The 86,356-nt window shown below is 70.8% G+C and carries 61 protein-coding genes; 19 read left to right on the forward strand and 42 right to left on the reverse strand.

Features of this window, described 5'->3' with window-relative positions:
* The first annotated feature begins 207 nt into the window (after positions 1–207).
* Together ACHBTE_RS30120 and ACHBTE_RS30125 are read left to right on the forward strand one after the other, a co-directional pair.
* The gene (locus ACHBTE_RS30120; RefSeq protein WP_394727814.1) at positions 208–387 is read left to right on the forward strand and encodes a hypothetical protein; all 180 of its coding nucleotides are present in this window, start codon (positions 208–210) and stop codon (positions 385–387) included.
* 468 nt (positions 388–855) lie between these two features.
* A complete protein-coding gene (locus tag ACHBTE_RS30125; RefSeq protein ID WP_394727816.1) occupies positions 856–2,019 on the forward strand; it encodes a winged helix DNA-binding domain-containing protein in 1,164 nt (387 codons plus the stop codon).
* Between the two features lie 28 nt (positions 2,020–2,047).
* Here the strand turns inward: ACHBTE_RS30125 and ACHBTE_RS30130 are convergent, their stop codons facing one another.
* Together ACHBTE_RS30130 and ACHBTE_RS30135 are read right to left on the reverse strand one after the other, a co-directional pair.
* On the reverse strand, positions 2,048–2,842 hold the full coding sequence (locus ACHBTE_RS30130; RefSeq protein ID WP_394727818.1) for a methyltransferase domain-containing protein: 795 nt from the start codon (positions 2,840–2,842) through the stop codon (positions 2,048–2,050).
* A 313-nt stretch (positions 2,843–3,155) separates the two neighbouring features.
* A complete protein-coding gene (locus ACHBTE_RS30135; RefSeq protein WP_394727820.1) occupies positions 3,156–4,034 on the reverse strand; it encodes an LLM class flavin-dependent oxidoreductase in 879 nt (292 codons plus the stop codon).
* Positions 4,035–4,094: 60 nt separating this feature from the next.
* Here ACHBTE_RS30135 and ACHBTE_RS30140 point away from each other — a divergent pair, with 60 nt between their 5' ends.
* Positions 4,095–4,472, forward strand: a complete 378-nt coding sequence (locus ACHBTE_RS30140) for a DUF192 domain-containing protein (protein WP_394727822.1) — start codon at positions 4,095–4,097, stop codon at positions 4,470–4,472.
* Positions 4,473–4,489: 17 nt separating this feature from the next.
* Here ACHBTE_RS30140 and eccCa read toward each other — a convergent pair whose 3' ends face one another.
* A complete protein-coding gene (gene eccCa / locus ACHBTE_RS30145; RefSeq protein ID WP_394727824.1) occupies positions 4,490–8,467 on the reverse strand; it encodes a type VII secretion protein EccCa in 3,978 nt (1,325 codons plus the stop codon).
* A 460-nt stretch (positions 8,468–8,927) separates the two neighbouring features.
* Between eccCa and eccD the strand changes: the two genes are divergently transcribed.
* The 6 genes from eccD to ACHBTE_RS30175 all read left to right on the forward strand — a co-directional run bounded on the left by eccD (position 8,928) and on the right by ACHBTE_RS30175 (position 14,968).
* Positions 8,928–10,403 carry a type VII secretion integral membrane protein EccD gene (gene eccD / locus ACHBTE_RS30150; RefSeq protein WP_394727826.1) on the forward strand — a complete coding sequence of 492 codons (1,476 nt, stop codon included), beginning with the start codon at positions 8,928–8,930 and terminating at the stop codon, positions 10,401–10,403.
* Positions 10,404–10,466: 63 nt separating this feature from the next.
* Entirely contained in the window at positions 10,467–12,011 is a 1,545-nt protein-coding gene (gene eccB, locus ACHBTE_RS30155; protein ID WP_394727828.1) for a type VII secretion protein EccB, read from the forward strand.
* 16 nt (positions 12,012–12,027) lie between these two features.
* Positions 12,028–13,299: a type VII secretion-associated serine protease mycosin gene (gene mycP / locus ACHBTE_RS30160; RefSeq protein WP_394727830.1), complete on the forward strand. Its 1,272-nt coding sequence runs from the start codon at positions 12,028–12,030 to the stop codon at positions 13,297–13,299.
* Between the two features lie 396 nt (positions 13,300–13,695).
* Entirely contained in the window at positions 13,696–14,067 is a 372-nt protein-coding gene (locus ACHBTE_RS30165; RefSeq protein WP_394727832.1) for a WXG100 family type VII secretion target, read from the forward strand.
* Between the two features lie 64 nt (positions 14,068–14,131).
* Entirely contained in the window at positions 14,132–14,428 is a 297-nt protein-coding gene (locus ACHBTE_RS30170) for a WXG100 family type VII secretion target (RefSeq protein ID WP_394727834.1), read from the forward strand.
* 168 nt (positions 14,429–14,596) lie between these two features.
* On the forward strand, positions 14,597–14,968 hold the full coding sequence (locus tag ACHBTE_RS30175; protein WP_394727836.1) for a hypothetical protein: 372 nt from the start codon (positions 14,597–14,599) through the stop codon (positions 14,966–14,968).
* A 76-nt stretch (positions 14,969–15,044) separates the two neighbouring features.
* Here the strand turns inward: ACHBTE_RS30175 and ACHBTE_RS30180 are convergent, their stop codons facing one another.
* The 14 genes from ACHBTE_RS30180 to ACHBTE_RS30245 form a co-directional block, all read right to left on the reverse strand.
* Positions 15,045–15,674: an OmpA family protein gene (locus ACHBTE_RS30180; protein ID WP_394727838.1), complete on the reverse strand. Its 630-nt coding sequence runs from the start codon at positions 15,672–15,674 to the stop codon at positions 15,045–15,047.
* Between the two features lie 7 nt (positions 15,675–15,681).
* On the reverse strand, positions 15,682–16,263 hold the full coding sequence (locus ACHBTE_RS30185) for a hypothetical protein (RefSeq protein WP_394727840.1): 582 nt from the start codon (positions 16,261–16,263) through the stop codon (positions 15,682–15,684).
* A 34-nt stretch (positions 16,264–16,297) separates the two neighbouring features.
* Entirely contained in the window at positions 16,298–16,903 is a 606-nt protein-coding gene (locus ACHBTE_RS30190) for a pilus assembly protein TadG-related protein (protein ID WP_394727842.1), read from the reverse strand.
* Positions 16,903–17,100, reverse strand: a complete 198-nt coding sequence (locus ACHBTE_RS30195) for a Flp family type IVb pilin (RefSeq protein WP_394727844.1) — start codon at positions 17,098–17,100, stop codon at positions 16,903–16,905. The genes ACHBTE_RS30190 and ACHBTE_RS30195 overlap by 1 nt, the downstream gene beginning before the upstream one ends.
* A gap of 147 nt (positions 17,101–17,247) precedes the next feature.
* A complete protein-coding gene (locus ACHBTE_RS30200) occupies positions 17,248–17,970 on the reverse strand; it encodes a response regulator (RefSeq protein ID WP_394727846.1) in 723 nt (240 codons plus the stop codon).
* Complete coding sequence (locus tag ACHBTE_RS30205) at positions 17,967–19,385, reverse strand: sensor histidine kinase (protein WP_394727929.1); 1,419 nt, start codon at positions 19,383–19,385, stop codon at positions 17,967–17,969. Before ACHBTE_RS30205 ends, ACHBTE_RS30200 begins: the two co-directional genes overlap by 4 nt.
* A 121-nt stretch (positions 19,386–19,506) precedes the next feature.
* Positions 19,507–20,394 (reverse strand): DUF5936 domain-containing protein, encoded by an 888-nt coding sequence (locus tag ACHBTE_RS30210; RefSeq protein WP_394727931.1) that lies wholly within the window; start codon positions 20,392–20,394, stop codon positions 19,507–19,509.
* 90 nt (positions 20,395–20,484) lie between these two features.
* Positions 20,485–21,432 (reverse strand): type II secretion system F family protein, encoded by a 948-nt coding sequence (locus ACHBTE_RS30215; RefSeq protein ID WP_394727848.1) that lies wholly within the window; start codon positions 21,430–21,432, stop codon positions 20,485–20,487.
* Positions 21,433–21,441: 9 nt separating this feature from the next.
* Complete coding sequence (locus ACHBTE_RS30220) at positions 21,442–22,779, reverse strand: CpaF family protein (RefSeq protein ID WP_394727850.1); 1,338 nt, start codon at positions 22,777–22,779, stop codon at positions 21,442–21,444.
* A 12-nt stretch (positions 22,780–22,791) separates the two neighbouring features.
* Positions 22,792–23,145: a TadE/TadG family type IV pilus assembly protein gene (locus ACHBTE_RS30225; protein ID WP_394727852.1), complete on the reverse strand. Its 354-nt coding sequence runs from the start codon at positions 23,143–23,145 to the stop codon at positions 22,792–22,794.
* Position 23,146: 1 nt separating this feature from the next.
* Positions 23,147–23,470, reverse strand: a complete 324-nt coding sequence (locus ACHBTE_RS30230) for a pilus assembly protein (protein ID WP_394727933.1) — start codon at positions 23,468–23,470, stop codon at positions 23,147–23,149.
* 128 nt (positions 23,471–23,598) lie between these two features.
* Positions 23,599–24,861, reverse strand: coding sequence for a CpaE family protein (locus ACHBTE_RS30235; RefSeq protein ID WP_394727854.1), 1,263 nt, complete (start codon positions 24,859–24,861; stop codon positions 23,599–23,601).
* Positions 24,862–24,870: 9 nt separating this feature from the next.
* Positions 24,871–25,578 carry a Flp pilus assembly protein CpaB gene (gene cpaB, locus ACHBTE_RS30240; protein WP_394727856.1) on the reverse strand — a complete coding sequence of 236 codons (708 nt, stop codon included), beginning with the start codon at positions 25,576–25,578 and terminating at the stop codon, positions 24,871–24,873.
* A gap of 116 nt (positions 25,579–25,694) precedes the next feature.
* Entirely contained in the window at positions 25,695–26,504 is an 810-nt protein-coding gene (locus ACHBTE_RS30245; protein WP_394727935.1) for a hypothetical protein, read from the reverse strand.
* Between the two features lie 272 nt (positions 26,505–26,776).
* Here ACHBTE_RS30245 and ACHBTE_RS30250 point away from each other — a divergent pair, with 272 nt between their 5' ends.
* The gene (locus ACHBTE_RS30250) at positions 26,777–28,483 is read left to right on the forward strand and encodes a chitinase (RefSeq protein ID WP_394727858.1); all 1,707 of its coding nucleotides are present in this window, start codon (positions 26,777–26,779) and stop codon (positions 28,481–28,483) included.
* A gap of 13 nt (positions 28,484–28,496) precedes the next feature.
* Here the strand turns inward: ACHBTE_RS30250 and ACHBTE_RS30255 are convergent, their stop codons facing one another.
* From ACHBTE_RS30255 to ACHBTE_RS30270, 4 genes are all read right to left on the reverse strand, one after another.
* Complete coding sequence (locus ACHBTE_RS30255) at positions 28,497–29,039, reverse strand: hypothetical protein (protein ID WP_394727860.1); 543 nt, start codon at positions 29,037–29,039, stop codon at positions 28,497–28,499.
* 81 nt (positions 29,040–29,120) lie between these two features.
* Positions 29,121–30,440, reverse strand: coding sequence for an Nramp family divalent metal transporter (locus ACHBTE_RS30260; RefSeq protein ID WP_394727862.1), 1,320 nt, complete (start codon positions 30,438–30,440; stop codon positions 29,121–29,123).
* Between the two features lie 104 nt (positions 30,441–30,544).
* The gene (locus ACHBTE_RS30265; RefSeq protein WP_394727864.1) at positions 30,545–31,162 is read right to left on the reverse strand and encodes a hypothetical protein; all 618 of its coding nucleotides are present in this window, start codon (positions 31,160–31,162) and stop codon (positions 30,545–30,547) included.
* Positions 31,163–31,234: 72 nt separating this feature from the next.
* Positions 31,235–32,155 carry an anti-sigma factor RsbA family regulatory protein gene (locus ACHBTE_RS30270; RefSeq protein ID WP_394727866.1) on the reverse strand — a complete coding sequence of 307 codons (921 nt, stop codon included), beginning with the start codon at positions 32,153–32,155 and terminating at the stop codon, positions 31,235–31,237.
* Positions 32,156–33,135: 980 nt separating this feature from the next.
* Between ACHBTE_RS30270 and ACHBTE_RS30275 the strand changes: the two genes are divergently transcribed.
* Positions 33,136–34,485 (forward strand): M14 family metallopeptidase, encoded by a 1,350-nt coding sequence (locus ACHBTE_RS30275; RefSeq protein WP_394727868.1) that lies wholly within the window; start codon positions 33,136–33,138, stop codon positions 34,483–34,485.
* Here the strand turns inward: ACHBTE_RS30275 and ACHBTE_RS30280 are convergent, their stop codons facing one another.
* The 5 genes from ACHBTE_RS30280 to ACHBTE_RS30300 form a co-directional block, all read right to left on the reverse strand.
* Positions 34,486–35,097, reverse strand: coding sequence for a hypothetical protein (locus ACHBTE_RS30280; RefSeq protein ID WP_394727870.1), 612 nt, complete (start codon positions 35,095–35,097; stop codon positions 34,486–34,488).
* A gap of 66 nt (positions 35,098–35,163) precedes the next feature.
* A complete protein-coding gene (locus tag ACHBTE_RS30285; RefSeq protein WP_394727872.1) occupies positions 35,164–36,651 on the reverse strand; it encodes a GntP family permease in 1,488 nt (495 codons plus the stop codon).
* 126 nt (positions 36,652–36,777) lie between these two features.
* Complete coding sequence (locus tag ACHBTE_RS30290) at positions 36,778–37,188, reverse strand: RidA family protein (RefSeq protein WP_394727874.1); 411 nt, start codon at positions 37,186–37,188, stop codon at positions 36,778–36,780.
* Positions 37,185–37,946, reverse strand: coding sequence for an IclR family transcriptional regulator (locus ACHBTE_RS30295; RefSeq protein ID WP_394727876.1), 762 nt, complete (start codon positions 37,944–37,946; stop codon positions 37,185–37,187). Before ACHBTE_RS30295 ends, ACHBTE_RS30290 begins: the two co-directional genes overlap by 4 nt.
* On the reverse strand, positions 37,943–39,220 hold the full coding sequence (locus ACHBTE_RS30300; RefSeq protein WP_394727878.1) for a PfkB family carbohydrate kinase: 1,278 nt from the start codon (positions 39,218–39,220) through the stop codon (positions 37,943–37,945). The genes ACHBTE_RS30295 and ACHBTE_RS30300 overlap by 4 nt, the downstream gene beginning before the upstream one ends.
* A gap of 137 nt (positions 39,221–39,357) precedes the next feature.
* On the opposite strand from ACHBTE_RS30300, the gene ACHBTE_RS30305 reads away from it, so the two are divergent.
* Both ACHBTE_RS30305 and ACHBTE_RS30310 read left to right on the forward strand, forming a co-directional pair.
* Complete coding sequence (locus ACHBTE_RS30305; RefSeq protein ID WP_394727880.1) at positions 39,358–40,629, forward strand: amino acid deaminase; 1,272 nt, start codon at positions 39,358–39,360, stop codon at positions 40,627–40,629.
* Between the two features lie 14 nt (positions 40,630–40,643).
* Positions 40,644–42,251, forward strand: coding sequence for an amidohydrolase family protein (locus ACHBTE_RS30310; protein WP_394727882.1), 1,608 nt, complete (start codon positions 40,644–40,646; stop codon positions 42,249–42,251).
* Positions 42,252–42,271: 20 nt separating this feature from the next.
* On the opposite strand, the gene ACHBTE_RS30315 is transcribed toward ACHBTE_RS30310, so the two are convergent.
* On the reverse strand, positions 42,272–43,213 hold the full coding sequence (locus ACHBTE_RS30315) for a serine protease (RefSeq protein WP_394727884.1): 942 nt from the start codon (positions 43,211–43,213) through the stop codon (positions 42,272–42,274).
* Between the two features lie 902 nt (positions 43,214–44,115).
* On the opposite strand from ACHBTE_RS30315, the gene ACHBTE_RS30320 reads away from it, so the two are divergent.
* Positions 44,116–45,327, forward strand: coding sequence for a pyridoxal phosphate-dependent aminotransferase (locus tag ACHBTE_RS30320; RefSeq protein WP_394727886.1), 1,212 nt, complete (start codon positions 44,116–44,118; stop codon positions 45,325–45,327).
* Positions 45,328–45,425: 98 nt separating this feature from the next.
* On the forward strand, positions 45,426–45,848 hold the full coding sequence (locus tag ACHBTE_RS30325) for a hypothetical protein (protein ID WP_394727888.1): 423 nt from the start codon (positions 45,426–45,428) through the stop codon (positions 45,846–45,848).
* 363 nt (positions 45,849–46,211) lie between these two features.
* On the opposite strand, the gene ACHBTE_RS30330 is transcribed toward ACHBTE_RS30325, so the two are convergent.
* Positions 46,212–48,053: a phosphoenolpyruvate carboxykinase (GTP) gene (locus ACHBTE_RS30330; RefSeq protein ID WP_394727890.1), complete on the reverse strand. Its 1,842-nt coding sequence runs from the start codon at positions 48,051–48,053 to the stop codon at positions 46,212–46,214.
* A gap of 331 nt (positions 48,054–48,384) precedes the next feature.
* Between ACHBTE_RS30330 and ACHBTE_RS30335 the strand changes: the two genes are divergently transcribed.
* From ACHBTE_RS30335 to ACHBTE_RS30345, 3 genes are all read left to right on the forward strand, one after another.
* Positions 48,385–49,131, forward strand: a complete 747-nt coding sequence (locus tag ACHBTE_RS30335) for a hemolysin III family protein (RefSeq protein WP_394727892.1) — start codon at positions 48,385–48,387, stop codon at positions 49,129–49,131.
* A 148-nt stretch (positions 49,132–49,279) separates the two neighbouring features.
* Positions 49,280–49,909 (forward strand): TetR/AcrR family transcriptional regulator, encoded by a 630-nt coding sequence (locus tag ACHBTE_RS30340; RefSeq protein ID WP_394727894.1) that lies wholly within the window; start codon positions 49,280–49,282, stop codon positions 49,907–49,909.
* 33 nt (positions 49,910–49,942) lie between these two features.
* Positions 49,943–50,668: a Mut7-C RNAse domain-containing protein gene (locus ACHBTE_RS30345; RefSeq protein WP_394727896.1), complete on the forward strand. Its 726-nt coding sequence runs from the start codon at positions 49,943–49,945 to the stop codon at positions 50,666–50,668.
* A 2-nt stretch (positions 50,669–50,670) separates the two neighbouring features.
* On the opposite strand, the gene ACHBTE_RS30350 is transcribed toward ACHBTE_RS30345, so the two are convergent.
* The 5 genes from ACHBTE_RS30350 to ACHBTE_RS30370 all read right to left on the reverse strand — a co-directional run bounded on the left by ACHBTE_RS30350 (position 50,671) and on the right by ACHBTE_RS30370 (position 59,396).
* Positions 50,671–53,073, reverse strand: coding sequence for a galactose oxidase-like domain-containing protein (locus ACHBTE_RS30350; RefSeq protein ID WP_394727898.1), 2,403 nt, complete (start codon positions 53,071–53,073; stop codon positions 50,671–50,673).
* Positions 53,070–54,251, reverse strand: a complete 1,182-nt coding sequence (locus ACHBTE_RS30355; protein WP_394727900.1) for a glycosyltransferase — start codon at positions 54,249–54,251, stop codon at positions 53,070–53,072. The genes ACHBTE_RS30350 and ACHBTE_RS30355 overlap by 4 nt, the downstream gene beginning before the upstream one ends.
* Entirely contained in the window at positions 54,248–55,897 is a 1,650-nt protein-coding gene (locus ACHBTE_RS30360; protein WP_394727902.1) for an ArnT family glycosyltransferase, read from the reverse strand. Before ACHBTE_RS30360 ends, ACHBTE_RS30355 begins: the two co-directional genes overlap by 4 nt.
* Complete coding sequence (locus ACHBTE_RS30365; protein WP_394727904.1) at positions 55,894–57,171, reverse strand: glycosyltransferase; 1,278 nt, start codon at positions 57,169–57,171, stop codon at positions 55,894–55,896. The genes ACHBTE_RS30360 and ACHBTE_RS30365 overlap by 4 nt, the downstream gene beginning before the upstream one ends.
* Positions 57,172–57,362: 191 nt before the next feature.
* Entirely contained in the window at positions 57,363–59,396 is a 2,034-nt protein-coding gene (locus ACHBTE_RS30370) for a thioredoxin domain-containing protein (RefSeq protein ID WP_394727906.1), read from the reverse strand.
* Positions 59,397–59,744: 348 nt separating this feature from the next.
* Here ACHBTE_RS30370 and ACHBTE_RS30375 point away from each other — a divergent pair, with 348 nt between their 5' ends.
* On the forward strand, positions 59,745–62,735 hold the full coding sequence (locus ACHBTE_RS30375; RefSeq protein ID WP_394727908.1) for a BTAD domain-containing putative transcriptional regulator: 2,991 nt from the start codon (positions 59,745–59,747) through the stop codon (positions 62,733–62,735).
* A gap of 219 nt (positions 62,736–62,954) precedes the next feature.
* On the opposite strand, the gene ACHBTE_RS30380 is transcribed toward ACHBTE_RS30375, so the two are convergent.
* The 9 genes from ACHBTE_RS30380 to ACHBTE_RS30420 all read right to left on the reverse strand — a co-directional run.
* Positions 62,955–64,742, reverse strand: a complete 1,788-nt coding sequence (locus tag ACHBTE_RS30380) for a BTAD domain-containing putative transcriptional regulator (RefSeq protein WP_394727910.1) — start codon at positions 64,740–64,742, stop codon at positions 62,955–62,957.
* Positions 64,743–65,008: 266 nt separating this feature from the next.
* Positions 65,009–67,864: an amino acid adenylation domain-containing protein gene (locus tag ACHBTE_RS30385; protein ID WP_394727913.1), complete on the reverse strand. Its 2,856-nt coding sequence runs from the start codon at positions 67,862–67,864 to the stop codon at positions 65,009–65,011.
* A complete protein-coding gene (locus tag ACHBTE_RS30390) occupies positions 67,861–78,804 on the reverse strand; it encodes an amino acid adenylation domain-containing protein (RefSeq protein ID WP_394727915.1) in 10,944 nt (3,647 codons plus the stop codon). Before ACHBTE_RS30390 ends, ACHBTE_RS30385 begins: the two co-directional genes overlap by 4 nt.
* A gap of 115 nt (positions 78,805–78,919) precedes the next feature.
* Entirely contained in the window at positions 78,920–79,135 is a 216-nt protein-coding gene (locus ACHBTE_RS30395; RefSeq protein ID WP_394727917.1) for an MbtH family protein, read from the reverse strand.
* 240 nt (positions 79,136–79,375) lie between these two features.
* Entirely contained in the window at positions 79,376–81,865 is a 2,490-nt protein-coding gene (locus ACHBTE_RS30400) for an FtsX-like permease family protein (protein ID WP_394727919.1), read from the reverse strand.
* A complete protein-coding gene (locus tag ACHBTE_RS30405) occupies positions 81,862–82,686 on the reverse strand; it encodes an ABC transporter ATP-binding protein (protein WP_394727921.1) in 825 nt (274 codons plus the stop codon). The genes ACHBTE_RS30400 and ACHBTE_RS30405 overlap by 4 nt, the downstream gene beginning before the upstream one ends.
* Positions 82,679–84,076, reverse strand: coding sequence for an MFS transporter (locus ACHBTE_RS30410; RefSeq protein WP_394727923.1), 1,398 nt, complete (start codon positions 84,074–84,076; stop codon positions 82,679–82,681). The genes ACHBTE_RS30405 and ACHBTE_RS30410 overlap by 8 nt, the downstream gene beginning before the upstream one ends.
* Positions 84,073–84,990, reverse strand: coding sequence for an ornithine carbamoyltransferase (locus ACHBTE_RS30415; RefSeq protein WP_394727925.1), 918 nt, complete (start codon positions 84,988–84,990; stop codon positions 84,073–84,075). The genes ACHBTE_RS30410 and ACHBTE_RS30415 overlap by 4 nt, the downstream gene beginning before the upstream one ends.
* Positions 84,991–85,012: 22 nt before the next feature.
* Positions 85,013–86,356, reverse strand: a 1,344-nt coding sequence (locus ACHBTE_RS30420) for an AMP-binding protein (RefSeq protein ID WP_394727927.1), incomplete at its 5' end; no start/stop codon positions are given.

An 86,356-nucleotide genomic window follows, 5' to 3' on the forward strand; every position in this document is an offset into this window, starting at 1 on the left:
TCGACAGGGGGAGAAAGTCATGCCAACTCCGGAGGCCGGGCGCCCCATTGCGGGGCCACCAAGAAGGTAATGGGGGGACGCGGGCGCCTGCGCGAGCCCTCGCGTGGATACAGGTGTGCGCCCCTCGTGCGGGCACAAAAAACGGGCCGGTCCGTGGGGGGGAGACGGACCGGCCCGAGGGGGGGCTTCCACCATAACCCTTCGTAAGTGATGCTGCGCGCATTGGCATGCCACAACTACTCTCCGAAATCGTTCGGCGACGCCGTGGTGGTCGCCGGAGGGGTGCCGGAGGAGTGCCTGAGCGGCGGTTCATGGCGGATTCATGACCGGACCGTGGCTGATTTCCAGGGAAAACGCATGGGGGTGCGGGTGGATCCACAGGATTGAAGAGGGTTTGCCGCCACTTGGGAGCTGCTGGGGGCCGCTCGGCGGCTTGTCCGGGTATCCCTCCCCCGGGTGACCCCGACCGCGAACGCCCGCTTGACGCGGCACACGGCCGGACGAACACGGATTCGATGCGACGCGCGTCCAGCAGGGGTTGGGATGACGGCATCGCACCGCGCAGCCCCCTCCACTGCGCGGTGCCACCGCGCAGCTTTGCGTACGCGAATTACCTTGGTCTGAACTTACGTGAGGGGCGGGGGTAAATCGAGCTGGCCGCCATAACGATGTGGAGAAGGCGAGGGCGCCATCGATGCGCAGGAGATGTGAGGCATTTGGTCATGGATTCCCGGTTTGCACCGTAGTCGGCCAGTCGTCTGTTTCAGTACTGCAGGTGTTCCAGCTGTTCAGCGTCAGGGCGGGAGCGGGGAGCAGCGGACGGCGTCTGACCTACATTCGGCCTAACGTCGCCGTATGAAGAGGGCGATGGCGACTTGGGACGAGGCCAGTGCGCGACGGCTCGGGCGGCAGTTCCTGGACCGGCCCGCGGCGCCCGGCACTGCGCTCGACGAGGTGGTCGGGGCGATGCTGGGCGCCCATGCGCAGGTCCTGTCCGCGGCCGAGGTGTCGGTGGGGGTTCGGGCGGCGGGGGTGACGCGGGCTGATGTACGGGCGGCACTGTGGGAGGAGCGCTCCCTGGTGAAGACGTTCGGCCCGCGCGGAACGGTCCATCTGCTGCCGGCCGCCGAACTGCCGCTGTGGTGCGGTGCTCTGACCGCGATTCCGACGGGCTCGAGCCCGTTCCCGCCGGACGCCCGGGTGACGGAGGAACAGGCGCGGCAGATCGTGACGGCGATCGGGGACGCGCTCGACGGGGTGTGCCTGACCGTGGACGAGCTCGGCGAGGAGGTCGTGGCGCGCACGGGTCCCTGGGCCGGTGACCGGGTGATGGAGGCCTTCCAGGACCTCTGGCCGCGCTGGCGGCAGGTGATGCACCGGGCCGGCCAGTCGGGCGCCCTGTGCTTCGGCCCCGATCGGGGGCGGAAGGTGACGTACACCCGCCCGCCGTCCTTCGATCCGCTGCCCGGGCAGCCGGCCCTGCGTGAACTCGTACGGCGGTATCTGCGCGCCTACGGTCCCGCGACACCGCAGCACTTCGCCAAGTGGCTCGCGGCACCGGCGAGTTGGGCAGCGGGGTTGTTCCGGGAGCTGGCGGAGGGCGGGGAGATCGAGGAGGTCGCCTTCGAGGGGACGGAGGGCGCCTGGGTGACCGCGGGTGACACGGAGTTCGCGGGCGGGCCGGTGCGGGGGGTGCGGTTGCTGCCGTACTTCGACGCGTATGCCATCGCCGCGCAGCCTCGGGAGTCGCTGTTCCCCGGGGAGGCGTACCGGCGAGCGCTGGCGCGAGGACAGGCGGGGAACTTCCCGGTACTCCTCATGGACGGCGTGGTGGCCGGGGTCTGGCACCAGCGGCGCCGGGGTCGTCGTACGACGATCACGGTGGAGCTGATCGGCCGACGGCGCCTGACGGGACGGCAGGAACGGGAACTGGGAGAACAGGTGGAGCGGGTGGGGGCCGTGCTGGAGGCGACGGCGGAGCTGGTGGTGGGGGAGGTGACGGTGGGGCCGCATGCCTGAAGGGTGGCGGGGCCGCGTGCGCGGTCGATCAGGGGCTCGGCTTACGGGCCACGATCAGGTGCCGGGCGCTGTGGGCCACGAAGGGGCCGTCGGACCGGATCTGCTCGTGCAGGGAGCGGAGCTGGGGCTCGTAGGCCTCGACGGTGAAACCGGGCACCATCCAGACGACCTTGCGCAGGAAGTGGACGACGGCCGCGATGTCGAAGAACTCGATGCGCAGCCGCTCGGCCCGCAGGTCGACGACTTCCAGCCCGGCGGCCTCGGCGGCGGCGCGCTCCCCGTCCGGGTGGCGGGCGTCGTGCTGCTCCTCGGAGAGAGGACCGAGGAAGTACTCGACGAGTTCGAAGACGCTGCGCGGTCCGACGTGCTGGGCGAAGTAGCTGCCGCCCGGCTGGAGGACCCGGGCGATCTCGGACCAGTGCGGGCTGACCGGGTGCCTGCTGCTGACGAGGTCGAAGGCGCCGTCGGCGAACGGCAGCGGGGCGTCCTCGGGCGCGGCGACGACCGCGACGCCGCGCGGGGCGAGCAGGGCAGTGGCCTTGGCGATGTTCGGCGGCCAGCCCTCGGTGGCGACGGTGAGCACGGGCGCCTTGGAGGCCCGGCCGAGGGCGAAGTCGAGGACTTCCCCGCCCCCGGTCTGGAGGTCCAGCGCCGTGGTCACGCCGGCCAGCCGCTCGGCCAGGGAGACGGCATACCCCCAGCTGGGCCGCGCCTCGGTGGCCCGGCCCTCGAACCACGAGAAGTCCCAGCCCTCGGTCGGCACGGCGACGCCCTCCGCGACCAGTGCTTCGAACGACCCGCTCGACCCGTTGCCTTGTCCCATGCGGTCATGATCGCAGGACACCGTCTGTGGCCGCTGCGGGTTTTCGACGCCGTGAGGAAGGGTGGCGTGCGGGCCGCTGCCTTATGAGCAGGTGCGGCGGCCCATGCCCGCGGTTGGGCTCGAGCACTCTTGCTCGGTGTAGGTGGCGCTGGGGGATCATCCACGCCATGACGAAACCGACGCACGGGCCTGCACCGACGGGCAGGTCGGCAAGGGCGGCGGGCCGGCCGCGGGCGCGGGCGGGCTGATCCGGGGCACAGCGAAGCCAGTCCACGGCGCGGCCGAGCTGCTCCGTCCGCACGGGCGGGCAGCCCTACGGCACCAACGGCCGCACTTCCTCGGCCACGAACCGCACGAAGCCCTCCGGGTCGGGCTCGTCCCCCGTCGGCTGAAGGACCACGGTGTCGGCCCCGGCGTCCGCCAGCCGCTGAACCGCCTTGGCCACCGCGCCCGCGTCGCCGGCGGCACCGAGGCCCTGGACGGATCCGAGTCCCTCCGCGGCGAGCTCGGCCTGGAGGCGGGTGGGCCCGTCGGCCCCGGTGGCGGTGAGCAGATAGACGACGACTTGATGCCGCTCGGCACCAGCCCGCCCTGTCGACTCCCGTCCCTCCTCGATGAGTTGCCGGGCCCGGCGGACGTCCTCGGCCGTGCTGGACGCGGTGAGCAGCGTCCCGTCGGCCAACGCTCCCGAGAGCCGCAGCGAGCGGCGCCCGGTGACGCCGGCGATGACGGGCACCGGCTCGGCGGGCGGCCAGTCGAGGGCCACGTCGCCGAGCGTGACGTACCGCCCCTGGACGTTCAGCCGCTCCCCTCGCAGCAAGGCGCGCAGCGCTTCGAGATGCTCCTGGAGCAAAGTCAGCGGCGACTCGACCCGAGCCCCGACCTGCCCCATCCAGTCCTGCACGCCGTGCCCGACGGCGACGATGGGACGGCCCGGGAACATGCGGTGCAGGGTGGCGGCCTCCATGGCGGTGACGGCGACGTTCCGCAAGGGCACGGGCAGCAGCCCGATGCCGACCCTGACCCGCTCGGTCCAGGCGAGAGCGGCGGCGGCACTTGAGATCCCACCCTCCCGGAAACAGTCCTCCCAGAGCCACAGCTCCTCGAGGCCGGTCTCGTCGGCGATGCGGGCGACTGATCGGAGGCGTTCGGGGGCGAGTTGGGGGCGGAATACCGCGCCGAGTCCGGTCATGCGAGTCTTCCTACCCGGCCCCGACAGGGCGGACAACTTCTTTCGGGCGGAGGTACCGGGATGGGCGGGCGGTGGCGTGGTGGGCTGCGGGACGGTCGGGGAACGCTCACCGTTCACGGCGAGGGGGGCGAGGTGCGCGTACCGCTGGAGATCGCCACGTCGTACCGCGCCCGCACCCGTGGCCTGCTGGGCCGTGACTCCGTGGACGGCGCGATCCTCCTCTCACCCGCCAACAGCGTGCATACCTTCGGCATGCGGATCCCCATCGACGTCGCGTACCTGGACCGGCATCTGAAGGTCATCGCCGTCCGCACCATGTCCCCGGGCCGCCTCGGCCTGCCCCGCCTCCGCTCCCGGCACGTCCTGGAGGCGGAGGCCGGGGTGATGGCGGCGGGGTGGGGGGTTCGGGTCGGGGTTCGGGTGACCGTGGACGCGTGACCGGCGCGTGCACGCCCTCACGGCTGCTCCTGCCCTCCCATCAGCCCTGTCTGCACCAAGAGGTTCCCTCGCTTCCGGGAGACGAAGATGCCTCGGCCCTCCGGCATCTGGCGAGGGCGTACGTTGCCCAGGATGTCGCCCTCGTTCGGATCGCCGGAGAGCACCACGCCCTGCGCCCCGAGCTCCTTGACGCGTTGCATGAAGGGTTCGTACGAGGAGCGTCCGGCGCCCGCGGTGTTCCGGGCGGCGATGAAACGGATGCCCACATCGCGGGCGAAGGGCAGGAGTTCCGTGAGCGGGGCGAGTGGGTTGCCGCTGGAGGTCGACACCAGGTCGTAGTCGTCGACGACCACGAACACGGTCGGGCCGCTCCACCAACTGCGTTCGCGGAGCTGGTCGGCCGTGACGTCGGGCGACGGAGTACGGCGTCGCATCAGGTCCGCCAAGGCTTCCACGTGGTGGTCCATGGCGTTGGACATGGGCACGTACTCGGCCAGGTGGGATGCCGGGGTCGCGTCGAGAAGCGAGCGGCGGTTGTCGATGACGAAGAGCTTGCAGGAGTCCCCGTCGTGCACATCCGTCAGCTGCTTGATGAGCAGGCGCAGCAGGTTGGACTTGCCGGACTCGCTCTCCCCGAAGACGAGGAAGAACGGATCCTGGTCGAAGTTGACGAATACGGGTTCCAGGTTGTTCTCGTCGAGGGCGAAGGCGACACCGCGGTCCGGAGACGAAGGGCCCGCCGACAGCTCCGCGAGCGGGAGACGGAGCGGCAGGAGACGGACCGCGGGTGCGCCGGGCACGGTCCAGTGGCGGGCCAGGTCGCGGCCCATGGCGGCGGTCGCCTCGGAGAGTTCGCCGTCGGAGTGGATGCCGTCGATACGGGGCACCGCCGCCATGAAGTGCAGTGCCTCTGGAGTGAGCCCCCGCCCGGGCACGCCCGCCGGGACGTTTCCGGCCGCCTTGCGGTCCAGTTCGGAGTCCATGGTGTCGCCGAGCCGCAACTCGAGGCGGTTCATCAGCAGGTCCTTGAGGTTGGCGCGGACCTCCATGGCACGGGACGCGGTGAGGATCAGATGGATGCCGTAGCCGAGGCCCCGCGCGGCGATGTCGAGGACGGCCGCTTCCAGGGCTTCGTATTCGGTGCGGAAGTTCCCCCAGCCGTCGATGACCAGGAAGACATCCCCCCAGGGCTGGTCCGCCACCGAGATCTCACCGCGTGCCCGCATCCTCCGGTACGTGGCGATGGAGTCGATGCCCGCGCTGCGGAAGTACTCCTCGCGGCGCGACATGATCCCGTACACCTCGGCCACCGTGCGGCGGACCCGCTCCGGGTCCAGGCGTGAGGCGACCCCGCCGACGTGTGGCAGTCCGGAGACGGCCGACAGGCCGCCACCGCCGAAGTCCAGACCGTAGAACTGGACCTCGTGCGGAGTGTGGGTCAGCGCGAAGGCCGAGACGACCGTCCGCAGGAGCGTCGATTTACCCGACTGCGGGCCGCCGACGATCTGCATGTGGCCCGCGGCACCGGAGAAGTCCCGGTAGAGCGTGTCGCGCCGCTGCTCGAAGGGCTTGTCGACCACGCCGAGCGGCACGACGAGGCGGCCTGCGCCCTGATAGCCGGGCTGGGTCAGGCCCCGGCCCTCGACGCCGGCGAGTCCGGGGAGCAGGGCGTCCAGCGACGGCGGGTTGTCCAGCGGTGGCAGCCACACCTGGTGCGCGCCCGGACCTTGCCCGGCGAGCCTGCGGACGACGACGTCGAGCACGGTCTCGGCCTGCGCGTCGTCACCGTCCCCCGCCCGCGGGTCCGGCACCTGCGTGCGCGGGTCCGGCTGGACGTGGTGCACGGGGACGGGCGCCGCGGTGAACGGCACGGGACGGCGGTCCACCGGCAGCGGACCGTCCGCGCTCGTGCCTCGGGCGGAGAGGGGCCGGTGCGCGCCGGACACGTAGGCCGCCTTGAAGCGGACCATTTCGTCCGTGCCGTACTTCAGATAGCCCGAGCCGGGGATGTTCGGCAGGTGATAGGCGTCCGGGACGCCCAGCGCCGCGCGGGACTCCGCCTCGGAGAACGTCCGCAGACCGATGCGGTACGACAGGTATGTCTCCAGGCCGCGCAGGCGGCCTTCCTCCAGTCGCTGCGAGGCCAGGAGCAGATGGACGCCCAGGGAGCGGCCGATGCGGCCGATCTGGACGAACATGTCGATGAAATCCGGTTTGGCGGCGAGAAGTTCGCTGAACTCGTCGATGACGAGGACGAGGGACGGGATCGGTTCGAGGGCGGAGCCCAGCGAGCGGGCCTTCTCGTAGTCGTGGATGTTGGCGTAGTTGCCCGCCTTGCGGAGCAGTTCCTGGCGGCGGTTGAGTTCGCCGCGGATCGAGTCGCCCATGCGGTCCACGAGGGTGAGGTCGTCCGCGAGGTTGGTGATGACCGCGGCGACATGCGGCAGATCCGCCATACCGGCGAAGGTGGCACCGCCCTTGAAGTCCGCGAGGACGAAATTGAGGGTCTCCGAGGAGTGGGTCACCGCGAGGCCGAGCACAAGAGTGCGCAGCAGTTCGGACTTACCGGAACCGGTGGCGCCGACGCACAGACCGTGCGGGCCCATGCCTTCCTGGGCGGCTTCCTTCAGGTCCAGCATCACCGGGGTGCCGTCCTCGCCGACACCGATGGGCACCCGCAGGCGTTCGGTGCGCGTGCGTGGGCGCCAGGTCCGGCTGACGTCCACGGATTCCGCGTCGTCCAGGCCGAGGAGATCGGTGAACTCCAGATTGGCGAGCAGTGGCTCGTCGGAGTCGCTGCCGGACGCCATGTACAGCGGGGCGAGTTGGAGAGCGAGTGCCTCGGCGGCCTCCTCGCCGAGGCGGTCGGGGGTGCCTTCGTAGGCCAGGCCGCCTCCGGACTCCAGGCGCAGCGTATGGGGGTGCACCACGACGGAGAGACCACCGCGTGCCCCGGTGAGTCTGCCGGGCACGACCTCGACGATGGTCACTCCCTGCAGCCCCTCGGCCGCTGCCAGCACCGACAGCGGCGACAGTGCCGCTCCGTCCAGCACGACGACGATGTGCGGCTGTTCCAGGAGCGGCTGGCCGCCGCCCTGGAACCGGGGCCGGCCTTCCAGCCGCTCCTTGAGCAGCAGCTCCAGGTCTGCCGCGTCGGTCGTGATCAGACGGCGGCTGCCCGCTCCGTCGCTGCCTTCGGTCTGGACGTGCGGCAGCCACTTGGCCCATTCCCAGTGCTGGGCGGTGTCCTGCCCGGCCGCGATGCCGATGACGAGGTCGTCGGGAGAATGCAGCGAGACGAGGGAGGCCACGACGGCACGTGCCGACGCACGGACGCACTGCTCGTCCCCGCTGATCGTCAGGTGGTAGAAGGCGCGCAGCGAGATCGCCATGGGCAGACCTTCGAGGGTGCCGTGCGCTGTGAGGAACTGCTTCATGGCCCCGGCGGTGAGCGGCTCCAGCTCGTCCACCGGAGCGGTCTCGGGCGCGATCAGTGCAGTGGCGAGCTGCTGGGTGCCCAGACCGATCCGCACCTGCCCGAAGTCGTCGTCGCTGATGCGCCGCTCCCAGACCCGGCTGCCCTCGGCGACCAGGGCCCACAACTGCTCGGGAGCCGGGTGCAGATAGAACTGCGCGTCGCGCTGCATTCGGGCGGTGGTCAGCACCGCACGTCGGGTTTTGGCCAGGTACTTCAGATAGGCCCACCGCATGTCGGCGAGCTCGCCCTGGGTGCCCCGCCGGTAGCGGACGAGCATCGCGATGCCCATCGCCACCGTCGACGCGATCATCACCATGCCCATGATGCGCATGATCGGGTTGGGCGTCATGAAGAAGAAGACGACGGAACCGCCCATGCCCAGCATGGGAAGCAGCTGCATCAGCACGCCCTCCTGCTGCCCCCGGGGCAACTCGGGCGGGGATTGCAACTGCACCGGATCGGCGGGCACCTCGGCGGGCAAGGCCCTGGTCGGCCGTTTGACGATGATCTGGCTCAAAACTGACCCGTCCCCCTAACGGACTGAAGAGCCCCTTGTCCGCACCCCCGTGGCGCCGACTCCATCCGCCTTGGATGCTACTGGCGACCACTGACAGTGCGGGCGATAGGGTGGCGCAACGCGCGTGCGCACCAGCGAACGACCAACGGGCTCGGTGCCGTTCACGGTGATGCCGAGTGAATCCGAGTGAGCCGGACGCGCGCAGGGGAGGGCGGCGCGGCCCGCGATTTCGAGAAGCACCGCGAGGGGGAGCAGGGACGTGTCCAGGACGGTTCGATCGGCCGGAGACGCGGGGAACACGGGTGGTCACCCGGGATCGGGAGTACAGCCCCGGTCGGGAGCCCAGGCCGGGCCGGGGGCTCGTTCAGGACCGGGGGTCCATCCAGGACCGGGAGCGCAGACAGGACCGGGAGCGCAGACAGGACCGGGGACGACCGGACCGCGCCTGACAGGGCCGGAGATGGCCGGTCCGGGGCTCCCGACCACCCGCAGCACCGGCTTCCGCCGGATCATCGTGGCGGCACCCGACAGCCGCGTCGACGTGGCGCTGCCCGATGACATTCCGCTCGCTCACCTGCGTCCGGAGATCCTGCGCCTGTCGGGTCAGACCCCGGCACCGGGCGCCCCGGTCGGGTACCACCTGGTGCGCCGCGACGGGACGGTACTCGACGAAGGGCGCTCGCTGGCCGCGCAACGCGTCGTCGACGGCGAGTTGCTGCTGTTGCGCCCCTTCTCCGACTCCCTCCCTCCGGCGGTCTTCGACGACGTCTCGCACGCCACCGCCGGCGCGGTCACCCGCGACCGCGCACTGTGGAACGACCAACTCCTGCGAAGTGCCGGCCTCTTCGCCACCACCGTCCTGTTGGTGCTGCTCGCCTTCGTCGCGTGGAGCTCCGACATCCGGCACGACATGCACGGACTCGCGGGCATCGTGACCGCGGTCTCGGGCGTCGTACTCCTGGCGATCGCCGCGGTACGCGCGCGGGTGTACACGGACCGTGGCTCGGCCGTGGCCTTCGGCACAGGGGCCCTCGCGAACCTGGGCGTCGCGGGCAGCGGGCTGGCGGCGCTCCCGGCCGGCGAGGGAATCGGCCGGCTGCATTTCCTGCTCGCCTGCGCTGTCGTGCTGGTGGGGTCGGTGGTGCTGGTGATCCTCACACCGAGCGGCGACGGGCCGTTCGTCGCCTTCGCCTTCGCCTCGGCCATCGGCATGCTGCTGACGTTCGTCTCGATCCTCACCGAGATGCGGCCGGTCGAGTCCGCTGCTGTCTGCTCGCCGCTCGCCGTGGGCACGCTCGCGTTCCTGCCCGGTCTCGCCACCCGTTTCGCCCGCCTGCCCATCGGCTTCGATCCGCCCCGTACCGCAGCCGGAAGTGACTACGCCGAGGACGACGAGGCGGAACCGGCCGCCGCGATCGACGCCGAACGGATCGCGGCCCAGGCGCGACGCGGCCACGAACTGCTGATGGGCCTGGTCGGCGGCTGTGCGCTGGTCGCCACGGGAGCCGCCGCGGTGCTCGGGTTCTCCGACGGTCTCTGGGCCCAACTGCTCGCCCTCACCACGGGCCTGGCCCTGCTGATGCGCGCCCGTCTGTTCCGGCACGCCGTCCAGGTGGGCTGCACTCTGGCCGCCGGTCTCGCCTCGCTGGTCCTCCTCGGACTCGGCCTCTCCCTCAACCCGCCCGCGCGGATGGTCCTGGAGGCACTGCGGGGCGACGACGCGGCGCTGGACATCAGGCTGATCTGGCTGGCGGTCGCGGTGGCCGTCGTCGCCGGGACGATCGCAGCGATCGCTCTGGTCGTCCCCAGCAAGGGGGTCACCCCGTTCTGGGGCCGGTTCCTGGAGATCGCCGAGACGTTCGTCCTGCTGACGCTGCTGCCGCTGTGTCTTGCGGTGTTCGGCGCGTACCACGAGATGCGCTCGCTCTCCTCCTGAGAGCAGGGTCGTACACGACCTGAACCGATGATTCGACCGACGGGGGAAAGAGGCACCTTAACCATGGCATCACGGCGCGACGAGCTCAACGCCTACACCTTCGCGCGACGGCGGCTGGTCGGGCAGTTCCTGCAGCCCAACCCGAACGGCACGGAGGAGGGCTGGCCACGCCCCCTGCGCGCGGTCGTGCCGGGTGCGGTCATCGCGGCGGTCCTGCTCGCGGGCTTCGGGGCCTGGGGCATGTTCAAGCCCGCCGCACCGCGGAACTGGGACAAGCCCGGGGAACACATCATCATCTCGAGCAAGTCGACCACGCGGTACGTGATTCTGACGACCGACGACAAGACACAGCTGCACCCGGTGCTGAACATGTCCTCGGCGAAGCTGCTGCTCACGCCCGACAAGGGCAAAATCATCAACGTCGACGAATCCGTCCTCGACAACGGCGAGATCCCGCACGGCCCCACCCTCGGCATCCCCTACGCCCCCGACCGGCTGCCGGACTCGGGGGAAGCCGGCTCGAAGAAGCGGTGGGCCGTCTGCGAGCGCCCCGGTGAAGGGGGCCGTGCCATCCAGAAGGCCGCGTTCGTCCTCGCCGAGCGCGACATGGACCGGACCGAGGGTACGCAGCGGCTGCGCGGCGGCGAGCTGATGTACGTGGCGGGCCCGGGCCCGGACCGCACCCGCTACGTCGTCGACGCCAAGGGCACGGCGTACCCCGTGAAGAACGAGGAACCGCTGCTGCGCCAGATCGTCGGCGAGAACCGGGAGCCCCAGCGGGTCTCGGCCGGCTGGCTCAAAACCCTGCACAAGGGCGACACCATCACCTTCCCGCGGATCCAGGACACCCCCGGCGTCGACGCCGGAATCCAGGGCACGCTGCCGGAAGAGGCGAACAGGGTGGGCATGGTCCTGGAGGCGCCGTCCGGCACCAGGATGCAGAAGTACGTCGTCCTGCGCGGGCGGGTGGCGCCGGTCTCCGACTTCATGGCCAAGCTTCTGCTCAGCAGCAAGCAGCTGGACGAACTGGGGCAGGCGAGCCGGGCGATGCCGGTCAATGCCATCAGCTTCACACCCGGAGAGCCGTTCGGCGCGGAGCGGACCTGGCCCCAGCAGGAACCGAAACCGGTCAACTCGCCCGGCAGCGCCAAGAACGGCCGCAGCACACTCTGCAACGTCCTGCGCGACGTGGACGAGGACCGAGGTGGCACGACCCTGAGCACCTGGGCGGGCACGGAATTCCCCGCCCCGCTTCCCACCGGTTCTAGCAGCGCGTACGTCACCCCCGGATCGGGCCAGTTCTTCCGCCAGTTCACGGGGTCGTCGACCCGCTCCGGCTTCTTCTTCCTGGTGACCGACACCGGCCTGCGCTATGCGATGCAGTCCAACGGCGACAGCGAGACGGACGACGCGGGCATCGGTTCCTCAGGCTCGGCCGCCGAGAAGCGCAAGCAGCGCGCGGAGGCGTTGCTTGAGGCCCAACGGGCGCAGGACCGTCTGGGCTACCAGAATGTGACACCGGCTCCGATCCCGGCCGCGTGGTCCGCGTTCCTGCCGACGGGACCGCGGCTCTCGTCGGGGGCGGCGCGGCAGCCGCAGGGCTCGTGAGGGGGCGGGCGTAGGAATGCGTACGCATCGCTGCCCGAGGCGCCCGGAGGGGCGGTGGAGCCACGCCCGCCTTCTCGCCGGAGCGGGGGCCGTCGCCTCCGTGCTCGTCGGCGTGCCGCCGGCGCCGACGGCCATCGCCGCAGATCAGTGCACCTTCGACGGTAAGCCGTACGAGGGCCGCCCATGGGCCTTGCAACGGGTCCTGCTGGACGAGCTGTGGGAGCAGTCGATGGGCGAGGGAGTGCGGGTCGCGGTCATCGACACGGGTGTGGACGTGAAGCATCCTCAGCTCACCCGGGCGGTGGAGGCCGAGAGCGGCCGCAACTTCCTGCCGAAGAACCTGACGGACGACAACGGCAACAAGATCGAGCGCGGCAGCGAGAACGGCACCACCGACGTGGTGGGCCACGGCACGAAGATCGCGGGAATCATCGCCGCCCGGCCGGTGAAGGGCACGGGCTTCGTCGGCCTGGCTCCCAAGGCGACGATCATCCCGATCCAGCAGAACGACGCCGAGGGCCACGGCGACACCGAGAGCCTGGCCAAGGCCATCGACTACGCGGTCAGTGAGGCGAAGGCCGACGTCATCAACATCTCCCAGGACACGGCCGACGCGGTCAGGCCCTCGCCCCGACTGGCGCGGGCGGTCGAGAACGCCTTGGCCGAGGAGATCGTCATCGTGGCCTCAGCGGGCAATGACGGCCTCGGTGGCAATGTGAAGAAGACCTACCCGGCGTCGTACGAAGGCGTCCTGGCGGTGGCCGCCGCGGACCGCAACAACGAACGCGCGGCCTTCTCCCAGTCGGGCGAGTTCGTCGACGTCGCCGCCCCAGGCGTCGACATGGTCTCCACCGTCCCCGGCGGCGGACACTGCGCGGACAACGGTACGAGCTTCTCGGCGCCCTACGTCGCCGGCGTCGCGGCCTTGATCAAGGCCAAGCACCCCCGGTGGACGCAGGAGCAGATCACCGCCCAGATCATGCAGACCGCGGAACGCTCCATCCCCGGTCACGACCGCCTGGTCGGCTGGGGCGTCGTCGACCCCGTGCGCGCCCTGACGGAGGACGACAAGCCGATCGAACACCCGGTACCGAGCAACGCGGGCACCGAGCGCGCCGAGGCCCCCACGGTGGCCCGACTCCCCCTCGGTGAAACCCCGCAGGAGCGTGCCGTCAGGCTGGGGACCTATGCGGTGGTGGGCAGCCTGGTGCTGGTGGCTGTCATCGGGGGCGGGGCGGTGGCGGTACGGGACGGCAGGCGGAACAGGCGGAGCAGGACGGCCGGATAGCGCCGCCGGGCGCGCCGAGAAGGCTGTTGGTCCTGTCAGTGGCGGTGGTTAGAGTGATGCGCGTGCAATCGGTGACGTTTCCGTCACCGCGATCGCAATGACCGGCGGTCGTAGCAAACGGGGGGGGGTGACCGTCATGCCATGTGCCAGTGATGCATGTGATGCCGGCGATGCTGGCAGCGCTGGTGATGCCGGTGATGTTCGAACCGGTGAGCTCTTGCCGCAGGGCGACTACGCCTCGGCACTCCAGCAGGCCCCCGAGCGGGCCGACAACTCAGCCTGACGCCAAGGCCGTAGGCGTCTCACGGCGGCGCATTTAGGCATCACTCAACCCGGCACCCTCTCCAAGCCGTCGGGCTCTCCACAGCACCGTGAAGCACCGGAAAGGAAGAACAGATGGCAGGAACTCAGAAGGTCACAGATGACGTACTGCGGCAGTTCGAGCAGGAGCTCAATGAACGTTTCGGTTCGGTGAAGCAGCAACTGCAGCAGCTGCACGCCGTGATCGACGGTGTGGAAGGCAAGTGGCAGGGCCAGGGTGCCGTGTCCTTCGACCGCAAGCAGACCGAGATCAACGAGCGCATGGCCAACATCGGCAACCTGCTCGTCCGCTTCCAGAACGCGGTCAACGACAACCGCCGCATCGCCGGAAGCACCGACGACGAGGTCTACCAGGCGCTCCAGGGCGTCGACACAGGCAGCTCGGGCTCGAGCGCAGGCACAGGACCGACGGGCGGCGGCAGGACCTCGGCTTTCTCCGGCATGTAACACGCAGGACGAACCACCCTTCGCTCCCTGACACCCAAACTCCCGAACGCCAGTTGGAGAACCCATGGCAGTAGACAACGGCACCATGCTCGTCACCTATGCGGAACTCGAGCGCGCCGCGACGGACATCACCACTCAGGCAAAGCGGCTCGACACGGACCTGGAAGCCCTCCAGAAGCGGATGAAGGACATCTCCGCCTTCTTCGAGGGCGAAGCCAAGAACGCCGCCGACGGCCTTCACCGCGAGTGGGACATCAAGGCCCGCGAAATCCACCAGGCCCTGAACTCCATCGCAAACGCGGTCCGCGAAGCGAGCACCGCGTACAGCGCCGCGGACAGGCGAGCCGCGGCCAACTACTAGACCGGCCCGGCAGGACAGCGCCGGCGCAGACTCGGGGTGGGTACGCACGGGAGGTACCCACCCTGAGCGGCTCTGAGTACCGGCCCGCTCGATGTGAGTATCCGCCCCCATGCCGTGACGGTGTCCCAGAGGTGAGGATCGTGCACACCGCACACGGAAGGAACGACGGTGAACCTGAGCCCCAAGGCATACGACGCCCTGTACGGCCCCTATCGACCGACGTACACGCCCAGTCGGGGTGAGACTGCCGTTGCCGTGGCGGCAGGCGGACTGTGGGCGCTGACCCTGGTATCACTTGGCTTTCTGACGCTTCTCGTGAGCATCGTGGCGGTGTGGGCCGCGGCGGCGGGGGAACCGGTCGGAGGCTTCCTGTGGCCGTTCTGCCTCACCGTGGCGGGCGCTGCCGCCGCGCTGACCGCGCTCGCCTTCGCACCTGGCGTTCGCCGCCTGGCGCCGGCGGCCCGCATGCTCCTCCTGGGCGCCCTGGCGTGCCCGGTCCCCACCTGTTTCGCGCTCGTGACCTGGGCCAGGATCGGGTGACCTGCGTCGCCTCGAGGTAAGCCCTTCAGGAGACGGGTGGCGTGGTCATGTGAACGCCAGGCGCTTGCTGTCGCGGTCAGTTACCCGAGCGCGGGAATGACACCTCCACCCGGCGGTTCTTCTTGCGGCCCGTCTCCGTCGCGTTCGAGGAGATCGGGTACTGCTCGCCGTAGCCGCGGACCTCGTAGGTGACTGTGGAGTCGTTCAGTTCCGACTCCAGGACACCCTGTACGGCGTTCGCGCGCTTTCTGGACAGGACGTCGCCGTGGGCGGAGGAGCCCAGGTTGTCGGTGAAGCCGAAGACCCGGATGCGAGTGGCGTTCTGGGTCTTGATCTCCTCGGCGATCTCCCCGATACGGGCCTTCGCCTCGCCGGTCAGCTTGGCGCTGTCCTTGGGGAAGAGGACCTCGGCCTGGAGGGCGAACTTCACGTCGGCGTTGGTGTCTTCGCGGCGTTCCTCGCCGGCCTGGTCCTCGACGACCTGCTTGATGTCCAGCACCTTGGCCTCGGCGAGCGTCGCGCCTTCGGGGAGCTTCAGGTCGGGGTCGTTGGCGTCCACCTCGACGGGGGCGGCTGCTGTCGCCTCGGTACCGGGCGGGACGCTGGGATCGTCCGCGGCATCGGCCGTCGTGGCGCCGAGGAGGTTGGCGGCGACCATGAGCGTGGCTGCGGTGAGGGTGAGGGGGAGGCGGGGGGTGCGGGTCATGATGGCCTCACCCGGAGATCTGGATGGTGGCGGCGGCGAAGGTCGGCAGTTGGAAGGTGACCTCTGATGTGCCTGTGGGCGGGGACGGGAACTGCATGAAGACTGCGATGGTCTCGCCGGCTTTGAGGGTCGAGAAGCCCGTCGTCGTCAGCGGACGGCCGTCCGTGTCCCGCAGGACGTAGTACCGCTTCTTGCTCTTCGAGTCGACGAGCGTGGCACCGCCCAGAGATCTGCCGTTCCTGATGATCTCGGTCTCGTTTCCGCTCAACGCAGAGGGGACCGAAGTGCTCTTGTCCCCGTCGTTCTTCAGGTTGCCGTTCACAGTGACGAACCCACCGGAGTCACGCTTGGCAGAGGTGATCTGCAGGAGCAGTCCGTCCGAACCTTTCAGCTCCGCCAAGGGCTCGTCCGCCTGCCCCTCCTGAGCGCTCGGGTCGGATCCACGATCCGTGGTGGCTGACGCCGAAGCCTCCGGCTTGTTGTCATCGTCCCCGCCGCTGCCGCAGCCGGCCACGCCGAGGGCCAATCCAGCCGCAACGGTCAGCGCGACCATCCCCCTGTGGGCCTTCGCCGTGAACCGAATGCTCATGCCTCTGCTTCCCTCGTCACTCGTCGATCGCTTGTCAGTCGGCCAGATGGACATCGAAGAGGTCCTCGGGCCCGGGGAGGTCGTCCAGATCGTCCGGGTCCAGGGTCCATTTCCTGTCCTCGCAGATGAGCTGCGGCAGGACGGCGTCTCCACCATCTCCCGATTCCTGATCCGGGAGTTCGAACTCACACCGTGGCTCGATCACGGCGGTGGCCGTCGCTTTCGAGCGCACGGTCTCGGTACCGGGCACGATGGAGTCACCGACGGGTTCAGTGGTCGTGGCCTCTACCTCGTAGCCCGGCGGCAGTCCGAACTGCGGCCGGCAGAGAGCGGTGGCGTCGTTCTGCGCCGCCAGTTGCATTGCGCGTCCGCATCCTTCGAGGGCCGCACCCACACCGTCGAAGATGTCCTGCCACTTCGTCGGGTCGAGTACGTTCTCCACCCACTCGTCCGTGAGCTTGTCCCGCGTGTCCAGGGCCGCCGCGAGTGCTGCCGCGTCCGCCGCCGTCTGAGCACTGTTCCGATTCGCCGCGGCCTGGCCGACCGCGAGGTACGCGAACGCGAGAAGGAGCAGGCCCGCCACCACCGTGATGTAGATGGGGAAGGCCTGCCCTGCGTCGTCGGACCTGTGCGGCCGCATCAACCGCCGGTCACTTCGGTGATCTTGTCCGTGATCGCGTCGAAGATCGTCTGCCCGATGTCCGTCCCCGTAATGGCCAACACGATCGCCACCACCACCGCGATGATCCCCAGATACTCCACCGCCGTCTGTCCCTCGTCGTTGCGAGGGGTGTGGGAACGGAGATGTGCGACGGTGGTCTTCATCCAGTTGCTCATGGTGGTCCCCTCTGGTGTCCGGCGGTTGTTGAGCGCTGGACTCGCAAGCGTTGTAAGAAGTCTTGCGAGAAAAGTAAGCGCGGACACCCGAAACACCAGAGGGTCCCAGGACCCAATTGCGGGCCAAGGCCGAAAACCGTCGGTTCGTCATCGCCGCTCGGTCCCTCCCGGGTGTGAACCCGGCGCCGTGCCCAGCCACTTGGCGGCGGCCTGGCCGCGGCTGGTGCTGTGGAGTTTGGCGAAGATGCGGTTGATGTGGTTCTTGACCGTCTTCTCGCTGATGAAGCAGGCGGCGGCGATCTGCTGGTTGTTCATGCCCGATGCGATGAGGTCCATGATCTCCGCCTCCCTCCTGCTCAGCCGGAACCTTGACTGGTACGACGTCGACTGTCCCACATCTGGTTGCACTTGCGAAAGCAGTTCTGGTGAATTGCTTGTCGCAGTTGGGGGTTTGATGTTTGCTTGCGCGAGGGACGTTGCCGCTGTGGCGGTGAGGCGGGGCCGACTGTGTCGGATGTCCCGTACGGCCGTGAGCAGTTCGTCCGTCGTGAACTCGCCGTGGACCAGGTAGCCCGAGGCGCCTCGGCGCATGGCCTCCCGGACCGTCTCCGACTCCGCGCTGTACGTCACCATCAGCACCGGGGCGATGCGGACGAGGTGGGGCAGGGCCGTGATGCCGTCCGTGCCCGGCATGCGTACGTCCAGGAGGATCACATCGGGGCGGTGCCGGCGGGCCGCCTCGTGGGCTTCGTGGCCGTTCGTCGCCTCGGCCACCACCGTGATGTCCGGGTGGGTGGACAGGAGTGCCGTCAGGCCGGCTCGGACCACGGGGTTGTCGTCTGCCACCACGAGCCGGAGCGGGGTGTTCATCGGGTCGCCTCCGTCGTCGTCAGGGCCGCCAAGGGGAGTTCCACGCGGACCTCCGTGCCACGGGCGGTGTCGTCGCCGCCGTCGCCCAAGTGGATGCGGGCGCCTATCGCCGCGGCGCGTTCATGCATGCCCATCAGGCCGAAGTGGCCTGCGCGGCGCAGGCGTTCGAAGGTGGTGCCGGGGGGCAGGCCCCGGCCGTCGTCCCGGACCAGCAGGCACAGCACTCCGGCCCGGACGCCTGTTCGTACGTCGACGCGGGTCGCGTTCGCATGGCGGTGGGCGTTCTCCATGGACTCCTCCGTGATGGTGAGGAGCTGGCGGGCCACGGGCGCCGGGACCGGGGGCACGGGGTCCTCGCCCAGGGGGCCGTACGTGGCTCGCAGGCCGGTTCGGGTGGTGAAGTGCTCGGTGCGGGTGTTCAGTTCCATCGCGAGGTCCGTCGCGGGGTGCGGGCCGGCCACATCGCGCAGGTCCGCCAGGAGGTCCCGGGACTCCGCCGCTGCCCGGCGGGCCGAGCGAGCCACCAGTTCCGCCTGCTGCCTGATACGGGCCGGGTCCATCGGCGTCGACCCCGCGGAACGGGCCAGACCGTCCGCCGCCAGCGCCACTCCGTACAGCGTCTTCGCCACCGAGTCGTGCATCTCGCGGGCCAGCCTGGCGCGTTCCTCGCTCACCGCCTCCGTCACCGCCAGCCTCGCCCGGACCGCTGTCAGGGCCTCGGTGGCGGTGCCGAAGCGGAGCATCAGGTTGCGCAGGGACGAGCCGAGGGCGCCCGTGATGACGCACAAGCCCGGGAGGAGCAGCTTCTCCGCCAGGCCCGTCGACTGGGCGTCCCTGTCGATCGCGTAGGCCAGCAGCAGGATCAGGGACTGGGCGCTCGCGAACACGGCCGCGCCCCGGTAGCCGTAGACCATGCCGGCGAGCAGTGGAGTGCAGACGCCGACGTAGGCCAGCGTGGTGTCGGGGCCGGCGGAGACGAGGAGCAGGGAGGTGAAGAGGGTGTCCGCGGCCAGGAGGGTGGGGTGGCGCAGGAGGAGGGGGCCGAAGCGTTCCCAGTCGCGGAACAGGGCGTAGGAGCCCATGAACGTGATCACTACGGCCGCCCCTACGAGGCGGACGCCGACGCCTGGCGCCGCGTTGAGCAGGGCCTCGGGGGCCGCCAGCGCGATCATCGCCAGCCGGAACCCGAAGGCCTGGCGGCACATCGCCTGGAGGGCGTTTATCTGGAGGGAGATCTGCCCGACGCGCTCGGGCTCCCGGTCCGACTGAGGCTCGGGCTCGGGCTTGGGCTTGGGCTCCGGTTCGGGCTTGGGCTTGGGCTCCGCGGTCGCCGCCCGGGACGACGTCCAGCGGCGGCGCTCTCGGGGTGCCGGAATGGCGCCGCCTGCCACAGCCACACCTCGGGCCTTCGGCATGTCCGTGGGCGGGTTCGTGGGCGGGTTCGCCCCGCCCTCCGATCGCCCTTCCGTCTGCGCGTCCGCCACAAGCTTTCCCCCTGCTCCCCCGACTCCCTGAACTCCCTACTCCCCTGCTCCCTTACTCCCCCGTCAACGACCCGAAGTCCGTCCCCGACCCCAGTAGCAATCCCGCGCCCAGCAGGATCATCGTCGCCGGGACCATGAACGTCGTGATCATCACCGTGGCCTTGGGGACCGCGCGGGCCGCCTTGCGGCGGGCGTTCTGGGCGTCGGTGCGGCGCATGTCCTTCGCCAGGGCAACCAGCGTGTCGACGATCGGCGCGCCGAGTTCCTCCCCCTGCTGCAATGCCGTCACGAACATCGCGACCTGTTCGGAGTCGTTGCGCCGTCGCAGTTCCGCGAATGCCTGGCGGCGGCTCATGCCGAGGTCCATCTGGCGCAGGGTGATGCGGAGTTCGTCGGCCCAGGGGCCCTCGTACTTGGAGGCGACGCGGTCGAGGGCCTGGCGGAAACCCAGCCCGGCGCTGACGACCACCGCCAGGACGTCCAGGAAGTCCGGCAGGGTGCGTTCGATCTCGTCCTTCCTGATCCGGATGGCCGCCCAGATGCCGACCTCCGTCCAGAAGGCGCCGAAGGCCAACAGGAGCAGGGCGACCAGCAGCTGGCCCCGGAGCAGGAACACCAGGAAGCCGACCGCGCCGAGGAAGCCGTACACCGCCCGCCTGGCCGCGTAGCGGTCGATGGTCAGGCCGCCGGGGTTGCCCGCGAGGTCGATCTTGCGGCGGTATCTGGCCACCAGCTTGGGGCCCATCAGGCGCAGCACGGCGGGGGCGTAGCGCATGCCCATGCGGTCGATCAGGGAGTCCACCGCGCCGGTGCGACTCGCGCCGACCTCCAGGGCCAGCGCCAGATCGCTCGGCAGTTTCACGTCCGCCCGGTACATGCGGATGCCGGCGAAGACGCCTACCACGCTCAGGCCCATCAGCAGCGCCAGGAGCAGGCCCAGTCGGCTCAGTTCCATCGTCCTGTCCCCTTCCTCTTCCCTCGCGGACCTCGCGGACCTCGCGGACCTCGCGGACCTCGCAGCCTTCGCATCTCAGACGTCGATCCGTGACAGGCGGCGGATCATGATGAAGCCGACGGCGTACAGGCCGAACGCGATCAGTACCGCCCCCTGGCCGAGCGGTGAGCCCGTCATGCGGTCGAGGGCGCCGTCCTTCACGCCGTTCATGAGGAACAGGGACCCGATGCCCAGCACGGGCACGGCGTACGACGTCATGTTCACCTGGGAGAGCTGTGTGCGGACCTCGCGTCGAGTCTCCTTGCGCTCCTCCAGCGTCTCGGTCAGGTTCCGCAGGGCGCTCACCACCTGGCCGCCGGCCCGGTTGGACAGGACCAGGGTCGTCACGAGGACGACCAGTTCGCGGGACGGCAGGCGTTCGGCGAGTTCGCCGAGGGCGTCGTCCATCGAGGCGCCCAGTGCCAGCTGGTTGGAGACCTTGGCCAGTTCCTCGCCCGCGGGGGCCTCCAGTTCCTCCGCCGCAAGGCCGATGGCGGTGCGCAGGGCGAGGCCCGCGTGCGCCGCGTTGGCCAGGATGCGGGCCAGTTCGGGGAGTTGGTTGATGAACCGCTCGATGCGCTTCTGGCGTTGCCAGTTGAGGAACTGGATCGCCGCCCACCCGCCCAGCAGGCCCGCGATCGGGCCGAAGAAGGGCGCCAGGGCGGCCTGGCCGATCAGCCACAGTCCGGCCACCGTCGCCAGCATGTAGACGAGGAACTCCCCCGGCGTGACGTCCAGTCCCGTCGCCGCGAGCCGTACTTCGAGCTGCTTGCCCGCTCTCGTACGGCGCAGTCGGCGGTCCAGGTCGGCGAAGCGGCGGCGTCGGCCGTCGGCGCCGGTGAGCTGGCCGGTGGCCGTCAGCCGGTCGACCAGGGCTTGGCGCCGGGCCCGGCCGGAGGCGTAGGCGTGGACGCCGAGCACGGCGAGGGCACAGGTCAGCAGGGCGATTCCGGTGGTGAGCGTGATGCGGGTCTGGAGGTCCATGGGCGGGTCCTACCTGGCTTCTCGGGTGGCGAGTTCGAGCGGTGACTGGGCGACGCCGAAGGCCTGGGGTATCGGCTGGCTCGCCATGTAGAGGCGGTCCGCGGTGCGGCGCGGGAGCGGGAAGTACTCGAAGGCGCCGTGCACGCGGCCGTCCGGCGTCATGGGCTGGGCCCGGAAGCGGGCGGCGGTCGCGACGCGGTACGGCTCCGCCCCGTGGCTGTCCAGGATCGCGATCTCGGTGATCCTGCGGGCGCCGTCCGGGAAGCGGGTCAGCTGGATGATCACGTCCACCGCGCTGTTGATCTGGTCGTGCAGCGCCTCGAAGGGGACCGACACCTCGGACATGGACGCGAGGGTCTTGAGCCGCATCAGGGCGTCCTCGGTGCTGTTGGCGTGCACGGTGGCGAGGGAGCCGTCGTGGCCGGTCGACATCGCCTGGAGCATGTCCAGGGACTCTCCGCCGCGGACCTCACCGACGACGATCCGGTCGGGGCGCATCCGCAGGGAGTTGCGGACCAGGTCGCGGATGGTGACGCGGCCCTTGCCCTCGACGTTGGGCGGGCGGGACTCCAGGCGGATCACATGGGACTGCTGGAGCTGGAGTTCGGCCGAGTCCTCGATGGTGATGATGCGCTCGGTCGCCGGGATCAGGCCCGACAGGGCGTTGAGGAGCGTCGTCTTCCCCGTGCCCGTCGCGCCCGAGACGATGATGTTGAACTTCGCCTGCACCAGGCCGGCCAGCAGGTACACCATGGGCTCGTCGAGCGAGCCGAGGCCGGTCATCTCGTGCAGGGTGAAGGAGCGCGGGAAGCGGCGGATCGTCAGTGTCGCGCCGGTCAGGGACAGCGGCGGGATGATGACGTTCACGCGCTCGCCGGACGGCAGACGGGCGTCCACCATCGGGTTGGACTCGTCCACGCGCCGGTTCACCGTGGAGACGATGCGCTCGATCGTCTGCATCAGCTGGTCGTGGGAGGGGAAGCGGAGCGGCAACTGCTCGACGCGGCCCGCTCGTTCGACGAAGATGGCGTCGGGGCCGTTGACCATGATCTCGGTGATCGAGGCGTCCTCGAGGAGGGGTTCGAGGATGCCGAGGCCGAGTGCCTCGTCGACCACGCGCCGGATCAGTTGTGCGCGCTCGACCGTGGACAGCACCGGGCCCTCACGGCTGATGATGTGCCCGAGGACCCGCTCCAGACGGGCTCTGCGCTCGGCCGCCGCGAGCGAGCTCATCTCGGCGAGGTCGATCTCCTCCAGGAGCTTGGCACGGTACGAGGCGACCAGATGGCCGTCCTCGCCCCGGCTGCCGGGCTCCTCGGGGGTGTTGATGCGTGACCTCAGGCTCATGTGGATCCTCGTTCAGTGGTCGAGCGGCATGGTCGCGGTCTTCCGGGCGGGGTCGAAGTCCCAGCCTGGGACGATCGACGGGATCTCGACGACGGCGGTGACGGTGACCTCGTCGCCGCCTTCGGCCGGCTCGCAGGCGACGGACAGCCAGTCGCTGACGGCGTTCCGGCAGCCCTCCTGGGCGGCACCGGGTTCGAGCGAGGCGGCGCGCGCTCCCGCCCGGGCCGCGGTGCCGGCCTGCTGGGCGGCGTAGGCGATGAGGCCGAGCTGGATGCCCGCCATGGCCACGAGGACGAGGATCGGGATGAACCCGAGGTACTCGATGGCCACTTGGCCGCGGTCCCGGACTTTCACGTCGTACGACATCTCAGTCCTCCCTCTCCTCCTGAACGGCCCCGGCGTGCCCGTCGACGGTGAACGGGAAGCCGATCGCGCCGGGGAAGAGGACGGGCACCTCCAGACGCACGTCCGCGGTGGCATACCCGCCGCTCGCACCGCAGTCCACGCTCGCGCCCCCCTCCCAAGCGCCCGGCAGGTGTCGCAGCGCGGCCTCCTCGCAGCCCGCCTGCCCCTCGGACACGGCCCCGGCCCGCGCCGCCTCGTCCGCGGCGTTCGCGGCCAGCGAGAAGGTGTAGCCGAGCAGCACGCACTGCCACAGCAGCACCAGCGTGAGGATGATCAGCGGTGTCATCCCGAGGAACTCGACGGTGACCTGCCCCTGGTCACCCCGGCCACGGCTGCCGCCGCCCCCGGCCCGGCCCGAGCCGCCCCGCCCCCTGACCCGCGCCCACACCCTCGCCTTCACCCGCACCCGCACTCTCACCGCCCCAACTCCCTCCGCCGCCGGAACGTCAGTGCCGCCGCACGGTCTCCGGCGCGGGTCCTGGTGGTGCGCCGGGTGGTGGGCTCGGTGCCCTTGAGGAGGCCCAGCTCGCCGGCGAGGGCCCACAGGGCCTGGCGGATGGCGCCCTTGCTGTCCAGTTCGTGCACGCGTCCGGCGTCGATGGGGCCCTGGAGTTCCTTGAAGTTGGCGGGGATCGCGGTGGCGGCGATACCGGTGCCGGTGATCTTCTGGATGAGGGCGGGCTGGATCTCCGTACCGCGCGAGTGGCGGTTGACGACGATCGTGGTCTCCTCCGCCTTGCGGATCTGGAGGCGGTCCCACATCCGTACGGTGCGTTTGGCGCCGCGGACCGCGACCACGTCCGGGGTGGTGACGAGGAGCGCGGTGTCGGCCATCTCCACGGCCGTCGCGCTCGCGCCGGTCAGCTGGGCGCCGCAGTCGACGACGACGACCTCGTAGCGGGAGCGCAGGGCGCCGACGATGTGGCGGGCGGCGCGGTCGGTGACCTCCTCGCCGCGCTCGCCGTCGCCGGGGGCGAGGAGCAGGGCGACCCCGGTGTCGTGGCGGAACACCGCGTCGGCCAGGACGCGCGGCGAGATGTCGTTGATGGCGGCGAGGTCGACGACCGAGCGCCGGAACTGGATGTCGAGGTAGGCGGCGACGTCCCCGGTCTGGAGGTCCATGTCGAGCAGGGCGGTGCTGCGGCCCGACGCCTGGGCGGCGAGGGCGAGTTGGATGGCGGCGAGGGTCGCCCCGACGCCTCCTTTGGCGCCGCTCACCGTGACCACCGTGCCCCCGGCGCCGCTGAACACGTCGCCGCCCGCCCCGAGATGGCGGCGCACTCCCACCGACCACTGGGCGACCGCGTTGACCCGGCTCGCCAGTTCCTCGTAGCTCAGCGGCAGGGCGACCAGGCCGCGGGCGCCGTAGTCCATGGCGGCCTGGAAGAGGCCGGGGCCGGCGTCGGAGGTGACGAGGATGACGCCGACCGCGGGGAAGCGCAGGGCGACCTCGCGGATGAGTTCCAGGGCCGGGACGGGGCCGATGCGTTCGTGGACGACGACGACCTCGGGCAGTTCGTCGACGGACTCGGCGGCGAGGCGCGCGAGGGTGTCGACGAGCTGGGTGGAGTCGGTCACCGGGGCCACCGGCTCGGCGTCGGGGAGCTGGCTGAGCAGCGTCGTGAGGGACCGGACCGCGTCCGCGTCGCCGACGGCAGGAAGGATCCTCGTGGGCATGCGGGCCTCTCACTTGTCCTTGGCGAGTTCGTAGGTGCGGTCCGTGGCGGCGACGTCGGAGTCGGCTCCGGGTGCCACCAGGGCGAGCCGGACCTCCTGGGCGAACGACTCGGCGTAGGTGATGCGCTGGGCGTCGACGGTCTTCAGGGCGAAGGTGATCGGGACGGCGTCGGTGGGCTCGCGGTCGCGGTCGTCGGCGTCCGGCTCGAGGGCGGTGAGCTCACCCACGTCGATGACCCTGGCGTTCTCCACGATGAGCTTGGACTGGTCGGGGTCGCCGTCGCGTTTCCCCTCGAAGGTGGCGTAGACGTTGACCGTCGAACCCGGGGTGATCTTGCCCGCCACGCCGGTCGCCGCGTCGATCATGATGGCGACCTCCTGCTCGCCGGTCCGCAGGGCGGGCTGGTCGACGATCATGTCGCTCTGGAGCAGGGAGCCCTCGCGCAGGGTCGTGACGGCGATCTTGCCCTGGATCTCCCGGAGGTCGGTGACCGCGTTCCGCGACATCCACCGCTCGGGCATCTCGATCTTCTCGAACTGGCCCGGGCTGAGCTGTGTGTAGGGGGCCACGCTCGACTTGACCCGGTAGGCGGTGACCTCGGGACCGACCTTGGACTTCACGTCGCTGATGACGGAGAGGACGCCTGCGAAGGCACCGAGGGCGCAGACGACCGACAGGAGCAGGAGTACCACGCCGCGGCGCTGACGGGAGTTCATGAACCGTACAACCTCATTGGGGGAATCGGTCGGGAGCGGTCGGTCGGGGCGGGGGCCTCGGGCGGCGGCCTCGGGTGGCCGGGGTCCGGTCGGCCCGCGCGGACGGGGTCCGGTCGTCAGCCCGCGCGGGCGGGTTGCTCGTGGACGGGCGGGACGGCGCAGCAGAAGACGCAGCGGTCGCCGATGACGTCGATGCCGCACCAGTGACAGGAGTTCTGCCGTACCGAGGTGACGAGTTGGTAGAGCACCGAGAGGTCGGGCAGATAGGCGCAGAACTCGATCAGCTTGGGCGTCCCCCACCAGGTGGCCGACTCGGCGGGCAGCGCCGCCTCGCGCAGGCCCTGCGCTCGCCAGGACGGGACCAGCGTGGAGGTGACCCAGTCGGACTGGAGCTGCCCCCGCGCCACCAGCATCGCGGTGCCGAACTCCGGGCCGGGGAGGGTGGCGCCGGGGCCCATCTTGACCAGGTGCGGCGTCGGGTGGGCGAGGACGCCGAACTGGCTGCCGGGCACCCAGGACTTGGCGTGCGACTTGAGGTCGACGGGGACCCGGTCCAGCTTGGCGACCGAGCCGAGGAGCGCACCGGCGTGGATGTAGTGGGTGAGCAGCCGGCCGGCCGAGGCGAGGATGCCGGGGCTGAGGTCGCAGGAGGCGAGCTGCCGCAGCTGGCGGGCGAGTACGGCGAGTCCGAGCGGGGGCAGTGCGGGGCTGAACAGGGCGATCCGGTCGCTCTCCAGCAGGGACCGTACGGTGCGCAGCCGCTGCACCACCGCACGCGGGGCGGCCTGGGAGCAGACGACGACCACATGGCCGTGCTGTTCGGTCAGCGTCTGGAGGTCCGCCAGCGACAGCTCCAGTGGCTCCCGGCCGAGGTCGCCGAGGACGACGGCGGGCACGGTTCGCTCGTCATGTGCCGGCAGTGCCATGTCGGCACTGGTCACGGCAATGGCAGTTGGCACGCGCAGCTCCCCGTTCCCGCCCGGTCCGGTGACCGGAGTTACTCCGGTGCACCGAGATGACTTCATTGCGTGACTATGGGAGCACTGTATCCACGGCTCGATGGCCGGAGAACAGCGATTCCGCAGCCAGGAAGGAACTCGCCTCGTACAACTCCCGCCAAAACGGGGCAGGTTGCGCACACCGCTTCTCCAAGGTTGAATCCCTTGACAGTTGAATTGGTCTGGACCAAGTTATTGTCATGTCCATACGCAGCAGATTTCGGCGGTCCTCCGGGCCGACCCGTGCGTGGGCGGGAGTGGCCACCGCGGCCCTCGCGCTCGCCTTCCTCCCCGCGGCGCACGCTTCCGCGGCGGACCTGAACAACGCCAGGAACGCCGGCTTCGAGTCGGGCCTGAGCAACTGGACCTGTTCCGCGAGCAGCGGGACGACGGTCTCCTCCCCGGTGCACGGCGGCTCCGCCGCGCTGAAGGCGACACCGGCCGGGCAGGACAACGCCCGGTGCGCCCAGACGGTGGCCGTCCGCCCCGACTCGACGTACACGCTGAGCGCCTGGGTTCAGGGCGGTTACAGCTATCTGGGCGTGACGGGCACGGGCACCACGGACGTGTCGACCTGGACTCCGGACTCGGCGGCCTGGAAGCAGCTGTCGACCACCTTCACCACGGGGTCCTCGACGACCTCGGTGACGGTGTACACGCACGGCTGGTACGGACAGGCGGCCTACTACGCCGACGACGTATCGGTGTACGGCCCCGACGGCGGCGGGGGCACCGACCCCTCCCCCACGGTCCCCGGCGCGCCGGGCGGCCTCTCGGTGTCGGGCACGACCTCCTCGTCCGTCTCCCTGGCCTGGAACACCGTCTCGGGCGCGACCGGTTACCACGTCTACCGCAACGGCACGAAGGTGACCGCGGTGACCGGCACCTCGGCGACCGTGACCGGGCTCGCGGCCTCGACGTCGTACTCCTTCCAGGTCACCGCGACCAACGCGGCCGGTGAGTCACCGAAGTCGGCGCCGGTGACGGGGACCACCAACAAGCCGACCGGCCCCGGTCCCGCCCTGCCCAAGCACGCGGTGACCGGCTACTGGCAGAACTTCGACAACGGCGCCACCGTCCAGAAGCTCGCCGACGTCCAGTCCCAGTACGACATCATCGCCGTCGCCTTCGCGGACGCGACCTCGACGCCGGGCGCGGTGACCTTCAACCTGGACTCGGCCGGGCTGGGCGGCTACACCGTCGACCAGTTCAAGGCGGACATCAGGGCGAAGCAGGCCGCCGGGAAGAAGGTCATCATCTCGGTGGGCGGCGAGCGCGGAACGGTGAGCGTGAACGACGCCGCCTCGGCGACGAACTTCGCGAACTCCGTCCACTCCCTGATGCAGACGTACGGCTTCGACGGCGTCGACATCGACCTGGAGAACGGCCTCAACGCCACCTATATGACACAGGCGCTGCGGTCGCTGTCGGGCAAGGCCGGCTCGTCGCTGATCATCACGATGGCTCCGCAGACCATCGACATGCAGTCGACGTCGAACTCGTACTTCCAGACGGCCTTGAACATCAAGGACATCCTCACGGTCGTCAACATGCAGTACTACAACAGCGGTTCGATGCTCGGCTGTGACGGCAAGGTCTACAGCCAGGGTTCGGTGGACTTCCTGACCGCCCTGGCCTGCATCCAGCTGGAGGGCGGTCTGGCCCCGTCGCAGGTGGGGCTGGGACTGCCGGCTTCGACCCGGGGCGCGGGCAGCGGGTACGTCTCACCGTCGATCGTGAACAACGCCCTGGACTGTCTGACGAAGGGGACCGGCTGTGGGTCCTTCAAGCCCTCGCGGACCTATCCCGACCTGCGGGGCGCGATGACCTGGTCGACGAACTGGGACGCCACCGCGGGCAACGCGTGGTCGAACGCGGTGGGGCCGCACGTGCACGGGCTGCCGTAGCAGGCGCTCCGTCTCACCCCGCCGGACGGTAGTGGCCGAGCACCCAGGACAGCTGAGGGATCCACTCCTGAAGCCGTGCCCGGGGCTTGGCCTCCACCACGCACTCGAAGAGCCGGCCGTCCAGGTGGATCACCGCCACCATCAGGGCCTTGCCGTCGGGGCTCACCTGGTGGTGGACGCTGCGGATCTCGGGCCAGCGGAACTCGATCGTGAAGCCGGACATCTCCAGGGCGACACCGGAGGCGTCGACGACGACAGCGTTGCGTTTGCCGACGGCCAGGAAGTCCGGGCCGACCGGCGCCGGCTGGGGCGGCACGGGTGCGTACGCGGGCTGCCCCGGTGCGTACGCGTGCGGTGCGGGGGCGACGAGGGCGGTGCGGCGGAGTACGGGGGCGGTGCGGGGGCGTACGGGGACGGCTGTGCGGGTCCTGGCTGTGGCGCGTACTGCGGTGGGGGTGGGCCGAAGCCCGGACCGGGTGGGGGCGGCTGCTCGGTCATGGGTGGCGTCCTGGATCCTCGTACTCGCTGGGAACTTCTGGTGGCTGCGGTGCCACATTCTCCCTGCCTCGCCGCATCAGTGAAGTCGGGACCTCACCGAGCCCGCACAGCACAGCACAGGGGAGTGGGACCGGTACCGCTAGAAGAACTCCGACCACGGCTGGTCCCAGATCTGCTTCACGCACAGCACCAGGAACAGCAGGCCCGCGATCGTCAGCATCACGTTGCTGACCCGACCGTTGCGCCATTCCCTGGGTGTGCGCGAGGAGTTCAGGAGCCACATCAGGGTGCCGGCGAGGAAGGGCATGAAGGCCGCGCCCAGGACGCCGTAGACGATGATCAGGCGGAAGGGTTCGCCCTGGAAGAGCAGGACGATGGGCGGGAAGGTCAGCCAGAGCAGGTAGGCCCGGAAGGGCCAGGAGCGCTCGCGCTCACCCGAGGCGACCTCCTCGCCCTTCAGCTCGCCGCGCTCGCGGTAGCGGGCCACGAAGTCGGCGAACATCAGGCTGACGCCGTGCCAGACGCCGATCAGCGAGGTGAAGGAGGTGGCGAAGAAGCCGATCAGGAAGAACTTCGCGGTCGCGGTGCCGTACTCGTCCGCCAGGATGTCGCCCAGCTGGATCAGGCCCTTGTCGCCGCTCGCGATGGCGATGTTCGCGGAGTGCAGCAGTTCGGCGCCGACGAACAGCATGGCGATGACGAAGACGCCGGTCGTGGCGTACGCGACCCGGTTGTCCAGCCGCATGACCTTCATCCAGCCGGTGTTCGTCCATCCCTTGGCGTTGACCCAGTAGCCGTACGCGGCAAGGGTGATGGTGCCGCCGACGCCTCCGATCAGGCCGAGGGTGTTGAGGATCGAGTCCTTCTCGTCGGGCAGGACGGGCAGCAGCCCCGCGAACGCGTCCGGGAGGTTCGGGGTGACGCGGACCGCCAGATACACCGTGACCACGAACATCACGCCGACGAGGACCGTCATGACCTTCTCGAAGACGGCGTACTTGTTGAACCAGACGAAGACCAGGCCGACCAGGCCGCAGGCCACGCCCCACCATTCGAGGTCCATCACGTCCGGGAACAGCGCCTGAAGGGGCAGCCCGCTCGACGACATCGCGGCGGCCCCGTAGACGAAGCCCCAGATCACGACGTAGACCGCGAAGAAGTACGTGGTCCAGCGACCGAGGCTCGCCCAGCCCTCGAAGAGGGTGCGGCCGGTGGACAGATGCCAGCGGCCCGCAGCCTCGGCGAGGGAGATCTTGACCAGACAGCCGATGACGGCGGCCCAGAGGAGGGTGTAGCCGAAGTTGCTGCCCGCGATGAGCGTGGCGACGAGGTCGCCGGCGCCGACGCCGGTCGCGGCGACGACGATGCCGGGTCCGATGTAGCGCCAACTGGACTTGCGGGGCCGGGAGTCCGCCTCACCGGCCGATGGTGCTGCTGTGTTTCCCGTGGTGTCCGCCATGCAGATCAAGAAAGCGGAAAGAACCGAAACCGACAAGGGGGCCTGCGCGGTCCCACCTGAACCACCTGTCCCGGCAGCCCCCTACTCGCACCGCGCGTCGGCCGTCACAAGGCTGACGCCGCGGCGAAGGGTTCCGCATGCGTGGGCTCCAACGCCACCAGGGCGATCCACGACCCGTCCGCGAACATGAGCTCGAACCGGCCGCGTTGCAACACACCCTTGCGGTTGGTTCGGACCCCGCGCACGCCGGCCCGCGGCCCCTCCCACTGGAGCTCGTATGCCCGACCCGTCTGCCACAGCTTGGCGCGGTCGGCCAGCGCGAGCACCCGGTGGTCGGTGAAGGCGACCGCCAGCGTCGTGGCGGGCAGCCGTGCCGCGCTGTAGTGCGCCACCAGGAATTGCCCGGCCTGGCTCTCCCACCCCCCGTGCATGCCCCTGCCGTGCACGGCGCGTGCAACGGCATCCTCCGTCGACTGCTGAGCGCCTTCCATCGTCCGCTCGAACCCTGTGACGGTCTGCGGCTGGCTCGGGCGCAGAAACCGCTGCACCGCCCGGGGAAGGCGGGACTTCAGCCGACGCTCCAGCTCCGACTCCTGGGGCGGCTGCCGTAGCCAGACCGGCCGCTCCGGCACGCCGGGAGCCGTCTCGCACTCGCAGATCGCGAGGAGCCTCTCGCCGGGCCGGAGGTGCGGTTGGACCTGGTCACGGCATTCGCTGGTCATCCCTGCAATTCCCTCTGTTCAGACGAGTGGGGTCATCCGAAGGGATTGTCCCAATGCCGAGGTTCCAGCCCCCTACCCGTACTGAAGCCGTACGCTCGCGCGCTCCCCCTCGTCGCGGATGTCGACGTACGCGCACACCTGCCGGGCGAACCACAGCCCCTGACCGGGTTCGGGTCCCGTCCTCGGTGGAGGTGCGAACCCGGCGAGGGGGTCGTCGACGCGGCGCGGGGCGCGCAGTTCGCAGACGCACGCCGGGGCCTCGCCCCACAGCAGGGCGCCGTCCAGCGGGCCGAGGTCCCGGGCCGCCTCGACGACGGCCGTCGCGAACAACTCCGCGTCGGCGCCGGGCAGCCCCCGCGCGCTCGCCCAGCTCCGCACGGTCTCGGCGTCGGGCGCCGGACCGGGCAGCTGCTCGGCGTCGGCCGGGCGCGGTGGCAGCGGTACGGCGTCCAGCTCGGCGGCGAGCCGGACCGGGTCTTCGTACACACCGGTGTCGGGGTGGGCGCGGCGGGCGGCGGCGACGATCGCGGGGCCGGCGACGAAGGCGTCGTAGGCACACAGGACGGTCGTCGCGAGCGGGGCGAACAGCAGGTTGGCCAGCGCCTCGTAGCGGATCCACTCGGCGGTCTCCCGCGGGGAGCGCCCGGCACGGCCGCCCCAGACCGGCTCCATGAGCAGATGGATACGGCCGCCGGGCGTGGCGTGGGCGGCGAGATGACCGGCGCCCCGCGCGATCGCGTTGGCGGCGGACCCGGTGTACCACTCGGTGTGCGGGACGAGGGAGACGTCCTTGGCGTCACCGCCGAGGGCGGCCCGCAGCAGGTCCAGGTTGCCGGGTGCGGCGATGACCACGGGCGGGGGCCCGGCGGGGGCTCCGAGCGCCTCCGAGAGGAAGGGCAGGGCGGCGGCGAGGAACTCGTCCTGCCCGGCGAAGACGGCCATGCGGTGGTCGAAGGGGGTTCGGGGCGGGGCGGATGGGCCGGGGCTGGTCATGGGGTTGGAGTCTCCTCGGTAGGAGTCGACGGGGGGCGGTGGGTGGCGGCAGCGGCTCGACGGCTGTGGGGCTCCGCGCCGGGCTGCCGTCCAGGCCGCGATCCGGCCGCGGTTGCCGAAGCCGAGCTTGTCGTGGCTGCGTTCGATGTGGGTGGGCGCGCTGGGATTCGGGGTCGCGCGGGGCCTCGCGGATGAGTGTCTCGTCGGGCTCGCGGTGCGGGTTGCGGGTCGCCGGCCCCGGGCGGTCGCGGTCGATGCCGGCTCGGGCTCGGTCCGCGGCGCCCAGCAGGACGGCCTGGACGGCTGTGGGCGCCCCTCTTCGTGGTGGCGTGGGCCGGCAGGTCCACGGTGCGGGCGATGCGGGGGCGGCGATGCGGGATCGTCCTGCCGATGTCGCGGGGCCTGTGTGGGTGACGAGCCTGGTCCTGGCCAACCGCCCGCGACCGGTGGTGAGTTCGCCGGGCCGGCCGGTCGACGAAGCCGGGCGACGAAGTTGGTCGAGGCAACCGGTCGACGAAGCCGGGCGACGAAGCCGGGCGTCTCGACCGGCGGCGGATGGCGCCGTGGTGGCGCTGATCCGCTGGTGTCCAGTCGTGGCGCTGATCCGCCCATGAACAGCCGTTCCTCTGGGGGTGCTGTCGCTGGGGAACGGGGAGGCGGGGGAGTCGGAAGGGGCGCCGGCTCCCCGCCACTCCCGCCGCTCCCGCCGCTCCCACTGTCCCCTTGCGCGGACCCTCACCCTCACCCGGCCGCGCGCCGGCCCGCACATCCGGGTCACACGCCTGGGTGCACTTCGCCCGGGTCCGCTCGGCGCCAGGCATGCGCGCGTACACTGCGCGGCTGAATTTCGGATGGTTCAAGGCATCAATCACCGTGTCACCCTTGACCTGTCCATGCCACCGCCGCACGATGAGCGCCGCAACCGCATCACGCAGTACGTCGCACTGAACCCCACCCCCCACTCCCCACAAGGAGAATTCATGCGACTTCGCATCCGCGGCTCGGGCCGCCGCAACGGCAGACGCACCGCCGCGTTCGCCGCCCTGCTCGCCCTCGCCCTCGCGGCTCCCCTCTCCACGAACGCCCCCGCGAGCGCCGACAGCGCCACCAAGGCGTCCGCCGCCACCGACGACGTCCGCCAGTACGAGGTGCACCTGCACTCGAACGCCAAGGACCGCACCGCACTTCAGCGCACGGGTGTGACCGTGGACGAGGTCCACTCCCATGGCGTCGTCGTCTCCGGCCGCGCCGACCAGATCAAGAAGCTGCGCGGCCTCGGCTACGACGTCACCCCGCTCGGCGCGGTCCCCGACCGCTCCTCCGGCGAGGACGACATCCGGCTGCACGACTTCCCGTCCGGCGACTCCCGCTATCACAACTACGCGGAGATGACGAGCGAGATCAACTCACTGGTCTCGGCCAACTCCTCCATCGCGAGTCGACGGGTGATCGGGAAGTCGTACCAGGGCCGGGACATCGTGGCCATCAAGATCAGCGACAACGTGGCGACGGACGAGTCCGAGCCGGAGATCCTGTTCACCCACCACCAGCACGCCCGTGAGCACCTCACGGTCGAGATGGCGCTGTACCTGCTGCGCGAGCTGACCTCCGACTACGGCAGCGACTCACGGGTCACCGGCATGGTGAACAACCGCGAGATCTGGATCGTGCCCGACCTCAACCCGGACGGCGGCGAGTACGACATCGCCACCGGCTCCTACCGGTCGTGGCGCAAGAACCGGCAGCCCAACTCCGGTTCGTCGTACGTCGGGACCGACCTCAACCGGAACTGGAACTACAAGTGGGGCTGCTGCGGCGGCTCGTCCGGATCGACGTCCTCGGATACGTACCGGGGCAAGGCCCCCGAGTCGGCGCCCGAGGTGAAGGTGGTCTCCGACTTCGTACGCAGCCGGGTCGTGGGCGGCGTGCAGCAGATCAAGGCCGGGATCGACTTCCACACGTACAGCGAACTGGTGCTGTGGCCGTTCGGATACACCTACTCCGACACCGCCACCGGGATGACCGCCGACGACCGGAACGCCTTCGCGGCCGTCGGGCGCAAGATGGCCGCCAGCAACGGGTACACGCCGGAGCAGTCCAGCGACCTGTACATCACCGACGGGTCGATCGACGACTGGCTGTGGGGCGACCAGAAGATCTTCGGGTACACCTTCGAGATGTACCCGAGGTCCGGGGGCGGGGGCTTCTACCCGCCCGACGAGGTGATCGAGCGGGAGACGTCCCGGAACCGGGACGCGGTGCTCCAACTGCTGGAGAACGCAGACTGTATGTACCGCTCCATCGGCAAGGAAGCCCAGTACTGCAGCTAGTTACTTCGCGTCGGTCTTCTCGGCGTCCGCTGCGCCGGTGTCCGTGACGTCGGCCGTGTCGTCGGAAGTGTCGTCGCCGCCGTCGGCACCGTCCTCGAAGTAGGCGTCGAGGACCGCGTCCAGCTGCTCGTCCCACTCCTTGAAGAGGCTCCTGGCCGCCGCCTCGATCTCGATCGGGTACCAGCGGCGGTCAGGAGTGTGCACGGTGACGGTGAAGCGCTTGCCGAAGCGCGGGGCCTCGGTCTCGACGGCGCCGATCTCGTCCCAGCGGAACTCGCACTCCTGGTCGTCCAGCGCCAGCCGGACGCCTCTGTGGTCGGCGACGATCCGGGCCCGCCGGTCGGCGGCCTCGAAGACGGGCCCGTCGACGGGGACCTCGTCGTCGGCTTCCTCCTCGGCCTCCTCGGCCTCCTCGGCCCCCTCAGCCTCGTCGTCGAGCTCCTCGGCGGCCTCCAGGACCGTCTCCTCGGAGCCCTCCTTCTCGGCGTCGTCGAGCTTCTTCTTCGCGACCTCCGGCCCGGCGGACGCGGGCGAGGTGAGCCCGGGGATGAAGGCCGGATCGAACCCGGCACCTTCCAGGGGCTGGCTGCCTGAACCTATGCGCTGCTCCACAGCGGAGCAGTATGGTCGACGACCCTGTGTCCCGCACAACCAGCCCCCGCATCGTTACACGAAGATTCAGACGACCAGGCTCAACGCCGCCGCCACCACGAACCCCGCGACCGACAGGACGCTCTCCAGGACCGTCCACGTCTTCAGCGTGTCCCGTTCGGTGATGCCGAAGTACTTGGCGACGATCCAGAAGCCGCCGTCGTTGACGTGCGAGGCGAAGATCGAGCCGGCCGAGATGGCCATGATGACCAGGGCGACGAAGGGCTGGGAGTGGTCGCCCTTGGTGAGCAGCGGGGCGACGATGCCTGCCGTGGTGACGATGGCGACCGTCGCCGAGCCCTGTGCCACTCGCAGCACCAGCGAGATCAGGTAGGACAGGACGATGACCGGGAGGCCGACGTCGTTGAAGGTGTCGGAGAGCGCCTGGGCGACGCCGCTGCCCTTGAGGACGGCGCCGAACACCCCGCCCGCGCCGACGACGAGAAGGATGTTGCCGACGGGCTTGAGCGACGATGTCGAGACCGTCTCCAGGGACTTGCGGGACCAGCCGCGGCGGATGCCGAGGAGGTAGTACGCAAGAAGCAGGGCGATCGTCAGGGCCACGAAGGGGTGGCCGAAGAACTCGATCACCGAGCGCAGCGTGGAGGGGTCGAGGGCGATGGAGGAGAAGGTCGCCGCGAGGATCAGCAGCAGCGGCGTGCCGATGATGCCGAGCACCGTGCCCAGCGGCACGGGCTGCTCCTGGGGCTCGACCCCCGACGCCCGTTGCTCGTCGATGACCGCCTGCTTCGCCTCGGCCGCCGCCTCGACCATGTCCTGCGGCACCGGCACGAAGATGCGCCGCCCGATCCACGCGGAGAACGCCCACGCGGCCAGCACCGCCGGAATGCCGCAGAGGATGCCCATCAGGATGACCCAGCCCAGCTGGACGTGGAGCAGACCGGCCGCGGCGACCGGGCCGGGGTGCGGCGGCAGGAAGGCGTGGGTCATCGACAGGCCGGCCAGCAGCGGCAGACAGTACAGCAGGACGGACTTGCCGGAACGCTTGGCGGCGGCGTACACGAGCGGTGCGAGGACGAAGATGCCGACGTCGAAGAAGACCGGGATACCGAAGATCAGGCCGGTCAGGCCCATGGCCAGCGGTGCTCGGCGCTCGCCGAAGAGGTTGAGCAGCCGGGACGCCAGCACTTCGGCGCCGCCGCTCACTTCGAGGATCGCGCCGAGCATGGTGCCGAGCCCGATGATGATCGCGACATGGCCGAGGATGCCGCCCATGCCGGACTCGATGGTCGACACCGCGTCCGACCGCTGGACGGTGCCGAAGAGTTCGGTGACCGACAGACCGGCCATCAGGCCGACGGCTATGGAGACCGCGAGGAGGGCTACGAAGGGCTGGAGCCGCACCTTGATGATCAGGAAGAGCAGGAGGGCGATCCCGATGGCGGCGACCGTGAGCAGTCCGGCCGTACCGTCGAGGAGGATGAGCAGGCCGCCGGTGTGGGGTGGGGTCTCGGCGGGGGCCGATGCGGCGAACGGGAAGGACGTTGGGGACAATTGGGGGGACAATTGGGGGTCCTCGGGGTAAGTACATACTGCTTTCGGGCAGGGGGAATCGCGGCATGGCGTCCCGAGGGGAGCTGGACACCATGCCGTGCACGGGGTACGGGAGTTGCGTCGGCGTCAGCCGAGTACGGCCAGCGCGTCGACCTCGATGAGCAGGCCCGCGGGCAGGCCGACGTACACCGTCGTGCGCGCGGCGGGCGGCTGGGTGAGCCCCTGCTCCTCGAAGTAGGTGTTGTAGATCTCGTTCATCTCGGCGAAGTGGGCGACGTCCGTCAGATAGACGCGGATCATCATCACGTCGTCCCAGGAGGCGCCGCCCTCCTCCAGGATCGCCTTGACGTTGGCGAGGGTCTGGAGGGTCTGCTCGCGCAAGGTAGGGCCGGCGGGCGTCGGGGGCTGCCCCTCGACCGCGGGGAGGAAACCGACCTGCCCGGCGACCTGGAGGATGTTCCCCTTCTTCACGCCGTGCGAGAACTTGGCGGGCGGGGTGGTGTGGGTCTTCGGGGTGAGAGCGATCTTCTCGGTCATGCGGTGCCCTTCGTTGCGGTCCTGCCGGAGTACTCGCCGCTGATGCCGTCCGCCGCGCGGCGCACCAGCGGGAGCAGGGTGAGGAGTTCATCGGCGGTGACGACGACATTCGGCGCGGAGACCGACATCGCGGCGACGACGCGGCCGTCCGCACCGCGGATCGGTGCGGCGACGCAGTTGATGGACTCCTCGTGGCCACCGAGGTCGGTGGCCCAGCCCTGTTCGCGCACCTTGTCCAACTCGCGCAGGAATGCGGGAGCGTTGGGGGTGGAACGGGCCGTGTACATGGGGTAGTCGAGCTTGTCGGCGAGGGCCCGGCGCTCGTGTTCGGGCAGATCGGCGAGCAGCAGCTTCGCCACGGCGGCGACGGTGATGGCGACGGGCTTGCCGATCCGCGAGTACATCCGCACCGGGTATCTGCTCTCGACCTTGTCGATGTACAGCACCTCGTCCTCCTCGTACACGGCGAGGTGCACGGTGTGTCCGCACTGCTCGTTCAGCCGTACGAGGTGGGGGTGGGCGATCTCGCGGATGTCGAGGTTCTCCATCGCCTCCTGGGCGAGGGCGATGAGCCGGGCGCCGAGGCGGTAGCGCTGGTCGGACTGGCGGTAGACCATGCCGTGCTCGTGCAGGGTGCGCAGCAGCCGCAGCGCGGTGGACTTGTGGACGCCGAGGCGGTCGGCGACCTGGCCGAGGTCGGCGGGGCCCTCGGCGAGCAGCGGCAGGATGCTGAGCGCCCGGTCGACGGTCTGGCTCATGGTGTACGTACCTCCTCGTCGGCCCGCTCAGCGGCTTGCGTCCAGCCGGGGCCGAGTCGCAGTCTCTCCCACCCGGCGTCGTCCAGGGCGGCGAGGCGGTCGGCGGTGTCGCGGGCGGGCGGCGGGGCCAGGTCGCCGGGGGCGGTGAGGGTGGCGGCGGCCCAGAGGTGACCGTGCCGCAGCCGGTCCCGGACGGGCAGTCCGCGCAGGGTGGCGGACAGGAACCCGGCGGCGAAGGCGTCACCGGCGCCGACGGTTGCCACGACCTCCACGGTCAGGGCGGGAACGAAGGTGCCCGCGGCTCCGGCTGGGCGGGGGCGGGTGTCACTCGCCCGCGCTTGCGGGGTGCCGCCTGCGCCCGTCGGCATCGGCCCGGCGGCACGACTGCCCGCGGGCTGTGCGGGACGGGCCGCAGGCTGCGTGGGACGGCCCTCGGGCTGCGTGGAACCCGCTACCTGCGGCCGGCGGTCGTCGGACGGCCCAACTGGCGCGGAGGACCGCGCGACCGGCACACCCCCACCCCCACCCTCGGCGGACACGAACGCCGTAGCCCCCACGGAGCCCTGCTTCACGACCAGCACCCCCGGCTCCGGCAGCGCCGCGCGCACCGCCTCCGGTCCTCCGGCGATCCCCCACGCCTCCTCCGCCTCGTCCTCCCCCACGAACACGACATCGGCGCCTCGCGCCAACTCCAGCAGCACCCGGGGCCCCTCGGCGGCCCGCCACAGCCCCGACCGGTGATTCACGTCGAACGACACGAGGGGACGCCCCGCACGCGGAGCCGTCAGTTCCCGCATCAGCTCCAGGCACCCCTGCGACAACGCCGCGGTGATTCCCGAAAGATGCAGCACCCGCCCCGAGCGCACCGCCTTCGCGTCGACGTTCGTCACAGACATCGCCGACGCCGCGGAACCCGCCCGGTAGTACGCCACCTCGTGCCCGCGCGTCGCCCGGTCCCCCGCGGTGCGGAAGTACACGCCGGTCGGACGCCCGGCATCCCTTTCCACGGACGACACATCGACGCCGTAGGCCCCGACGGCCGCCACCAGGTGGTCGCCGAACCCGTCGGCCCCGACCCGGCTGACCCAGCGCGCAGAGTGCCCCGCGGCGGCGAGCCCGCAGGCGACGTTGGACTCGGCGCCCCCGATCCCCCGCTCGAACGACGGCACATCGGCGAGGCGTCCCGGCCGCGACGGCAGGAACGTGACCATGGACTCGCCGAGCGCGACGACGTCCACGACGTCGGGGGCATTGCAGGGTCCGGTGAGGGTCACGATCGTCGTAGCTCCAGGTCTTGTGCGGGTGGCCGGCCATTCCGTTGACCCGCGATTGGCCGAGATGTTAGACAGCGGTAAGCGAAATACGCAATGGGAGTTGCAAGCTCTGCAACACCCCAGATCAGGGAGGTTCCATGCGCAACGAGGCGCTCGTCCGTCTGGCCGAGGAACGCGTCGACCACCGCTTCAAGGGCCTCCCCCCGGACGCCGACGGACTGACCGTCGCCGAGCTGGCCGCCCAGCGCCGCAATCTCTTCACCGGCGGCTTCGCCACCCCGGTCCTCGCGCTCTCCGCCGAGCGGCTGGAGCACAACCTCGACCTCATGGAGACGTACGCCACCCGCCACGGCCTGGCCTTCGCCCCGCACGGCAAGACCTCGATGGCACCGCAGCTGTTCCAGCGGCAGATCGAGCACGGCGCGTGGGGCATCACGCTCGCCGTGCCGCACCAGGTGCGGGTGGCGCGGGCGTACGGCATCGAGCGGGTCTTCCTCGCCAACGAGCTCGTGGACACCGCGGCGCTGCACTGGATCGCGGCCGAGCTCGCCGCCGACCCCTCCTTCCGGCTCGTCTGCTACGTCGACTCCGTGCGCGGCGTGGAGCTGATGGACGCGGCGCTGCGCGACGCCGGGGCGACCCGCCCCGTGGACGTCGTCGTCGAACTGGCGGCCGGTGAGGGCGCCCGTACCGGTGTCCGTACGGAGGAGGAGTGCGCGGCGGTCGCGGACGCGGTGGCCGCCGTGTCCGCGCTGCGGCTGGTCGGTGTCGCGGGCTACGAGGGCGAGGTGCCGCAAGCGACCCCCGAGCGGGTGCACGCCTGGCTGCGCCGCCTGGTGGCGCTGGCCGCCGACTTCGACAAGGCGGGGCGGTTCGCGGGGCTGGACGAGATCGTCGTCAGCGCGGGCGGCAGCGCCTGGTTCGACGCGGTGGCCGACGTGTTCGCGGAGATCCCCGAACTCTCCGTGCCCGTACTGAAGTTGCTGCGCTCGGGCGCGTACGTCTCGCACGACGACGGCCACTACCGCAAGCTGACCCCCTTCAACCGGGTCCCGCAGGAGGGCGCTCTCGAACCCGCCTTCCGCCTCTGGGCCCAGGTCGTCTCCCGCCCCACCGCCGACCAGGCTTTCGTCAACGCGGGCAAGCGGGACGCGGCGTACGACCTCGATCTGCCGTTCGCCCATGTGGTCCGCCGGGACGGCGCCGAGCGGCCGGCGACCGGCATCGAGGTGACCGCGCTCTCCGACCAGCACGCGTGGCTGGCGACGTCCGGTGAGGCGGATCTGGAGGTCGGGGACTGGCTCGGCATGGGGCTGTCGCATCCGTGCACGTCGTTCGACAAGTGGCAGCTGATCCCGGTCGCGGAGGCGGACGGGACGGTCGTCGAATACATCCGCACGTTCTTCTAGAGGGGTTGGCGGTCGTGGAAGAACTCGTCATCCGGGACGCCGAGGTCGTGGACGGCAGTGGTGACCCCTCCTACCGCGCCGACGTCGTCGTGGACGGCGGCCGGATCGTGTCGATCGTCCAGGAGGCCGCCGCGGCCGGCTGCCAGCGGCCGAGGGCGCGGCGGGAGCTGGACGCGGAGGGGCTCGTCCTCTCCCCCGGCTTCATCGACATGCACGCCCACAGCGACCTCGCGCTGCTGAGGGACCCCGACCACAGCGCGAAGGCCGCGCAAGGCGTGACCCTCGAAGTCATCGGCCAGGACGGGCTCTCGTACGCCCCCGTCGACGACCGCACCCTCGCCGAGGTCCGCCGCGCCATCACCGGCTGGAACGGCTCCGGGGACGACATCGACTTCGACTGGCGGACCGTCGGCGAGTACCTGGACCGCCTCGACCGGGGCATCGCGGTCAACGCGGCGTATCTGATCCCCCAGGGGACGGTCCGCGCCCTCGTCGTCGGCTGGGAGGACCGGAAAGCGACGCCGGACGAGCTGGAGCGGATGCGGCGGCTGGTCGCGGAGGGCATGGAGCAGGGCGCGGTCGGCATGTCGTCCGGGCTGACGTACACGCCCGGCATGTACGCCGAGGACGCCGAACTGACCGAGCTGTGCCGGGTGGTGGCGTCGTACGGCGGCTACTACTGCCCGCACCACCGCTCCTACGGGGCCGGCGCCCTGGAGGCGTACGAGGAGATGGTGGCCCTGACCCGGGAGGCGGGCTGCGCGCTGCACCTGGCCCACGCCACGATGAACTTCGGCGTGAACAAGGGCCGGGCCCCGCAGCTGCTGTCCCTGCTCGACGGGGCGCTGGCGTCGGGCGCCGACATCAGCCTCGACACCTACCCCTACACCCCCGGCTGCACCACCCTCGTGGCGTTGCTGCCGAGTTGGGCGAGCGAGGGCGGCCCAGAGGCGGTCCTGGCCCGGCTGGCGGACGACGAGTCGGCCGAACGCATCCGCCACCACATGGAGGTCATCGGCGCGGACGGCTGTCACGGCGTGCCCGTCGAGTGGGAGACCATCGAGATCTCGGGGGTGAGCGAGCCGGGGCTCGGGGACTACGTCGGCCGTACGGTCCAGCAGTCCGCGGACGCCCGCGGCGAGGCCCCCTGGGTGACCGCTCGCCGGCTGCTGCTCGCCGACCGGCTGGGCTCGACGATCCTCCAGCACGTCGGCCACGAGGAGAACGTACGGACGATCATGCGGCACCGTGTCCACACGGGCGGCTCGGACGGCATCCTCCAGGGCGAGAAACCGCATTCGCGGGCGTACGGCACGTTCCCGCACTATCTCGGCCGGTACGTACGGGAGTCGGGAGTGCTGTCCCTGGAGGAGTGCGTGGCCCATCTGACCGGGCGGCCGGCGGCCCGGTTGCGACTGCCGGACCGCGGGCTGGTCCGCGAGGGCCATCGGGCGGACCTGGTGCTGTTCGACCCCGAGACGGTAGCGGCGGGCTCCACGTTCGAGGAGCCGCGCACGCTACCGACGGGCATCCCGCACGTGCTGATCGACGGCCGTTTCGTCATCGAGGACGGCCGCCGCACGGACGTGCTGGCGGGACGGGCGATCCGCAGAACCGCGTAGCGGCTGCTGCTGTTCGCCGGCTAAGGCTTGGGAAGCACGCAGCCGGCGGCGCTCAGGTCGAGCTTGTTGTCGATGCCGAAGCAGGCGGGGATCTGGTACGTCTGCTGGGCGTAGTTGATGCCCTGGCGGACGGTGACCTCGCCGTTCTCGTCGACCTCGCACGGGTTGTTGACCGTGCAGCGCTGGCCGTCCTCGTTGCCGGTGTTGTTGACGGCGACCACCTTGTTGGTGGCCTGGTCGATGACCGGGGAGCCGGAGGTTCCGCCGATGGTGTTGCAGGCGGAGGTGTAGCGGACGGAGTCCTTGAAGGTCCAGTCGCCTTCCTTGAGGCGGTGGGCGAACCCGTCGATGTTGCAGTTGTACAGCCGCTTCCAGTATCCGGAGGCGACGGTGATGGCCGTGCCGGCGACGGGGTGGGTGTCGGCCACGGTCAGGGCGTTGATGTTGTACGAGCGCTTGATCTGCGCGTACGTCGTGGTGAGCTGATAGATCGCCACGTCCGTGTCGGTCATCGTGCCGTAGGCGATCTTGCTGGCACGCAGGGTACCGACCCGATTCCCGGAGGCGTTGAGCAGACCGAAGGTCCGGCTGGAGGCCCGGTCGACGACGACCTGACCGGGACCCGGCATACCGGTCTCCAGACAGTGACCGTTGGACATCACCAGCGCCGGGTCGTTGTCCTCGGAGTCCGGGAAGCGGACGACCGAGCCGGAGCAGTTGCTGAGCGAGACGGTTCCCGCGAAGTTGACGGCCCGGACCTTGCGGTTCAGGACCTGGCCGAGCGTGTCCGCGGTGGCGGCGACGGTGTCGTTGACCACCGACGTGACCGAGCCCGTGTCCACGCTCTTGCCGAAGGACGCGGCCGAATCGGCGGCCGGGTCCACGGGAGCCGCGACCGCGGGGACGGCACCGGCCCCGGCTATCGCCAGGGCGAGGAGGGCGGCGCCGAGAGGTTTTCTCATGTGGGGGTCCCCTCATACGAGGAGGGTGACCGAAGAACCTCCGGCCACCCGCACTTTTGTCATGCGCATTGTCACTCAGGAGGGGGGTGCCGACAAGGAGTCGACTACTGACCGGTTGGGCCCGTAGGGCTTTCCCTATCAGTGGCGGCGGGGGGTTTGGGGGGGTGGGCGCAGGACGTTCACGGGAGGGGGCGGATCGTCACAGTGACTCCACCCACGCGTAGACGCGCGGGCTTCCTGCGTCGGTGGCTGGGCCGCGTCGCAGCGGACCGGCCCGGCCCACCTGCTGAGGACGTTCGTCGCGCCGACGTGGTCCGCGTTCGCCGCGAACCCGCACGCCGTGCACGCAGCTTGGCGGCCTTCCGTGCGGCGGCACGGTGGCGCTTGGTGCGCTGCCGGGACCGCTTGGGGAATGTCGCGAGGTGCCGCTGCGCTTCGGCAAGTTCGTCGGCCATTGCGTCGAGGAAGCGCGGGTTGGCGACGTGTTCGCCGTCGGATGCGGGGTATGACCCCTCTTCGCTCAACCACCGGCAGGAGCTCGCTCGCCTCTCTCCCGGACGGTGCCCTCACCGTGGCAGTGGGGAACGCGCAGGGCCACCGGGCCGCCTTCCCCACTCGGCCGCCCCCGACGGTGCCGGGTTCACGGTCCAGGTCGCCAAGGCCGATGGCGTCAGGGCGGTCATCAAGCGCCTGACGCCCTGAGCGGCAGCACCCGGGCGGGGCCGGTGGCGGCCGGGGTGGTTACCCGTCCGGCCGCACCCCCGTGCACATCCGTGTCCCGGTGTGCCGCCCACGCGGTGGCCCGGCGTGGGGCGGGAGGGCGGGTGGGGCGCGGCGAACGGTGTGTCTCACGTGGTGGAAAACACCACCCATCGGACGTTACGCGGCCGTAAGCTCCTGACATGCAGGTGATCCAGTCGACCAAGCTCGCCAACGTCTGTTACGAGATCCGGGGCCCGGTGCTCGAGGAGGCGATGCGGCTCGAGTCGGCGGGGCATCGGATCCTCAAGCTGAACACCGGCAACCCGGCGGCGTTCGGCTTCGAGTGTCCGCCCGAGATCCTGGAGGACGTCCTCCGGAATGTGTCCACGGCGCATGGATACGGCGACGCCAAGGGGCTGCTCGCCGCACGCCGGGCCGTCGTCATGCACAACCAGACCCTCGGCATCGAGACCGACGTCGAGCACGTCTTCATCGGCAACGGCGTCTCCGAGCTGATCGTCATGGCGATGCAGGGGCTGCTGGACGACGGGGACGAGGTGCTGGTCCCGGCCCCGGACTATCCGCTGTGGACCGCCGCCGTGTCGCTGTCCGGCGGCACCGCCGTGCACTACCGCTGCGACGAGCAGTCCGACTGGATGCCCGACCTCGCGGACGTCGAGCGCAAGGTCACCGACCGCACCAAGGCCATCGTCATCATCAACCCCAACAACCCGACGGGGGCCGTGTACGACGAGGCCATGCTCCGGGGGCTGACGGACATCGCCCGCCGGCACAACCTCCTCGTCTGCTCCGACGAGATCTACGACAAGATCCTCTACGACGGCGCCACGCACACCCCGACCGCCGCCGTCGCCCCCGATCTGCTCACGCTCACCTTCAACGGCATGTCGAAGGCGTACCGGGTCGCCGGGTACCGGGTGGGCTGGATGTCGATCTCGGGCCCGCGCGCCCACGCCGACTCCTACATCGAGGGCCTCACCATCCTCGCCAACATGCGGCTGTGCGCGAACATGCCAGGTCAGCACGGGGTCGTCGCCGCGCTGAGCGGGCGGCAGTCGATCCAGGACCTGGTGCTGCCCGGGGGGCGGCTGAAGGAGCAGCTGGATGTCGCGTACGAGCTGCTGACCCAGATCCCGGGTGTGAGCTGCGTACGGCCGAAGGGGGCGCTGTATCTTTTCCCGCGGCTCGACCCCAAGGTGTTCAAGATCAAGGACGATCGGCAGCTGGTCCTGGATCTGCTGCGGCGCGAGAAGATCATGGTCGTCCAGGGCACGGGCTTCAACTGGCCCGAGCCGGATCACTTCCGTGTGGTCACCCTGCCGACGGTCACGGACCTGCGGGACGCGGTCGGGCGGATCGGGCGGTTCCTGGAGGGCTACGGCCAGCCGTGACCCTGCGTAGGCGGACGGCCCCCATCTTGTGAACGACTCAACTTTAGACGAAATCTAAGCTAGGATGGCTTCCTGTCAGCGCACAGGAGGCCATCCCCATGTACGAACCGATCCGAACCAAGTCGGTCCACAGCACGATGGCCGGCAGCACCACCGACTTCCCCCACCGCTCGCGCGAGGAGGAGCTGGACATCCAGCTCGCCGGCCACCTCGCCGCGCTGCTCGCCGTCACGGACGAGCTGCGCGCGACGGCCCCCTCGCCCGACCTGGACCTCGCGGCCGAACGGCTCGCCGAGCAGGTGGCCCGGCTGCGGGAAGGACGCAAGCCGGCCCGCTCGGCGGCCTCCGGCGGCCAGGCGAATCCCGCGGCCCTGCATGAGCGGGCCCATGCCCTTGCCGGGCGGGCGCTGGTCGTGGCCGCGTCCCGGGCGGACACGGCTGCCGCGATCCTCGCCGCCGAGCGGATGGACGCGCATGCCGCCGCGCAGGCCGAGCCGCAGGAGCTGACCGGCGTCGGCTGACGTCCGCCCCCCCCTTGACGGCCCCGGTCCGCGTGCACCCGCAGCGACGCGCGGACCGGGTGCCATAGCACTGCGCCGTGCGACTGCGGAGGGTGCGGCGGGCGTAGGTGTCCGGGGCTGCCGCCGCGCCGTACGGCGACCCCTCCGCCCCCCCCATGCCCGCTGGAACAGGTGAAACAGGCGAGGGCCCGTCGTCGCGCTCCACCCGTCGGGGCGGACGGGATCATGCGACGACAGGCCCACAGCCCCGCACGCCGTTGTACGGAACCTCGCCGGTCTGTGGTGCTGTCACCGCGGCCGGCCGTGACGATATTGCTGGTCAGGGCACAATCGGAGCCGGCCGCGGCGTCTTGGGGGGCTGGTTCAGCCCAGGCGCTGCACCAGAGCGCGGTACTCGTCCCACAGCTCCTTCGGCGTGTGGTCACCGAAGGTGTTGAGGTGGTCGGGGACGAGCGCGGCCTCCTCGCGCCAGACCTCCTTGTCGACGGTGAGGAGGAAGTCCAGGTCGGAGTCGGACAGTTCGAGACCGTTCGTGTCGATGGCGCCCTTGGCGGGCAGGACGCCGATGGGGGTCTCGACGCCCTCGGCCTTGCCGTCGAGCCGCTCGACGATCCACTTCAGCACGCGGCTGTTCTCGCCGAAGCCGGGCCAGACGAACTTGCCCTCGTCGTTCTTGCGGAACCAGTTGACGTAGTAGATCTTCGGCAGCTTGGACTGGTCCTTGTCCTTGGCGACGTCGACCCAGTGAGCCATGTAGTCGCCCATGTTGTAGCCGCAGAAAGGCAGCATCGCGAACGGGTCGCGGCGCAGCTCGCCGACCTTGCCCTCGGCGGCGGCGGTCTTCTCGGAGGCCACGTTGGCGCCGAGGAAGACACCGTGGTTCCAGTCGAAGGACTCCGTGACCAGGGGGACGGCCGTGGCGCGGCGGCCACCGAACAGGATCGCCGAGATCGGCACGCCCTTGGGGTCCTCCCACTCGGGCGCGATGATCGGGCACTGCGAGGCGGGGACGGTGAAGCGGGCGTTGGGGTGGGCCGCGGGACGGTATCCATCTGCTTCGCGGGCGGACGCGGGCGTCCAGTCGTTGCCCTTCCAGTCCGTCAGGTGGGCCGGGGTCTCCTCCGTCATGCCCTCCCACCAGATGTCGTTGTCGTCGGTGAGGGCGACATTGGTGAAGACGGAGTTGCCCCACAGGGTCTTCATCGCGTTGGCGTTGGTGTGCTCACCGGTGCCGGGCGCGACGCCGAAGAAGCCGGCCTCGGGGTTGATGGCGTACAGGCGGCCGTCCTCGCCGAAGCGCATCCAGGCGATGTCGTCGCCGATCGTCTCGACCGTCCAGCCGGAGATCGTGGGCTCCAGCATGGCGAGGTTCGTCTTGCCGCAGGCGCTCGGGAAGGCGGCGGCGACGTACTTGGACTCGCCCTGCGGCGGGGTGAGTTTCAGGATCAGCATGTGCTCGGCGAGCCAGCCCTCGTCGCGGGCCATGACGGAGGCGATGCGCAGGGCGTAGCACTTCTTGCCGAGCAGGGCGTTGCCGCCGTAGCCGGAGCCGTAGGACCAGATCTCGCGGCTCTCCGGGAAGTGGGAGATGTACTTGGTCTGGTTGCACGGCCAGGGGACGTCCGTCTGGCCCTCGTCCAGGGGGGCGCCCAGGGTGTGGACGGCCTTGACGAAGAAGCCCTCGGAGCCGAGCTCGTCGAGGACGGGCTGCCCCATGCGGGTCATCGTGCGCATGGAGACGGCGACGTAGGCCGAGTCGGTGATCTCGACGCCGATCGCGGACAGCGGCGAGCCGAGGGGGCCCATGCAGAAGGGCACGACGTACATGGTGCGCCCGCGCATGGAGCCGCGGAACAGGCCCTTGTCCCCCTGGAAGATCTCCCGCATCTCGGCCGGGGCCTTCCAGTGGTTGGTCGGGCCCGCGTCCTCCTCCTTCTCGGAGCAGATGAAGGTCCGGTCCTCGACGCGGGCGACGTCGGTCGGGTCGGAGGCCGCGTAGTACGAGTTCGGGCGCTTGATCGGGTCGAGCTTCTTGAAGGTGCCCTTCGCGACGAGCTCCTCGCACAGGCGCTCGTACTCGGCCTCGGATCCGTCACACCAGACCACGTTGTCCGGCTGGGTCAGTTCGGAGATCTCGTTCACCCATGAGACGAGCGCCTGGTGATTGGTGGGAACGACGGGGGGAGCCGCGTTGTCGCGCGCCACGGTTGCTCCTAAGTGAGGGATTTTGTCCTGAATATGCCCTTGTATGCCCCGTGGGGGCCGCGACCCGGATGCTGCGCTGACTGGATCTTGCCGCGCTCATCCGGTGCCGACCGCACTCATTTGATCATCCGACGCCGCTGCGCATATGTCCAGAGGGCGTCACAGGTGAGCGGCGTGAGCATCGCCACTCATCGAGATGTTTTCGATATGTCACCGCGGCTTCACCCCGGGTGCCCCACCGCCGGGCACCCCATGAGACGATGGCCACTTCCGGGCTCTCATCTGGCCACTCTGATACGTAACTTACGGTTCCGTAGGTACGATGCCCCCCATGACTGCGCCCGTCCCTGACGCGCCCTCGAACAAGCGAGCCGCCGGCCGCGGTTCAGAAGCGCCCTCGCTGCCGCACCAGATCGCGCACCACGCCCAGCACCTCACGGAAGAGATCAAGCCCAGACTCCGGGGCTGGCTTCACCTGGGGATGTTTCCGGCCGTACTCGTCGCGGGCCTGGTGCTCACCGCCCTCGCGGACTCACCCCGGGGCCGGCTGGCGTGCGGGATCTACGCCCTCACGGCGTGCCTGCTGTTCGGCGTGAGCGCGCTGTACCACCGGGGCAACTGGAGCCCGCGCATGGACGGCATCCTGCGCCGGCTCGATCACGCCAACATCTTCCTGATCATCGCGGGGACGTACACACCCCTGACGATGCTGCTCCTGCCGGGAGCCAAGGGGCAGTGGCTGCTCTGGGGCATCTGGGCCGCCGCCGCGGCGGGCATCGTGTTCCGGGTCTTCTGGGTGGGCGCCCCGCGCTGGCTCTACACCCCCTGCTACATCGCGATGGGCTGGGCGGCCGTCTTCTTCCTGCCGGACTTCATGCGCACCGGCGGTATCGCGGTCCTGGTCCTGGTGATCGTCGGCGGCGTCCTCTACAGCGCGGGCGGCGTGGTCTACGGCATCAAGCGCCCGAACCCGTCACCGCGCTGGTTCGGCTTCCACGAGGTGTTCCACTCCTTCACCCTGGCGGCCTTCATCACGCACTACGTGGGGATCTCGCTGGTGGCGTACCAGCACGCCTGACCATCACCGCGCTCCCGCAGAGGGCCATGGCTTCCGAGCCATGGCCCTCTTCGTGTGCCGCCGCGGGCGACAGCAACGATTGACGGCCGCCTTCTTTTGAGAGCACCTCTCATGCCCACTGTCCCGATCATGGTCGACAATGAGCCACATGACCACGGCACGCACTCCCGTCCCCGAAGCCGCTCGCGGGCTGAGCCTTCGGGAGCGCAAGAAGATCAAGACCCGGATCGCCATCCGGAACGCGACCTACGCCCTGGTCAGGGAGCAGGGGTACGAGGCCACCACCGTCGAGCAGATCGCGGAGCGCGCCGAGGTCTCGCCGAGCACCGTTTTCCGGTACTTCCCCACCAAGGAGGACATCGTCCTGACGGACGAGTACGACCCGGTCCTGCTGGCGGAGCTCGGCAAGCGGCCGGCGGACGAGCCGTGGACCGAGTCGCTGCGGTATGTCATGCGGCGGGCCATCAGCGCCGGGCTGGAGGAGGACGCGGAGGCCGTCCGGCTGCGCTCCCGACTGCTGGCCGAGGTCCCCGCGGTGCGTTCCCGGATGCTGGAGAGCATGTCCGTCACCGGCCGTATGCTCGCCGCGGCCGTCGCCGAGCGCACCGGGCTGGAGCGGGACGGCCTGGAGGCGCGGGTCTACACGATGTCCCTGGTCGGCGGTCTCACGGAGATCACCCTGTACTGGGCCGAGAACGGCTTCCGGGACGACCTCCACGAGCTGCTCGACCGCGCCCTGAACGTCATCGAGCACGGCCTCCCGGTGAAAAACACCTGAGGTGCGGGCCCGGTGCCGTGACATCCTGGCCGGGTGAACGGTCCTGAGATCCACGTCGAGTTCGCCCCCGAGCTGCATCTGTTCGTCTCCGACGCGAGGCGCTCGGGTGCCGCTCGGCTCGCCACCGACGGCGTCTCCACCCTCGGCCATGTCGTCGAGTCCCTCGGCGTCCCGCTGACCGAGGTCGGCACCCTGGTCGTGGACGGCCGCCCGGTGCCGGTGTCGCACATCCCCTCGGCGGGCGAGTCGGTGACGGTACGGCCCGTCGAGCACCCCCAGCGGGTGCCCGGCGCGCCCCTGCGCTTTCTGCTCGACGTCCATCTCGGCACCCTGGCCCGCCGGCTGCGCCTGCTCGGCGTGGACACGGCGTACGAGTCGACGGACATCGGCGATCCGGCCCTCGCCTCGCGTTCGGCCGCCGAGAAGCGGGTCATGCTGAGCCGTGACCGGGGTCTGCTGCGCCGCCGCGAACTGTGGGCCGGGGCCTATGTCTACAGCACCCGCCCCGACGACCAACTCCGCGACGTCCTCGACCGTTTCCGCCCCGAGCTGCGGCCCTGGACCCGGTGCAGTGCCTGCAACGGCCTGCTCAAGGAGGCCACCAAGGACGAGGTGGCGGACCAGCTGGAGGGCGGCACACAGCGGTCGTACGACGTCTTCGCGCAGTGCGGCGAGTGCAAGCGGGCGTACTGGAAGGGCGCGCACCACGAACAGCTGGTGGCCATCGTGGAGCGCGCCCTCGCCGACTACGCGAGCTGAGGCTAACGCCTGCTCACGTCACCCTTTCCACAGGCGATTCCGTCCCGGTTCGGGTCGAGTCGCAGGGGGTCGTCCTTGCCGTTGATCTTCAGGCGGCCGTAGTCGTTCTTCTTCAGCCAGTCGCAGCGGGACTTAGTCGTCGCCTTCACGGTCGGCGGGAAGTCCGTCGGGACGCAGACGTTGGCGGAGCCGTAGTGCCGGTCGCAGCCGGAGACGGTCGGGCTGACCTTCTGGGACTTCCGCTTCTTGCCGGGGCCGGTGACCTTGCCCTTGAGGTTGTCGGCGAAGTCGTGGACGTGCGCCGAGGCGTCCTTGGCGGTCAGCGCCTGCGGGCCCTGGAGGTGCACCCACTCGGCCACCGACGGCACCCCGTTCGCGTCGACCGCGAAGAGCATGTACCAGCCGGGCGGGGCCAGGTTGGGGTTGCTCGTCACGTTCAGGTCGACGTTGTTGCCGTCCACGGACAGCGGGAGATCGACGAAGCGCTGGTTCGGGTCGGAGGAGTGGGTGACGGCGGCCGGGCGGATCAGCTCGGCCTTGGCGATGGGCCGGTCGACGGTGATCCGCTGGGTGTCGCCGTACGTCCACTCGGTGTCGATGACCGAAGTGATCTTCGGGCGCTCGCCCTTGAGCAGATAGGGCGGGGTGTAGATCGACACGTCGTGGTTCCAGGAGCCGTTGCCCGGGTTGTCACCGGTCGCCATCACCCGGCCGTCCGGCAGCAGGAACGCGGACGAGTGGTAGCCGCGCGCCTCGGGGTCCGCCGCCACCGGGTCGAAGGTGTTGGTCGCCGGGTCGTAGATCGACGACTCGTACACCGGGTTGGCCCGGTTGTGCAGCGCGCCGCCGGTCTCCAGGACCTTGCCGTCCGGCAGCAGCACGGCGGAAGGGTACATCTTGCCCTGGTCGCCGGTCTGCGGGACCTTGCCGTTGCCGAAGTCGACGGTGCCCTGCGGCAGCGGCGGGCCGGCGACGTAGGACGGGTTGGGCTGCTTGAGGTCGATGACGTCGGTGAGCCGGTTGGCGTCCGGGTTGGAGTCGATGTTGCCGCCGCCGATGGTGAGGACCTTCTGGTCCTGGGCCGGGGGCAGCAGCACGCTCGCGGACTGGTCGCGCTCGTCCTTCCGCTGCAGGCCGGGGACCTGCGTGATCGTGTTCGCGTCGTAGTCGTAGATCGCCGAACCCGTGCCCGGGATGTTGTTGCCGAAGACATGGCTGCCCGAGTAGAAGAGGCGGCCGTCCTGCATCAGGATCATCGACGGGTACAGACCCCAGTACGACCAGGTCTGGTTGACCTTCCAGAGCTCCAGCCACTTCTGCTCGGCGTCCGACCACCGCTCGGCCGTCACCGAACCCGTCGAGTCCTCCTTGAGGCCGCCGAAGGAGATCACGTCACCGTTGCCGAGGATCGTGGCCGACGGATACCAGTGGCCGTCGTTCATGTCGTTGGTCTTGGTGTACGTCTCGGTGGTCGGGTCGAAGAGGTACGAGTCCTTGTAGCCCTGGTAGCCGATGGTGCCGTCGGCCGACGGGTAGCCCTTGTTGCCGCTCATCACGAGGACGCGCCCGTCGTCGAGCTGGACGTGTCCGGCGCAGAACATGTCCTTGGGCGTGGGGATCTGCTTGTACGTGCCGTTCTCGGGGTCGTAGACCGCGCTGGTGAAGGTGCCCGCCTCGAACATCGACGGGTCGTTGCCGGAGCCCGCGATCAGCAGCACCTTGCCGTTGTGGAGCACGACGGAGTGCATGGAGCGCACGGGGTTCTTCGTGGGCAGCACGTCCCAGCGGCCGTTCGCGCACTCCTCGGCCGTGCCCGTGCAGACCGGGTCCGGGACCGGGTCGGCGACCTGGTCCATCGTGTAGTCGTCGGTGGTGACCGAGCCGGTGCCGTAGACGGAGACGCCCCAGGCGATGCGGTCGGTCCCGGCGGGCACCTCGGGGGTGCGGACCGTGGCCTCGGTCCAGCCGGCCGCCATCTCCAGCGTCTTGAGGTCGGTCCAGTACTGCCAGCCCGCCGTGGCGTCGTGCCGGAACAGGGTGACCGAGGTGTCGGGGGTCGTCGACTTGTACCAGAGCCCCAGGTCGTACTGCTTGCCCGGTGTGACGACCGGCGCGCACGCGGCGGACTCGGTGATCAGCGCCTTGCGGTCACCGTCGACCCGGCGGGTCAGCGTGACCTTCATGGCCTTGGAGCCGGAGTGGGCGTCGGCCACCGTCTCGAAGGTGAAGTCGTTGTCGCCCCAGCCGGACTTCTTCCAGCAGAAGGGCATGTCGTCGGTGCCCGCGGTCTCGAAGCCGGGGTTCTTGATGAGGTTGGCGGCGGAGGCGGGCTGGGGTGCGGTGAGGAGCAGACCTCCGGTGAGGCCGATGACGGCCAGCAGGGCCGTTCTCCGTCCGGATCTCATGCAGTACTCCTTGCTGTGCGGCTCCTGCGCGGCAGATAGACCAGCGCTTCGGTACCGACGAAGCGCAGGACGAAGGTGATGACCAGGGCCAGCGCGGTGGCCGGCAGCACGGCCAGCCCGAACTGACCGACGAGCAGCGCGATCAGCGGTAGGCGCAGCACCAGGTCGGCGTTGGCGAGCAACGCGAACCGGACCGTGCGGTCGGCCCAGTGGCGGTGGGCGCGCCGGTCGCGGAAGAGGAGCTTCTCGATGAGCAGGAAGTTCCAGGCCACACCGAACTGGTTGGCGACTATCTCCGCGGGGAGGTAGTGCAGGCCCGCCTGGGTCATCGCCCACAGCGCGGCCAGGTTCGGCACGAAGCCGGTGAGCCCGATCAGGCCGAACACCACCATCCGGGACAGCGGGTCGGCCGTCCGCAGTCCGGCGAGGTGCCGCAGGAAGCGGCGCCCTTCGGCCGCGGTGGACTTGGACTCCCCCGCGAACCGGTCCTGGAAGACGAACGGCACCTCGGCCACGGTGCGCGGGCGGCTGCGGACGGCCAGCTCCAGCAGGATCTTGTAGCCGAGCGGCTTGAGCACGTCCGCGGTGATGTCGCTGCGCCGGATGGCGAAGAAGCCGCTCATGGGGTCGCTGATCCCGTGCAGCCGGCGCGGGAAGAGGGCCTTGGTCAGCCAGGTCGCGCCCCGGGACACGGCCACGCGGTAGCTGCCCGCGAGTCCGGCCCTGCTGCCGCCCTTGATGTACCGGGAGGCGACGACGAGACCGGCGTTCGTGCGCTCGCCGGTGGCCACCAGCTCCGGGACCAGGGACGGCGGGTGCTGGCAGTCGCCGTCCATGGCGACGATCCAGTCCGAGCCGGCCGCCTTCATGCCCTCGACGACCGCGCCCCCGAGCCCACCGACCGGCTCGTCCCGGTGGATGACGGTGACCGGGAACGGGCAGTCCTGCGCGGCCTCCTTGATGACCTGCGGGGTGTCGTCGGTGGAGTCGTCGACGAAGACGACCTCGCAGGGCAGGCGGGAGGGCACGGACTCGGTGATCATGCGCAGCAGCTGCCGTACGTTCGCGGACTCGTTGAAGGTCGGTACGACGATGGTGACGGCGCCGGGCTCGGGGACCTCCGCCGCCGCGACGGACGGATCGCCGAGTTCCTCGGGGGCGGTGTACTCCTGGCTCATCGCACGCCTCCGGAGGCTGCTTGGATCTGGCGGATCTCGATCCGGTCCTCGCCGGTGCCGAACACGGCGACCGGCTTCGAGTGCTCCATCGCCGCCTTGACGTTGGGCAGGTCGACCGCGTCGCGCCGTACCGTCGGCGAGGCGACCACGTAGTCGAGGTCCTTCCAGCCGCGCGGCATCGTCTTCGTCACGGCCGGGTCGAGGTCGGCCTTGTAGAACCAGATGGCGCCGAGCCCGGGCTCGTAGCCGGCGTGGACCAGGTCCAGCCACAGCGCGTCGTCGACGAGGACTCGGGTGTCCCGGGGGTCCTCCACCTCGGTGGAGAGCCACTTCGAGGCGGCCTGGTAGGGCGCGTTGGCGTCGGCGGTGACGGCGGTGCGGTCGCCGTCGTACCAGCGGGGTACGACGTAGGCGCCGGCGGCGATCGCGAGGACGGCCGCGAGTGCGTACCGGCCGCTGGTGACGTACCGCGTCTCGGTGGCGGACCGGCGGCGCCGCAGGACGGCGTGGGCGACGGAGGCGGTTCCTCCGGCGAGGACGAGGGCGAGGAAGGGCAGCGCCTGGATGACGTACATGGCCGGCAGGTAGCCGCTGGGCCGCATGGCCACCAGGGCGAGGATGGCCACCGCGAACGACGGGCCGGCGAGGGCGCGGGCGGTGACCGACCAGCGCCAGGTGAGCAGGAGCAGCAGCGCGCCCGCGAGGCCGCCGACGATGAGGACGCGGTCGTAGTAGAGCCAGGACTGGAGCACGCCGTGGGAGCCGGAGCCCTGGTCGAGGATGAAGCCCGAACCGGGTCTGGTCATCTGGTACTTGATGCCGTCCCAGAGCGAGACATGGCCGCTGCCCGGGAACAGTTCGCCCTTCAGCAGGGCGAACAGGGGGTAGGAGAGGCCGATCAGCGTGCAGGCGGTGACGGCGCCGGTCAGGGCGAACTTGCGGGTGTCGCGGTGGCTGTGCCGCCACATGGTGATGAGGACCGCGGGCAGGACGAAGAGCATCGTCTCCTTGGTCAGGACGGCGGTGGCCGCCGCGATACCGGCGCCGAAGTGGTGCCAGAGGTGGCGGCTCGGGGAGGCGGCGAGCGCGAAGGCGAGCAGCGTCCACATCACCGCGAGGTTGTCGAGGAAGATCTCCCGCTGGAGGACGACCGACAGGGGCGAGAGGCCGAACAGGACCATGCCGAGTCCGGCGGCCCAGCGGGGCAGGGACAGCCGCCGGCCGAGCACATAGACAAGGATCGCGCTGATCGCGCTGATGACGAGCATCGCGGCCCGCATGGTGCCGACGGTCATCGACTCGGGGCTGAGGGCCGCGGGTATCCAGGTCAGCAGGGCCAGCTGGATCCAGCCGAGGGGCGGGTGGTCGTACCAGTAGGTGTAGTGGGCCAGGCCCCTGCCCTCCTGGACGGCCCAGGCCTGGGCAAGGTAGGTGCCCTCGTCGTCGCTGAGGGTGGGGTAGTCGGCGATGTTCCAGCCCTGGACGACGAGGATCGCCACCAGGAGCGCACCGCACAGGATCAGGTCGGGCCGGGACGAACGCAGCCGTGTCGGCGGGGCTGTTCGACCGGTCGGACGCGCTTCAGGCGCAGGCTGCCGCTGCGCGGGGACCTTCGGAGTGGTCACCGCGGGAAGGGTGGAGGTCACGCAGGGACGTCCTCTCGGAGGTCTGGGGTCGCTTCGGCGGGGCTGAGATGCGCGCCGACGTGCGTCGTCAACTCCCAGTCGTTACGGCCGCGCTGTTCACGCCAGACGGCGCGGACGGCTGCCCCGGCGAGGAGGACCTGGTAGAAGGGGCCGCCCACGATGAGCTTCAGATAGTGCACGAAGCGCACGCGCAGCCCGTACTGCTTGCCGAAGTCGTGCAGTCCGACGACCTCGAAGACGAAGGTGACGAGCGCGGTGACGGCCGGCAGGAAGGTGATGAACGCGATGCTCACCGGCACGTCGAGGAAGAGCGCGATCGCCACGTTGAGCGGAATGATCAGGCCGGTGAATGCCTGGAGGAACGGTGTGGTGAGCGTGTAGCGCGCCAGCAGCCGCTGCCCGAAGGTGGGCAGTTGCTTCCAGTCCTTCTTCCGGTAGACCTGGAGGAATCCCTGGTTCCAGCGGGTGCGCTGCTTCAGCAGCGACATCAGGCTGCCCGGTGTCTCCTCCTTGGTCACCATCTCGGAGTCGTAGGCGACGACGACCTTCTTGCCGACGCTGGAGAGCCGGACGCCCAGGTCGCAGTCCTCGGCGAGGCAGTCGGGATCCCACCCGTCGGCTTCCCGGAGCACGTCGGTGCGCACGAAGACGGTGTTGCCGCCGAGCGGGATGAAGCCCTTCTGCGCGTGCAGATGCAGCCGGGAGCGGAACCAGAAGAAATACTCCAGGCAGTTACGCAGGCTGTACCAGCTGGAGTGGAAGTTGATCAGCTGGACCCCGCCCTGGACGACGTCCGCCTCCGTCGTGCGGAACGCGTGGTCGACATGGGCGAGCAGCTCCGGGTGGACCTGGTCCTCGGCGTCGAAGACCCCGACGACGTCGCCGCGGCAGTGCGGCAGCGCCGTGTTCATGGCCTTCGGTTTGTTCTTCTTCTCGTGGGTGTCGACGACGACCCGCACGCGCGGATCACGTGCGGCGGCCCGCTCGGCCACCTCGGTGGTCTCCGGGTCGTCGTGTCCGACGATGACGATGATCTCGAAGTCGGTGTGTGTGGATTCCAGCAGCCGCTGGATGGTGTGATCCAGCACGGCTTGTTCGTGCCGGGCCGGCAGCAGCAGCGAGAACGACACGTGCTCGCCCCCGTCCGGTCTGCTGAACCGGGTGGAGGCGAGCACTTCGGGCGTACGCCACGCGTGCATCTGCCACCACAAGGTGAAGGCCGCCATCCAGAACAAGGCCAGCGAGACGACGGCTATGAAGACAGACGTCAGCAACAGATCCCCCCAGATCCCCAATGCCCCCTGTCGCGACGGTGAGTCACACCTGTCGCGGCACTGTGCAGAGATTAAGGGGGATCTGTGAAGTCCGCAGGCCGTTTCGATGAAGAGCGCGTTTCATCACAACGATCCCCGAGAGTGAACAATTCGAACACAGGTTGCGTAAGTACCCCGTGCCCGCGGCCCTTTCAGCCGTTCAGCGCGGTTCGCAACCCTTCCGGATCAGTGGTCGGGGCGTCGCAGGTGAAGTCACGGCAGACGTAGGCCGCGGGTGCGCCCTGCTGCAGCGGCCGGTCCGCGAGCAGCGGAAACTCGTCACTCTCCGGAGTCCCCACGGCCACGACCGCGCCCGGGGCGGTGCCCAGAAGCGCTGTACGGTGCAGGGCTTTTGTCGCCTCGTCATCGAGGCGGGGCCCGACGACCGCCACCTCGCGCGGCCCGTCCAGAGCGGCCTCGGCGACGGCCAGACCCCAGCCGATGAAGCGGGGAACGCGCGGGCCGAGGGCCTTGACGACGCCCAACGCCCGCTCGGCGGCGCTGCGATGGGGTGCGGAGCCGGTCTGGGCGGCGTAGCTCAGCAGGGCGCCGGCCGCCGCGCTCCAGCCGGAGGGGGCGGCGTTGTCGGTGGGGTCCTGCGGGCGGCGGATCAGCTGCTCGGCGTCGGCGGCGGTGTCGTAGAGCGCGCCGGTCTCCTCGTCGGTGAACCGGGCGAGCACGTGGTCGAGCAGGAACCCGGCGAAGTCCAGCCAGACGCCCTCGCCGGTGACGGCGGCCAGCGCAAGGAATCCCTCGGCGACATCGCCGTAGTCCTCCAGCACGCCCGCGTTGGCGCCGGCGTGGCCGTCCTTGCTGGTCCGGGCGAGGCGGGCCTGGTCGTCGAGGTGCAGCCGCACCAGCAGGTCGGCGGCGCCGAGGGCCGCGTCCACCAGGTCGGGGCGGTCGAAGTAGGCGCCGGTCTCGGCGAGGGCGGCGATCGCGAGCCCGTTCCAGGCGGCGACGATCTTGTCGTCACGGCCGGGTGCGGGGCGTGCGCTGCGGGCCTGAAGCAGCCGGCGCCGCACGGAGCCGACCTTCTCAGCCTCGAACAGACCGTCCTGGACCGGCAGTTGCAGAACCGAGGCGCCCTCCTCGAAGGTGCCCTCCTCGGTCACTCCGAAGTACCGGGCGGCGAGTTCGGCGTCCTCCTCGCCCAGCGCCTCGCGCAACTGCTGCGGCGTCCACACGTAGTACGCGCCCTCGACGTGCTTGCCGGTGCCGTCGTCGCTGTCGGCGTCGAGCGCGGAGGCGAACCCGCCCTCGTTCGTGCGCAGTTCACGCACCATGAAGTCGGCGGTCTCCAGCGCCACCCGCCGGGCGAGCTCGGAGCCGGTGGCCCGCCAGAGGTGGGCGTAGACACGGCACAGCAGGGCGTTGTCGTACAGCATCTTCTCGAAGTGCGGCACCACCCAGTCCCGGTCCACGGAGTAGCGGGCGAAGCCGCCCCCGAGCTGGTCGTAGATCCCGCCCCGGGCCATCCGTTCGCAGGTGTCCTGAGCCATCTGCAAGGCGCCCTCGGCGCCCGTGCGGGCGTGGTGGCGGAGCAGGAACTCGATCACCATGGACGGCGGGAACTTGGGCGCGCCCCCGAACCCGCCGCGCTGCGGGTCGTACTCCCGGGTCAGCCCGAGCAGCGCCTGCGCCAGCTCCTCCTCGCCGGGCGCCTCGGTGCCACCGTGCACCATCTCGCGCCCGGCCAGGTCCCGGGTGATCTTCCCCGCGACGTCGGCGACCTCGTCCCGCCGGTCGGTCCAGGCGCTGTGCACACCCTGAAGGACCTGCCGGAAGGACGGCATGCCGTGCCGGGGGGCGGGCGGGAAGTAGGTGCCGAAGTAGAAGGGCTCGGCGTCGGGGGTGAGGAACACGGTCATGGGCCAGCCGCCCTGGCCGGTGGCCGCCTGGACGGCCTCCATGTAGACGGCGTCCACGTCGGGGCGTTCCTCGCGGTCGACCTTGATGCTGACGAAGTGGGCGTTGAGGTAGTCGGCGGTCTGCTGGTCCTCGAAGGACTCGTGAGCCATCACATGACACCAGTGACAGCTGCTGTAGCCGACGCTGAGCAGCACCGGTTTGTTGCTCCTGCGGGCCTCTTCGAAGGCCTCGGCCGACCAGGGCCACCAGTCGACCGGGTTGTCCGCGTGCTGGAGGAGGTACGGGGATGCGGCCTGTGCGAGTCGATTGGGCATGGTCCCATCTTCGCGCACCGCCCGAGCCACGCCCGTGTGCCACGGACGGGGCGCGGCGGACGGGGTGCGGCGGGGCGCCTCGCGGTGAATGCGTCTCTTTCACATGAGGTATTTGGCTGGAAGTCGCCATTGGAAAACTGAGCAGTACTCACCTTCTTTCCAGGAACGTCCGGGAGGGACCTTTTTTGCGTGAACTCCCTCGCGTTACTGCCGGTTAACGCCTTTCTACTGGACAGTAGCTTCATCCTCCGTCGTATCGTGGGGGCTCGGGGGCAGGACGCCGGGGATTTCATTGACAACGGGGACACCGCTCCCGCCTGTCCGCGATGCACGGGGATCAAGGGGAGCATGGAGAAGCGGCTGGAATTCCGAATCCTGGGACCACCGGAAGTACGCGTCGGGGATGTGCAGGTGCCTCTGGGCGGACCACGGCACCGCACGATGCTCACCCTCCTGCTCCTCTCCCCCGGCCGGGTCGTCCCGGTCGACGCACTGATCGACTCGGTGTGGAACGAGCACCCGCCCGCCACCGCACGCACCCAGGTCTCCATCTGCATCGCGGCCCTGCGCAAGGCGTTCAAGAACGCGGGTTTCCCCGAGGAGATCATCGTCACGGCCCACCCCGGATACCTGCTGCGGCTGGGCCGTCACACGCTGGACATGGTCGAGTTCACCGAGCTGGTCACCCGGGCGGAGACGGCGGTGCGCGAGGAGCGGCTGCCGGAGGCGTCCCGCGCCTACGCGGACGCGCTGCGGCTGTGGCGTGGACGCCCGCTGGCCGGCGTCATCGGCCTGCGCGTGGAGGACGAGGCACAGCGGCTGGAGGAGCTGCGCCTGAACGCCTTCGAGGACGCCACCGCCGTACGACTGCAACTGGGCGATCACCAGCGGGTGCTGCCCGACCTGGCGGCGATGGTCCGGCGCCATCCGCTGCGCGAGCGCGCCCGCCATCAGCTGATCACCGCGCAGTACCGTTCCGGCCGGCGGGCCGAGGCGCTGGAGACCTTCCAGGAAGGGCGCCGGTCGCTGATGGAGGAGCTCGGCATCGAGCCGGGCCCCGCCCTGACCGAGCTGCGCGACGCCATCCTCCAGGACGAGCGGTCGCTGTCGGCGCCCGACCCGGACGGCGGGCCGGTGCCCCGGCCGAGCCCGGTCGGCGATCCGCTGGAGCTGCCGCCGGACGTGCCGAGACTGGCCGGCCGCAAGGAGGAACTGGCCCTGCTGGGCGAGCTGCTCGACACGGGCGGCGCCACCCGCGGCCCGGCCACCGGCCTGATCACCGGCGTCGCCGGGGTCGGCAAGACGGGCCTGGCGATCCACTGGGCGCACAGCGTCGCCGGTCTCTTCCCCGACGGCCAGCTCTTCGCCGACCTGCACGGCTACGACGAGCAGTTGGAGCCGACCGGCGCCGACGAGGTTCTCAGCCGCTTCCTGCGGTCCCTGTCCGTGCCCGCGGGCCGGATACCCGCCGAACCGGAGGAGCGGGCCGCCCTCTACCGGAGCCTGCTCGCCGACCGCCGGGTCCTCGTCGTGCTGGACAACGTGCGCAGTTACGCACAGGTGCGCCCCCTGCTGCCCAGCGGCGGCGGCTGCTGCGTCCTGGTCACGGGACGCGAGCAGATACCGGAGCTGGTGGCCTGGCCGCCGCGCGCCTGGGTGCGGCTCGGGCCGTTGCAGACCTACGAGGCGGTCGAGCTGCTGGGCGGCATCGTGGGCGAGGAGCGGGTCGCCGCCGAACCGGCCGCCGCCGCCACCCTCGCCGAGCTGTGCGACCTGCTGCCGCTGGCGCTGCGCATCGCGGGGGCCCGGCTCGCCTCGAAGCCGCACTGGACGGTCGAGCACCTGGTGCGCAGGCTCAGCGACGAGCGGCTGCGGCTGGACGAGCTGAGCCAGGGCGAGTCGCAGGTCCGGGCCAGCTTCGCGCTGACCTACCGGGGCCTGGCCGAGCAGACCGCGCGGCTCTACCGAAGACTCGGGCTGCTGGACGTGCCGGACTTCTCCTCCTGGGTGGCCGCCGCCCTGCTCGACACCGACCTCTACACCGGGGAACAGCTCATCGAGGAGCTGGTCGACGCGCAGTTCCTCGATGTGATCGGCCAGGACGTGTCCGGGCACACCCGCTACCGGTTCCAGAACCTGCTGCGGCTGTTCGCGAGGGAACGCGCCGAGGAGGAGAGTGCCGAGGAACGGCGTGCCGTGCTGGACCGGGTGTTCCGCACGTATCTGTTCCTCGCGGCCGAGGCGCACCGGCGTTCCTTCGGCGGTGACTTCAGCATCATCCACGGCACCGTCGCCCCGCACCGGCTGCCGCCGGAGCTGACCGACGCCCTGCTGGCCCGTCCGCTGGACTGGCTGGAGGCCGAGCGGCTCTCGCTGAGCGCGGTCGTCGCCCGGGCCTCCGCCGCCGGCATGGACGAGTTCGCCTGGGACCTCACCCTCTGCGTCCTGGTGCTCTTCGAGACCCGCAACTACCTCGACGACTGGCGCGAGTGCGCGGAACGCTCGCTGACCGCGGCCCGCGCCGCGGGCAACGCGCGCGGCGAGGCCGCCATGCTGCACGTCCTCGGCGCGCTGGAGATGCGCCAGCGGGACTTCACCACGGCGTACGGCCTGTTCACCCGGGCGCTGGAGCTGCATGAGCGGGCCGGGGAGGACCACGGCGGGGCACTGGTCCTGCGGAACATGGCGATGATCGACGAGATGCGCGGCGAACTGGACACCGCCATGCGGTACAGCACCGCCGCGCTGGAGGTCTTCCGCGCGGTCGGCGACCGCTCCTCGGAGGCCCATGCGCTGAACAACATGGCGCAGATCTGCCTGGACCGGGACGACGTCGACGAGGCGCTGCGGCTGAGCGAGGAGTCCGTACGGGTCTCCGCCGCGATCGGCGAGGGCGGCGCCCGCAGCCTGGCACTGGGCACCCACCGGCTGGCCCGGGTGCGTCTGGCCCGCCAGGAGTACGACCTCGCCGAGGAGGCCCTGCTGCGGGTCATCCACATCGTCCGGGGCCAGCTGGACATGCTGGGCATGGCCCATGGGCTGCTGGCGCTCGGTGAGGCCCGGATGGGCGCCGGGCGATGGGAGCAGGCGCGGGCCACCCTGCGGCAGGCGCTGGAGGCGGCGGCCCTGGTGGGCGGTGCGCTCGTCGAGGGACGCATCAAACTCGCGCTCGGCACGGCCGGCCGGCAATGCGGCGATTTCGAGGAGGCCCGGCGCAATTATCTGGGCGCATTGGCCAACTTTGAACGAATCGGAGTGGAGGCGTGGATACAGCGGACCCGGGCCGCCCTCGCCGAACTGCCCGAGGAGCATCAGCAGGGGGGAAAACGGGGGAAGTAAGCCGTTCGATAATGAGGGGAAAACCGGCCGCACTAGTGTGTGGTCCACAATTTCGCGACATCACTGTCGACACATGGGGGAAAAGATGATGGACGTCCGCGTCACCGACCGGCACACGCTTGCGGCCACCGGCTCCGAGGACGAGAGCTGGCACTGAGCCCATGACGGTGGCCTCGCCCCGAGCCCGGCTCGGGGCGAGGCCACCGTCGTGTCCGCTGGTCATCGGGCGGCCGGCGACCTCCGGCTGGTGCGGGGCGCCACGGCCCGGCCGGCCGCGAAGAGGAGCACCAGTTCATGGAAGCGGTAGAAGGGCCGGCCCATCAGGTCGACGCCGCACAGGTCGAGCAGCGCACCGTCCACGAGTTGCTCCAGCCAGTGTTCCGCCGTCGCCTCCGTCGTGCCGAGGACCCCGGCCGCCCGGTGCGCGGGGAACGGCTCGCTGCCCATACCGGCGAGCCGTACCAGGACCGACCGTGCGGGTGAGGGCAGGGCGTACAACGACGGCAGCAGGGCCGCGCCGACGTCCATACCGCCGTAGGAGAGTTCCCGCAGCCGGTTCTCCGGGGCCGCCATGCGCTGAGCCAGGCGGGCCACGGGCCAGAACGGCCGGGCGAGCAGGCGGCTCCCGGCGATGCGGAGCGCGAGCGGCAGTCCCCCGCAGTAGCCGAGCAGGTCGTCCGTCGCATCGGGTTCGGCGATCAGCCGCGCCCGGCCCGTGACGGCGGCCAGCAGGTCGAGGGCCGCGGGGTCGCCGAGCGGCGCGAGTGCCATGGTGCGGGCACCGATGACCTGGGTGAGCCTGGTCCGGCCGGTGATCAGCACCACGGCGCCCTGGAGGCCCGCCAGTACCGGGTCGAGCAGCCCGCCCTCGGCCGCGCCGTCCAGCACCACCAGCAGTTGGCGGCCCGAGGTGCGGGCGCGCAGCAGCCGCACGAGGTCCTCGCACCCTCTGCGGTCGCCCATGACGCCGCCGGTGGCCGGCGACGTCACCTCGCTCTCCTCGGAAGGCTCTCCCAGGTCGCGCAGCAGCGCGGCGAGGACGTCCTCGGGCCGGCGGGGCCGGCCGCCCGCCTCCGTCAGCTCGGCGAAGAGCCGGCCGTCGGGAAAGTCCCCGGCGGCGGCGTGCGCGACATGCACCGCGAGGGCGGTCTTGCCGACCCCGGCCATGCCGGTGACCAGCAGATGACGCGGACCTCGCCCCATGGCCGACTCCGCCAGCTGGGTGCGCAGGGTCCGGATCTCGGCTTCCCGGCCCGTGAGTTCGTCGGCGTCCGCAGGGAGCGTGGACGGTGCCACGGGGCCGGCCGGGGCTTCCCGCGCGGGCCGGGTGGCACCGCCGGGGCCCGGACCGCGGGTGCCCTTGAGGACGGCCGTGTAGGTCGAGCCGAGGGCCTCGCCCGGGTCGATGCCGAGCTGGTCGGCGAGGAGGGTGCGGCCCTCGTAGTAGCTCTGCAAGGCGTCGCTCTGCCGGCCGCTGCGGTAGAGGGCGGTCATCAGCTGCGCCCGGAGCTTCTCCCGCAGCGGGTGCCGGGCGACGAGGCCCGTGAGTTCGGCGGTGAGGTGTTCATGCCGGCCCAGCGCGAGGTCGGCCTCGATGCGGTTCTCCAAGGTGTGCATCCGGGCCTCCTCCAGCTGCGGTAGCTCCGCGTCGGCGAGGTGCTCGGTGACGTTGGCGAGGGCGGTGCCGCGCCAGTGCCCGAGGGCCTCGGCGAGCAGCGCCCCCGCCTCCCGGTGGCGGTGCTGGGCCAGCGCGGCCCGCCCGAGCCGGTCCAGCCGCTCGAACTCCAGCAGGTCCACCGCGCTGTGCGGGGCCTGGAGGAGGTAGCCGGGCGGCCTGCGCTCGATGCGCACCTCGTCGCCGAGGAGCTTGCGCAGCCGCGACATGTATGTGTAGATCTGCGCGCCGGATGTGGCCGGCGGCTCCCACCCCCACAGCAAGAAGTTGAGTCTGCTGTCCGATACGACACGGCCCTTGGCCAGCAGCAGGGCCGCCAGTACTGTGTGCACCTTGGCACCGGACAGCGGAATACGTAATCCGCCTCTGTGAGCTTCCACCGGGCCGAGGACTCGGAAGTCCATGCGACACCCCCCCCGTCTGGCATGTGCGAACGATGTGCTCGCGACGAAGCTATGCGGGAGGCCTATTCTCGTGTTATCCGTTCGGTAACACCACCGACTCGCGCCGGAGACGTCCGGGAACAGACGGTCGGAATTCGGCCATTCGTCACGGCCCGGTCGCCCGGCCCCAGTCGTCAACGGTCATGCGCCGGCGGTCAGTCGTCGTCGACGGTCAGCTCGCGGCCCAGGGACGCGGCGACCGTCTTGTGCACGTGCTTGCCGCCGTCGCCGTTCGTCAGTACGACGCAGCCGTTGCCGGAGCGCAGCCGCAGCGAGACCAGCGCCCGGAACCCGGCGGTCTGCCCGCCGTGGCCGAACTCCGGCTCCCCCAGGGACCCGTCGACGACCGTGCCCAGACCGTAGAAGCTGCCCGGGAACGCCTCGGTGAGCATCTGTGTGGCGAGCGGCGCCGGGAGCAGGTCGGAGCAGCCCAGATGGGCTTGGCGGATCTCCGCGGCGAGTTGGGCGATGTCGGCGGCGGTGGACCACAGCCCGCTGCCGGCCCGTACCGGCCGCACCCGGAAGCCGTCGAGCAGCGGCCGGCCGTGACCGTCGTGTCCCGCGGCCCAGTCGTCCCGGGCGGCGAGCTCGTCGGCGGGCGGCGTGAAGGAGCTGTCCGCCATGGCGAGCGGCGCGAAGACCAGTTCCGTCGCCAGGTCGGCGAAGTCCTGCCCGGTGACGTCGGTGAGGAGCCGCTCGGCCAGGGCCCACTGGCTGCCCGCCTTGCGGAACCGGGTGCCCGGTTCGTACTCGGCCCGTACGTCGTCGAGCACGGTGTCGAGCTTCGGCATCGGCTCGCCGGGCCGCCACCAGGTGGCGGCGGCACTGGAGAAGCCGGCCGTGTTGGACAGCAGGTGGCGCAGCGTCACGACGGCTCCGGTGGCGGTGCGGGGGGCGCGCCGGCCGCTCAGATACCGGTCGAGGTCCGCATCGAGGTCGAGTTCGCCCCGGGCGACGAGCCGCAGCGCGGCGAACGCGGTGACCTGCTTGCTGATGGAGCCGGTCTGGAAGCGGGTGCGCAGAGTGACGGGGAGCCCGCTCTCCGCGGACCGCACCCCGTACGCCTGCACACCCACGAGCCGCCCGTCCCGCAGCAGCGCCACGGTGGCGCCCGGCACTCGGTGTGCGGCCATGGCCGGGGTCGGGTCGACGGGTCCGCCCGCCGGTGCCACCGAGGTCATGGCCGATTCCTCGCCTTCTCGTGTCTTGTCGGGTTCGGGTTCAGGTCCGGTCCCGTCGGGCGGGGTGCCGTCGAGGGCGTGCGCGAGGTCCTCGACGGTCTCGCTGTCCAGCAGCATCCGCAGGGTCAGACCGAGCCCGGCCCGCCGCGCCGCGGCCATCACGTGCACGATCCGCATGGAGTCGGCGCCCAGGTCCTGGAGCCGGTCCCGTACGCCGACGTCGGTCACGCCCAGCACCTGCGCACAGATCTCCACCAGTTGCCGCTCGGTGGCGGTGCGGGGCGCCGCATAGGCGCGGTCCCCGGCGAGCGCCGCCCGGCCGGGGACGGGCAGCGCGGCCCGGTCCACCTTGCCGGCCGGGTTCAGCGGCAGTGCGGGCAGCGGCACCACGGCCGCGGGCACCATGTAGGCGGGCAGGGTGGCGGCCAACCGGTCCCGCAGCGCCGCCGGGTCCGGCTCGCTGCCGTCGGCGCCGACCACGTAGGCCACCAGCCACTTCTCGCCCTGGTCGTCGTCGCGGGCCAGCACGGCGGCGTCGTGGACGTCCAGTCCGCCGCGCAGCACCTCCTCGATCTCGCCGAGTTCGATGCGGAAGCCGCGGATCTTGACCTGGTTGTCGATGCGCCCGAGGCACTCCAGCTGCCCGTCGGCCCGGAACCTGGCCAGGTCCCCGGTGCGGTACATGCGGGAACCGGGCGGGCCGCCGTACGGCTCCGGCAGGAACCGTTGCGCGGTGAGTCCGGGACGGCCCACATAGCCACGGGCCATGCCCGCGCCCGCGACGTACAGCTCACCGGTCACCCCGACGGGCACCGGTCGCTGCGCCGAGTCGAGCACATAGGCACGGTAGTTGGGCAGGGGGCGGCCGATCGGCACCGACTCCGCGTCCGGTGCCAGGTCGGTGCCGGTGCACCACACGGTGGCCTCGGTGGGCCCGTACAGGTTGCTCAGCCGGTCGACGCGGCCCACGAGTTGGGCGGCCAGCCCGGGCGGGCACTCCTCCCCCGTGGTGACCGCGGAAACCGGGAGCCGCTCCATCCCCGCGGCCAGCAGCAGCTTCCAGCCGGCCGGTGTGGCCTGCACATGGGTGACCTCCGCGCTCCGCACCAGCCGCAGCTGCGCCGCCGGATCGCGGGCCTCGGCGTCGTCCGCGAGCACCACCCGGCCGCCGGTGACCAGCGGCAGATACAGCTCGGCGGTGGACACGTCGAAGGCGAGCGAGGTGATGGCCAGCCAGCGGTGCTCCGGCCCCGAACGGTGCCACTGCCGCATCGAGAACAGCATGTTCAGCAGCGCGTACTGGCCGATCTGCACGCCCTTGGGGCGGCCCGTCGAACCGGACGTGAACAGGGTGTACGCCAGCCGGTGGGTGCGGGCGGGATCGTCCGGGTCGCGGTCGGCGGACCGGTCGGGCGGCGTCATCGGGCAGGCGGCGATCCGCTCGCGTTCCGCGTCCAGGTCGACGATCTCTCCCTGGTGCCCGGCCCCGAGCAGCGCCGCGCTGCCGCCGTGTGTCACGGTCAGCCGCGCGCCCGCCGTCTCCCGCATGTAGCGCAGCCGGTCGGCGGGGAGCGCCGTGTCCAGCGGCAGATGGGATCCGCCGGCCTTCCAGATGCCGAGCAGCGCCGGCAGGGTGTCGGGGCTCCGGCGCAGCAGCACCCCGACCACCGACTCGGGTCCCACCCCGGCCGCCCGCAGCCGGTGGGCGATCCGGTTGGCCCGCTCGTCGAGCTCCCGGTATGTGACCGTGTGACCGCCGACCTGCAAGGCGACGGCGTCGGGGGTGGCCGCGGCCTGCCCCTCGATCACCTCGTGGACGTAGCGTCTCATCCCCACTCCACCTCGGTGTCGTTGAAGTCGTCCAGGACCTGGGCCAGTTCCGTCACGGACAGCAGCGAGGTGTGCACATCGCCGTCCGGGTCGGTGGCCATCGCGTCCAGGACCGCCCGGTACATCCCGGCCACGCGCTCGGCGTTGGCCCGGTCGAGGCCGGTGCTGATCGCGCGCAGCACCAGCCGGCCCGGCACATTGGCCACGGACAGCGTGAACTCGTTCGAGCTGTCGCCCGCGCCCGCCTGCACGTCCACCGCGCTGCCGGCGGTCTGGTGGAAGTCCTGGTAGCGGTACATCACGTCGAACAGCCGCCGCCCGCCCGCCAGTTGCTGCACCGCTGGCAGCGGATACCGGCGGTGCGGATACACCTCGGCCTCCCGGTCGAAGACCTGACGCACCAGCTCGCGCCAGGTGCGCGCGGACCTGTCGTGGGCGAAGGGCAACGTGTTCAGATACATGCCGAACACACGCTCGGCGCCCGGCGCCTCGGGACGGGCGCTGTAGACCACGCCGGTGTGGAAGGCGTCCTCGCCCGTGACCGTGGAAAGCACCTTCAGATGGGTGGCGAGCAGGACCGCCTTGAACGAGGTGTCGGTGGACCGGGCCAGCTCGCGCAGCGCGGGCTCGAGGTCGCGGAAGTCCACGGACAGCTTGAAGTCCTCCCGCGCGGCGCCGCTCCCCGCGCCCCACTCCTGCGGCAGCCGGCAGGGCGCATACCTGTCGACGACGCCCTGCCAGTAGGAGCGGTCCTCGTCGGAGGCGAGGGACTCCTGCTCGGCGGCGACGAAGTCGGCGTACCGCACGGCCACCGGCTCCGGTTCGCCGGGCAGTTCACCGGCCGCGTACACCTGGTAGAGGTCGAGGACCTCCCGCAGCAGCGACTGCTGGCTCCAGCCCTCCGTGATGGCGTGGCAGTGGGTGAAGCCGAGGTGCCACGCCTCGTCCGACTCGACCAGCGCGGCGAACCTCAGCAGCGGCGGCCGGTCCAGGTCGAACAGGGCGGCCCGCTCGGCGACGATGTGCTCCTGCCGCGCCGCCGTGAACCCCTCGGCGTCCGTGCCGCGCAGGTCCCGCACCGTGACCTGCGGCTCGGCGACCGGATGCACCAGCTGCAGCGGCACCAAGAAGCTCTCCAGGTCGAAGGAGGTCCGCAGCATCTCGTGCCGCTCCACCACGGTCCGGGCCGCGCGGCGCAGGGCCTCGGCGTCGAACGGCCGGCCGTCGTTGATCCGGAACGTCGCCGTGTTGTGGTACTTGTTCAGCCCGTCGCCCGCGAGCATCTCCACCAGCATGCCGAGCTGCACCTTGGCCACCGGGTACGCGTCCACGATCCCGTCCGGCAGCAGCTCGCGGTCCTCGTCGCCGACGAGCGCGAAAGGCTCCACGGGCTGGTAGCCGTCGGCGGGTTCGCCGTCCGTGAGGGTGGCGGCGAGATTGGCCACCGTACGGTGCTGGAAGACGTCCCGTACGGCGGCTTCGAAGCCCTCCGCACGCAGGGCGCCGACCAGCGCGATCGCCTTGATCGAGTGTCCACCGAGATCGAAGAAGTTGTCCTCGACACCGACCCTCTCCACGCCGAGCACCTTGCTCCAGACCGCGGCGATGCGCTCCTCGGCAGGCGTGCGCGGGGCGACGTAGGAGTCGGTCGCACCCTGGTCCGGGTCGGGCAGGGCTCGGCGGTCGAGCTTGCCGTTCGCGGTGAGCGGGATCGCGTCCAACTGCACGAACGCGGACGGGATCATGTACTCGGGCAGCGCGTCGGTGAGGTCCGGGACCTCACCGACGACATACGCGATCAGCCGCTGATCCTCCTCGGACACCACCACCGCAGCGTCCGTGATCTGCGGCTGCGCGACGATCGCGGCACGCACCTCGCCCAGCTCGATGCGATAGCCACGCACCTTCACCTGGTCGTCGATCCGGCCGAGGAACTCCACCGCCCCGTCCGAACGCCAGCGAGCAAGGTCCCCGGTCCGATACATCCGACTGCCCGCCGGACCGTATACATCCGGGAGGAACTTCTCGGCGGTGCGGACAGGATCGCCCACATAGCCACGCGCCACACCCACGCCGCCGACGAACAGCTCCCCGACCGCGCCGACCGGGACGGGCTGGAGATGCCTGTCCAGGACGCGCATGGTCATGTTGGGCAGCGGACGGCCGATCGGCACCACGCCCTCGACGGCTTCGAGCAGCGGGAAGACACACGTGCCCACGGTGGCCTCCGTCGGCCCGTACTCGTTGAGGACCTTCCCATCCCCGAGGACGCGCCGCCACCGCTCGACAAGAGCGCCAGGCAATGCCTCACCGGCCACGACGACCTTGCCGGCCAGCCCGGCGATCTCGTCGTCCGACAACTGACCCGAGAGCACTTCAAGGTGGCCGGGCGTCAGCTTCATGAACGCGAACGGACCAGCATCCGCCAACGCGCCGCCCAGGTCGGTCAGTTCACCGTCGTAGAGCCAGGTGCGCTGCCCGGCCGCGAGCGGCGCCCACACATTCGGCACCACCAGGTCGAAGGCCACCGACGAGAACACCGGCGCACCACCGCTCCCGGCCGACACCAACTCCCGCACCGCCCAGTCGACATGGTTGACCAGACTCCGGTGCGAGACCTGCACACCCTTCGGCCGCCCCGTCGAACCGGACGTGAACACCGTGTACGCCACCGCATCCAGATCCACCGACACCTCAGGCGCACTGTCCGGCAGCTGCGCGAAGTCCTCCTCGACCCGCACCACCGGCACCTCGAACCGATCCACATACGCCCGCGACGTCACCGCCACCTGCACACCGGCATCCGCCACCATCCCAGCGACCCGCCCGGCCGGCAGCACCGGATCCATCGGCACAAAGGAGGCCCCCGCACGCCACACCGCCAACAACGCCACCACCAGATCGACCGACCGATCCAGCAACACCGCCACCGACGACTCCGCACCCACACCCGCCCCACGCAACGCATGCGCCAAACGATTCGCCCGCACATCCAACTCCGCGAACGTCAGCACCTCCTCGCCGCACTGCAACGCCACCGACTCGGGCCGCAGCCCCACCTGCGCCGCGATCAGCTCAGGTATGGAGTTCGGCGGTACGGGTGCCGCGGAGTCGTTCCATGCCATGAGGACGCGTTCGAGCTCGCCGGCCGGCAGGAAGGTCTCGCGGGCGTCTGCGTCCACGTCGGCGGCGATGGACTCCAGCACGGCCTGGTACATCGCCGCCAGCCGGTCCACCGCCGCCCGGCCGAGGACCGCCGGGTCCGCCGTGAGCAGCAGTCCGCTGCCGCGGGCGGCGACGGCCAGGCCGAACTCGGTGGCGCCCTCGCCGTCCCCGGAGTCCGCGTCGACGAGGTCGCTGTCGGCCTGGGCGTCGGAGAGGTCGAGGTAGCTGAAGCGGACGTCGAGCAGGCGCGTACCGTCGCCCAGCTCCCGCTGCATCACCGGCATCGGGAAGCGGCGGTGCGGCCAGAGCTCGGCCTCCTGGTCGAAGACCTGCTGGATGAGTTCGGCCCAGGTGCGGGCGCCGCGCCGGTGGGCGAAGGGCACCGTGTTGAGGTACATGCCGTAGACCCGCTCGGCGCCCTCGACCTCGGGCCGGCCGCTGGAGACGAGGCCGGTGCAGAAGGCTTCCTCCACGGTGAGCTGACTCATGACTTTGAGGTGGGCCGCGTGCAGGACTGCCTTGAGCGAGGTGCTCGTGGTGCGTGCCGCGGACCGCAGGGCCGTGGTCAGGTCGCCGAGCGGCACCTGCACGGTCACCGCCCGGTCGGCGGGCTCGGCGTCGCCCCAGCCTGCCGGGAGTTCGAACTTGGCGTGCGCGTCGAGCAGGGCCCGCCAGTAGGCGCGGTCCTCCTCCGAGTCGAGGGACGCCTGCTCCGCCGCGACGAAGTCGGCGTACCGGACGCCGGGGACCGCGGCCTCGCGCAGCTGCCCACCGGCCCTCAGGCGCAGATAGCCCTCGACGATGTCGCTGAGGAGGGTCCGGTGGCTCCAGCCCTCCGTGATCGGGTGGCAGACGCTGACCGACAGCCACCATGCCTCGTCGGACTCGACCAGCGCCGAGACGCGGAGCAGCGGCGCCCGGTCGAGCTGGAAGGCGGTGGCCCGCTCGGTGATGATGTGGGCTCGGCGCGCCTCGGCCTGCTGCTCGAAGCTCTTGCCGCGGAGGTCGAGCACGGTGACGGGCAGGTCAGCCGACGCATGGATCAGTTGCAGGGGCACCGAGAAGGCGTCGAGGTCGAAGGAAGCCCGCAGCATCTCGTGCCGCTCCACCACGGCCTGACCGGCGGCGCGCAGGGCGTCCACGTCGAACGGGCGGCCGTCCTTGATCCGGAACGTCGTCGTGTTGTGGTACTTGTTCCGCCCGTCGTCGGCGAGCATCTCCACCAGCATGCCGAGCTGGACCTGCGCCAACGGGTAGGCGTCCACGAGGCCGTCCGGCAGGCGGTCGCGGTCCTCGTCACCGATCAGGGCGAACGGCTCCACCGGCCGGTAGGCGTCGGCGGATCCGCCGTCGTCCGTGAGGGTGGCGGCGAGCCCCGCGACGGTGCGGTTTTGGAAGACGTCCCGTACGGCGGCTTCGAAGCCCTCCGCACGCAGGGCGCCGACCAGGGCGATCGCCTTGATCGAGTGTCCGCCGAGATCGAAGAAGTTGTCCTCGACACCGACCCTCTCCACGCCGAGCACCTTGCTCCAGACCGCGGCGATGCGCTCCTCGGCACGCGTGCGCGGGGCGACGTAGGAGTCGGTCGCACCCTGGTCCGGGTCGGGCAGGGCTCGGCGGTCGAGCTTGCCGTTGGCGGTGAGCGGGATCGCGTCCAACTGCACGAACGCGGAGGGAATCATGTACTCGGGCAGCGCGTCGGTGAGGTCCGGGACCTCACCGACCACGTACGCGATCAGCCGCTGGTCCTCCTCCGACACGATCACCGCAGCGTCCACAACCCCCGGCCGGGCGACGAGCGCGGCACGCACCTCACCCAACTCGATGCGGTATCCGCGCACCTTGACCTGGTCGTCGATCCGGCCGAGGAACTCCACGGCGCCGTCGGAGCGCCAGCGAGCAAGGTCCCCGGTCCGATACATCCGGCTGCCCGCCGGACCGTACAGGTCGGGAAGGAAGCGGTCCGCCGTACGGGCCGCGTCCCCGACATAGCCGCGGGCCACTCCTGTGCCGCCGACGAACAACTCCCCGACCGCGCCCACGGGTACCGGGCGGAGTTGGCTGTCCAGGACGCGCATGGTCATGTTGGGCAGCGGACGGCCGATGGGCACCACGCCCTCGACGGCTTCGAGCAGCGGGAAGACACAGGTGCCCACGGTGGCCTCGGTCGGCCCGTACTCGTTCAGGACCTTCCCGTCGCCCAGGACTCGCCGCCACCGCTCGACAAGAGCGCCGGGCAGTGCTTCACCGGCCACGACGACCTTGCCGGCCAGCCCGGCGATCTCGGCGTCCGACAACTGACCCGAGAGCACCTCGAGATGGCCTGGGGTGAGCTTGATGAAGGAGAAGGGACCTGCGTCCGTCAACGCGGCACCGAGGTCGGTGAGTTCACCGTCGTACAGCCAGGTGCGCTCCCCGGCCGCGAGCGGCGCCCACACATTCGGCACCACCAGGTCGAAGGCCACCGACGAGAACACCGGCGCACCACCCGTCCCGGCCGACGCCAACTCCCGCACCGCCCAGTCGACATGGTTGACCAGACTGCGATGCGAGACCTGCACACCCTTCGGCCGACCCGTCGAACCGGAAGTGAACACCGTGTACGCCACCGCATCCAGATCCACCGACACCTCGGGCGCACTGTCCGGCAGCTGCGCGAAGTCCTCCTCGACCCGCACCACCGGCACCTCGAACCGATCCACATACGCCCGCGACGTCACCGCCACCTGCACACCGGCATCCGCCACCATCCCAGCGACCCGCCCGGCCGGCAGCACCGGATCCATCGGCACAAAGGAGGCCCCCGCACGCCACACCGCCAACAACGCCACCACCAGATCGACCGACCGATCCAGCAACACCGCCACCGACGACTCCGCACCCACCCCCGCCCCACGCAACGCATGCGCCAGACGATTCGCCCGCACATCCAACTCCGCGAACGACAACGCCGTACCACCCGACTCCACCGCCACCGCACCCGGCCGCAGCGCCACCTGCTCGGCGATCAGCCCCGGCACCGACACCTCACGCACCGACACCCCGGAGTCGTTCCAAGCGGTCAGTACCCGCTCGCGTTCGCCGGCCGGCAGGAAGGTCTCGCGGGCGTCTCCGTCCACGTCGGCGGACATGGACTCCAGCACCGCCCGGTACATCGCCGCCAGCCGGTCCACCGCCGCGCGGTCGAAGTGGTGGCGGTGGGCTGTGATCACCATGAAGCCGGCTCGGGTGGAGACGCCGAGCGGGAACTCGGTGGGGCTGTCGTCGATCGTGGCCGGGTAGTCGACGAGGTCCTGGTCGACCTGGCGGAAGTTCTGGTAGCTGAAGCGGACGTTGACAAGGCGTTCGGTGTGGGCGAGTTCGCGCTGCATGGCGCCCAGGGGGTAGCGGCGGTGCGGCCAGACCTCGATCTCCTGGTCGAAGACCTGGCGGACCAGTTCGCGCCAGGTGCGGGCGCCGCGCCGGTGGGCGAAGGGCAGCGGGTTGAGGTATACGCCGTACACGCGTTCCGCGCCGGCCGCCTCCGGGCGGGCGTTGGTGACGAGGCCGGTGAAGAAGGCTTCCTCGTGGGTGAGTTGGCTCATCACCTTGAGGTGGGCGGCGTGCAGCACGCTCTTGATGGGCACCTTGGCCTGGGTGGCGAGGGTGCGCAGGCCGGTCTCCAGGTCGTGGTAGGGCACCCAGGAGCGGTTGAGGCCACGGGGGGTGGTGGCCGGGTCGTCGCCGAGGCCGGAGGGGATCTCGAAGGGGGTGTGCTCGTCGAGGATGCCCTTCCAGTAGGCGCGGTCCTCGTCCCCGGCGAGGGAGGCCAGTTCCGCGGCGACGAAGTCCGCGTACCGGATGTTGGGGGTGTCCGGGTCCGGGAGGGGCTCGCCCGCGCGCAGGGCGTGGTAGGTGGTGACGAGTTCCATCAGGAGGGAGTGGTGACTCCATCCTTCGAGGACGGCGTGGCATTCGGTGAGGGTCAGCCACCAGGAGCCGTCGTCGCAGGCGTGGCCGGTGAAGCGGATCAGCGGGGGGCGGGTGAGGTCGAAGAGCTGGGTGCGCTCCTCGGCCATGTAGGCGCGCAGCGACGCTTCGACGGCGTCGGCGTCCAGCCCGGTGAGGTCCCGGGCGGCGACGGGTGAGGTCACGTCGGTGGCGGGGTGCACGAGCTGGAGCGGGACGCTGTAGCCCTCGATGGCGAAGCTGGAACGGAGGATCTCGTGGCGGGCCAGGACGGTGTCCACGGTCCGCTGGAGGACGGCCGGGTCGAGGGGGTGTTCGTCGAGGATCCGGAAGCAGGTGGAGTTGTGGTAGTGGTTGCGGCCGTCGTCGGCGAGCATCTCCACGACCATGCCGAGCTGCACCTGGGCCAGCGGGTAGGCGTCCACCAGACCCTCGGGGAGGCGACCGCGGTCGTCGTCGCCGAGCAGGGCGAAGGGGGCGACGGGCTGCCGGGGGGCGGCGGGGGCGGGGCGGCCGGTGACGAAGGTGACGAGTTCGGCGGGCGTACGGTGCTCGAAGACGTCGCGGACGGTGACGTCGTACTCGCTGCCGCGCAGGGCCCCGACCAGGGCGACGGCGCGCAGGGAGTCGCCGCCCAGGTCGAAGAAGTTGTCCTCGACGCCGACGGTCTGCACGCCGAGGACCTCGCGCCAGACGGCGACCATCTCCTCCTCGGCGGGCGTGCGCGGTGCGACGTGTACGGCGTCCACGCCGAGTGCGCTGCGGTCGGGGGCCGGCAGGGCGGCCTGGTCGAGCTTGCCGTTGACGGTGAGCGGGATGCGGCCGACGACGAGGAACGCGGCCGGGATCATGTAGTCGGGCAGGGTGCGGGCGAGCAGGGCGCGCAGTTCGCTGGGCGCGGCGACGGCGTCGCCGGTGGGGACGACGTAGGCGATGAGCCGGCGGTCGCCGGGGGTGTCCTCGCGGGCGACGACGACCGCGTCACGGACCCGGGGGTGCGTGGTGAGCGCGGCCTTGATCTCGCCGAGTTCGATGCGGTGACCGCGGATCTTGACCTGGTGGTCGATGCGGCCCAGGTAGTCGAGGCTGCCGTCGGGGCGCCGGGAGGCGAGGTCGCCGCTGCGGTAGAGGCGGGTGCCGGGGGTGCCGTACGGGTCGGGTACGAAGCGTTCCGCGGTGAGGGCGGGGCGGCCCAGGTACATGAGGGCGACGCCGGGGCCGCCGACGTGGATCTCGCCGGGCACGCCGATGGGCACGAGTTCGCCGTGCGGGCCGAGCAGGTGGACCTGGAGGTCGCGCAGCGGCACGCCGACCGGGTTGCCGGTGTCGGCGTCCAGGTCGGCCTCGGTGACGAGGTGGAACGTGGTGTGCACGCAGGTCTCGGTGATGCCGTAGAGGTTGGCGAGGGCGGTGACGTCGAGGTTGCGGCGCTCGACCCAGGGGCGCAGGGCGGGGATGTCGAGCCGTTCCCCGCCGAACGACACGACGCGCACGGCGAGTTCGCCGACCAAGGGGTGGTCCTCGGCGGCCAGGGAGACCAGGCTGCGGAAGGCGGACGGGGTCTGGTTGAGGACGGTGACCTGCTCGTCGGCGAGCAGGCGCAGGAAGTCCTCAGGGGACCGGGAGACGTCCGGCGGTACGACGACGAGCCGGCCGCCGTAGGTGAGGGCGCCCCAGATCTCCCACACCGACATGTCGAAGGCGTACGAGTGGAACAGCGTCCACACGTCGTGCTCGTCGAAGCCGAAGTGCTCCTCGGTGGCGATGAACAGGCGCAGCACATTGGTGTGGCTGAGGCCGACGCCCTTGGGCCGGCCGGTGGAGCCGGACGTGTAGATCGTGTAGATCACGTCGTCGGGGGTGGCGCCGGAGTCCGGGTCGTGACCGGGCGCGGCGGCCAGTGCGGCAGCCTCGTCGGGGTCGTCGAGGACGACGAGCCGTCCGTCGGCGGCGTCGCGCAGATGGGCGGTGTGCCCGGTGGAGGTGACGACGAGGTCGGCGCCCGCGTCGCTCAGGGTGTAGGCGATGCGGTCGGTGGGGTGCTCGGGGTCCAGGGGCAGGTATCCGGCGCCGGACTTGAGGACGCCGAGCAGGGCGGGCACCAGGTGCGGGCCGCGGTCGAGGGCGACGGCGACGAGGCGGCCGGGGGCGGCGCCGAGCGAACGCAGATGATGGGCGAGGCGGTTGGCGCGGGCGTTCAGCTCGGCGTAGGTGAGGCTTTCGCTGCCGCAGACGACGGCGATGGCGTCGGGAGTGGCGGCGGCGCGTTCCTCGACGAGTTCGTGGACGCAGCGGGTGGGCGCGTCGAAGGTGTGGACCTCGGGCAGCAGGACGGCGAGGTCGGTGTCGTCGAGCATGTCCAGGCGGGACAGCCGCCGGTCGGGGTCGGCGGCGGCGGACACCAGGAGCCGTTCCAGGTGCCCGGCCATGCGCTCGACGGTGGTCCGGTCGTAGAGGGCGGTGCTGTACTCCAGGGTGCCGGTGACCGAGCCGTCGTCGGTCTCGCGGAGCTGGAGGGTGAGGTCGAAGCGGGAGACCTGGGAGGTGGCGGTCAGAGTCTCGGTGTCGACGCCGGGCAGGGTGAAACCGGTGGTGCGTTCGCGGTGCATGGTGAAGGCCACCTGGCACAGCGGGGTGCGGGACATGTCCCGGGCCGGGGCCAGCTCGTCGACGAGGCGGGCGAAGGGGAACTCCTGGTGGTCGAAGGCGTCCAGGACGGTCTCCCGGGCGCCCGTGACGAGCTGCCGGAAGGTGGGGTCGCCCTGCCACCGGCCGCGCAGGACCAGGGTGTTGATGCCGTAGCCGATGAGCCCTTCGAGTTCGGGCCGGTTGCGGCCGGAGACGACGGTGCCCACGGCGATGTCGTCGCGGCCGGTGTAGCGGGAGAGCAGGCCCTGGTAGCCGGCGAGGAGGGTGTGGAAGAGGGTCGCGCCGTGCGCGGCGCCGAGGTCGCGCAGCCGGCCGGCCAGCGGGGCCGACAGGTGGACGGGTACCGCGTCACCGGCGTAGGAGCGGGTGGAGGGGCGCCGGCGGTCGGTCGGCACCTCGAGCGGGGTGAGGCCGGCGAGGCGTTCGCGCCAGTGGTCGAGCTGCCGGTCGAGTTCCCCGGTGTCGAGGCGGCGGCGCTGCCAGGCCGCGTAGTCGGCGTACTGCACGGGGAGCGGGGCCAGCGGGGAGGGCTCGTCGCGGCCGAACGCCTCGTACAGCGCGGCCAGTTCCTCGAGGAACAGCCCCACGGACCACTCGTCGCAGGCCACGTGGTGGAAGACGACGACCAGCAGGTGGTCCTCCGGTGCGACGCGGATCAGCCGGGCCCGCAGCGGGGCGCCGTCGGCCAGGTCGAACGGGCGGCCCGGTTCGGCCTCGGCCAGCAGACGGGCCCGCTCCTCGCGCTCTGCGGCGGTACCGGTGCCGGTGAGGTCGTCGACGGGGAGGTCGAACGGGCCGGGCGGGTCGATCAGCTGGACCGGCTCGGTGCCGTCGAGGCCGTAGCGGGTGCGCAGGATCTCATGGCGGGCCACCAGTTCCTCGAAGCCGCGGCGCAGTGGTTCCGTGGCGAGCGGTCCGCGCAGTCGCAGCGCCACGGGGACGCTGTACTCCCAGCTCGCCGGGTCGAGCCGGCTGAGGAACCACATCTGCTGCTGCCCGTGGGAGAGGGCGAGCGGGCCGCCGCGGTCGACGGGGGTGACCGCGGCTCGCCGGCCGCCGCGGCCTCCGGCGAGCCTGGCCCGCACCAGCTCCTCACGCCTGCTGTCGACCGATCCGCCGTCGTCGGCCGTTCCCCTGCCGTCGACCTGTCCGCCCGTGCGGCCTTCGCCCGTGGTCATGCTGAGCGCCCCTCCCGACCTTCGTTCCGTACGACGTGATTCGTGTGGTGCCTGCGTGGTGCTGGGTGTTGTGCGGTGTGGTGCCGCCGCCGGCACCGCGGGCCGTGCGGCGCGGTCAGGCGCCGGCCTGCTCCATGCGCCGGCGCAGGCTGGCCGGCCGCAGGTCCGTCCAGACCTCTTCGATCCGCTGGAGGCAGTCCTGCCGGGAGCCTTCGGTGCCCTCGGCGTGCCAGCCGGCCGGCAGTTCCCGGTCCGCGTCCCAGATCGAGTACTGCTCCTCGTCGTTGAGGACGACCCGGTAGGTGCGGTGGTCGGTCTGCTCGTCAGCCATGACGGTGTCCCTTCGGTGGTCGGATGCCCGCCCAGCGTCCGACGGCGACCTATACCGGGGCTCTTATCGGCTCTCTTATGGGTCCAGCGGGGATCTGTCGGGGATGGGCACAGGCCCCGAGACAGCACACGGCCCGGTCCCGACGGGGGTTTCGGGACCGGGCCGTGTGGGTCCGGGGTGGTAAAGGCGCTCAGCGCCGCAGAGTTGAGAAGGGGGTGGGTGGGGGCGTGCCGGAGTGTCCTACTCGCGGGCCCCGATCAGCTGTACGGCCCGGGCCCGCAGCGCCGCGCCGACCGGCAGGACGGTGCCGAGGAGCGCCAGCAGGGTGGAGACCACGGCCACGCCCGCGACCACCGCGTACGGCACGACGATCGGGGTGGTGCCGAAGAGCTGGAGCAGCGCTCCCCACAGCCCGGCCAGGTTGACGGCGGTGGCGGCCAGCGCCAGCACCACACCGATCGCGGACACCAGGAGCGACTCGGCGACGAAGAACCGCAGGACCTGCCGTGGCGTGGCGCCCGCGGTTCGCAGGACGGCCAGGTCGCGCCGGCGGTCGGCGGTGGCCATCAGCAGCGTGTTGAGGATCGCGATGAAGCAGAACAGCATGATGATCACCGCGGTGGAGCGTTGCCGGACCTCGTTCAGATGCCGGGCGTAGGCGGCTTCGGAGGCGACCAGTTCGTCCCGCGTCATGAAGGTGGCGCCGCTGCCGGCGACCGCCTTGCGGATGGCCGCGGTGGCGGCCTGTCGGTCGGTGCCCTCGTCCAGGGTGATGTAGGCGCGGCGGGCGAGGCCGTCGCGCGCGAACAGCGCGGTGTCGGCGAACCGGGACGGCAGATAGGCCACGTCCTCGCCGCGCAGCGCCTCGTACACGGCGGCCACCTTCAGCTTCTGGGTGGAGCCGTCGGCCATCAGCACGGTCTGGGTGGAGCCGAGGTCCATGTGCCACAGGTCGGCGACGGCCATGCTGTTCTCGTCGAGGTCGTCGAGGGAGCCCTCGACGACCTTGAGGTCCATGGTCCGCTTCAGCGCCTCGGGGTCGACGACCAGCCCGTCGTTCTCGTCGTAGCGGTCCTCGTCCTTCCAGTAGACCGTGGTGAGCAGCGGTGCGGCGATCTTCACGCCGGGCACCTCGGCGACCCGGTCGATCACCTCGGTGCTGATGCCGGGGGTGTCGTCGGGGGCGAGGGCGTAGTCGGAGACGATCCGGTTCTGCAGGCCGCTGTCCCTTGCCGCGCCGAGGGAGTCGGTGGCGGCGAGCAGGGAGAACGCCAGGCCGACGGTGAGCAGTACCGGCGCGGCGGTCGCCGCGGTCCGGCGGCGGGCGGTCAGCGCGCTCTCCCGGACCAGCATCGCGGTGGGGCCGTTCGCGCGGCGCCACGGCCACATCAGCAGCCGGGCCAACGGGCCCACGGCCAGCGGGGCGAGGACGGCCGCCGCCAGCACCGGCACCATCAGCGAGACCACGTACACCGTCGGCGAGAGCACCGTCACCGGGGAGCCGGTGGCGATCCAGGCGGTCCAGCCGACGCCTCCGAGGAGGGCCACGGCACCGAGCAGGGCGCGGCCCCGGGTGACGCCGGTGTCGTCCACGGCGGCTTCCCGCAGCGCTTCGACGGGCTGGATGGAGCCGGCGCGGCGGGCCGCCGTGGCCGCACCGCCGACCGACACCAGCAGCCCGACCAGGAAGGCGGCGGCGAGCGGTGCGAGGACGGTCCAGTGCAGGGACGGGGTGACGGTGAACCAGTCCGGCGACACCCCCATGGAGATCAGCATGTCGGCGAGGAGCTGCGCCCCGAACAGGCCGAGGGCGGTGCCCGCGGCGGCGGCCAGACCGCCCACCAGAAGGGCTTCGTTGCGGACCATCTTGCGCACCTGCTTGGGGGTGGCGCCGACCGCGCGGAGCAGGGCGACCTCCCTGCGGCGCTGAACGACCGCGAAGGCGAAGGTGGACGCCACCACGAAGATGGCGGTGGTCCCGGCGACGCTGGCCATCACCGGCACCAGCGTGATCGTGTTGTCCAGGGTCTCGCGGTCCTCGGCCTCGCTGGCGTCGGCCTTGTGCCGGTCCTGGCCGGTGAGGACGTCGGCGCGCTCACCGACGGCGTCCCGGACGGCTTTCGAGGGGCCGAGCGCCACGAGCGAGTCGATCCGCGGGGAGAGCCGCGCGGCCTCCGCCTCGGAGAAGAAGACGGCGTCCTCGTAGCCGACGGGGGCGACGGTGCCGCTGACGGTGTACGTCCGCACGGTGGCCGCCGTCAGCACGGTCACCTCATCGCCGGTGCGGGCCTGGTCGGAGGGGACGACGATCTGCCCGTCCGAGGCCGGCGCGGCGCCGTCGGTCAGGCGGTAGCCGCCGAAGCGGGCCACCGCCCACGGGTGGCCGACCTGGTCCTCGGGGCCGCCGCGCAGCTGTGCGTAGAAGGCGCGGTCGACGACGGTCTCGCCGGTCGCGGCGACCTTGTCGCGCAGTTCGGTGCTCAGCCCGCGGGCCGCCTCGGGGGAGCGGACGCCCAGGTCGTGGTGGGCCGGATCCCAGCCGTCCGACAGCGGGCGTACGACGGTGTCGGCACGGGCGAAGCGCTCCACCGGCCGGTCGGGCAGGTCGAACGCGGTCGTCACCAGCAGGCCCATGGCCGCGACCTGTGCCACGCCGAGGACCAGGGCGACGACGGTGCCGAGGAAGGAGACCCAGCGGGCCCGCAGGGTCTGGAAGGCCACCCGGATCACGACGACACCGCCAGGTGCGTCATGCGGGCGGCGACGTCCTCGGCGGTCGGCTGGAGCAGCTCTCCGACGAGGCTGCCGTCGGCGAGGAAGAGCACCCGGTCCGCGTAGGCGGCGACGTTCGGGTCGTGGGTGACCATGACGATGGTGGTGGTCACCCGGTCCTCGGTACCGGAGGTGCCGCGCGTACGGGGAGTGCCGGAGGTTCCGGGAGTGCCGGAGGTTCCGGGGGTGCCGGGGGTGCCGCCGCCCGGTCCCGCCAACGCGCGCAGGGTGACGAGGAGTTCACGGCCGGTGGACAGGTCGAGGGCGCCGGTCGGCTCGTCCGCGAAGAGCACGGCGGGCCGGGACACCAGGGCGCGGGCGATGGCCACCCGCTGCTGCTGTCCGCCGGACAGCTGGCTGGGCCGGCTGCCGGCCTTCTTGTCGAGGCCGACCTGCGCGAGCGCCTGCCGGACCGCGCCGCGCGGGGGCCTGCGGCCCGCGAGCCGCATCGGAAGCGCCACGTTCTGCTCGGCGGTCAGCGACGGCAGCAGGTTGAAGGACTGGAAGATGAACCCCGTGGAGGCGCGGCGGAGCTCGGTCAGCCGGGTCTCGTTCAGACCCGTGGTGTCCTTGCCGTCGATGAAGACCCGGCCCGAGGTGGGCCGGTCCAGCCCGGCCGCGCACTGCAACAGGGTGGACTTGCCGGACCCCGAGGGCCCCATGATCGCGGTGAAGCTGCCCCGTGGGAAGGAAAGGCTGGTTTCGCGCAAGGCGCTCACCGCGCTGTCGCCTGACCCGTAGGTCTTGGTGAGCGACTCCAGCCGCACTGCGTCATCCATCGGTTCTCCGCGCTTCGTGGGTGAGGGGATCGGCCGGCGTCCCGTCCACGACGGAGGCCGGCGCGGGCACGTCCGGGGCCGGCAGCGCCGCCGGCTCCGGTGGGGTGTGCGCCGCGTCGAGGGGTTCGTTGTCCGCGCGGTCCTCCTGGGCCGCCCCGGCTCTGCTGAAGACGACGGCCGCCACCAGGGCCAGCACCGCCATCAGCGCCGACAGCGCCATGAGGGCGCGGCGGCTGCCGACCGCCTCCAGCAGGTATCCGGTACCGAGGGCGCCGAGCGAACTCGCCCCGGACACCAGGAGCATGACGACACTGCCGACCCGCCCCTGCATGTCGTTGGGGGTGATGCGCACCTGGTAAGACATGCCGGAGACCGTAACAGCGGCTCCTATAAAAGACGTTATGTAGAAAAGCACCCCAAGTGCTGGTGCTTGCCGGAAAAACACCGCTGTGGGCATGACCACGGCCCACAAGGTGTGCGCGAGGATCATGATCTGCCGCATGGCCAGCCGCCGGTTCAGCCAGCCGCCCGACAACGCCCCGCACAGCCCGCCCATGCCGCCCGCCGCCATGATCAGCCCGATGGTGCCCGCGGCTCCCCCGTCCTCCCTGATCACCACGGCGACGGTCAGGATCAGCCCCTGGAACACCAGGTTGCTGACCGAGATGATCAGCAGTGCCGTCCTGAAGTAGGCCCGCCCCCACACCCAGTTGAAGCCGGCGGCGACCTCGGAGCGCATCCGGCGCCCGGTGCGCGGCCCGCGGGGCGGCTGCCGCTCGCCCCGCAGCTTCACCAGGGTGACCAGCGACCCCAGATAGAGCGCCACGCTGGTCAGGAACGGCACCCACGCCGACAGACCGAACATCGCCCCGCTCGCGGGGTGCCCGACGAAGTTGACGCCACGGGAGCGGGCCTCGTTGGTGGCCATCGCCGCGCCCAGCTGCCGGGAGGGCACCACGTTGCGCACCATGGCCCGTTCCGACAGCTGGTAGAAGACGGTCATGCTGCTCTGCACGAACGCCACCAGGGCGATGTGCCACACCCACACCGTGTCCCCCAGCAGGGAGACGGCGACCGTCGCCACGGCGACCATCCGCACCACGACGCACGTCATCATGACGCGCCGCCGGTTCAGCCGGTCCACCAGGACACCGGCCGGCAGCTGCACGAGCAGCGACGGCAGCAGCCCCGCGAACCCGACGATGCCCGCCGCGCTCTCCGACCGGGTGTGCCAGAGCACCAGCAGCATGAAGGCCATCCCGGAGCAGCGCTCCGCCATCACCGACATCGCCGAGCCGGTCCACAGCAGCCGGAAGTCGCGGTAGCTGCGCAGCGACGGCAGCTTGTGCCTGCCTTTTCCGCGTGGGCGGGCTCTGCGTTTTCTGATCATGAACGGACGGCCCGGCACCATTCGAGGACCGCCATCGCGCTGTGCAGCTTGTGCGTGGCCTGGGCGAACGCCAGGCTCGCCGGGCCGTCCAGCACCTGCGCGGTGACCTCCTCGCCCCGATGGGCGGGCAGGTCGTGCAGGAACACCGCGTTCGGGCTGCCCTCCCACAGCGCCCCGGTCACCTGGAACGGCGCGAACACCGTGCGCCAGTCCGCGTCCGGCTTGCTGGTGCCGGTGGTCTGCCAGCGAGTGGTGTACACGACGTCGAACCCGGCGGGCAGCGCCGCCATGTCGTGCTGCTCGGACAGCTTGGCCCCGCTGCGCGCCGCCTGCTCGCCGGCGGTGGCGAGGACGTCCGCCGCCAGCCCGTACCCGGGCGGGGTGCGCAGCTCCAGCTCGGTCCCCGGGAACCGGGTCAGGGCCAGGGCCAGCGCGGCGGCGCTGTTGTTGCCCTCGCCCACGTACAGCACCCGCAGGCCCTCGACGCGGCCGAAGTGACAGTGCAGGGTGGTGAGATCGGTGAGTCCCTGCGTCGGGTGCTCCTCCGCGGTCATCGCGTTCACCACCGACATCGGGCCGGCCGCCGCCCAGGCCCGCAGTTCCTGCGTCGCGTCCGACGTCCTGGCCACCAGCATGTCCAGCATGCCGGACAGCACCCGGCCGGTGTCCTCGGTGGTCTCCCCCGTGTTCAGCTGGAGGTCGCCGGGCCCGAAGGTCACCGTCTGCGCGCCGAGCCGCAGCGCCCCGCTGGTGAAGGCGGTACGGGTACGGGTCGAGGTGCGCCGGAAGTAGACGCCGACCACCTCGTCCCGCAGCGGCTTGGCGACCGCCCCGGCGGCGAACTCCGCCCCGCGGGCGACCAGCGCGCGCAGGTCGTCGTCGGTCAGATCGGTCAGTGAGATGAGGTGACGCATGCGGATGCCCTTCGCTCGTTGGTCAGGAGGATTCGGCGAGCTGCGCGTCGATCTCGGCCCGGACGCGGTCCTCGATCTCCACGGCGAGCTGCGCGATGGTGGGCCGCTCGAAGACGACCCGGATCGGCAGGTCGAGGTCGAAGTCCTGCTGCAGTCGCGAGACGAGGCGCACCGCCAGGATGGAATGGCCGCCGATCTCGAAGAAGCTGTCGTGGACGCTGGCGTTCTTGCCGAGCAGATCCGCCCAGATCGCACCGATGCGCTCCTCGGCGGGCGTGCGCGGGGCGACGTAGGAATCGCTCGTGGTCTCGTCCGGGACGGGCAGGGCTCGGCGGTCGAGCTTGCCGTTGGCGGTGAGCGGGATCGCGTCCAACTGCACGAACGCGGACGGGATCATGTACTCGGGCAGGGCGTCGGTGAGGTCCGGGACCTCGCCGACGACGTACGCGATCAGGCGCTGGTCCTCCTCCGACACGATCACCGCCGCGTCCACCACCCCCGGCCGGGCGACGAGCGCGGCACGCACCTCACCCAACTCGATCCGATAGCCACGCACCTTCACCTGGTCGTCGATCCGGCCGAGGAACTCCACCGCCCCGTCCGAACGCCAGCGAGCAAGGTCCCCCGTGCGATACATCCGGCTGCCCGCCGGACCGTGCACGTCCGGGAGGAACTTCTCGGCGGTACGCGCCGGGTCGCCCACATAGCCACGCGCGACACCCGCGCCACCGACGAACAACTCCCCGACCGCGCCCACCGGGACGGGCCGGAGGTGGGCGTCCAGGATCTGCATGGTCACGTTGGGCAGCGGACGCCCGATCGGCACCACACCGTCGAACGCCTCCACCAGCGGGAAGACACAGGTACCGACGGTGGCCTCGGTCGGCCCGTACTCATTGAGGACCACCCCATCACCCAGAACCCGGCGCCACCGCTCGACAAGAGCGCCGGGCAACGCCTCACCGGCCACGACGACCTTGCCGGCCAGCGCGCCGATCTCATCGTCCCCGAGCTGACTCGACAACACCTCGAGATGCCCGGGCGTCAGCTTCATGAACGCGAACGGACCAGCATCCGCCAACGCGCCGCCGAGGTCGGTGAGTTCACCGTCCCAGAGCCAGGTGCGCTGCCCGGCCGCGAGCGGCGCCCACACATTCGGCACCACCAGGTCGAAGGCAACCGACGAGAACACCGGCGCACCACCGCTCCCGGCCGACACCAACTCCCGCACCGCCCAGTCGACATGGTTCACCAGACTCCGGTGCGAGACCTGCACACCCTTCGGCCGACCCGTCGAACCGGACGTGAACACCGTGTACGCCACCGCATCCAGATCCACCGACACCTCAGGCGCACTGTCCGGCAG

This window comes from Streptomyces sp. M41 (genome assembly GCF_043673425.1).
Taxonomy (GTDB): domain Bacteria; phylum Actinomycetota; class Actinomycetes; order Streptomycetales; family Streptomycetaceae; genus Streptomyces.

Excerpts from the sequence above, each read along its gene's own strand:
- ACHBTE_RS30125 (WP_394727816.1), top strand. The coding sequence starts at position 856 with ATGAAGAGGGCGATGGCGACTTGGGACGAGGCCAGTGCGCGACGGCTC.
- ACHBTE_RS30130 (WP_394727818.1), bottom strand. The coding sequence starts at position 2,842 with ATGGGACAAGGCAACGGGTCGAGCGGGTCGTTCGAAGCACTGGTCGCG.
- ACHBTE_RS30135 (WP_394727820.1), bottom strand. The coding sequence starts at position 4,034 with ATGACCGGACTCGGCGCGGTATTCCGCCCCCAACTCGCCCCCGAACGC.
- ACHBTE_RS30140 (WP_394727822.1), top strand. The coding sequence starts at position 4,095 with ATGGGCGGGCGGTGGCGTGGTGGGCTGCGGGACGGTCGGGGAACGCTC.
- eccD (WP_394727826.1), top strand. The coding sequence starts at position 8,928 with ATGGCCGGTCCGGGGCTCCCGACCACCCGCAGCACCGGCTTCCGCCGG.
- eccB (WP_394727828.1), top strand. The coding sequence starts at position 10,467 with ATGGCATCACGGCGCGACGAGCTCAACGCCTACACCTTCGCGCGACGG.
- mycP (WP_394727830.1), top strand. The coding sequence starts at position 12,028 with ATGCGTACGCATCGCTGCCCGAGGCGCCCGGAGGGGCGGTGGAGCCAC.
- ACHBTE_RS30165 (WP_394727832.1), top strand. The coding sequence starts at position 13,696 with ATGGCAGGAACTCAGAAGGTCACAGATGACGTACTGCGGCAGTTCGAG.
- ACHBTE_RS30170 (WP_394727834.1), top strand. The coding sequence starts at position 14,132 with ATGGCAGTAGACAACGGCACCATGCTCGTCACCTATGCGGAACTCGAG.
- ACHBTE_RS30180 (WP_394727838.1), bottom strand. The coding sequence starts at position 15,674 with ATGACCCGCACCCCCCGCCTCCCCCTCACCCTCACCGCAGCCACGCTC.
- ACHBTE_RS30185 (WP_394727840.1), bottom strand. The coding sequence starts at position 16,263 with ATGAGCATTCGGTTCACGGCGAAGGCCCACAGGGGGATGGTCGCGCTG.
- ACHBTE_RS30190 (WP_394727842.1), bottom strand. The coding sequence starts at position 16,903 with ATGCGGCCGCACAGGTCCGACGACGCAGGGCAGGCCTTCCCCATCTAC.
- ACHBTE_RS30195 (WP_394727844.1), bottom strand. The coding sequence starts at position 17,100 with ATGAGCAACTGGATGAAGACCACCGTCGCACATCTCCGTTCCCACACC.
- ACHBTE_RS30200 (WP_394727846.1), bottom strand. The coding sequence starts at position 17,970 with ATGAACACCCCGCTCCGGCTCGTGGTGGCAGACGACAACCCCGTGGTC.
- ACHBTE_RS30205 (WP_394727929.1), bottom strand. The coding sequence starts at position 19,385 with ATGCCGAAGGCCCGAGGTGTGGCTGTGGCAGGCGGCGCCATTCCGGCA.
- ACHBTE_RS30215 (WP_394727848.1), bottom strand. The coding sequence starts at position 21,432 with ATGGACCTCCAGACCCGCATCACGCTCACCACCGGAATCGCCCTGCTG.
- ACHBTE_RS30220 (WP_394727850.1), bottom strand. The coding sequence starts at position 22,779 with ATGAGCCTGAGGTCACGCATCAACACCCCCGAGGAGCCCGGCAGCCGG.
- ACHBTE_RS30225 (WP_394727852.1), bottom strand. The coding sequence starts at position 23,145 with ATGTCGTACGACGTGAAAGTCCGGGACCGCGGCCAAGTGGCCATCGAG.
- ACHBTE_RS30230 (WP_394727933.1), bottom strand. The coding sequence starts at position 23,470 with ATGACACCGCTGATCATCCTCACGCTGGTGCTGCTGTGGCAGTGCGTG.
- ACHBTE_RS30235 (WP_394727854.1), bottom strand. The coding sequence starts at position 24,861 with ATGCCCACGAGGATCCTTCCTGCCGTCGGCGACGCGGACGCGGTCCGG.
- cpaB (WP_394727856.1), bottom strand. The coding sequence starts at position 25,578 with ATGAACTCCCGTCAGCGCCGCGGCGTGGTACTCCTGCTCCTGTCGGTC.
- ACHBTE_RS30245 (WP_394727935.1), bottom strand. The coding sequence starts at position 26,504 with ATGGCACTGCCGGCACATGACGAGCGAACCGTGCCCGCCGTCGTCCTC.
- ACHBTE_RS30250 (WP_394727858.1), top strand. The coding sequence starts at position 26,777 with ATGTCCATACGCAGCAGATTTCGGCGGTCCTCCGGGCCGACCCGTGCG.
- ACHBTE_RS30255 (WP_394727860.1), bottom strand. The coding sequence starts at position 29,039 with ATGTGGCACCGCAGCCACCAGAAGTTCCCAGCGAGTACGAGGATCCAG.
- ACHBTE_RS30260 (WP_394727862.1), bottom strand. The coding sequence starts at position 30,440 with ATGGCGGACACCACGGGAAACACAGCAGCACCATCGGCCGGTGAGGCG.
- ACHBTE_RS30265 (WP_394727864.1), bottom strand. The coding sequence starts at position 31,162 with ATGACCAGCGAATGCCGTGACCAGGTCCAACCGCACCTCCGGCCCGGC.
- ACHBTE_RS30270 (WP_394727866.1), bottom strand. The coding sequence starts at position 32,155 with ATGACCAGCCCCGGCCCATCCGCCCCGCCCCGAACCCCCTTCGACCAC.
- ACHBTE_RS30275 (WP_394727868.1), top strand. The coding sequence starts at position 33,136 with ATGCGACTTCGCATCCGCGGCTCGGGCCGCCGCAACGGCAGACGCACC.
- ACHBTE_RS30290 (WP_394727874.1), bottom strand. The coding sequence starts at position 37,188 with ATGACCGAGAAGATCGCTCTCACCCCGAAGACCCACACCACCCCGCCC.
- ACHBTE_RS30295 (WP_394727876.1), bottom strand. The coding sequence starts at position 37,946 with ATGAGCCAGACCGTCGACCGGGCGCTCAGCATCCTGCCGCTGCTCGCC.
- ACHBTE_RS30305 (WP_394727880.1), top strand. The coding sequence starts at position 39,358 with ATGCGCAACGAGGCGCTCGTCCGTCTGGCCGAGGAACGCGTCGACCAC.
- ACHBTE_RS30315 (WP_394727884.1), bottom strand. The coding sequence starts at position 43,213 with ATGAGAAAACCTCTCGGCGCCGCCCTCCTCGCCCTGGCGATAGCCGGG.
- ACHBTE_RS30320 (WP_394727886.1), top strand. The coding sequence starts at position 44,116 with ATGCAGGTGATCCAGTCGACCAAGCTCGCCAACGTCTGTTACGAGATC.
- ACHBTE_RS30325 (WP_394727888.1), top strand. The coding sequence starts at position 45,426 with ATGTACGAACCGATCCGAACCAAGTCGGTCCACAGCACGATGGCCGGC.
- ACHBTE_RS30335 (WP_394727892.1), top strand. The coding sequence starts at position 48,385 with ATGACTGCGCCCGTCCCTGACGCGCCCTCGAACAAGCGAGCCGCCGGC.
- ACHBTE_RS30340 (WP_394727894.1), top strand. The coding sequence starts at position 49,280 with ATGACCACGGCACGCACTCCCGTCCCCGAAGCCGCTCGCGGGCTGAGC.
- ACHBTE_RS30350 (WP_394727898.1), bottom strand. The coding sequence starts at position 53,073 with ATGAGATCCGGACGGAGAACGGCCCTGCTGGCCGTCATCGGCCTCACC.
- ACHBTE_RS30355 (WP_394727900.1), bottom strand. The coding sequence starts at position 54,251 with ATGAGCCAGGAGTACACCGCCCCCGAGGAACTCGGCGATCCGTCCGTC.
- ACHBTE_RS30370 (WP_394727906.1), bottom strand. The coding sequence starts at position 59,396 with ATGCCCAATCGACTCGCACAGGCCGCATCCCCGTACCTCCTCCAGCAC.
- ACHBTE_RS30375 (WP_394727908.1), top strand. The coding sequence starts at position 59,745 with ATGGAGAAGCGGCTGGAATTCCGAATCCTGGGACCACCGGAAGTACGC.
- ACHBTE_RS30385 (WP_394727913.1), bottom strand. The coding sequence starts at position 67,864 with ATGAGACGCTACGTCCACGAGGTGATCGAGGGGCAGGCCGCGGCCACC.
- ACHBTE_RS30390 (WP_394727915.1), bottom strand. The coding sequence starts at position 78,804 with ATGACCACGGGCGAAGGCCGCACGGGCGGACAGGTCGACGGCAGGGGA.
- ACHBTE_RS30395 (WP_394727917.1), bottom strand. The coding sequence starts at position 79,135 with ATGGCTGACGAGCAGACCGACCACCGCACCTACCGGGTCGTCCTCAAC.
- ACHBTE_RS30405 (WP_394727921.1), bottom strand. The coding sequence starts at position 82,686 with ATGGATGACGCAGTGCGGCTGGAGTCGCTCACCAAGACCTACGGGTCA.
- ACHBTE_RS30410 (WP_394727923.1), bottom strand. The coding sequence starts at position 84,076 with ATGATCAGAAAACGCAGAGCCCGCCCACGCGGAAAAGGCAGGCACAAG.
- ACHBTE_RS30415 (WP_394727925.1), bottom strand. The coding sequence starts at position 84,990 with ATGCGTCACCTCATCTCACTGACCGATCTGACCGACGACGACCTGCGC.